Origin of the sequence: Agrobacterium sp. SOY23 (assembly GCF_027212525.1) — a bacterium.
Taxonomy (GTDB): Bacteria; Pseudomonadota; Alphaproteobacteria; order Rhizobiales; family Rhizobiaceae; genus Agrobacterium; species Agrobacterium tumefaciens_I.
Window position 1 is genome coordinate 622582 of the sequence record NZ_JAPWDT010000002.1, and the last position, 112207, is coordinate 734788.

The following is a 112207-nucleotide window of genomic DNA, read 5'->3' on the forward strand; positions in this document are numbered from 1 at the left end:
ACGCTGGTCAAGGCCAACTCGCATGAGTGGGATCTCGCCGCCGCCGACCTGATCCTGGAGAGGGCGGGCGGGCGTCTTGTCGGCCTCGATGGCAAACCTCTGATGTATAATCGCCGCCAGGTGAACCACCCCGCATTGTGCGCCGCAGCAGATTATGCGCTGCCCGCACTTTTGAAAGCGTTTTCACATCTGTCTGACAGTTGACGTTTGCCGGGAAATCCCGCAGATGAAGGCCTCTCTCAGCGTTTAAGAAAGAGATAAAGACATGACGGAAACTGGCAAACCGAAACAGCTGCTGCACCTCGTCTTCGGCGGCGAACTTGAAAACCTTCAGGATGTTCAGTTCCGGGATTTGAACGCACTCGATATCGTCGGCATCTATCCGGACTACGCTTCCGCGCTTACCGCATGGAAATCCAAGGCGCAGATGACGGTCGACAATGCCCATATGCGTTATTTTATCGTGCATATGCACCGTCTTCTCAATCCCGACGACAAAATTTGAGTCCTTTTCCCCTTGCGTTGTAATACTATTGGGTGAAGGCGGACTTCCCGTGATTCCTGCGCAAAAGGCGCAGGCCGGGAATACCAGGGCGAGAAAATGTGATCGCGCTTTCGTTTCCGATGACAAAAAATGACGCAATTTAAGAAGAAATAGGCGGCGACAACAACAAGAACAGGGGCAGGCATTGCGCGGAATGATCAAGGGCAGAATGTCATGAGCAGCCGTATCGCACGTTTCGCTCTTTCCGGTTACCGGATCGCCGGTATCGCCGCTTATCCCTTTGCCAAGCCCTATCTTTCCTATCGGGCGGCGAAGGGCAAGGAAGACAAGCGCCGCCGGCTTGAACGTTTTGGTTATGCCAGCGCCGAGCGCCCGCGCGGGCCGCTCGTCTGGTTCCACGCCGCAAGTGTCGGCGAAACGCTTGCCCTCATCCCGCTGATCCGCGAAATCCGCAAGCGCGATATCTTCGTGCTTTTGACCACGGGCACCGTCACCTCGGCTGAGCTGACCCGCACCCGGCTCGGCGACGACGTGATCCACCAATATGTGCCGCTCGACATCAAGATCGCGGTCAACCGCTTCCTCACCTATTGGGCGCCGGACGCGGCCATAACAGCGGAATCGGAAATCTGGCCGGTGACGATGATGGAACTGGAGCGCCGGCACATCCCGCAGATCCGCGTCAATGCACGGCTCTCCGACCGCTCCTTCGACCGCTGGAAAGCCCGGCATGATATTGCTGAATCGCTGTTTTCCAAGCTGGCGCTGGTGGTTGCGCAATCCGATCTCGATGCCGAGCGTTTCCGCGATCTCGGCTCCTGGCCGGTGGTGATTTCGGGTAACCTCAAGGGCGATACGGACCCGCCGCCCTGTGACGAGGCGCTGCTGGAGAGCTATCGCAAACAGGTCGGCAATCGTAAGACATGGGCGGCGATCTCCACCTTCGACGGCGAAGAAAAGGCTGCAGCCACGGTGCATGCGGCGATCAAGTCGCGCAACGGCCAGTTGACCATCATCGTGCCGCGCCATCCCGAGCGTGGCGATGAGGTGGAAGCCATGCTGAAGGGCATGAACCTTTCCGTCGCCCGCCGCAGCCGAAATGATGTGATCACCCCGGAAACCGATATTTTCCTCGGCGATTCCATCGGCGAAATGGGGCTTTATCTGCGGCTGACCGAGCTTGCCTTTGTCGGCCGCTCGCTGACGGCGGAAGGCGGGCAGAACCCGCTGGAGCCGGCCATGCTCGGCTGCGCCGTCCTGTCGGGCGCGCATGTGCAGAATTTCCGCGAGGCGTATCAGAAGCTGATCCGCGCCGGCGGCGGTCGTATCATCCGCGATGTCGAGATGCTGGCCAAAGCGGTGCATTATCTCTTGGTCAACGACAATGAGCGTTACAAGATGATCGATGCCGGCAACCGGGTCATTCAGGACATGCGCGGCGCGCTTTCCTCCACGGTCAAGGCGCTGGAACCCTATATCAACCCGCTCACCGTCTCCGCCAAGCTGCAACCGCGGAGCGCCATCGGTTCATGGTAGCGGATATCGAACTTGATGCGGCACAATCGATTGCCGCTGTGCTCTTCGACAAGGACGGCACGCTTTTGGGTTATGATGCCAGCTGGGGTCCGGTGAACCGCGAACTCGCGTCGATTGCCGCAAAGGGCGACGCCGCACTCGCCGACCGGCTTCTTGCGGCCTGCGGCATGGACCCGATCACCGGTCATGTCGTACCGGACAGCCTGCTCGCCGCCGGCAATACGGCGGAAATCGCTGCCGGTCTGGTCGCCGCCGGCTCTCCCTGCGATGTCGTCGAACTGACGCAACGCCTCGACCGGCTGTTCACCGAGGCCGCGGATAAATCCGTGCCGGTCACCGATCTCAAGGCGTTTTTCGCAAGGTTGAAGGCGCGCGGCTACAAGCTCGGAATCGCCTCCAGCGACAATGAAAATTCCATCCGTCAGACGGCCATCCGCTTCGGTTTCGAAAGCGATATCGATTTCGTGGCAGGTTATGACAGCGGTTACGGCACCAAGCCGCAGCCCGGCATGGTTCTCGGTTTCTGCGCGGCCATCGGTTTTCCGCCTGAACGCGTGGCTGTTGTCGGCGACAATAATCACGATCTGCATATGGCGAAAAATGCCGGCGCCGGTCTGCGCATCGCCGTGCTGACGGGAACGGGTTCGCGCGAAAGCCTTGGTGCGGATGCGGATTATTGTTTCGACGATATCACCGGGCTCGAAGCCCTGCTGCCGGAACGGGCGGTCTAGGAAGAGCCCAGCTTCCGTCATTCCGGCTTGAGCCGGAATCCAGCCAGCCCAGGTTCTTGGGCTGAAAAGAGTCCTTTCCGCCGCGCGGACGCGAAAACCCGTCTATTCCATTTTTGCAATTTACGGTTTTTTCTGGCAAACAACCCCCTGACGTATGACATCCGAACGGAATGCCGTGGGCGACGCGGCCGGGAGCGGGAATAGATGGTTTCTGAAGCGCCGCCCTTCTGGTGGCAGAAAGCAGGCTGGCAGGCATGGCTCCTGTCACCTTTTTCGCTTCTCTACGGCAAGGTCGCCGGCCGGCGCATGCGGACGGCAAAACGGGCGAGCGTTCCCGTTCCGGTCATCTGCATCGGCAACTTCACGGTCGGCGGGGCAGGCAAGACACCGACGGCGATAGCCGTTGCCAGAGCCGCGCTTGCACGGGGAATGAAGCCCGGTTTCCTCAGCCGCGGTTATGGTGGCACGCTTGACGTTACCACACTTGTCGATGCGCAGCACCACCGCGCCGCCGATGTCGGCGATGAGCCTCTTCTTCTGGCGCGCGAGGCGGTGACGGTGATTTCGCGCAGACGCGTGGAGGGCGCACACCGGCTGGTGAAGGAAGGTGTCGATCTCATCATCATGGATGATGGTTTCCAGAGCGCCCGCCTGACACTGGATTACGCGCTGGTCGTCATCGATACGGTGCGCGGCATCGGCAATGGCCATCTCGTGCCGGGCGGCCCGGTGAGGGCGCCGCTTGCCGAACAGATGCGGCAGATGACCGGGCTGCTGAAGGTGGGGAAGGGCCACGCGGCGGATCCTCTGGTAAGGCAGGCGGCAAAGGCCGCCAAGCCCGTCTTCGTCGCCGCGATTACGCCGCAGGAGCCTGAGGATTTCCGGGGAAAGCGCGTGCTGGCTTACGCCGGCATCGCCGATCCCGCGAAATTCTATCGCACCGTCGAGGCGCTGGGCGGCGATATCGTGCTGAGCCGCTCCTTCCCGGATCATCACCATTTCAGCGATGACGAAATCGACGATCTCCTCAAGGATGCCCGCAGGGAGAATTTGCAGCTGGTGACGACCGCCAAGGATGCGGTGCGGCTCAACGGGCATCACGGCCGCGCGGAAGAGCTGCTGTGGAACAGTCAGGTGATCGAGATCGACATGGCGTTCGATGATCCCAATGCGGCTTCGACGATTATCGAGACGGCGGTGGCAAACTGCCGGGTGCGCCTGCTGCGGGACAATGGGCGTTCGTCGCTTTAGGCATTTTCCGAACCTAAGCCGCTTGGCACCTTACCTTTCACTCCTGTGACAGGGATGAGGGTGGTGAGGTGAGCACCGTTATCAGGCCGGCAGATTGCCCGCCTTCCGCTCACCTTCCAGCGAAGCCGCCGCATCCACATAGGCTTCCTGCCGCGCCACGCTCCAGTAGCGCAACTCGTCGAGCGGAATGGTTTTTCCCGTCACGGCGCAGATGACATGCGAGCCGGTCTGGACGATGCGGAAATCACCGTCGAGATATTCGATGACGGCGAGGCGGTTGCCGCCTCCTTCAAATCTGTTCATCCGTTTTCGTCTCCTGCTCTGTCCTGTCAGGGCACCCAGTCCGAAACGGCGTAGCGTTTTCCTGAACAATCCGGATGCTCCAGTGTCTTGAATTTATATAGCCGGGCGCGGCGCAAGGCCAGCCCCGCGCTGTTCAAATGAAGGCGTCAGCTGCGGCCGAAGAGCCGTTCTATATCGGAAAGTTTCAGTTCGATATAGGTCGGCCGGCCGTGATTGCATTGTCCCGAACCCGGCGTGTTTTCCATCTGCCGCAGAAGTGCGTTCATCTCCTCCGGCCGCATGCGCCGGCCGGAACGCACCGAGCCGTGGCAGGCCATGGTGGCCGCGACATATTCCAGCTTGTTGGCAAGCGTGGAAGCGGCGTCCCATTCGGCGATTTCGTCGGCAAGCTGGCGCACCAGACCCTGCACATTGACCTCGCCAAGCATGGCCGGCGTTTCCCGCACCGCGATTGCACCCGGCCCGAAACGCTCGATAACGAGCCCCAGCGCATCAAAACCGGCCGCATGGTCCATCAGCCGGTCGCAATCTTCCTCGGGCAGGTCGATGATTTCGGGAATGAGCAGTACCTGCGACGGCGGGCGCCGGGAATGCAGGGCATTGCGCATTTCCTCGAACACAAGCCGCTCATGCGCGGCATGCTGGTCGACGATGACGAGACCGTTTTCCGTCTGCGCGATGATGTAGTTCTCGTGCAGCTGCGCCCGTGCGGCTCCAAGCGGATAAAGCACCGGCTCCGGCGAAGCGCCTGCGGAGGCCTCGTAAGCGTCGCGGGGTTCCGCCCGTGCCGTCGGCATGGTGATGTCGGAAAAGCGCGATTGCACCGCCTCGGCAAATTGCATGTCCCCGGAAACGGCAAGCGGCCGCGACGGCGAGGTTGCGGCGGACCATGGCGCGGAAGCTGCCATCGAAGGCGAGGGCCTGAGGCTGGAGGGGCTGTAGCCTGGGCGGAAGGCGTTCATCATCTGGCTGGCGCCCGTCGTTGCCGCCCTGTCGCCGTCGCGCGTCAGCGCCTGGCGGATCGCACCGACGATCAGCCCGCGAATGAGGCCGGGGTCGCGAAAACGCACGTCGGATTTCGCCGGATGCACGTTCACATCCACAAAGGCGGGGTCGAGGGTGATCGACAGCACGGCGACGGGGTAGCGCCCATGCGGCACGGTTTCGGCATAGGCGCCGCGAATGGCGGATAAAAGCAGCTTGTCCTGCACCGGCCGCCCATTGACGAAGACATATTGATGCGCCGAGTTGCCGCGGTTGAAGGTCGGCACGCCGGCAAAACCGGTCAGCGTCACATCCTCGCGCCCGGCATCGATCTCGATGGCGTTATCCTTGAACTCCGCGCCAAGGATCTGCGCCATGCGGGCGAGATGATCGTCGCCGGTCGAGGGAATTTCCAGTGTCGAACGATCGGTGCCCGAGAGCACGAAGCGGATATGCGGAAAGGCGATCGCCATCCGCTTGACGACCTCGGTGATGGCGGCCGCCTCGGCGCGTTCCGTCTTCAGGAATTTCAGCCGCGCCGGTGTGGCGAAGAACAGGTCGCGCACCTCGACGATGGTGCCGGCATTCGAGGCTGCGGGTCGCACGTCCGATACCTTGCCGCCGGTAACCGAAATCACCGAGCCCTGTTCGGCACCCTGCTGGCGGCTGGTGATCGTCAGCTTGGCGACCGAACCGATGGAGGGCAGCGCCTCGCCGCGAAATCCGAGTGTGCGGATATCGTCCAGCGTGTCGGAGATTTTCGAGGTGCAGTGACGCCTGACCGCAAGCTCCAGATCGGCCGGCGACATGCCGGAACCGTTGTCGGTAATCCGCACCAGCCCCTTGCCGCCGCCCGCCGTGGCGATCTCGATCCGGGTCGCGCCCGCGTCGATGGCGTTTTCGACGAGTTCCTTCGTGGCGCTGGAGGGTCTTTCGATGACCTCGCCGGCGGCGATCTGGTTGATGAGGGTTTCTGAAAGCTGCTTGATGGCCATGATCGTCATTTTCGCGGATTCGCGGCGGCTTCGAAAGTAAAAAACCGGGGCTGTGGACATTTGCACATGTTTTGCTGGCTTCCGGGCATTTGATCATTTCGGTCAAGAGGGGGTTAAGCGTTAATCCGCCTTTAATCGGCCATGAATATGGTGAGGCGGCTTGAAATGACCGCAGGAACGAGGCCCCCTTTGCCGGGTGGTGTGTGACGTCGACTATGGGTGAGCGTCATCTTCTCCTCACGACTGCTTCAAGTGGCGAACCCTGATGTCTCTTTTTCGGAATTTGTCGTTTCATCCCGGCATTTGCCCTGGACGATTCCAATAGAAACATAAGCCTGATCCAGAAAAACAGGTGGGAGTTTGCAGTTGAGTGATTTGGCGTCCTCTGGCGCGGGCGTTCATACGGTGATGCTTGATGCCCTTTGCGACGCGCTTGGCGCGGCGATCGTCGTTTACGACCGGAACGATCACATTATTTTCGCAAGCCGGAAACTCCTGAGCTTTTTCCCGCTGGAAGAGGCCGTCGCCTGCCCGGGTGCGCGGCTGCGCGACTATCTGAGCGCGCTTTACGATTGTTATCTGCTGGAGGCGGAAAGCCTCTCCACCAATGCCCGCCAGCTCGGGCGGGAGGAATGGATCGGCGAGCGGCTGGCGCTGCACTGGAAGGAAAGATCGGAAAAGACCGAGCGGCTGAAGGGAGAACGCTTCCTGCGCTTCGTCATGAACCGGCTGCCTTCCGGCCTCGGCATCAGCGTGGTTGCCGATATTTCCGAACAGAAGAAACGCGAAGAGCAATGGCGCCTCGACCTCGAGCGCGTCCAGTTGATCGAAGATATTCTCGACAATCTGCCGTTCCCGGTTTTCGTCAAGGACCGGAACATGGCCTATGCCGCCGTCAATAAATCCGCCTGCGCCCTGGTGGAGACCAGCGCCGAAAACATTCTCGGCCGTACCGTTTTCGATCTGCATTCGCGCAAGGTCGCCGGGCGGATCGACGCGGCCGACCGCATGGTGCTGGATAGCGGCGCGTCGAGGATCATCCCCGAAAGGGTGCGGCGCCTGAATGGCGAAGAGGTGCTGACGATCACCCGCAAGCAGCGCGTGGGCCGGCCCGGCCGCTATTTCCTGGTCACGACGATGGAGGATGTGACGGCGCTCGCCACCATCGATGCGAACGGCAGGCCTGTCATCCCGTCGCTTGAACATGTTCCCTTCGTATCCTCCACCTATGGCAGGGATGAGGAAACGGATGGCCGCAGCGGGCTCTTGAAGAGCAAGGCGGTGCTGGTCGTCTCTGAAAATACACGCTTTGCGGAGGCCGCCGGCCGGCGGCTGGCGGCTGGCGGCATGGACCATGCGGCGGTGACGAGTGAGGACGAGCAGCGCGCCTTCATCGATATCGCCGCCTCCGCCGGCGTGGGTATCGATGTGGTCGTTGTCGACGCCCAGATGAGCGTCGCATGCCTCGATATCGCCGCCGAACATGATCTGCCCGTCGTCACCATCGAGGAAGAGGAGATCGATGCATCACTCATGCATTATCTCGCCGTCGGGCTGAAATCCTCGCCGAAGGAGAAAGCGGCGGACGAGGATTGGGAGATCATGACCGACGACCTGCCCGAAATCCTGAGGACCGGTGGCGTCTGCGACATCCTTCTCGTCGAGGACAACCGGGTCAACCAGATCGTCTTTTCGCAGATACTCGAAGGCCTGGGGCTTTCCTGGCGGCTTGCGACGTCTGGCGAGGAGGCTCTGCGGCTCTTTGTGGAGCAGCCGCCATCCCTCGTTCTGCTCGATACGACACTCGGCGATATTGACGGCTTCGAGGTCGCGGGCCGCATGCGTGATCTCGCCGGTGACCGGCGTATTCCCATCGTCGGCGTCATTACCCACGCCTTCGAGGGCGATCTCGACAAATGCCTGGCGTCCGGCATGGACGACATGCTGCTGAAGCCGGTCAGTCCCGATATGGTCGAGGCGGTTTTCCTGCGGCTTTTCGGCAAGGATGCCCTGCGGCTGCAGGCCTGAAACTGCCCTTTTCGGGAGGCTATGGCTTTTTTAATACTTGCCCTGCATTGTGAGTGCGTCGACACAGGGATTCACGAGATGCAGGAATGAAACGGGCAGAGCCGCCAACGTTGCAGGTCAGCCAGAACGAGCTGCAGGCGATGGCCTACAGCGATCCGCTGACGGGGCTTGGCAATCGCTACCGTCTGCGTGACAAGATTCGCATGCTCGCCAGCGAGCGTTCCAGCGATCCCGCTCCCTTCACGGTCGGCATTGCCAATATAGACGGCTTCAAACCCATCAACGATCTTTTCGGCGTGCAGGCTGGCGATGAAATTCTCTGCCAGGTGGCGCACCGGCTGAAGGCCTGCATTCCCGATGGCGCCATCGTGACGCGCCATGACGGTGACGAATTCGCCTTCGTGCTGCCGCTGGTCTTCGAACGCACCGGCGCCGAGCGCATCGGCAACATGATCAAGGACGTCCTTTCGGCCCCTTATGATCTCGGCGATCGCAACGTCCGCCTGTCCTCCTCCTTCGGTTTCGCCATCTATCCCTTCGCCGGCGATGAATATGAGGATCTGATGAAAAGCGCCGAGACGGCGCTTTACCGCTCGAAGCGACGCGGCCGGGGCCAGATCACCGTCTATTCGCGCGAGATCGCGCAGGAGATGAAGCGCGCCACGCAGCTGGAACAGGCGCTCAGAAACGCCATCATCGCCGATGCCATCGACGTGCATTTCCAACCCATCGTCCGGCTGGAAGAGGCGAAGGTCATTGGTTTCGAAGCGCTGGCCCGCTGGAACGATCCCGATCTCGGCTTCGTGTCGCCCGCCGTCTTCGTGCCGCTTGCCGAAGAGCGCGGTTTCATCGACGCCCTGTCGGAAGCCCTGCTGCGGAAGGCCGCGGAAGCGGCGCTGTTCTGGCCGCGCGAACTGTTCCTGTCCTTCAACCTGTCTTCCGCGCAATTGATGGACCCCAGCACGGCGGATAATATTTTGTCCATCCTGTCGCGCGTCGGCCTCGATCCGCACCGGCTGGAGCTGGAAATCACCGAAACGGCGGTGATGACATCCGCCGATACCGCGCAGCGCATCATCAGCGAATTGCAGAGTGCCGGCGTCCGTATCTCGCTTGACGATTTCGGCACCGGCCAGTCGAGCCTCGGCCGCCTGCGCGATTTCACCTTCGACAAGGTGAAGATCGACCGCGCTTTCGTCTCGCGCATCAGCAGCGACCGTCCCTCCGAACACATCATCAAGGCCATCGTCGCCATGTGCGAGGGGCTTGATCTCGAAGTCGTGGCCGAGGGGATCGAGGAGCGGGTGGAAGAGGAAAAGCTGCGCGCGCTTGGTTGCGCCATGGGTCAGGGCTATTTCTACGGCCGCCCCGCCGACGCCGCCGCGACCCAGCGTTACCTGCACGAGAATTATCGCGAGATATTGTCGGATATTTCCTGAGGCAACATAGCCTTGCCGAAACGTTTGCTGGTCACTTCGTCGCGTTGCCCTGCCTTGTCAAGGTTCTGAGCTTGGTCGGCAAAGAAGAGAAACTCTCTGGTATATCCGCTCTGCGCGTTCGATAGTGGTTTGCGTGAGCATACTCCTCGAGTTGGAGAGCGGCGATTTTGAGCCATTACCTAGTTTCTCAGGCCATCTCCATATCGGCCCCTCCTTCCCGACTCTGGGAGGCATTGGTTCATCCAGATGCTGGAGACAGGTGGCGCATTGCACACTTTCGGACGGATTGGCGTTTGGGTGAGGCATTTGAGATCGCAACGACGATAGGGACGAAGCTTTACAGGGATAAAGGACGGGTAATCGCGATCGAGCCACCTTCACTGCTTCAATATTCATATTGGTCGCGAGTGTCCGGTCTTCCCGATATCCCGAGCTCCTATTCGACGGTTACGATGGCTCTCAAACCCAGAGGTGACGAAACGCTCCTGACGGTCGAACAGCAGGTGCCTGCATCGCCGGTGCGCAAAGGCGACGGATGGGAGATCGGAGAAGAGTCGGGCCGTCACCACGTCGCCTTCTACTGGAGGATGACGCTGCCGATCCTGAAGCGAGCCGTTGAGGCAGGTTGGCCATTCTCTGAGGCATAAAACTACCAGCCGTTTCGCGACTGGTTCGAAGTAAGCGAACGCTCAGGCTCAAATTCCTGCGCCTGTCACGGGAACCAAGCCGACGCGCGTCTGCGCGGCGGAGGGAGCTTCCGGTTCAAGGACTTGGGCGGGCTGGATCCCTGTGACAATCACAGGGATGAGGAGAGGACTGTGCGTGCCGCGTTTCACAAGCGGTAAAGCGGCTCGAACCGGCCCTTGACCTCGATGCCGAGTTCGAACGTCAAGCCATGCTGCGGATTTTCCGCGATGGCGACGTCATCAAGATGTTCGCGCGCCGAGGTGACGAGCAGGCGCGATGCGTCGGGGCCGATGAAGGCCGGGCAGGTCGTCTGTTTGCCGGGCACCTCGTATCGGGCAACGTGGTTGCCATCGGTATCGTAACGATCGACCGCGCCTTCACCCCAACGGGCATTCCAGATATGCCCTTCGGCATCGCAGACCGATCCGTCGACACCGCCATCGGCATCGCTGGAATCGATGAAGACCTCGGCCTTGCTCGTGGGAAGCCCGGTCTCAGCATCGAGAGACACCCGCATCAGCCTGTTCACCTTGGTATCGACGAAATATCCCGTCGCGCCATCGGGCGAGAAGCAGATCGAATTCGGAATGCTGATATCGGCGAAAAGCTTTGTCACCGTGCCTTTGGCAACATGATAGATGCTGCCGGCGCCGGTCTCGGCCTTGCGGCCCATGGTGCCGATCCACAACGCGCCCGATGGGTGCACGCGCCCGTCATTGGAGCGGTTGCCGGGCAGGTCGCTTTCCAGTTCGGCATGCAGCGTCAGAACGCCGGTTGCGGTGTCGCGCAGGAAAAGCCCGTCATCGGAGGCGATCAGCTGCTTGCTGTCGTTGATCTTGGCCAGCGCGCTGCCCATGAAGGGCAGGGCGTGCACGGTCTTGCGGCCCGAGGCGAGATGCAGCTCATGCAGCTCGCGCCCGAGAATATTGAACCACCAGGCGGTGCCGGTCGCCGGGTCGAAGGTCGGGCCTTCGCCAAGCAGCATCGGCGTCTCGTCCAGAACACGTCCGGCAAAGGGGAAAACGGTCGCCAAGCTCTTATCCTCCGATGGCCGCATCATAGGCCGCAAGTGTGACAGCGGCGCGTTCACGCACCTCCGCCGCCGTCATGCCGGGTTTGTAAAGGCTGGTCCCGAGGCCGAAAGCCAGGATACCGGCCGAGGTATAGTCGGAAAAGTTCTTGTCCGAGACGCCACCGACGGCGGCGATGACCAGATCCTTCGGCAGGATCGTCCTGATGGCATTGATGCCGGAAGGACCGATGATGCTGGCGGGGAAGAACTTCAGCCCCGTCGCCCCGGCCTTTGCGGCCACCAGCGCCTCGGTGGGGGTGAGGACGCCCGGCATCGTCACCATGCCCTTGACGCGGGCGGCGACAATCACGTCCGCATCGGCATTGGGGCTCACCATCAGCTTGCCGCCGGCCGCATCCAGCGATGTCACGTCTTCCACGCTGAGCACGGTGCCGGCGCCGATCAGGCAGTCGGCCGGCGCCATCTTGGCGGCGATCTCGATCGAACGGAACGGATCGGGCGAGTTGAGCGGAATTTCGATGGCGCGGAAGCCGGTCTCGATCAGCGCGCCGACGACGCCCTCGGTTTCCTCGGGTTTCAGACCGCGCAGGATGGCGATCAGCGGATATTTGATGGAAGGGAAGGGAATACGCATGATGTGTCTTATCCTATGGCCAGATGGCATTTGCTGCGGCGAGCAATCCGCGCCGCACGGCCTCGTCGGCGTCGATGACCGTATAATCTATCTCAAGGGCGGTGAAGGCACCTTCATAAAGCGCGCCGAGCGCGCCGGAGCCGATCAGCACCACCGGCGTCTCCCGCCGCGCAGCGGAATGGGCGCCGGCGATTTCGAGGCCGATCATGATGCCGGAAAGCCGCGCCTTGGCATCGGTTGCGGCAAGCCCGTGCAGCAACTGGCCGGATCGCAGGGTGAAAAGGCGATTGGTGGCAAGCTCGGGATGGGCGTAGATATCGCGCACGGCGGCCGTGAAAGCCTCATGAGCGCCGGTAAAGGCTTCGGCCTCCGCCACGGCGTGCGAAAGAATCGTCTGTTTCGAGATGGCTTCGAAGAGTTCGCCGGTCATGAAGGTGGCGAAACGTGTCACGCCGCCATCCTTGACGGTGACCCATTTGGAATGGGTGCCGGGCATGCAGACGAGCTTTTCTCCATTATCGGCGGAAGCGAGCGCGCCGAGCAATTGCGTTTCCTCGCCGCGCATCACGTCGGGCGCGCCTTTATCCCGCTGCGCCAGACCCGGCAGGATGCGCACATCCCTTGCCTGACCCGGTACGCGAACCGCGCCGTCGAGAACCGCCGAAAGTGCTGCCGGCACGTCGATATAACCCGCCTCGACCCAGCCTTGCCGGGCACCGGCCATGCCGCAGACGAGAACCGGTAAATCCTCCGGTGCGCCGATGGCGTCGAGATGCGCTTGCAGCACTTCCGCAAAACCGGTCCGCATGGCGGTGGTCATGCCTTCCGCGCTCCTGCGCTCGGCCAGCACTGCGCCCGACCGGCTGAGAAGCCAGAGCCGGAAACTGGTCGTACCCCAGTCGACGGCGATGAAAGCGGGTTCAGACATTATAGGAGGCCTCCGTCTACGATAATGGATTGCGCCGTGATGGCGCTCGATGCCGATGATGCAAGAAACAGGCAGGGACCCGCCAGATCGGCGGCGATGAGCGTGCGTTTCAGGCACTGCCGCGCCGTGGTGGCAGTGATGCCTTCATCCGTCAGCCACAGTTCCTTCTGCCGCTCCGTCACGATCATGCCCGGCAGGAGCGTATTGACGCGGATATTCTCCGACCCCAGCCTGCCGGCAAGGCTTTTCGTCAGTCCGATAATGCCGGCCTTGGCTGCCGCATAGGAGGGCAGTTCGCCCATGTTCAGCAGAAACGAGATCGATGAAAAATTGATGATCGACGCGTCCTTCGCCTGTCGCAGATGGGGCAGGGCGGCCTGAACGGTGAAGAACATCTGCTTGAGATTGACGGCCTGATTGGCATCCCAATAGGCTTCCGTGACGCTGTCTATATCGTGACGGTCATCCCAGGCGGCATTGTTGACCAATACCTTGATGCCGCCGGTGGCGGCGGCAGCCGTATCCACCGTGCGCTTGATTGCGTCGATATCGCTGAGGTCGGCCCGGAAATAATGGACCGGGTGGGGCGCCGTCGCCGCAAGCCGCTCCACGAGGGCCACGCTCGGCGCTTCGGCGATGTCGATGAAGGAAACTTTCGCACCCTGCATCGCGAAAGCCTCGACCAGCGATGCCCCTATGCCGGAGCCGCCGCCCGTGACAAGCACGCCCGCATCCTTGAGGTCTGGAAATCGGGCTTGCGTCATCGGCGTCATCTCGTCCACGGAAAGGCTTGATTGTTCCATTATTTGGAACTAGATTTTACTAAATGGAATTATTCTCTTGGCGTCACGCTTATGTCAAGACGGATGACGGTGGATGTTGCCATGCCCGACGATGAAAAGCCCAATGGGGAAAAGCCCGCTGCGGTTCCGGCCTCGCAGGGGAAAACCGAAAATGCCACCGGCACGCTCGGCAAGGTCGTCTCGCTGCTGGAGCTGATCGCCTTCGCCGAAAAGCCGATGCGTTTTACCGATGTGGTGGAAGCCTGCGGCCAGCCGCGCGGCACGGTTCACCGCCAGCTTGCCCATCTCGTCGCCGAAGGCCTGGTGGATCATGCGGCCGATCAGACCTATGCGGTGGGGCTGAGGCTCCTGCAACTGGCTGCAAAAGCCTGGAGCGGCAATGATCTGCGCAGCGTCGCAGCCCCCCATCTTTCGGCCCTGCAGGAGGCAACGCAGGAATCCGTGCACCTCGCCGTTCTGAACGGCGGGCAGGTCACCTATCTCGACAAGATGGAAGGCCGGCATACATTGCGCATGCATTCGCAGGTCGGAAAAACCTCGCCGGCCTATTGCACGGGGGTGGGCAAGGCGGCGCTGTCGCTGCTGTCCGTCGATGCGCTGGCGGAACTTACGGCAGGCATGGAGTTTCACCGCTTCACGGAGGCGACGATCACGACGCCGGAAGCCCTTGTCGCGGATGTGACCGCCATTCGCGAAAATGGCTACGGTTTCGACCTCCAGGAACATGAAATCGGAATTCATTGCGTCGCCGCACCGGTCCGGGCGCCCGGCCGCAATTTTTGCGCGGCGATTTCCGTTACCGGCCCCGCCTATCGGGTGGATGTGGAACAGCTTCGCAAATGGGCCCCTCTGGTGCGCGAGACGGCCGATAAAATCTCCGTGGAACTTGCCTGCAGATTATCCCCGGTTGCGGATGATTGAAGAAAAGCGCGGGGTGCATGCTCGCGGATTTCCCTGCCGAAAAGGGCGTGCGGCCACCCGTTTATGTGCGTTCGATATTATTTTCGATTATTCTGATTTAAGTTTTCAACTTTTGTTTGCATAAATCGATTTGCTGAGTAACATCCCCATGATTTCCGGGCAAAGGCGGGTCTTTGCGGCGGCATTTTCTCATTCTCGAAGAACAGCTTTGATGCAGAAAACAGAAACGGCCGCCGTTCAGTCGATTGGTGTGGATTGCGTTCGCGAGATCGCCGATCTGAACACGCAGTTCGATATATTCCGCTTCCTGAAACGGCTGACGGAGGCCTGGGAATTCCGGGCTTTCATGGTGCTCGACCTGTCGTCGGAACTGGCGAGCGAATTGTCGCAATATACCATCATCACCAGCTGGCCGGCCGAGCTTTTGCAGCGTTACGACGAAGAGGGCATGCTGCAGAACAGCCGCGTCATGGCGCAGCTGAAAAAATCGACCATACCTTTTTCGGTCTCCAGGGATTTTCTGCTCAGGGGCGACGAGCGTATCGCCAAAAAAACGGTGATCAGCCTTTTCGAACGTTTTGAAATGATCAATTCGGTCTGGTTTCCCGTTCACGACATCACCATGATGCGCGGCGCCGTATCCTTCTCCGGCAACAAGACAGCGCTTCCCGCCAGCCAGCTCGCGGAGCTTTTTTACATTTCCAGCCACATCTTTGCGCGGCTGTCTGAAATCCGCCGCCTCGATCTGCGGGTTCCAGAGACATTGAGCGAGCGGGAGCTTGACTGTCTGAACTGGACCGCCGCCGGCAAGACCAGTGCCGAGATTGCCGAAATCATGATGCTGTCGGAACATACCATCAATCACTACCTGAACCGGGCGACGAAAAAACTCGACACGGTCAACCGCACCCAGGCCGTCGCCAAGGCGCTGCGGGTTGGCCTGATAAAATAGCGAAATCGTAATTTTATCATTGTGATAAAGCGCTTCCTGGGCGATCCTTCTTTCGAATCACCGGAAAGGAGAAATCGTTTGCCGGAACGGCATAGGGTAAAAGCGGGATTTTCTCCGACTATCGATTGCGCCGTGCTGATAGCCGCTGCCGAAAAAGGCTTTGCTGCCGATGAAGGCATAGAACTGGACCTTTTCCGAATGCAGTCCGCGCGCGCGGTGCTTACCGCACTTGCCGAGGACGGCGTTCATATCGCACATTTGCCGGCTCCGGTTCCGGTGGGGTCCGCCGTCGGGCTCGATGACCTGCCGGCCGATATTGTCGGCGTTTTCACGCTTTCCCTTGGCGGGTCGGCAACGACCGTTTCGCACGGATTTTACGACGAGCTTTACCGCGAAGGGATGAAGCTGCCGGATCCGGCGGCCTTTGGACGGGCAATGGCCCGCGTCTGCGCCGCACGTCGGGCGGCGGGCGCAAATCCGCCGGTCTTTGCGGTCGAGGATATCGTCTCCACGCCGTTTTATGCCCTGCGTTATCTGCTCGGAAGCTGTGGCGTGCTGCTCGGCCGGGACATGGAAATCGTCGAAGCCCTGCCGAAGGCGATGCCGGGGCTGATGGAAAGCGGCAAGGTCGACGCGCTCTGTACCGCCGAACCGTCCGGCAGCGCCGTGGTGCTGGGTGGCGCCGGACGCATCGTCACCACCGGGGCGTTGATCTGGCATAATGCGCCGGAAAAGATACTGGCGGTAAAAAGAGGCTGGGCGGAGGAGAAGGCCACCCTGCTGGAAGGGCTGCTGCGCGCGCTTTACCGCGCCGGCGAATGGTGCGCCAATGCCGCCAATATCGAGGAACTGGCCGGCATCCTCGCCGCCCCTCAATATATGGACGAAAACGGTGAGTTCCTGCTGCCGGCGCTGACGGGCTATATTTCCACCTCGCAGCGGGACATGCGGCGTTACCCTGAGTTTTTCGTGACGAGTGCGAAGGCCGCCAATTTCCCCTGGCAGAGCCAGGCTCTCTGGTTCTTCAGCCAGATGTTGCGCTGGGGCGAAATTCCCGCCGAAAGCCGGTTCGATGCGGATGTCATGGAGGCTGCGCGCAATGCCTACCGGCCGGATATTTTCCGCAAGGCCATGAAGCCGCTTTTCGTGCCGGTGCCGGGCGCGAACCTGAAGCTGGAAGGCACACTCAGGGAACCGGTGCATGTCGGCGCGTCGCGCACGGGCCTCGTGCTCGGCCCCGACTGTTTTTTCGACGGTCGTGTCTTCGACCCGGAAACGCTGGCGATGGACGACGAAATCTGAAATCGCAGCGTTAAATCGTCGCGAGCGCTTCACCTTGACGCTTTGGCATTGGCGAAGCGCTCCGGCTTGTCTATGGATGGCGCGGAATGAAGCCCGTATCCGGCCGGATGATATAGCGGAGTAAAATTATGGCAGAGGTCAGCAAGAACCAGGTCGAAAAGGCGTTGGAAGCCGTCATCTATCCCGGCAGCGGCAAGAACATCGTGGCGCTCGGCATGGTCTCGGAAATCTTCATCTCCGACGCGAAAGCCTATTTCTCGATCACCGTGCCGGCCGACAAGGCCTCCGAAATGGAACCGCTGAGGCTTGCGGCCGAACGGGCGGCCAAAAGCGTGGAAGGCATTGCCGGCGCGGTCGTCGCGCTGACCGCCGATCGCAAGCCCGGCCAGCAGCAGCCCGCACCCGCACGTCCCGCCGCGGCAACCGGCCGGCCGGCCACGCAACCCGGCTCATCCAAGGTCGGTGTACCGGGCGTCCGCGCCATCATCGCCGTGGCCTCGGGCAAGGGCGGGGTCGGCAAATCGACGACGGCCGTCAATCTGGCGCTTGGCCTGCAGACGCTCGGCCTCAAGGTCGGCATGCTCGATGCCGATATTTACGGCCCTTCGCTGCCTCGGCTCCTGAAGATTTCCGGCCGTCCGCAGCAGCAGGAAGACCGCATCATCCTTCCCATGGAAAATTACGGGCTGAAGGTCATGTCCATGGGATTTCTGGTGGATGAGGAAGCCGCGATGATCTGGCGCGGGCCGATGGTGCAGTCCGCGCTGATGCAGATGCTGCGCGAAGTGGCCTGGGGCGAGCTGGATGTACTGGTGCTCGACATGCCGCCCGGCACGGGTGACGCGCAGCTCACCATCGCGCAGCAAGTGCCGCTTGCCGGTGCGGTCATCGTTTCCACGCCGCAGGACCTGGCGCTGCTTGATGCGCGCAAGGGCATCACCATGTTCCGCAAGGTGGAGGTGCCGCTGCTCGGCGTCATCGAGAATATGAGCTATTTCATCGCGCCGGATACCGGCGCGCGCTACGATATTTTCGGCCATGGCGGCGCCAAAGCCGAAGCGGAGAGGATTGGCGTGCCGTTCCTCGGCGAAGTGCCGCTCACCATCTCCATTCGCGAGATGTCGGATGCCGGAACGCCGGTCGTCGTCGCCGAGCCGGATGGCCCGCAGGCCGCGATCTATCGCGATATTGCCGAAAAAGTCTGGGCCCGCATCGGCGCGGGCGAGAGAAAAGCCGCGCCGAGAATCGTTTTCGAATAATGCGCTGCCTGTCCGCATAAAACCGGACAGGCGTCTGCCCGTTTCGAATAATCTTTTGAAAACAGAAGATTAATCGTAAAGTATCGGGCATTTCTCGCGGGGTTGAGCTCCAGAAATGCTTTGCCTGCAAGGCTGTCACGAAAAAATATTGCTTGATTGCGTCTCGCTTTGGGCGCATACGCCTGCGCCGTTTGGCTCTCGGTCCATCGGGCTGGCGGGACATGATGTCCTGCGCGTTCCGGAGTGCCCTGAAGTGTCGTCCAAAGGTTTGCCGACCGCAAACAGGATATGTTAAGCAGCATTGCGGCAAGCCTGCGATGTGGAGCGGAGAAACGGATTGATAAAAGCCTATCGCGCCAATTGCGAGGCGATCAGCCTGTCGACAGACGACGGCTCCGGACCGATTCCCGACGACATCGTCTGGATCGATCTCGTCAATCCGGACAGGGCGGAAGAGCAGCGTGTGGAAAAGCTGCTGGGCGTGGAACTGCCGACGCGCGAAGACCTGAAGGACATCGAGCCTTCCAGCCGCCTCTATATGGAAGACGGCAATGTCTTCATGACCGCCTCTCTGGTGTGGAAGGCGGATTCGGACGATCCGGGCCTTACCGATGTCGCCTTCATTCTGGTCGGCAAGCGCCTGGTGACGATCCGTTATGCCGAGCCGAAATCCTTCCACCTCTTCATTGCCGCCATCACCCGCACGCCGCACGAGATGCGCAGCGGCACGGCGCTGCTTTTGAAACTGCTCGAAACCATCGTCGACCGCACGGCGGAAATTCTCGAAAATTCGGTCGCCGGCATCGACAATCTCGCCGCCGACATTCTCGGCAGTCAGGCTCGTTCCAAACGCAAGGCGCCGCGCTATCTCGAAGACCGCCTGACCAATATCGCCGCCTATCACCGGCTGATCTCGAAGGTCCGCGTCAGCCTCGCATCGCTGGCGCGGCTACAGACCTTCCTCTCCACCAGCGATCAGGCTCGCGATGATAGGGGGGCCAAGGAACAGGGCAAGTCGATCGGGCGCGATATCCAGTCGCTGAACGAACATGCCTCCTTCGTTTCCGGCAATCTGACCTTCCTGCTGGACGCCTCGCTTGGTATCATCAACATCGAGCAGAACAGCATCATCAAGATTTTTTCCATCGCTTCGGTGGTGTTCCTGCCGCCGACGCTGGTGGCCTCCGTTTATGGAATGAACTTTCAGCTCATGCCGGAGTTGAACTGGACATTCGGTTATCCGCTTGCGCTCGTCATCATGCTGATGTCCGCCATCATCCCGTTTCTCTTTTTTCGTTGGAAGGGCTGGCTCTGAGGAGCCAGGATCATCATGTCCCAGATCGCTGACAAGGATGTTGCCGAGAAACCGGATGCGGATGACGAGCACAGGAACAAGGGGCTTTATGCCGCGATCCTTGGTTCCATCGGCGTTGTCTACGGCGATATCGGCACCAGCCCGCTCTACGCCTTCCGCGAGGCCCTGAGGCCGATCGCCTATGACGGCGTGACGCAGGAAGAAGTCATCGGCCTCACGTCGCTGATGATCTGGTCTTTGACGATCATCGTCACCTTCAAATATATCACCCTGCTGCTGCGCGCCGACAATGACGGCGAAGGCGGCACGCTGTCGCTGCTGGCGCTGCTGATGAAGACGGCTGGCACCCATCGCGGCGTTCTCATCGTCCTCGGCCTCATCGGTGCGGCCCTGTTTCTGGGCGACGCCATGATCACCCCGGCACTGTCAGTGCTTTCGGCGGTGGAAGGCCTGAAGCTCGTCACGCCGGAAATGGACGCCTTCATCATTCCGATTTCCGTTGGCATTCTCATCGGCCTCTTTGCCATTCAGTCTCACGGCACGGGCACGGTAGCGAAGTTCTTCGGGCCGATCACTGCGGTCTGGTTCATCGTCATGGGCCTGGCGGGCCTTATCCACATCGCCGACGATTTCAGCATTCTCTTTGCTTTCAATCCCTGGCATGCCGTCGAGTTTCTGGCGAATGAAGGCTTCTACGGCATCGTCGTGCTCGGCGCAGTCTTCCTGACGATCACCGGGGCCGAAGCGCTTTACGCAGACCTCGGCCACTTCGGCCGCCGTCCCATCCAGTGGGCGTGGTTCTGTCTGGTTTTCCCGGCCTTGACGCTGAACTATCTCGGGCAGGGCGCGCTGGTGCTGAAAGACCCGGCGGCCATGTCCAATCCCTTCTACCTGATGTTCCCGCAATGGGCGATCCTGCCGGCCGTCATTCTCGCCACCGCCGCCACCATCATCGCCAGCCAGGCGGTCATCACCGGCGCGTTTTCGCTGGTGCGCCAGGCGATCCATCTCGGCTATCTGCCGCGCATGGAAATCCTCTTTACGTCTGAAACCAATACCGGGCAGATTTACCTGCCGGCCGTCAACACCATCCTGCTGTTCGGCGTCGTGGCGCTGGTGCTCACCTTCAAGAGCTCGGATGCACTGGCCACCGCTTACGGTATTTCGGTTACCGGCGCGATGGTCGTCACCAGCCTGATGTTCTTCGAATTCGTGCGCAAACGCTGGCAATGGTCGGTCTGGCTGGCAATTGCCGTGCTGGCCCCGCTTCTGGCGCTTGAACTGATCTTCCTCGGCGCGAACCTGCTGAAGATCCACGATGGCGGCTATGTGCCGGTGCTGCTGGCAATTGCCTTCACCGTCATCATGACCACCTGGCAGCGCGGCTCGAAAATCCTTTTCGCCAAGACCCGCCGCGGCGATGTGCCGTTGAAGGCCTTCGTTGCTTCGGTGGAAAAGGAAAGTGCCCATGCGCCGGTGCGTGTGCCGGGCACCGCGATCTTCCTCACCGGCGATCCGGAGGCAGCACCAGCGGCATTGCTGCACAATCTCAAGCATAACCATGTGCTGCACGACAAGAACGTCATCCTGACGATCCGCACCGAGGACCAGCCGCGCGTTCACCCCGAAGATCGCTATACGCTGACGAAGCTGAGCGAACGTTTTGTCGTGGTCGAACTGCATTTCGGCTTCATGGAAACCCAGAACGTCACCCAGGCGCTGGGTTATTTGAGACGCACCGGCTACAAGTTCGACATCATGTCGACCTCGTTTTATCTCGGTCGCCGCAAGCTGGTGCCGGATCCGAAGTCGGGCATGCCCGGCTGGCAGAACCGCCTGTTCATCGCGCTTGCCGAAACCGCTGCCGATCCTTCCGACTATTTCCGCCTTCCGGCCAACCGTGTGGTGGAGCTGGGTTCGCACGTCGTCGTCTGATAGAGGCAGCCTTCCGGCAGCGCGCGGGTTCCTGTTTCCTTCGTCATACCGGCCTTGAGCCGCTATCCAGCCAGCCCAAGCCCTTGGGCTGAAGGGAGTCTTCTCGCCGCGCGAGAGGCGCGTCGGCTGGGTTCCGGCTCAAGGCCGCAATGACAGATGTGGCGATGCCCTGTGGGACAATTATGGCCGACACATGGAAACCCGATGTACCGCCCCGCGCATTAGAATATGTTCACACATTAACGTGAATCCGCATCCGCGTGTGGCGTTAACCAAGCATCAAGGTTAATAAGAGATTCTCGAACACCTGTAGCGAATATGGTTGTCGGTGTTCGGAGTGCTGGTTTTGCGTTCGAAAAGTGTAATGCGTCGTCGGTCCGCCGTGCCCTTTCAGGCGTGGGCGTCAAAATGGACCTCGCCCGCCGTCCTCGGCCTTGCCGCCTGGCTCGTTTTTCCATCTCTTGCCGCGCGTGCGGATCTGGCCTCGCTTCTGGCGGGGCTGGACAATGGCGGTGAGCAATGGCGCATGGTGCTGACCGCCTCTCCGGCGGGATCGGTGCATAACGCCTCGCTTACCTTCAACGATGCGGCGGGAGAGGCGGCGCTGCATGGCAGCGGCATGACCCTGCCCAATGGCAGCAAGGTCGCCTTCGTCACCAACAAGAAGGGCGAGGCAACGACGCCGGACAGCGAACGTGTGAACCGCGCCGCCAAGAAAGGCCGCATCGTCGCAACCGAAATCATGCAGCCGCCCAAGGCCTTCACCGCGGGTTCGGTATTGCAGCGCACCTCGATGCTGGATATCGAGCCGTTGAAGCGCAAGGACCGCACGGCGTTCGTCAAGCCGAAACGCGGCAAGGATGTGGAACTTGCCTCCTTCTATTTCCGCCGCGAGGAAAAGAAGGTGGACAAGGGCGTCTCACCGATGCTGGCCGAGCTCGTCACCAACCGTACGCCGGATATTCTTGCCACGGCTTACGCGCCGGCTGAACCGGATTTCGCCCGCGAGTCGCCCTTCGACGCCATTCTCAAGAAACCCGAGGCCGGCCGTTTCGTGCCGCAGATCGCCGAAGACGATCACGCCTGGGCGGCGACCCCGTTGCCGGCGGCCGTATTTTCCGCCGCCGAACAGCAATGCCTCGCCTCCGGCATCTATTTCGAGGCGCGTGGAGAATCGGTGAAGGGCCAGGCGGCGGTGGCGCAGGTCATCCTCAACCGCGTGCGCAACCCCGCCTATCCGAAAACCATCTGCGGCGTCGTCTATCAGAACAAGGACTGGCGTAACCGCTGCCAGTTTTCCTTCGCCTGCGACAACATCAAGGACCGGGTGAATTCCGAACGCCACTGGAAAATGGCGCGCGAAGTGGCCATGGCCACCACCGCCGGCAAGATCTGGCTGAAGGAGGTGGGTTCCGCCACCCATTATCACGCCGTTTATGTGCGTCCCGCCTGGGGCCGCACGATGAAGAAGGTCGGCAGGATCGGCCTGCACGTCTTTTACCGTACCTATGGTGGCGGCTGGAGCTGATACCACCGCCGATTTGCCGCATTTTGCGTGTCAAAAATGCCGATTCCCTGGGGAAACATCGCCGCCAAACCGCGATTTGATGTCAAGCTATTGTTTTTGCATGATTAATTTGTGCTGAAACAACCGGCCTCAGTGCCTTGACTAGAGAAGCCCCTAAAACTATGTTGCGCGCGACTTCAGAGCGGGCTGGAACAGGCTTAATCCGTCACCGTTTACAACTCCAAAGGGTTCTGGCATGGCTGGAACGGAGAAAATGGGTGGGATTCTAAGATGACTGGCAACCGTGACGATAGTCTGGACGAGCGTCGCAGGCGCCTTGCCGAAGAACTGGCAAAGGTGAAGGCGGAGGATGAGGCGGAAGTGAGGGCGGAGACCAACGCTGCGGAAAACCGGAAAGGTTTTGCGATGGCGGTGAAGCTCTCATCGGAGTTCATTTCGGCCATCGTGGTCGGCGCTATGCTGGGTTATCTTCTGGACTATTTTGTCGGCACGACGCCGTGGGGGATGATCGTTCTTCTTCTTCTCGGTTTCTGCGCAGGCGTATTGAATGTGTTGCGCTCGACGGGCGCGGTGGCGAAGCCGCCGCTGCTTGAAAAAGCGGACAAGCGAGACGAGGGTGGAAAAGGCGGCGTTTAGGCTGTTTTTTCTGGCAGTTGATGTGGTGCCGCGGCATGCGGCGACAAGTAAAGAGGGCAGCCGGTGTCAAACGATCCGACCCATCAGTTCCTGGTGCAGCCGATCATTCCGATCGAAATTGGCGGCGTCGATTTTTCCTTCACCAATGCGTCGCTTTTCATGGTCGCGACCGTGGCCGCCGCTTCCGGTTTCCTTTATTTCGCAACGTCGAACCGCGGTCTGATCCCGACCCGCATGCAGTCCGTTGCAGAAATGTCCTATGAGTTCATCGCCTCCATGCTGCGCGAAGGCGCCGGCAAGAAGGGCATGGTCTTCTTCCCATTCGTCTTTTCGCTGTTCATGTTCGTGCTGACGGCGAACCTTCTTGGCATGTTCCCGTATTTCTTCACGGTCACCAGCCAGATCATCGTCACCTTCGCGCTTGCCTGCCTCGTCATCGGCACGGTCATCGTTTACGGTTTTTACAAGCACGGCCTGCACTTCTTCGGCATCTTCGCCCCCTCGGGCGTGCCCAAGGCGCTTTTGCCGCTTGTCGCGTCGATTGAAATGATCTCGTTCCTGTCGCGCCCGATCAGCCTTTCGGTTCGTCTTTTCGCGAACATGCTGGCCGGCCACATCACGCTTAAGGTTTTCGCAGGCTTCGTCGCCTCCATGGGTGCGCTCGGCGCGCTCGGCGTCGGCGGCGCTGTCCTGCCTCTCATCATGACGGTCGCGATGACCGCTCTCGAATTTCTCGTTGCCTTCCTGCAGGCTTATGTGTTCGCGGTACTGACTTGCATGTACCTGAACGACGCCGTGCATGGTGGTCACTGAGAAGTAAAGTCGCTGGCCCCGGCAACGGGCGTCAAAAACAGCCGCAACAACCAATATCTCAAGGAGTCTCACATGGAAGCGGAAGCAGCAAAGTACATCGGCGCAGGTCTCGCATGCCTCGGCATGGCTGGTACGTCCCTCGCACTCGGCCGTATCTTCGGTGATTACCTGTCCGGCGCACTGCGCAACCCCTCTGCTGCCGACAGCCAGTTCGGCCGTCTGGTATTCGGCTTCGCCGTTACGGAAGCTCTGGGCATCTTCTCGCTGCTCGTTGCTCTCCTTCTCCTGTTCGCTGTTTAATAGCAGCATCAGGTACGGATCACGGCCCGCAAATGGCGTGCCGTGATCCTTCGCATTTGCAGTCCCCCTGGAGGTGAGCATGTTCGTGACCGAGGCTTATGCCCAGTCAGCACCGACCGTAGGTGAAACGCATACGGAAACTCCGGCTGTCGGTCAGCCGCAACCGGAAGCCACGCACACGGAAACCGGTGTAGCGCACGGCGCCGAACACGGTGCTTCCGGCGTTTTCCCGCCGTTCGACCAGTCTACTTATGCATCGCAGGTCCTGTGGCTGGCGATCACGTTCGGCCTTTTCTACCTGCTCATGCAGAAGGTCATCGTTCCGCGCGTCGGCGGCATTCTCGAAAACCGTCATGGACGCATCGCACAGGATCTCGACGAAGCGGCACGGCTGAAAAGCGAAGCCGACGCAGCCGTCGAAACCTATGAAAAAGAACTCGCGGCAGCCCGCGCCAAGGCAAGCTCCATCGGCGCCGCGGCTCGTGACGCCGCCAAGGCGAAGGCCGATGCCGACCGCGCCGCGATCGAAGCCGGTCTTGCCGAGAAGCTCGCCGCCGCTGAAAAGCGCATTGCGGGCATCAAGGAACAGGCATTCGCCGATGTCGGCGCCATTGCCGAGGAAACCGCGACCGCGATCGTTGACCAGTTGGTCGGCACCAAGGTCAAGGACACGGACGTCAAGGCAGCCATCGCCGCCGCTTCTGCCGTGAAGGGAGCCTGATATGGCATTTGATGCATCATTTTTCGCTCTCGTCGGTCTCGTCCTTTTCTTCGTCCTGATCGCCTATCTCAAGGTTCCGGGCATGCTTTCCAAGTCTCTGGACGAGCGTGCGCAGAACATTCAGGACGAGCTGGCCGAAGCCAAGCGTCTGCGTGAAGAGGCCCAGCACCTGCTGGCCGAATATCAGCGCAAGCGCAAGGAAGCTGAAGCGGAAGCCGCCGGCATCGTCGCCGCCGCCGAACGCGAAGCCGCCGCGCTCACCGAAGAAGCCAAGCAGAAGACGGAAGAATTTGTCGCCCGCCGCACGGCCCTTTCGGAACAGAAGATCAAGCAGGCCGAAGAAGACGCCATCGGCGCCGTCCGCGCTGCCGCCGTCGACATCGCCATTGCCGCTTCCGAGAAGCTCTTGGCTGAAAAGACCACGGCTGCCGCAAAGGCCAAGCTTTTCACCGCCACGATCGGTGAAGTGAAGTCCAAGCTGAACTGAGATTTATCTCGGACTGATTAAAACCCCTCCGGCTCCCGCCGTGAGGGGTTTTTGTTGTAGTTGCCAAAGCTGAATCGGCACCCCTCGCCTCTCAATCGCTCCAGCATTTATGGCTAGCGTGGATTGGAAGGGTTCGGAAGGGAGCGGTGATTGGTACCCTTCTGACTAGCGCATTGTCTCTTTTTGCTATCTGCGATCATTTCAACTAACCCAATATCCGGTAAGGCAAGTGAGACTGTATTCTCAGTTTCGGTCGAGCAGGTTAGCGTCTCATTATCCGGCCATGGAGAGTCAATATGCAGATCGTTTTTGAGCGGGCAAGCGTTTGTGCCGGTGATGATATTTTTGCGCCAAACGCTCAGCATATAATTTTTGGAACCAAATCTCGTATATCTGACATCCTTTCCGAAAATGGTCCGCTTCTTGAATATCTGCCATGCGTGCATGCATAGCGGACCTACTGGAAGGTATTGATTGGCGAGGAGGTCGTCGCCACGGTCAGTTTCACTTGCGAGCCGAGCCGTTCGATGGCCGTTAGCCTACTTGTTGTTGATAGGCAGATTGAGGGTGGATGTATTTTCTTCGATTTAACAGGACAGGAGTGTGTCCGCTGACATCTGGCTGCTGTTACTGTTGCGGCTATGGTTCTTTTGCGAAATTGGACCGATGTTATGTGACTAGATTAAGATCAGGTAGATGATCTCGAAGCGGCGCAGTGACTATACGGAGCGCTTGCCGACCGCTAGTTCCGTCGCGACCAGTGCGAAGTGAAAGGATCTGTCAATGCCGAATTTTCCTGACGCCGTGCAGGGATTATCGCTACTAGGCGCTAAACCAACCTGTCACGCATGTGGTGCGGGATCGTCAGTGTGGTTCAATTGGCGGCACGCTAATGAGCGACGTCGGCCAGATGACATCGAACTGATAGCATCTTTTGTGCATTGGAAGCACTTACGACGAGGCGCACTCTACCGTTGCCGCGCCTGCGATGAAGTGTGGCATCTTGATGGATGCGCAGACAGGATGACTCATGTCCAACCCGAACGACTGCCGCTAGTTCTTGAATGGAATCAGAAGGTGATTTCAATACCTTCCAGTGCTTCTATTATAATTGACCGGATTGGTTCAACTCCACCTGATATATATGGCAACGGCCGGGATTCGCGGGTTACGCCCTGTGAGGTTACAAGCCAAACTCGCGAACGCTTTGAAACGGCAATGATTTGCGTCCAGCGGGACGCGCCGGTTCAGCATCATATGCGCTTTCGGCTGGGAAGCGAGATTGCTGAAGTGCGAGAAAGTCAGTTAGCGCTCCCGCGTGTAGTTCGCGAGGCGAGTAGTCGTGCCGAAGAGATGCGCATGGGATTCTCCCCCACTTTAATTGAGATGCCGGATGGCAAACGATTGGTGATGAACGGTATGACCAGCTTCATGGCAAATAAGGGCTATGCGGCGTCCGATGCCCGGGTCGTGAGCGATAGCTTTCTCGGAGAAAGCCAACTTCCAGATTTCATCGCGATTCCAAGCGACATAATCTATTTTATAATTGATGGCGACCCTGCTTGGACAAACAAGTATTCAAACGATGCGAAATCCGCATTGCCTCCCAAAGGCTGGATAAGAAGGTTATTCGCCCGATAGCTGATAACCGTTGCCTCGAATATCCGAGCCGGTCCGTCTTGCTGCTTCGTAATTTGCGTCAGAGTGAACTGTTAGCCGGAGTTCGCAAAATATATGTATCATCACACCCAATCCCGCTTCAGCGGCCGAAAGCTCATTCTATGCAGTGGGCAGGGCCCGTGGCTTTCGATGGCGCGCAGGTGGGCGGGCGTGCCGTAACCGGCATGGCCTTCGAAGCCGTAGGAGGCGTGCACCACGCCGGCGCGTTCCATCATCCGGTCGCGGGTCACCTTGGCGATGATCGAGGCGGCGGCGATGGAGAGGGAGCGGGAATCGCCCTTGATGACGGCCTTGGCTTCGCAGGCGATGCCCGGTGGCCTGTCGCGGCCGTCGGCCAGCACGAGGGCAGGGGAGATTTCGAGACCGAGCACGGCGCGGCGCATGGCATCAAGGCTGGCGCGCAGAATATTCATGCTGTCGATCAGGCTGGGGCCGGAGGAGGCGACGGACACGATCGAGGTTTCCATGATCTGCACAAAAAGGCTTTCCCGCTTCTGCCGGGTCAGCTTCTTGGAATCGTCCATGCCCTTGGGAATATTATCCGGATCGAGAATGACGGCTGCCGCAACCACCGGGCCGGCGAGCGGCCCCCGGCCTGCCTCATCCGTGCCGGCCACGGGCCAGAGGCCCTTCTTTCTCGCTTCCAGTTCGAAGGAGAAATCCGGACCGGTATCGGCAAGATCGAAAAGGGCAGGAGAATCGGGTGTGGTGGTGCGTTTCATGCGGCGAAACTCGCACACACACCCGATCTCCTGCAAGCCCCCGGAAGCGGGCGATGACAGGCGCGGGGAGCCGGGGTCAAGGGGCGTGGCTCACCGTGCCCCTAAGGTCATCATGACCTTTGATCCTCCAACGGGGCGGCGGAGGAAAAATGATCGCACGCGAGGCGGCGGTTCCGGGGGCAATGTCCGGCGAGCCAGGGAAAACCCGCCGGGCATTTCGTCGAGAGCGTGGTCGGCCAAAACGAAGCGCCGCGCTTCTCATAATGTTCTTCCCGATATCGGCACGCCGATGCGGCGGTTTTCGATCAGGGAGCGCTTTCCATGGCCGTTTTCAAAGCAGCGACAATTGTACGCCCGCACCGCCCGGCGGCACGAAGAGATCGTCGCGCAGGTGAATGCCGCGGCGAATAAGGCCGAGCCTTTTGGTCGCCATCTCGAAACGCCGGCCGATCTGCCAGGCATAGGGGCCGGCGCCCTTCATGCGCTTGCCGAATTCCGCGTCATAATCCTTGCCGTCACGCATGGAGCGCACCAGCGACATGACATGGCGGTAACGGTCCGGATAGTTGCGCAGCAACCAGTCGCGAAAGAGCGGGCTCACCTCAAGCGGCAGGCGCAGCAGCACGTAGGACGCTTCGGTTGCGCCAGCGGCCTTGCCGGCCTCGAGAATGCGTTCGATCTCATGATCATTGAGGGCCGGAATGACGGGCGCCATCATCACGGCGACCGGGATGCCGGCTTCCGTCAGCGCCTTGACCGCCTCCAGCCGCTTCTCTGGCGTTGCGGCGCGCGGTTCCATGTTGCGCGCGAGTTTCCGGTCCAGTGTAGTTACGGAAATGCCGACCTTGGCGAGGCCCTTTTTGGCCATGGGCGCCAGAATGTCGATATCCCGCTTGATCAGCGCCGATTTGGTGACGATGGCGACGGGGTGATCGGCCTTGGCCAGCACTTCCAGTATCTGCCGCATGATGCGCCATTCGCGCTCGATCGGCTGATAGGGATCGGTATTGGTGCCGATGGCGATCACCCGCGGCTTATAGCCCGGTTTCGCCAGTTCCCGTTCCAGAAGCTTTGCCGCATCCGGCTTGGCGAAGAGTTTCGACTCGAAATCGAGCCCGGCCGAAAGCCCCATATAGCTGTGGCTAGGCCTTGCGAAACAGTAGATGCAGCCATGTTCGCAGCCGCGATAGGGATTGATGGAACGGTCGAACGGGATATCGGGAGATTCGTTGCGGGTGATGATGCTGCGTGGCTTTTCCACCTGCACCTCGGTGCGGAATTCCGGCATGTCTTCGAGCGTCTGCCAGCCATCGTCGAAAACCTCGTGCTGCAAGGTCTCGAAGCGCCCGTCCGGGTTCAGCCCGGCGCCGCGGCCACGACGGCGGTCGATCTCGATGCGCAGGCCGGATGCATCGGCGAGCGCATTGGCAATATCCGGCATATGGCTCGGCTGGAAGGCAGCCTGCCCCGAAAGCGTATGGTTTCTCATCTGGATGCTCCCAGGACGCTGCACACCCATCGAGGCACGCTCAACGCCCTAAACCGTTTCCATGCGGACGGGCGTTTCCTCGCCGTCCGAATGATTAAATTCCTACATCAGGAATGAGAACAATACAAGAACAAAATTGTGAATTCGTGACATGCCGCACAGCCTGCGGCGAAGATGGCAGGCTCCGGATCCTGTTTGAAGAAGGCCATGTCCGAATGGGTGGCGGTGGTTTTTACCGTGATGAGCGCAGTGGCAATTTATTGTGCGATGCGTTAGAGCTATGCCTATGTTGACAGTGATTATGGAATGCCGGGATCAGGAACCGGAACTGGCGCACACGCTGTCTGCGCTCGTCACCGGGGCCGTGGAAGGGCTGGTAAGCGATGTGGTGATCCTCGATCACGGTTCGCGCGATGGGTCGTCGCGCGTTGCCGATGCCGCCGGCTGCCGTTTTTATGGGCAGTGGGACATCGAGGAGATCGTGCAATCCGCCCGCGGCGGCTGGCTGCTGCTGATAGAGCCCGGCGCGCGCCCGCAGGCAGGCTGGATCGACGAGATTCTCGAATATGTGGCGATCTGCGCGCAGCCGGCCCGCTTTTCGCCGTCGCGTTATCATCGCCGCAATGTCTTTAGCCGCGTGCTGCGCCGCGTTCCGCCGCTGGAGCATGGATATCTTCTGCCGAAGAAACATGCCGTCTCGATCGCCAAATCGGGCATGGGCCTGACGCAGCTCGTCGGCGCGCAAAAGCCGCGCCGGCTGAATGCGGAAATGGTGCCCGCCTGGGCGCTGCGGGCCATGGCCTGAGGTCAGTGGCGCCTTTGGCGCATTGGTTCCCAATTTGCCAAAAGAGATGGTAGCCTAAGCGAACACTAAACTTAAGCGATACTATAAGATTATACTCGACTTATGAGGGAATAAAGAGCAGTCTCGACCCATTTTTCAAAGGAGGGTCGCATGCTCTGTGAAGTCTCTAAATCTTCGATGCTTGTCACTGTTTTTTGCGGTTTCATTACCCTTGTCGCGCCGACGGCGGCGATGTCCCAGGCGGCATGTGGGGCCGGGGGGATCGTGTTTAAGAGCAGGGAACTCAAAGTCGATGCTGACGGTGCTCCGAATTCCTATCTCGTCGATGGCAAGGGGTTATCCTACACCTGCGATGGTGTGACGGCGGTCGGCTCCACGCCGAAGACGGATCCGAATGGCTGGCAGGATAAATGCCGTGCAGCCTGGAAAAAAGCCGTCGCAACAGGTGATTACTCAAAAATCAGAATTTTTGGATTTTCCAAAGACGAGAACAATAGACCGATCGTCCAGAAAGCTGGTGATCCCCTTCCTGGAAAAGCCTTCATCACGGAAACCTCCGTCCCGGTTCCAGACGGTCCTGTTGGAACACAGAGGCATTGGGTGGATGCCAACGAAATTCCCTACGTGGTTCTCTCCAGCAGCTTCGTGAGCAGGTATGGCGTGAAGGACGGCGACATAGCTGTCATCTATCGTCCGGCGACGGGAAAATTTGCCTATGCGGTTTATGGCGATGGCGGTGATCTTGGCGAGGCCTCGGTGCGACTGCATCAGGATATCGGCAATAATCCGCTGGTGAACTATGGAGGCGTGATGCGCGCAAAGTCGGGGATCGCCGATAAGACCAGAAACGGGCCAGTCGCCATCTTAACCGTTATTTTCCCTGGTAAAACGACGCATCCAACGGTCGATGCAAAAAAGTGGCGAGAGGAAATTGCCGCCAAGGGGAAAGCCCAGTTTGAGCAATGGGGCGGCGTTAGAAAACTGGTGGAATGCGCCCGTTGAGGCGCGCAGCTGCGGGTAAGTAAAATGGGCGGCGTGATGCCGCCCAAACACCCCGCCAGCGCAGGGAAGCCGGTATTTATCAGCTGCTCCGCTGAACTGTTACGACACCAGAACCTTGCCGGGGTTCATGATGCCCGCGGGGTCGAAGGCGTGCTTGATGCGATGCATCAGCTCCATTTCAATGCCGGGCCGGATGGCGGCCAGTTCGTCGCGCTTCAACTGACCAATGCCATGTTCGGCCGAAATGGAACCGCCGAGCGACAGCACGATGCCGTGCACGATCTCGTTCATGTCCCGCCAGCGGCCGAGGAATTCGGCCTTGTCGGCGCCCACCGGCTGGGAGATGTTGTAATGGATGTTGCCGTCGCCGAGGTGGCCGAAGGCGCAGACGCGGGCACCGGGAATGGCGGCGAGAACCGCCTTTTCCGCCGTCGCCATGAATTCCGGTATTTTAGACACCGGAACGGAAACGTCGTGCTTGATTGATCCGCCTTCCGGCTTCTGCGCATCCGACATGCTTTCACGCATGTGCCACAGCGCCTGACGCTGGGCTTCGGAAGCAGCGATCACCGCATCCTCCACCAACCCGGCCTCGAAACCGCGCTCCAGCAGCGATTGCATCATGGTATCGGCCGTCTCGGCCGAATCGGAGGTGGAAATATCGATCAGCGTGTACCAGTCATGCGGCTGCTCCAGGGGATCGCGCACGCCGGGAATATGTCTGGCGGTGAATTCGACGCCGATTCGCGGCATGAGCTCGAAACCGGTCAGCGCCGTGCCGCAGAGATTGGAGGCCATTTCGAACAGCTTCAGCGCGTCTTCGGTGGAACGAAGACCGGCAAACGCGACCTGATGGCCAAGTGGCTTGGGGAACAGCTTCAGAACCGCGCCGGTGATGACACCCAGCGTGCCTTCGGAACCGATGAAGAGATCGCGCAGATCGTAACCCGTATTGTCCTTTTTCAGTCGGCGCAGCCCGTTCCAGATTTCGCCCGTGGGCAGCACCACTTCGAGCCCGAGGCAAAGCTGGCGCATATTGCCATAGGCAAGCACCGCCGTGCCGCCGGCATTGGTGGCGAGATTGCCGCCGATGCGGCAGGAACCCTGCGAACCGAGCGACAGCGGGAACATGCGCTCCACGGAATCGGCTGCCTTGTGAATGTCGTCGAGAATGCAGCCGGCATCCGCCACGATGGTGTTGGCAACGGGGTCGATGTCGCGGATGCGGTTCATGCGCTCCAGCGACAGGATGATATCGGTGCCGTCCGCGCGCGGCGTCTGGCCGCCCACAAGGCCGGTATTGCCGGTCTGCGGCACGATGGGCGTGCCGGTTTCGCTGGCGAGTTTCAGGATGGCGGCAACGTCCGCGACGGAACCGGGCTTGAGCAGCAGCGGCGAAGTACCGTGATAAAGCCCGCGATTTTCCACCAGGCGCGGCGCCATCTCCGCCGGGTCACGAACCGCATTTTTTTCGCCGACAATGGCGGTGAAGCGGTCAAGGATGTCGGAGGAAGGGATGGCGGTCATGGGCGTCTCGCTGTCTTTTGAAACATGGGCGAAAGGGTAGAGTGCCGTCAACCTCGCGGCGCGGCGGCGCGGGAAAGGCGGTCGTTGATCGCCTCTCCAAGACCATGGGTGGGAATGGCGGTGATGGCGATGGTGTCCGCGCCGCTCGCATCGGCGGCTTTCAGATAGTCGAACAGATTGGCGGCGGCCTCGGCAAGGTCGCCGGAAGGGCTGAGATCGAGAACGGTGCGCGCCGTCGCCTCACCGGAAACCGCGATGCCACCGAAGCGGATCAGCGCTTCGCCGGGCAAAACGGATATGGCGCCGAGGCGGACAGTGGCGCCCGGCGCATAATGCGAGGCCAGCATTCCGGGTGCCTCGATGGCGGCGGCGGCTTTTTCCGGCCGCTCGAGCTGCGTGCCGGCGACGCGCTCAATATCTTCGGTGACGATGCCGCCGGGGCGAAGCAGCCGCACCCGCCCATCCTCTTCCACCTTGACGATGGTGGATTCGACACCGACGGCGGCGGCACCGCCATCGAGAATGAGATTGATCTTCTGCCCGAGATCGGCCTCCACATGGGTCGCACTCGTCGGGCTGATCTTGCCGGAACTATTGGCGCTGGGGGCGGCCAGCGGCCTGCCGAAGCGGCGGATCAGATCGCCGGCAAAACCCTGCGGCACGCGAATGCCGACGGTATCGAGCCCGGCCGTCGCCAGTGCATGAATGCCGCTTGCAGGTTTCAGCGGCAGAACCAGCGTCAGCGGGCCGGGCCAGAAGGCCTCTGCGAGCTTCCGCGATATGGGGTCGAAAACCGCGTAACGTTCGGCCATGGCGATATCGGCCATATGGCAGATCAAGGGATTGAACTGCGGCCGTCCCTTGGTCTCGTAAATGCGGGTGATGGCCGCCGGATTGGTGGCGTCGGCGGCAAGACCATAGACGGTTTCCGTCGGCAGGGCGATGGGCTGGCCATCCGCAAGCTCGGCAACGGATGCCTGCAGGGCGGTTTCCCGCTCGTTTTCGATGTTGATATGACGCGCCATGATGCTGCCTTTCAGGGCGGTCAATAGCGTATTTCAGGCCATACTGGGAAGCGCTAATGCATGTCGCCCGAAAGTGGTCCGCGGTTTCGGGATAACGACATACATAAAACAAATAAAGATAAAGCGCCCGGGGCGCTTTATCGCGGCTTTTATATCGCCTTGATGATCTTGCGCATCTCCTGCGAACGCGCGCCGAGCATCAGCACGTTTTTCAGCGCCTCGCGCGGATCATGGGTCTGGAACAGCAGGCCGCCGCGATGGAAGGAGGTGTCGATGGCCATCTCCCGATCGGGAAGCGCATTGATGGCGACGGCGAAATACATGCGCGAATAGCGCGCATCGATGTTTTCGAAGAAGTTTTCAGCCCCGCTCAACTCCGCGAAGAAATTGGCGAAATAGAAGGACCAGAGCACATGGCGCTCGGCATCGAAGCTGGTTCTCGCCGCCGTGACGTGGCAATAGCCGAGATGCGGGCGGTCGTTGAGGAGATGGTGAAACACCATCTTGGGAAAACGGATTGACTGGTGGAAGGCATTAAGCCGCGTATGGGTGGCGTCGGCCGCGGCCTCCAGCTTGCGTCCCGTCAGCGCCGCGACCTCGTCGTGGCTGTAATAGACGCGTTCTCTCGGTAGCCAGCGCTCTTCGTAACGGCTGATGCGCCCGGTCCGCAGGAAATCCGAATGCGCGGTCTTGGAGCGTATCGGCGCGACGGAGTGTCTGCCGGCATCGAAATAACGTATGCGTGTCGCCTTCTCCACCAGGAACGCCCTCGTTGCTGTCAATCCGGAAAGATAGTTTAGTCGGTATTAATACTCCGTTGCACCGCATCCCTGTTTTTTGATGGGTGGAGAGAAGGGCAGGCGCTATCATGCGTCATATTGCGACGTCGTTTCCGGCGCTGAATAGCCGTTAGATTTCCCAGCGGAATGGGCAGCGAGGGCGAATTGCGCATGTCGCAATTTGTCGCCAATGCGGAAGCCGATGTCGCTGTTTGTGCTGCCGCAAATGACCGCCGGTGTTTAGATGAGGACATGCTTCCGCAACCCCGCAAATGGTGCCGGGCAGGGCGGTTTGATCGAGGATTTGGCCATGGAATTGCGTGACACCGTATTGCGCCAGCTGAAGAACCGCCGCGAAGGCTTCAGCCTGGAACAGCCCTTCTACACGGACCCGGATTATTTCAAGCTGGATATGGAAACCATCTGGTATCGCGACTGGCTGTTCGTCGGCCATGATTGCGAAGTGCAGAAATCCGGCAGCTATTTCACCGTTCAGGTCGGGGCCTATTCCGTCGTCATCGTGCGTGGCCGCGACGGAGAGATCCGTGCCTTCCACAATTCCTGCCGCCATCGTGGTTCCCGCGTCTGCACGACGCAAAAGGGCCAGTCGGCGCGTCTCGTCTGTCCCTACCACCAGTGGACCTATGATCTCGACGGCAAGCTGCTGTTCGCGCGGCATATGGGCGAAGAATTCGACAAGGGCGATTTCGGCCTGAAGCCGGTCGCCTGCGAAACCGTCGCCGGTTACGTCTTCATCTGCCTTGCCGACCAGCCGGCGGAGTTCGAGCCGATGCGCAAGGAAGTCGAGAGCTATATGGCTCCGCACCGCATCTGGGAAGCCAAGGTCGCGCATGAGAGCACGATCATCGAAAAGGGCAACTGGAAGCTCGTCTGGGAAAACAACCGCGAGTGCTACCATTGCGCCGCCAACCATCCGGAACTCTGCCGCACCTATCCCGAAAACCCGAGCGTGACGGGAACGGATGGCGGCGCGAGCGATCCCGAGATCGGCGGTCACTGGGCGCGCTGCGAGGCGGCCGGCCTTCCGAGCCGTTTCAAGATCGATCCGAAGGGTCAGTTCCGTGTCGCCCGCATGCCGCTGATCGGCGAGGCGGAAAGCTACACCATGTCGGGCAAGCGCGCCGTGCGCCGGCCGCTTTCGGAAGATGTCAGCATCAGCCATATCGGCGCGCTGCTCCTGTTCCACTATCCGACGACCTGGAACCATTTCCTCGGCGACCACACCATTTCCTTCCGGGTGCTGCCGCTCAGCGCCAACGAGACCATGGTTACCACCAAGTGGCTGGTGCACAAGGATGCGGTGGAAGGCGTGGACTACGATCTGGAAGACCTCACCCACGTCTGGAACGAAACCAACGACCAGGACCGCCGCATCGTCGAGGAAAACGCTTTCGGCATCCGTTCGCCCGCCTACCAGCCCGGCCCTTACTCCATGGAAGACGAAGGCGGCGTGATGCAGTTCGTCAACTGGTATGCTGATTTCATGATCGACCGGCTTTCGGGCGACAAGGCCCGGCTTTCGGCCGTAGCGTAACGCGAAGATGAATATGGTTGTGACCTACAAGCACATAGACGAGATGAAGCCGTGGAGCGACAAGCTCCACCTGCTGGAATGTATCTCGGTGACACCCGAGACACCGGATGTGATGACATTCCTGTTCCGCTCCGAGGATCAGAACTGGTTCCGTTATCTTCCGGGCCAGTTCGTCACGCTGGAATTGCCCGTGGGCAGCGAGCCGCTCTACCGCACCTACACATTGTCCTCCAGCCCGTCGCGGCCCTATGCACTTTCGGTCACGGTCAAGGCGCAGGCCACCAGCATCGGCACGCGCTGGATGTTCGACAATCTGAAGCCCGGCATGAAAATCCGGGCGCTTGGCCCGCTCGGCGACTTTTCCTACGTCAAGCATCCCGGTGACAAATATCTGTTCATCTCGGCAGGCTCCGGCGTCACGCCGATGATGTCGATGGTGCGCGACATGAGCGACCGTGCGCCGCAGAGCGACATTGCCTTCATCAACTGCTCGCGTACCCCCGGCGATATCGTCTTCCGTCATGAGCTGGAATATCTCGCCCGCTTCATGCCGAACCTGTCGCTCGGTTTCATTGTCGAGAAATGTGGCCGCACCGATCTCTGGTCTGGCCTGAAGGGCATGGTCGACAAGGCCAAGATCGCGCTGCTCGCGCATGATTTCATGGAGCGGACCGTTTTCTGCTGCGGACCGGAGCCGTTCATGGCCGCCGTCCGTTCCATGCTCGACGCATCCGGCTTCGACATGAGCCGTTATCACCAGGAAAGTTTCTCGCCGGCCGCTCCCGTTGTCGTCGGCGAGAGCGTTCAGCCCCTGGCGGATGGCGAAGCGCTATCGATGGTGGGTTTCACCCTTTCCGGAAAAGAGATGCCCTGCCAGCCCGGCCAGACGGTTCTGATGACGGCGCGCGCCGCCGGCGTTCGCATCGGTGCGGCCTGCGAATCCGGCATCTGCGGCACCTGCCGGGTGCTGAAGCTTTCCGGTGAGGTGGAGATGAACCACAATGGCGGCATTCTCGATGAGGAAATCGAGGAAGGCTATATTCTGGCTTGCTGTTCGCGGCCCTTGACCGATGTGAAGGTGGAAGCCTGACACAGGCAGTCTCCCGAAACTCTCATCGGTTTCGGGAAAAAGACAGGCATGAGACACAGGCATGAGACAAGGAGCTGGATCGTTTTGGCAATTCGACGAAAAGCCAAAACGATCCAGCGGCGTGTCACGCCCCTTTCCTTCACCGGATAGTTGTCTTGGAACCAAATTTCCCTAAACTCGTTTGCACGTCATCGAATTCTTTTCGGGCATGAACGGGGTCCGCCCCTCTCTCCGACGAGAACGCGTGGGTGAAAAGGCGCGGCCAACGCGCTGAAGCAAACGGAGGAAGATCATGATGAATTTCCGGACAACGAGTGTCGCTACAGCGATCGTCGTGTTCCTCACCAGCTTTACGCCGTCGCAGGCGTTCCAGGTCCCTGTTCCGATGCCCAAGCCGGCGGTTTCCACCGACAACGTGGTGCCGGTGCAATATCGCGAATGGGACCGCAGATACGATCGCCGTTATGGCGACCGCATGTATCGCCCGCGCCCGCCGCGTGACGGCTGGTATAATGGTCACCGCGGTTATCGCGATCGTCGTCCGGGTTACCGTTATCACAATGGTTACTGGTTCCCGCTGGCAGCCTTTGCCGCAGGCGCCATCATCGGCGGCGCCATGTCGCAGCCGCGTCCGGTCTATGGCGGCAGCCATGTCTCCTGGTGCCAGAACCGCTGGCGCTCCTATCGCGCCTACGACAATACCTATCAGCCGAACAGTGGTCCGCGCCGCATATGCGTATCGCCCTACAGCCGCTGATGACGGTTTTGGAAAGCCCGGATTCATTCCGGGCTTTTGTTTTAAGGCTGCCGATCTGGATAAACCAGGTGTGATGGGGCCGTTAATGCTGGGTTCAGGCGCGGACGCCTAGCCTGTAGGTGGTAAAGTTACAGCCAGACCCGACAAACTGGCCAAACGAGAAGAAAAAACTGCTATTATTCACGGAGAACGGCCTGTCGACCGTCGTGAATGGAGGAAGTCAGATGAAAAGCTATGTGAAGAATATCCTGGCTGTCGGTCTTTCTGCAATCGTGGTTGCAGGAGCGATCGTTCCGGCAGAAGCAGCGATGCCGTTGCCAGTGGCGCCGAAGAGCGTCGAGGCCGTGGGCAATGACGCCGGCCAGAATATCGTGAATGTGCAATATTGGCGCGATCGTGACGACTGGGGCGGTCGCCGTGGTTGGTATCGCGGCCATCGCGGTTATCGCGATTATCGCCCGGGTTATCGTCACCATGACGGTTACTGGTTCCCGCTCGCAGCCTTTGCGACGGGTGCGATCATCGGCGGCGCACTGTCGCAGCCGCGCGAAATCTACCGTCCGGTGCCGGAATATCGCCCGCGTCCGGTCTATCGCGAATACCGCCCGGTCTATCGTGGCGGCATGAGCCGCGCGCATGTGAACTGGTGCTATGGCCGCTATCGTTCCTACGATGCCTATAGCAACACGTTCCAGCCGTATCACGGCCCGCGCCAGCCCTGCTATTCGCCCTACGGCTGATAGAAGCGACGTTTAAATCGAGAGAGCCGTCCGGTGACCACCGGGCGGCTTTTTGCTGTCACAAAATCCGCGCCCGCTTCAGCACCACCCAGGCGAGCAGGACCGAAATCACGATGAAGACGCTGGCCGAAAGCGTGCCGCCCGTGCCGACGGTAAACGGCAGCTCATCCGTATTCATGCCGAAAAAGCCGGTCACCAGTGATGGCGGCAGCAGGAACGCCGTCATCAGCGACAGGATATAGAGGTGGCGGTTGGTTTCCGACGAGAGTTTGGAATCGATTTCTTCATGCAGCAGCCTCGCGCGCTCCTGCAAGGCATAAACATCGTGATCGACAGCCTCCAGACGGCTCATCAGCCGCGAGGCGACATCCTCGAAACCATCCGGCATCTCGTCGTCATCGGCGGCGGAAGCGCGCCGCATCAGGGTCAGTACGGTGCGCAGATGCCGGTGCAGGCGAACGACCGTGCGGCGCAGCGGCGCAAGACGCCGCCGCTCGTCGCGGTTCTCGCTGTCATAGACCATGTCCTCGATGGCATTGAGTTCTTCCGTCGTCTCCATCACCAGATTGATGAGCGAGCGCTGGAATTCCGCCACCAGCCCCTCGAAGACATGCGACGGCGTGAGGTAACGATTGGAATTCTTGTCGACCGCCGCCTTCAGCCGGTCCACCGAATGCAGCGGCTGTAGCCGGGTGGTGATGATGAAACGGTCGCTCACCGCGAAATGCAGCCAGCCGAAATCGCGCGTTTCCTTGTCGAACTCACGCTGGAAATCGACCAGCGTGCCATAGAGCGATTTTTCATCGACCACGATGGAAGGATGGGTCTCATGGGTGGTGAGGCTTGCCCGTGCCGCCGGATCGAGACCGACGATCGTTTCGAGAAAGCCCGCCACCCGCTGGTCGGCGAGGTTGAGATGCAGCCAGTAGAACCCCTCATAACCGGCCATTTCGTCGAAGCCGGCATCGGGTGCTAGGCGGCGGCATGGGGCCGTTCCCGGCTGGAAGTGGTAGGCCCAGACAAGGCCGGGAATGGTGGGCGTTATGAGATCCATCGTGGCAGTCCTGACTGGCTGGATGGGAGGAGGGGAGGCGCCCGTCGTTCCGGTGTGGGAGCGGCAGCGGCGAGGCGCCTTTCAGCGCATGCTGAGCAAATTCATATGACAGTTTTATAACAAACCTGCCGAAATGGTGGGAATTTTCAAATTGACGTTTACGTAAAAATCATTTAGCCCGAGGGCAGTAGCAAGATGCAAGAGCTTCGGGAGGAGGCAGCATGTATAGCGCGCCGGTGGATGATATCGCCTTTACACTCAAACATGTGGCGGGTCTTGAAGACGCGCTGTCAAAGGGTGTGCTGGGAGACCTCAGCGAAGATCTCGTCGATGCCATTCTGCAGGAAGCCGGTCGCTTCGCAACCGGAGAGGTTGCGCCGCTCGCCGAGATTGGCGACCGCCAGGGCGCGAAGCTCGCTGACGGCAAGGTGACGACGCCGGATGGCTGGGCCGATCTTTATCGCCGCTGGGCGGAAGCGGGCTGGAACAGCCTGACCGCGCCGGAAGAATTCGGCGGCCAGAACCTGCCGCATATGCTGAATGTCGCAGCGCTCGAAATGTGGAATTCCGGCTCCATGGCCTTTGCGCTGGCGCCGACGCTGACCATGGGGGCCGTGGAAGCGCTCGTCGCCCACGGCAGCAATGATCTGAAGCGCATCTATCTTCCCAAGCTGGTCTCCGGCGAATGGACCGGCACCATGAACCTCACCGAACCGCATGCGGGATCGGACCTCGGTGTGCTGAAGACCCGTGCGGAGCGCAATGGTGACGGCACCTACCGCATCTTCGGCCAGAAGATTTTCATCACCTGGGGCGAACACGACGCGGCGGACAATATCATCCACCTCGTCCTCGCCCGCCTGCCGGATGCGCCGGCCGGAACGCGCGGCATCTCGCTGTTCCTCGTGCCGAAATTCCTGCCCGATGAAAACGGCGCGCCGGGCAGCCGCAACGATCTTTTCTGCCATTCGCTGGAGCACAAGCTCGGCATTCATGGCTCCCCCACCTGCACGATGATTTTCGGCGACGGCAAGTTCGGTGACGAAAAGGGTGCTCTCGGCTGGCTGGTCGGCGAGGAGAACAAAGGTCTTGCCTGCATGTTCACCATGATGAACAACGCCCGCTTGGCCGTCGGCATGCAGGGCGTGGCGATCTGCGAGGCGGCGACCCAGAAGGCGATCGAATATGCGAAGGAGCGCACCCAGGGCAAGGCGCCCGGCTGGCAGGGCTCCGGCATGAGCCCGATCATCGAACATCCGGATATCGCCCGCACATTGCTGACGATGAAGGCGCTGACGCAGGGGTCGCGGGCGATTTCCTTCAGCTGCGCCCATGCCATCGACATGGCGCATGCGACCGAAGACGCCCATCAGCGCGCTCACTGGCAGGAGCGCGCTGCCCTTCTGACACCGATTGCCAAATCCTTCTCCACCGATGCCGGCGTCGATGTCGCTTCCATGGGCATTCAGGTGCATGGCGGCATGGGCTTCATCGAGGAAACCGGCGCGGCGCGTTATCTGCGCGATGCCCGCATCGCCCCGATCTATGAAGGCACCAACGGCATTCAGGCCATCGATCTGGTGCTGCGCAAGCTGCCGCTCTCCGAGGGTGCGCAGGTGCGCGGTTTCATCGCCGAACTGCGCGAGATCGCCGCCCGGACAGCCGCTTCGAACCGCGATGATCTCGGCGAGACCGCCCGTTATCTCGAAGCCAGCCTCAACGATCTGGAAACGGTGACCGACTGGCTGCTCTCCCGCGTCAAGGCGGGCGAAACTGAAACCGCGCTTGCCGGAGCGACGGCCTATCAGCGCCTCTTCGGCCTGGCGCTCAGCGGCGCCTATCTCGCCAAGGGCGCTTTGGCTTCCGTCGATGATGGCAGGGGCGAGCACCGCGCAGCCCTTTGCCGTTTCACGGCGGAAAACCTGCTGGCGGAGACGGCTGCGCTGAAGGATCGCGTCATCTCAGGCGCGGCAAGCCTTGCCGCCGCCCGCACCCTGTTGGCTTGAGGAGTTTCAGATGTCGGACGATCACATTCTCGTCGAGCGGGTCGGCCATGCGCCGGAGGTTCTTACCATCCGCTTCAATCGGCCGGAAAAGAAAAACGCCATCACCGATGCCATGTATCTGCGCATGGCCGAGGCATTGCATGCCGCCAATGCGAATCCCGAAATCCGGGTGGTCGTATTTCTCGGCACGGAAGGCTGCTTTTCTGCGGGCAATGACATGGCCGATTTCCTGGCCTTTGCCATGTCCGGCGGCAAGGGCAAGCTTGCGGCACTCGAACTTCTGAAAGCGCTCGTCGCCTTCGAAAAGCCGCTGGTATCCGGCGTGGATGGGCTCGCCATCGGCATCGGCACGACGCTCAATCTTCATTGTGACCTGACGGTTGCCTCGAACCGCAGCCTGTTCAAGACGCCCTTCGTGGATCTGGCACTGGTGCCGGAAGCGGCCTCCAGCCTGCTCGTGCCGAAGCTCATCGGCCACCAGCGCGCCTTTGCGCTGCTGGCCATGGGCGAGGGTTTTTCCGCCGAACAGGCATGGCATGCCGGGCTGATCTGGAAAGTCGTCGCCCCCGAACATGTGGAGAGCGAAACGCTGGCGCTCGCCACCCGGCTTGCCGCCAAACCACAGCAGGCGCTGAAGATCGCCCGCGATCTGGTGCGCGGCAACCCGGACGATGTTCTTGCCCGCATCGAAGAGGAAGGCCGTCATTTCATCGCGCAGCTGCAAAGTGCGGAAGCGCGCGCCGCCTTCGAGGCCTTCATGCGCCGCTGAGCGCTCAAGGAAATGAGGAGTGGTTTGCCGTCTGGGAGCGCGCCGCTAGTTTCTTCTCCCCGTCGGGGAAAAGGTCGCGGCAGCGGGATGAGGGGGCAAGGGTGCGGTCTATCGCTGACGTTTCCCCCTCATCCGACCCTTCGGGCCACCTTCTCCCCGCGGGAGAAGAAACAGGCGGCATCCCCTGCGTTCGAAGCCACTGTGCTTGTGAATGCGGATTATGTATGGTCGCGCCCACCGGTCCAGTAAAGGTGAAGGCCTCCGCATGCGTCACGTCGTTTTCGTTCTGTCCGTCTTACTCTCCGCCGTAACCGTTGCAGAAGCGGCCGTGACTGCGCCTTTGTCGGTTTCGAGCAGCGACGTCATCCTGGCGCAGTCCGCGGATGACGATAGTCCGAATTTTTATTCCGGCAATAATCGTGACCACCAGCGCCGCGCGCGTTTCGTCTGCGTCATTGCCCCGCCAGAGAGCGCCAATCGCCGCCGGCCCTATATCTGCCCGCTGGAACGGGGTCGTGTTGGCGGTTCCTGCCGCTGCTCGGGCGTGGTCGGCAATGGCACGGTCGATACCGCCTGGTGATTACTTCTCCAGTACCGCCACGGCTTCCACATGCGGCGACCACAGGAACTGGTCGACCGGCGTGACGCGGGTGATGCGATAGCCGCCTTCCGTGAGGATGGCGAGATCGCGCGCGAGCGTCAGCGGATTGCAGCTTACCGCAACGATCTTCTTCACCGTGCTGCGGGCCAGTTCCTTGCACTGGAATTCCGCGCCGGCGCGCGGCGGATCGAAGACGACGGCATCGTAATTCTTGAGTTCGCTGACCATCAGCGGCCGGCGGAAGAGATCGCGCTTCTCGACGCTCACCGGCTTCAGGCCCTGCGTGTTGCGGGCGGCGAAATCCAGCGCCTTCAGCGGCTTGTCTTCCGCTTCCACCGCGTGCACCTTGCCGACGCGCGCAAGCCGCAGCGCAAATGTGCCGGAACCGCAGAAGAGATCTGCAATGCGTTTGGATTTGCCGACATGGGCAAGCACAAGCTCGGCCATGGCATCTTCCGCCTGCTTCGTCGCCTGCGTGAAACCGCCGGCCGGTGGCGAAACCGGAACGCCGCCGAATTCGATGATCGGCTTTTGCGGTTCGATCAGGATTTCACCCGAGAGTGAAACGCGGGCAATGCCGCGCATGGCAAGCACCGTTTCCGTGAGCGTACGCCGCTGCTTGTCGCTGACCGATTTGATGCCCTCGACGGAAATATCGAGACCGGAGAGCGTTTCTAGAACGGTGATGCGGAACGGTTCGGCATTGGCCACCATGGAAAGGCCGATGGCGCGGATGGCATCGAGCCGCGAGACGATGCCCGGCGAAGTCACGGGACATTCCTCGATGGCGACGATGTGATGGCTGTTCGCCTGGCTGAAACCGAGCAGCAGGCCCTTTTCCGTCCTGCGGGCGGCGAACACCGCACGACGGCGCTCGCCGGGGCGACAGATGACGAGATCGTCCACCGGCGGCGTCAGGCCCTTCGATTTCAGTGCCGAGACCACCAGCTCCCGTTTGAAGGCATGGTAAGGCTGGTCGGCAAGATGCTGCAGCGAACAGCCGCCGCAGGTGCCGTTCTTGCCTTCGGGGCCGAAATGGCGGCAGGCGGGCTCGCGGCGATCCACCGAGGCTTCGGCTATCGACATGACGGTGCCATGATCCTTCACCTTGGCGATGGCCACCGTTTCGCCCGGCAGCGCGAAGGGCACGTAGACCGGGCCGTCGGGACAGTGGGCGATGCCATCGCCCTGCGCGCCGAGGCTCTTGATGGTGACGGTCTGTGTGCTCATGGCTTTTCGCCTCCGAGAAGAAATTCGATATTGCCGTCGCCGCCGGAAATCGGCGAGGGAATGAGGCCGAGGCTTTTCCAGCCCATGTCTTCAACGAGCCAGCGTTCCAGCTCTGCCGCAACGGCAGGCGCGGTTTCGGGCTCCTTCAGAAGCCCGGCCTTGCTGATGGCATCGCGCCCGGCTTCGAATTGCGGCTTCACCAGCAAAGCCGCCAGAGCACCGGTTTCGGCAAGCTCAAGCGCCGGGGCCAGCGCAAGCTTCAGCGAAATGAACGAAACATCAGAGACGATGAAAGTGACGGGCCTGTCGTCCAGATCTTCCGACGTCAGAGACCGCGCATTCAGCCCTTCGAGATTGGTTACGCGCGGGTCGTTCTCGATCCTCGGATGCATCTGCCCGTGGCCGACATCGATGGCGGTGACGTGTTTTGCGCCCCGCTCGAGCAGCACCTCGGTAAAGCCGCCGGTCGATGCGCCGACATCGAGACAGTCCTTGCCCGACGGATCGAGCCGGAAATGATCAAGGGCGGCCACGAGCTTGAGGGCTGCGCGGGAAACATAGGCCTGTGCCGGGTCGCTGATGGCGATTTCGGCATTTCCGGCGACAGTCTGGCTGGGTTTGGTGACGATTTTGCCGTTCACGCTCACGGTGCCGCGCGAAACCGCGTCGCGCGCACGCGAGCGGCTGGCGAAGTGGCCGAGCGATACAAGAAGCTGGTCAAGCCGTTCATTTTCAGATGTTTTGGACATGGTCCCGTGTCAATGACCGTCAAACTCCGCCGATGCAAGCGATTTATCGCGGGGAAGGGGTTGTCGGCGTGCGCCATCGCTGCCGAAAGGCGCTGTTGCACCGCAAAATGAGAAAGTTCGATTAATCCAATATAAAGGCTTGTATTGCACTTTGTCCGCAAGGCCCGTGCGGCCACCGGAACCCCGCCATGATGGCATCTCCTTCCATTCCTTAAATTGCGACCGTTGCAGCGCAGACGCCTGCTTCGAGGCATCGGGTCGCCGAGAGAGTTTGCGATGTCGTTGAAAAATCTCCCCATTAACCTGAAGCTCATAGCCACCTTCTGTGCCTTGATGAGCGTGTGCCTGCTCGCTTCCGCGGTCGTGTTCTGGCAGACGCTGGGGAGCGAGCATGTCACGCTCGAAAACAACGAGACCAAGGATATCATCCAGGCCGTGGATGGGGCGACGGCTGCCATGCTGGAACAGGCCGTCAACCAGCGCGGCTTCCTGCTGTTCCGCAGCGACAGCACCTATAATGACGTGTTCGCCCAGCGCGACCTGATGCTGAAGAAGCTCAATGAAGCCCGCGCTCTCGCCGCCGGCCAGTCGGACATCCTGAAATCTATCGATGACATGGAAAAATCCGCTACCGTGTTCTTCAAGGAACTGGCGGAACCGCAGATCGCCGCTCGCAAGACGACGGAAGCGCCGATTTCCGAAATCATCGAGATCGGCCGCAACCAGGCGAAGGGCCAGCTCGATGGCTTCCGCGCTTCCGCTGCCAAGATCAAGGATCAGCTGAACGGCCTGTCGGCCGTCTATGCGGCCGAGCAGCAGGCCGCGGCCCTTAATCTCAAATACGCCCTTCTGGGTGGCGGCGCCGTTGCCGGTCTCCTGGCCGTCGCCCTCATCTGGGCGCTGTCGCGCTCCATCGTCACGCCGATCGTCGGCATGACGGCGGCGATGAGCCGACTTGCCGATGGCGACATGACCACGGAAGTTCCGGCTGTCGATCGCGGTGACGAAGTCGGCAAAATGGCGAAGGCCGTTCTGGTCTTCAAGCAGGCCGGGCTGGAAAAATCCCGCCTTGCCGGCGAAACCGAGCGCATGCGCTCGGCAACCGAGGCCGAACGCCGCCGCAACGAGGAAGAAAAGGCAAGAGACGAAGCCGCAAGCGCCTTCGCCAGCGCCGAGCTTGGCAAGGGTCTTGCCGCCCTTGCGGATGGTGATCTTTCCTATCGCATCGAAACGCCTTTTGCGCCTGCCATCGATCCTGTCCGTCTCAATTTCAACGGCGCCGTCGACAAGCTGCAGCAGGCGCTGCGCACGGTCGGCGAAAATGCCGCCGCCATCAATGCGGGTGCTTCGGAAATGTTGTCGGCTGCAGACGACCTGTCCCGCCGCACCGAACAGCAGGCGGCCTCCATCGAGGAAACCGCCGCAGCACTGGAAGAAGTCACCACCACCGTGCGTGATAGCGCCCGCGGCGCGGAAGATGCCGGCAATCTGGTCCAGCGCGCCCGTGCCGGTGCGGAAAAGTCCGGCGTCGTGGTCCGCAAGGCGGTTGCCGCCATGCGCGAGATCGAGAAATCCTCGGGCGAGATCGGCAATATCATCGGCGTGATCGACGACATCGCCTTCCAGACCAACCTGCTGGCGCTGAATGCCGGTGTGGAAGCCGCTCGTGCCGGGGATGCCGGCAAGGGTTTTGCGGTGGTTGCGCAGGAAGTCCGTGAGCTTGCCCAGCGTTCCGCCAATGCCGCCAAGGAAATCAAGACGCTGATCGGCGCTTCCAGCCAGCAGGTGGAAAACGGCGTCAATCTGGTCGACGAGACCGGCAAGGCGTTGGAACTCATCGTCGCGGAAGTCGAAGAGATCAACGCCCATGTCAGCGCCATCGTCGTTGCCGCCCGCGAACAGGCGACCGGCCTGCAGGAAATCAATACGGCCGTGAACACCATGGATCAGGGCACGCAGCAGAACGCCGCCATGGTGGAGCAGCAGACCGCCGCCAGCCATTCCTTGGCCCGCGAGGCGGAAGCGCTGAACAGCCTGCTCGGCCAGTTCAGAATGGACGGCATGCGCGCTGCTGTCGCGAGTGCCGGCGGATATTCGGCGCCGCGTCAGTCCTCCGCCAAGCCCGCCTTCCAGCCCGCGCCCGCCGCACCGATGCGCAAGGCGCCGGTGAAGCCTGCCTCCGCAGCTGCGCGGCCTGTCGCTTCTCCCGCCCGCGCGCTTGGCCAGAGCCTTGCCCGCGCCTTTGGCGGTGCCGCCGAGGCACCGGCCGCGAAGGATCAGGACTGGACGGAATTCTGAGATCATCTTTCAGACTGAGTAATGGAAAACGGGGCCGCAAGGCCCCGTTTTTTTGCATCAGCTCTTGAGACGGGGACATAGTTACGTTCCCTGCAACCGGAACATCCGCGCGAAAAACTGCTCATCGGACAGTCGGTGAAGCAGGGCGGCAATAACGGCGGTTGCCGCAACGGCGAAAACAAGCCGCCCGACGAGAACACCATAGACATCGGCGCCCAGCGACATCACCACCAGCGTGTCTTCGATCACGCTATGGGCAAAGCCCATGAACACGCAGGAGAGAAACACCTGGCGTGGTGAGACCGCCCCCGATTGCGCCTCGCGGATCAGGAAACCCGCGCCATAAGAAATCCCCAGAAACAGGCCGATGGCGGTGAGATGTTCCGCCTCGCCGCGAATACCGGCAAGACGCAGGAGCGGTGAAAGCGCCTTCATCATCAGCGCCAGCAGGCCGGTCACGCGAAGGATTTCAAGTCCGAACGACAAAGCGAGAAGGATGACAAACATCCAGACCATGGTTTCCCCGAGACCGAGGAAATAACCCGTCCAATCGGGTGTGGCGCCCATTGCGATCCAGGCCGGGTTCACCGGGGCGGACAGCCATCCCGTGGCTTCCAGAATCTGGTGCAGGAGAAACGCATAAAGCAGGCCGCCGGCGATGCGCAGCAGCGTGGAAACGAGCATGCCCGGTCCCGCCTTGGCGATGATCTTCTGTTCGATGGGCAGGGCATGCGCAAAGAGGATGAGTGCGGAAAAAACGGTGATATCCGCGACGCTCAATGACGATGCGGGAACGAGGGTGAAGATGAGCGGCACCGCCCCCCATATGCCGACCAGCATGGCCGTCAGCCAGGCAAGACCGAGCTCCGGGGGAAGTCCGATAAGGTTCATGACGGGCGCAAAGGCAGGCGCCACCGCCTCGATTGCCCCCATTCTCGATAAAACTTCGGTCAATATGGCGATCGGAACCGTGATCCGCACGAGCACCCAGTAAATTCCGAGCGTTTCCCGCGTTTTCTGCCGGACGGTTGCGAAAAATGGCATGTGAGACTCCCTGAAGGTTTGTCCCTTTTCTCTAGGCTGAAGCCATTCGCATTTGTGGTCAAAGATTGCACTATCTTGCAATTTTATTGCAAATCGGCCGCAGGTGGATATGCTGCCGGTATGGATCGGATCGACCTGAAACTTCTGAATCTTTTGCAGAACGATGCATCGCGCACCAATGTGGATATGGCCGATGAGGTGGGGCTGTCCCCTTCCAGCTGCCTGCGCCGTCTACAACGGCTGCGCAAATCGGGCGTGATCGACCGCATTGTCGCGATCCTCAATCCCGCCAAGGCGGGGCGCGTCCTCAAGGCGCTGGTGACGGTGGAGCTGAAACTGCATGGCGAGCAGCATATGCGCCGCTTTCTGGATATTGCGAGCGCCGAAGAGGCGGTGTCGCAAGCCTATGCGGTCACCGGCGCGAGCGATGTCGTGCTGATGCTGCGGCTGCGCGACATGGAGGAATTCGACGCGCTCTGCGACCGGCTGTTCCGCGACCAGCACAATGTCGCGCGCTTCTTCACCATGGTCGTCATCAAGACGGCGAAAGAGGAAACCGCGATCCGGCTTTAACCGGAACCGTCGCGGTTTTTCAGAAAGGTAATTTCCAGATGGCGCCTCGCGTTAAACTGAAAATTCTGGATGGTTCCTATGGAATTGCCCGGCTTGCTGCGTCCGAGGCCATTCCGGCATGGGCCGATGGTGGCGGGTTTGTCAGTATCACCCGGACCGATGACGAACTTTCCGTCGTCTGCAGGACAGATCGCATACCGCAGGATGTGCGGGTTGATCCGGGTTGGTCGTGTTTCAAGTTTCAGGGTCCGTTTGCCTTTGATGAGACCGGCATCGTTCTGTCGGTCATCGAACCGTTGTCGACCAATGGAATAGGAATATTCGTGGTTTCGACTTTCGATGGCGACCACCTGCTGGTGAAATCGAATGATCTGAAGAAAACGGTCGACCTCTTGGCAAATGCAGGGCATTCACTCCTTTAAAAATCCATTTTGCCACGACGGCTTTTCTGAAGAGGTGCGTTTTGAACAGTGAAATCGAACTCCCGGTGCAACAGCAGCTGGAGGCCTATAATGCCCGCGACATCGATGCATTCATGGCCTGGTGGGCGGATGATTGTCAGTATTATGCCTTCCCGACGACGCTTCTGGCAGGAAGTGCGGCAGAGATACGAGCGCGCCACATCGAGCGCTTCAAGGAGCCGGATCTGCACGGGGAACTGCTGACGCGCGTTATTGTCGGAAATGTCGTCATCGACCACGAAACGGTCACGCGGAACTTTCCGGAAGGAAAGGGAGAGGTCGACGTTGCCTGCATTTATGAAGTCGAAAACGGCAGGATCGCCAAGGCGTGGTTCAAAATAGGCGAGCCGCGGATATTGTCGCAAAAATCCTAACGTGGGCAGAGGACCCGCGCCTCGTGCGCGGGGTTTCTTCGCGGTCCATTTTGTTATGCCGCGTGATCGGCCCGCATGGGATGCCAGACGGAAATATCCCGCGGCGCATCCAGAAGATCGGGCAGGGCGTCATGCCATGCCTGCCGATAGGGGCGGTTGATCTGAACGTCGATGACGTCCTGATGGTCGCTCCAGGTCTCGTGCAGCAGGAAGCGGTTCTCGTCTGCGCCATCCCGGTGCAGGGTTGCGTTCAAGAAGGTCTTTTCGTGCCGCATGGCGTCGAGCAGCGCGTTCAGCAATTCTAGAAAACGCTCGCGCTGGCCGGGGCGCACCTGAAAGCCAATGAGATAGGTGGTGTGCACGGGTCTTACTCCTTGGTGCCTTGCATCAGTGCCACGCGGGTTTCAGCATCGGCGGGGTAGAAACATTCCAGCACCAGTTCCGACAGCGTCACATCCGTCGCCGTGCCGAAAACCGTTGTGGTTGAAATGAAGCTCAGTATAGAGCCCGAAGACGGATCACGAAGCTGGAACGGTATTGCCAAGGGATCTGCTCTGGCGGCATGGGCCGGAAGCTTCGGCGCGGGATAGGCCGCAAGCTCCGCATGCAGGCGGGAAAGCACCACGTCTCCGGTTTCTTCCACCTGTCGTTTCAGCCGTTCAAGCAGATGGTGCCGCCATTCGGCAAGGTTGACGATGCGGGAACTCAGGCCATCCGGATGCAGGCTCAGTCGCAGCGCATTCAGGGGCGGCTGAAGCAGGTCCCCGGAAACGCCGGCGAGCAACGACGTGATCGCATCATTGGCGAGAACAACATTCCAGTGCCGGTCGACGGCAAGGGCGGGGAAGGGCATGTGCCCATGCACGACGGTTTCGACGGCTTGCCGGGCTGCCGCCATATCAGGCGCATCCAGCGATCGTTCGGAATGGACAGGCGCATAACCCGCCGCCAGCATCAGCCGGTTGGCGGCGCGGGCGGGCATTGAAAGCTGTTCCGCCAGCCTCACCAGCATTTCGCGGCTGGGGGACGAGCGCCCGCTTTCGACAAAACTCAGGTGACGTGCGGATATTTCAGCCTCTACCGCCAGATCGAGCTGGCTCAATCTGCGACGGGCTCGCCATTCCTTTAGCACCTGGCCGACATGTTCTCGATGATGTGTCATGCCCCGCAACCTAGCAGAAGATATCGCCAATGCGATTACCTCGCAGGTAATTGTTCTGCTTCCCCATCCCCGCCATGCTCAGGCCGTCAACCCAAAGGAGCGCAATCATGACACAACATCTCGCAATCGCCGAAACCTATCTCGCGGTCTGGAACGAGGAAGACGGCGAACGCCGCAGGCAGCTGATCGGCAAGGCATGGGCGGAAACGGCCCGTTATATCGACCCCCTGATGCAGGGTGAGGGCCAGAAGGGAATAGCCGCGATGATCGAGGCGGCGCGGCAGAAATTTCCGGGTTATCGCTTCGTGCTCACCGGCACCCCGGATGGCCACGGCGATTTCACCCGTTTCTCATGGCGCCTGATTTCGCCCGATGGAGACGATGTCGCTGGCGGTACCGATGTCGTCAGCCGCGATGCCGACGGACGGATCGACAATGTCGTCGGTTTCCTTGATGGCGCGGCGGCATAAAACAGTGAGGAGGGGCGGGATCATCTGCCCGCCTCCTTCACCTCGGGAAGCTTGCTTCAGCCCGCAAAACCCACGCCGGCCTGACGCTGGCCAAGCGCATCGAACACGGTGGAAACGATGCCGGCGCGGTCGAGGCCGGCATTGGCATACATGGTCTCGGGCTTGGCCTGTTCCACCCACTGGTCGGGCAGGGTCAGCGTCCGGACCTTGGGTCCATGGTCGAGCAGGCCGGCGCTGGCCATGAAATGCAGCACATGCGCGCCAAAACCGCCAACGGAACCTTCCTCGATCGTCACCAGAACCTCATGATGGGCGGCAAGCTGGCGGATAAGGTCGAGATCGAGCGGCTTGGCGAAGCGCGCATCGGCAACCGTCGTCGAAAGTCCGGCGGCATCGAGATCTTCGGCGGCCGCAAGACATTCCGCCAACCGGGTACCGAAGGAAAGGAGGGCAACCTTGGTGCCTTCCTTGATGATGCGGCCCTTGCCGATCTGGAGAATCTCGCCGCGGGCAGGCATTTCGACGCCGACGCCTTCGCCGCGCGGATAACGGAAGGAAATCGGGCCTTCATCGTAAGCCGCCGCCGTGCGGACCATATGTTTCAGCTCCGCCTCGTCGGCCGCCGCCATCACCACCATGCCGGGCAGGGTGGCAAGGAACGTCGTGTCGAAGGAGCCCGCATGGGTCGGTCCGTCGGCACCGACAAAACCGGCACGGTCGATCGGGAAGCGCACCGGCAGGCTCTGGATCGCCACATCATGCACCAGCTGGTCGTAACCGCGTTGCAGGAAGGTGGAATAAAGCGCGCAGAACGGCTTGTAACCGTCAGCCGCAAGCCCCGCCGCAAAGGTGACGGCATGCTGCTCGGCAATGCCGACATCGAAGGTGCGAGACGGGAAAAGCTCGGCCATCTTGTCGAGGCCGGTACCATTCGGCATGGCGGCCGTCACACCGATGATCTTGTCGTCGAGGGTGGCTTCCTGGATCAGCGCTTCGGCAAAGACGCTGGTATAGCTCGGCGCATTCGGCTTGGCTTTCGCCTGCGCGCCGGTGATGACGTCGAACTTGTTGACGCCGTGATATTTATCCGCTGCCGCTTCCGCCGGCGCGTACCCCTTGCCCTTCTGCGTCACCACATGGATGAGGACAGGGCCCTTCTGGTTGTCGCGCACATTGCGCAATACCGGCAGCAGGTGATCGAAGGAATGACCGTCGATCGGGCCGATGTGATAAAAGCCAAGCTCCTCGAACAGCGTGCCGCCGGTCACATAACCGCGTGCATGGGTCACGGCGCGGGTAATGGCGCGGTCGATGGTCTTGCCGAGATAGGCCGTCAGTTTCTTGCCGAAATCGCGGAAGCCCATATAGGTGCGGCCGGAGGCGAGGCGTGCCAGATAAGCGCTCATCGCGCCCGTCGGCGGCGCAATCGACATATCGTTGTCGTTGAGGATGACGATCAGCCGCGCATCGAGCGCGCCGGCATTGTTCAATGCTTCAAACGCCATGCCCGCCGACATCGAGCCGTCGCCGATCACGGCGATCACCTTACGGTCGCTGCCGTCCAGCCCCGCCGCCACGGCCATGCCGAGGCCGGCGGAAATGGAGGTGGAGGAATGGCCGGCGCCAAAATCGTCATATTCGCTTTCGGCCCGCCGGGTGAAACCGGAAAGGCCGCCTTCCTGGCGCAGCGTGCGGATGCGCTCGCGCCGGCCGGTCAGGATCTTGTGCGGATAACATTGGTGGCCGACATCGAAGATCAACCGGTCTTCGGGCGTGTTGAAAACCTTGTGAATGGCAATCGTCAATTCCACCACGCCGAGGCCGGCACCCAGATGGCCACCGGTCTTCGACACGGCATCAATCATCTCGTCGCGCAGTTCCCGTGCCAGTTCCGGCAGGTCGCGATCATCGATCTCCTTGAGATCGGAGGGAAAATTCACCCGGTCGAGCAATGGTGTCTGTGGCATTCCGGTCAATCGTTCGGCCTTTTCTGGTGGTCCGCAGGGCAACCTCCGCCGCGAAAGCCGGCGGGTCAGCCCTGCATGTCGTACACTTCTATAGAATTTCAACCTTCCGGCAAAGGGACAAACTCTTCTTCGTCGCCGGGAACGATATCGAAGCGTCCGGTTCTCCACTCCTGTTTGGCCTGTTCTATGCGTTCTTTTGATGACGAAACGAAGTTCCACCAGATGTAACGGCGCTGGTTGAGCGCCGCTCCGCCGAAGATCATGATATGACAGCCATTGCTGCCGGCCTGCAGCGTGATGTCGTCACCCGGCCGGAAGACGAGAAGCTGGTCGGCGGCGAAGATATCGCCGGCCACATCGAGCGAACCGGACAGAATATAGATCGCCCGTTCCTCATGATCGGCGGAGAAGGGGAATTTCACGCCCGGCTCCAGGGTCAGGTCGACATAAAGCGTATCGGTAAAGGCCGAAACGGGGGAGGTGAGGCCTTCGAATTCGCCGATCACCACCCGCCCGGAAGCGCCCCTGATATCGATCAGCGGCATGTCTTCTTTCGCCGTATGGGCAAAGGCCGGGGCGATTTCTTCCATATGGTCGGGCAGGGCAAGCCAGGTTTGCAGGCCGGACATGGAGAGCGGATGTCCGCGCAGGTTTTCCGGCGTGCGTTCCGAATGCACGATGCCACGCCCGGCCGTCATCAGGTTGATGTCGCCGGGACGGATGACGAGTTCGGTGCCGAGACTGTCGCGATGCTTGATTTCCCCGTCGAACAGATAGGTGACGGTGGAAAGCCCGATGTGTGGATGCGGTTTGACGTCCAGTGCCTCTCCCGCCTTCAGGATCGCCGGGCCCATGCGGTCGAAAAAGATGAAGGGACCGACAAGCCGCCGCTGCCGCGTGGGCAACGCGCGACGCACCGCAAAGCCGCCAATATCGCTGGTACGGGGAATGATGAGGTTCTCGATGGCATCGCAGGCAAAAGCATCACCCGCGACAGGATCGTTACCGGGAAAGAAGGACATGGCTTGCTCCTCGTAGCGTTACACGAAAGCTTACCACGAACGGAACGGGGTGGGAGCGTCGGAATGGTGAACGCAGCGTCACACCGTTCAACAGGACGTGTTTACTCCCCGTCGAGCGGCTCCACACCCTGCGGCTTGCCCGCCCGGTCGAGGCGGATCTTCTCGATTCGCTTTTCCGCAGCATTCAACAACGTCTCGCAGTGCTTCTTCAGGGCTTCGCCGCGCTCATAGATGGCAATGGATTCGTCCAGCGCCACGTCGCCGCGTTCCAGACGTGCGACAATGCTTTCCAGCTCGGCGACGGCCTTTTCGAAGGAATAACCGCTGACATCGGCTGTGTTGGCATTTTCCGTCATGTTCAACCCTTCATCATTCTCAAAATATGCATGGCTGCCGATTCCGCCAGCCCTTCCAGATCATAACCGCCTTCCAGCAGGCTGACGACCCGGTTCGATGTGTATTTATCGGCCATTTCCAGAAGCCGGCCGGTCGCCCAGTCGAAATCCTCGCCCACGAGATTGATCTGCGCCAGCGGATCGCGGTGATGCGCATCGAAACCGGCGGAGATGAGGATGAGATCGGGCGAAAAATCGGCGATCGCCGGCAGGACCCGCGATTTGAACGCCTCACGGAAATGCTCGCTGCCGGTATTGGGCGAAAGCGGCGCGTTGACGATGTTGTTCTTTACGCCGGTCTCGTTCTTGTCACCGCTCCACGGGTAAAGCGGCATCTGGTGGGTGGAACAGAACAGCACGGAGGTATCGTTCCAGAAAATTTCCTGCGTGCCGTTGCCGTGGTGCACGTCCCAGTCGACAATGGCGATGCGCTCCGCCCCATGCGCCTTCTGCGCATGGCGGGCGGCAATCGCCACATTGTTGAAAAGACAGAAACCCATGGCCTTGGCGGTTTCGGCATGATGGCCGGGCGGGCGGGCGGCGACGAAGACATTGTCGGCAGCACCGGTAAACACATCATCCACTGCCGCCATGGCAGCACCGATGCCGGTCAGCGCCGCCTGCAGGCTTTTCGGCGAAACGTAGGTGTCGGCCTCGATGCGGTTGATCTCGCCTTCCTCTTCGGGCACCTGCCGCATGACGGCAAGAAGATGCTCTTCCGGATGCGCCAGAAGCACCGCATCCTCATTGGCCTGCGGCGCCTCTTTCCGGATCAGCCGTTCGAAATTCGGGTGTTCGAGCGCGATGTTGAGTGAGCGCAGCCGGTCCGGCCGCTCAGGGTGGCCGGGAGGCGTGATGTGCTCCAGGAAGATCGGGTGTTCGTATAAACGCGTCGCCATGCTTTTCCTCCCGAAGAAAGTCTGTTCAGGCGCGCTGCGGCAGAAGCGGATAACCGGCCATCACGGCGCGGCCGGCCAGTGCGGCAAGCACGGCCTTCAGCGCATCGCCCGGAATGAAGGCGAGCGAGCCCATGAAGGCCTTTTCGAAACCGAGCCCGACAACCAGCGCCAGATAGGTGATGCCGAAAGCATAAAGCACGACGACGCCGCCAATCAGGCTGGCGACGAAGAAACCGACGCCCTGCGCCAAAGCCGACTGGCCGCGATGGACGAATTTTTCCGAGAGAAAGCCCGTCACGAAAACGGCCGCGATCCAGCCGATCAGGAAGCCCGTCGTTGGTGTGGTGAAGATCGAAAGGCCGCCGCGTCCGCCCGAGAGCACCGGCAAGCCGATGGCGGCGATCAGGATCGTCAGCAGAACTGCGAGCGTGCCGCGTTTTGCCCCCAGCACGACACCGGCCAGCATGACGCCGAGCGATTGCGCGGTAATGGGCACCGGAATGAAACCGAGCGTGATCGGCGGCAGAAGCCCGAGTGCAATGATGATGGCGGAAAACAGCGAAATCAGCACAAGGTCGCGGGTCGTCATGGCGCTCAAAACTCCGGATGGTTGTCTGGCGCCAAGCTTTGGCCTCTGAAACCGCGCGCGTCAATGGCGTCGGCAATGGCATCGGCATCCTTCAACGTCATAATGACGAGCGGCACGATGATGGTGGCCATCCGCACGGGCAGGCCGCGCGCCCGGTGTGCATCGCGCACCGCATGGTAACGGTTGACGATCTCCGGCACGAAGCGCACGACGAGCCCGACCGCAAGCCCGATATCGGCGGCTTTCACCAGCCCCAGCCTTTCGAGCGGTGCCGCGGCACGGGTAATCTCATCCATGAATTGCGAAATGCTGACGGTGATAGTGACGGCGGTGGCGAGAAACGCAAGCGCCGTGAGCCGCAGAAGATTGACGGTCGCATCCTGGGTCGGCAGCAACAGATAGCTGAAGGCGGCGACGAGAAGAATGGTCAGCATCACCGGCCGCAACCGCAGACCGATTTCGCGGAAAGAAAGCCGCGTCTCACGCAGAATGAGGGCGGCGAGCCCGACGGCGCTTCCCAGAAGCAGCAGGTCACGGGTAAGGAACAGCGCGACGCTGAAGCCCATGAGCGTCAGGAGCTTGATGCGCGGCGAGACGCGGTAGAGCCAGCCGCTGCCTTCCACATGCAGTGACTTCATCGCGACACCGCCGCGAGATACCGCGCGACCGCCTCTTCGGGGCCGGCATCGGCAATCAGGGCGCCCTCGTGGAAAACCAGCACGCGGTCAAAACCTTGAAGCAGCGGCAGGTCGTGGGTGATGACGATCAGCGACTGCGACAGCGCGACCATGGTTTTCTCGACGATGGCCCGGTTTTTGAGATCAAGCTGATTGGTCGGCTCATCGAGAATGAGGATTTGCGGTTCGGTAACCAGCAGGGCCGCCAGCGCCGCAAGCTGCAGTTCGCCGCCGGAAAGCTCATGCGCGCGCCGCTCCTCGAGATGGGAAATAGCGAGCCGGGCAAGAACGGCCTTCACGCGACTTTCGGTTTCCCCCTTGCCGATGCCAAGCCGCTTGAGGCCGAAGGCGATATCGTCCCGCACGATCGGCAGGATGATCTGGTTCTGCGGATTCTGGAAGATAAAACCGACCGTCTGGAGGACCGCTTTTGCGTCTTTCACGGTGTCGAGACCGTTGACCGACACCTTACCCTCGTTCGGCTTCGTCAGCCCGTTGATCAGCCGCGCGAAGGTGGTCTTGCCCGAGCCGTTGAGGCCGATCACGCCGATGCGCTTCTCCGTCAGCGTCAGAGACAATGGCCGCAAGGCCTGCCGGCCCTCGAAGGCGACACCTGCGGCGTCGAAACGGATTCCCAAGTTTTCCATGCTTTCTCGCATAATCCACGGCGCAACGATTTCCTAGAGCGAACCGCACTGCTTTCGTCATCCCGGCCTTGAGCCGGGATCCAGCCGACGCGCGTCGGCGTGGCGGGAAGAGTTTTTTCAACCCAAGTCCTTGGGCTGGCTGGATACCGGCTCAAGGCCGGGATGACGCGAAGCAGCGAGCATGACCCTGATCCCATCATCAACAGAAGTGAAATAAGGAACAAAAAAAGAACATTGCAATCGCGAAAAAGCCGTTCTACTTTCCCCTCCATGACGATCAAGGTTTCGAACGAAGCGGCAAGGCGGATTTTTCTGGCGCGGCAGGGGCTTTCCTCTCCGCCCGGCAAGGCGCTTTCCAAGGACGGGTTGCTGCAGCTCATCACCGATATCGGTTTTGTGCAGGTGGACAGCATCGGCACGGTGGAGCGCGCCCACCACCAGATCATCTTCTCCCGCAACCAGACCTACAGGCGGGGCCATCTGACCACGCTGCTGGAAAAGGACCGGGCGCTGTTCGAGCACTGGACGCATGATGCTTCCATCCTGCCGACGGAATTTTACCCCTATTGGAAACACCGCTTCCGCCGCCGCGAGCCGATCATTCAGGAGCGCTGGCGCAAATGGCACGGCGAGGGTTTCGATGCCGCTTTCGGCGAAACGCTGGAGCGCATTGCTGCCACCGGCCCGGTTCTGGCGCGGGAGCTGAAGGAGGAGGGGCATCAATCCGGAGGCTGGTGGAACTGGCATCCGTCCAAGACGGCACTCGAATATCTCTGGCACACCGGCAAGCTGGCGATTGCCGGCCGTGTGAATTTCCAGAAGGTCTATGATCTGGCCGAACGGGTCATTCCTGGCGAACATCACGAAACCGAGGTAGAGCACGCCGAATTCGTCGACTGGGCCTGCCGCGAGGCGCTGAAGCGGCTGGGTTTTGCCACCCACGGCGAAATCGCCGCCTTTTTTGATCTCGTCACCCCGCAGGAGGCGCGGGACTGGGTCAAGAACCATCGCGGTGAATTATGTGAGGTCTCGCTCCTCTCCAGCGATGGCGAGAGTGCCCGCCCGTCCTATGCCTTTGCCGGTTTCACCGCAGACCTTTCCGACGTGCCGGAACCCTCCGCCCGGGTTCGTGTGCTGAGCCCGTTCGATCCGCTGTTGCGTGACCGCAACCGCACGGAACGGCTGTTCGGTTTCTATTACCGCATCGAGGTCTTCGTGCCGGAGCCGAAGCGGCAATATGGCTATTATGTTTTCCCGCTTCTGGAAGGCGACCGGCTGATCGGCCGCATCGACATGAAGGCGGACCGCAAGCGCAGCACGCTGGATGTGCGCCGCCTGTGGCTGGAGCCCGGCGTGCGCGCCTCGGCCGGACGGCTGGAGAAGCTCGACGCGGAACTGTCGCGGCTTGCGAAGTTTACGGGAGTGGAGAGCGTGACTTATCTGGAGGGGTGGCGGGAGGAGTAGGGCGGTCGCTCTATCGCAACGTCATCCCAGCCCTTGAGTCAGGACGAGAGCACGGCATTGGCGGCATATTTCTTCTCCCCGCCGGGGAGAAGGTGGCCCGAAGGGTCGGATGAGGGGGCAGCTTGCGATCTATCGCTGACCGCGCCCCCTGATCCCGCTGCCGCGGACTTCTCCCCCTCGGGGAGAAGAAACAAGCGGTACCCGATCGCTTCATATTCACCGACGGACGGATTGATGCTCGTCTCAGTGAAGCTCAAAATCAGCCGATATCCGTCGCCGAAATCTTGATGCCGAACCCTTCAAGCCCGACATAATGGCGCTCGCGGGTGGTCATCAGCTTGATCGAGCTGATGCCGAGGTCTTTCAGGATCTGTGCGCCGAGGCCGATTTCCAGCCATTCATTCTCGCGCGAGCGAGCCTGCGCATGGGCCTCATCGGGATCGCGTGCCTTGCGGCGTCCGGCCACCTGGCCAACGCCGACGGAGCCTTCGCGCAGATAAACGATGACGCCGCGGCCTTCCTCGGCGATTTTCTGCATGTAATGCCGCACCGGCTGGCGGTCACCGAACACGTCGTCGGCCACGTTTTCCGGATGCAGGCGCACGGGAATGTCGATGCCGTCGCGAATGTCGCCGAAGATCACCGCCATATGCTGCATCGGATCCCAGGGCAGGGAATAGGTGTGCGCCTTGGCAGGGCCGAAGGGCGTTTCGATGGTGAAGGAGGATTCCAGCTCCACCAGCGTTTCCTTACGCTGGCGATAGGCGATGAGATCGGCGACGGAGACCTGCTTGAGCTGGTGCTTTTCCGCAAAGGCGGAGACCTGCGGTCCGCGCGTCACGGTGCCATCATCATTGACGAGCTCGCAGATGACGCCGATCGGCGGCAGGCCGGCGAGCTTGCAGAGGTCGACCGCCGCTTCCGTATGGCCGGAGCGCATCAGCACGCCGCCTTCGCGGGCGATCAGCGGGAAGATGTGGCCCGGCCGGGTGAAATCGGCAGCGCCGACATTCGGGTTGGCGAGATTGCGCACCGTCAGGGTGCGGTCATCGGCGGAAATGCCTGTCGTGGTGCCGTGCTTGAAATCGACGCTGACGGTGAAGGCCGTCGTATGGGCGCTGTCATTTTCCGCCACCATGGCATTGAGGTTCAGCCGCTTGGCTTCTTCGCGCGGCATGGGCGCGCAGACGATGCCGGAGGTGTGGCGCACGATGAAGGCCATCTTTTCCGCCTTGCAATGCACCGCCGAAATGATCAGGTCACCTTCGTTCTCGCGGTCGTCATCATCGGTCACGACAACGATTTCGCCGGCTTCGAAAGCGCGGATGGCGTCGACGACGCGTTTCTGGTCGTAAGCCATGGTGGTCCCCCTTATTTCAGTCGGCCGGTCTGGCCACGGTCTCTCAGGTAATGGTCGGCAACGGTGCAGGCGACCATCGCTTCACCGATCGGCACGGCGCGAATGCCGACGCAGGGGTCGTGGCGGCCCTTGGTACGCACATCGACATTGTTGCCGTCGGTATCGATGGACAGGCGCTCCGTCAGGATGGAGGAGGTGGGCTTGATGGCAAAACGGGCGATGACCGGCTCGCCGGTGGCGATGCCGCCCAGAATGCCGCCGGCATGGTTGGAGAGGAAGATCGGCTTGCCGTCATTGCCCATGCGCATCTCATCGGCATTTTCCTCACCGGAAAGCTCAGCCGAGGCAAAACCTTCGCCGATTTCCACGCCCTTGACGGCGTTGATCGACATCAGGCTGGAGGCGATATCCTGATCGAGCTTGGCATAGATCGGCGCGCCGATGCCGGCCGGAACACCTTCCGCCACCACTTCGACCACGGCGCCGATTGAGGATCCGGCCTTGCGGATGCCGTCGAGATATTCTTCCCACACCGGTACCATGGCGGCATCCGGGCAGAAGAACGGGTTCTGGTCGACCTGGTCCCAATCCCAATTATTGCGGTTGATTTTGTGTTTGCCGATCTGCACCAGCGCACCGCGGACATTCAGGCTCGGCACCACCTTGCGGGCGATTGCACCGGCGGCGACACGCGCCGCCGTCTCGCGCGCCGAGGAGCGCCCGCCGCCGCGGTAGTCACGAATGCCGTATTTCAGATCATAGGTGAAATCCGCATGGCCGGGGCGGAAACGCTTGGCGATCTCGCCGTAATCCTTGGAACGCTGGTCGGTATTTTCGATCAGCATGGAAATCGGCGTGCCGGTGGTCGTCATCGTCTCGCCGTCCTCATCCAGCATCACGCCGGAGAGAATCTTGACGATGTCGTCCTCGCGGCGCTGGGTCACGAAGCGGCTTTGGCCGGGCTTGCGCTTGTCCATCCAGTGCTGCACCTCGGCAAGGGTAAACCGGATGCCGGGCGGGCAGCCATCCACCACGCAGCCAAGTGCCGGCCCGTGGCTTTCTCCCCAGGTGGTAACGCGAAAAAGATGACCGAAACTGTTATGCGACATAGTTCTCAAGACCGGAAACAGGGCGCCTGTGGACGGCGCCGTTTAAAACAAGCGGATTTGTCTTAGTGGAAAATCCGGACAAGGCAAAAGCCTTTCTTTCATCGCAAACGGGATAAGCAGGTGACGTACCGTTCACGACTTGGGAACGGACGAAAAACGACAGTCCCAGCCATGGGCGGTGAAAAGTGATTCGACCCTATCGACGGGGTTTTTTCGAGATGACGAAATTGTAAAGGAGCCGAGGTTTTCCACCTTAAACCGGAGTTTTCCAATATTGCCGGGAAATGCGGTGTAAAAATCACTAACGGCTTGAACGCGATCCCAAATCCGTTCATCAATTGGGCCGAAAATGTCATGGTTGCGGGCAATTTCCGCCACATTCGAAAGGCAATTCTTCATGCATGTAAGGTTTTCACGCAAATCCACGAAAGCTAGATCGATGCGTATGATGATTGCCGCCCTTCTGGCCGCCACCAACCTCCTGATGCCCATCAACAGCTTCGCCCAGAGCGTCGATGTGGAAGGCACGATCAGCAAGATCGACGCGAATGGCCTGAGCATTACGCTGAGCGACGGCAAGACCTATCGCGTGCCGGAAGAGTTCAATTTCGAAGGTCTGAAGGCGGGCGTGAAGGTCGTGGTTTTCTACACGGAAGTGGATGGAAAACGCGTGGTCGACGATCTTCAGGTCGTGCAATAAGGCTTGGTCCTCCTGCTCAACCCTTATGTCAAACGTTCGTTGTGAAACGAGCGTTTGCATCCGTTTCTTCTCCCCGCCGGGGAGAAGTCCGCGGCAGCGGGATGAGGGGGCAAGGGTAGAGATGTTGGGAGAGCTTGCCCCTCATCCGACCCTTCGGGCCACCTTCTCCCTGGGGGGAGAAGAAACGAGCGGCAAGGCCCTGCCAAAATACAAGCGTCTCAAGGAGCACGATGCGGAGGGTTATGTTCCGCGATTTCTCACGAAATCCACTCCGCACTATTCCCGTCGATCTCGACCTTCAAAATCCGGTCCTGGGGAATCTGCGTTCTCGACGCCTCATCCTTGTCCATGCCTGAAACAAGCCGGAAGATCGAGCGGATGACGCCGCCGTGGCAGACGCAGACGGTTGGCCTTTCCACGGAAGAAAGCCATGCGCCGATGCGCCAGGAGAGGATTTCATAGCTTTCGGCATCCTGGCCGGGGGGAATGAAATCCCACTTGTTGGCCTTGCGTGCCTTCACCCGGTCGGGAAATTCCTTCTTCAGCTCGGGCAGGGTCTGCCCTTCCCAGTCGCCGAAGGAAACTTCGATCAGGCGGTCGTCGGTGCGGTAGGCCTTGGGGTCGAGACCCATCGCGTCGCGCATTAGTTCCATGGTCTCGCGCGTGCGCCCGAGCGGGCTTGCCACATAATCGAAATCCGTGGCTCGTTCGCCCAGAAGACGGGCGAGAAGCATGCCATTGCCGACCGCCTGCTGGCGGCCGAAATCATTGAGCGGAATGTCCTTCTGGCCCTGAAGCCGGCGTATCGCATTCCAGTCCGTTTGTCCGTGCCGGATCACATAGACGAGCAAGGCGATACCCCGTTTTCAAACTTCGCAGGCTTAGTCCTTCACGACCGAAATGTCAGGCGCATCCACCGCCTTCATGCCGATGGTGTGATAACCGGAATCGACATGGTGGATTTCGCCGGTCACGCCGGTCGAAAGGTCAGACAGCAGGTAGAGTGCGGACTTGCCGACTTCCTCGATGGAAACGGTGCGCTTCAGCGGCGCATTATATTCGTTCCACTTCAGGATATAACGGAAGTCGCCGATGCCGGAAGCGGCAAGCGTCTTGATCGGGCCGGCCGAAACGGCGTTGACGCGGATGCCGCGATTGCCGAGGTCGACGGCGAGATAACGCACGCTGGCTTCGAGAGCGGCCTTGGCCACGCCCATCACGTTGTAATTCGGCATGACCTTTTCGGCGCCGTAATAGGTGAGCGTGATGATCGAGCCGCCATCATTCATGACCGGCTCTGCGCGCTTGGCGACGGCGGCCAGCGAGAAGACGGAAATGTCCATGGTGCGGTTGAAGTTGTCGCGGCTGGTATCGAGGTAACGGCCGGTCAATTCGTCCTTGTCGGAGAAAGCGATGGCGTGCACGACGAAGTCGATCTTGCCCCAGTGCTTTTCCAGCCCGGCAAAAACCGCATCGATCGTCTCGAGATCGGTCACGTCACAGTGGCCGGCCATGAAGGCGCCCAGTTCCTGTGCCAGAGGTTCGACACGCTTCTTCAGCGCGTCGCCCTGCCAGGTCAGCGCAACTTCCGCGCCCGCGTCGGCACAGGCCTTGGCGATGCCCCAAGCGATGGAACGATTATTGGCGACACCCATGATGAGGCCGCGTTTGCCAGCCATGAGGCCGGATGCCTGAGCCATTTTATGCTCCCTAGTACTTTTGATCGGTCCTGCCTATGGCATAGGCTGCAATCCTGTTCAAGATTGCCAAAGATCATCAACTGTTAGGGAACGTAACAAAGGGTGCGTTGTCCCGGCTATTCGCAAAACTTTCACAAATAAAGGCCTTCGCGCATGTGCCGCATCAGGTCGGTCACCTTTTCATCCGGCTTTTCGAGCAGGATGATGCGCAATTCGATGACGAGATCACCCCGTCCGCCCTCGCCATCGGCAAGGCCCTTGCCGGCGAGCCTCAGCACGCGGTCCGAGCCGGACCAGGCCGGGATGGTGATGTTTTCCTCACCGAGCGGTGTTCCGACCTTCGTTTCGCAGCCCAGAACCGCGTCGCTGAGCGAAATCGGCAAGGTGGTGTGAATATCGAAGCCACGCAGGGAAAAGGCATCGTCGCGGGCGGCCAGCAATGTCACGGCAAGATCGCCGCGCGGCACATTGGCAAGCTTCAGCCCCTGTCCCTTCAGCCGCACGACGTGCCCGTCCGTCATGCCGGCTTCGAGCTGGAAGCGGATCTCGCGTTCGTCGGCAAGCGACACGGTGATCCACCGGTGCTCCAGGAGATCGGCGACGGTGACGGTGGCCTCCGCCGTAATATCCGGCGCCTTTTCCGCAGCGGGCTGCGCGGGGCGGAAACGGCGCACGAGAGCGTTGAAGAGATTGGCGGCCAGCGAAGCGGGTGCTGTCCTGTCATCGCCTGCGCCGGGCTGGATGGTTTCGCCGGCGGCGGGTATGTCGCCTTTCGCGGAACTCGCCGCGGCCTTCGCTGCTTCCGCAGCCTGCTGCACCTTGGGGTCGTTCTGCGCTTCCGCACCAAAGATCCGCTCGACGATATCTTCGGCGGTTTCCGCCTTGGCGTCGGTTTTCTGGCCGGTCTGTGCCCGGTTGCGGGCATCCGCGCGGGCCAGTTCCTCCATCAGCTTTTCTGCGGCCTTGGCGCGCTCGGCGGCCTCGCGGGCGGCTTCCCGCTGCTGCATGATGGTCTGGTCGCGCTGCTTCTTCTCGGCCGCCTTGCGGGCCTGATCGTAAAGATCGCGCTTCCTGGGGTCTTTCAAAAGGTCATAGGCCTGGCCGATCTCGGCGAATCGCGCCGAAGCATCGGGATCGTCGCGATTGGCGTCCGGATGGACGGTTTTCGCCTTCGTGCGCCAGGCGGCCTTGATTTCCTCGTGGCGGGCGTCACGTTTCACGCCAAGGATCGAATATGGATCGCGCATGCGAAACACCAGTTACGTTGGCTCAGGCGCTGCCGCCCTTCATGGCGCAATCCTGAAACTAACCCCTCCGAAAAGGGGTGCCCGCGATCATTCGCCTGCACGCCCTCGGTTTAATCAACGTCGACTGTTGCAATAAGTTGCTAATCACTCCTTTACGGAGGAAGCGCGCCGCACCCGGGCCGGCTCTATTCCATGTACCAAGGTAAATAGATTATTTCTGCTCGAAGCGGGTCAGCAGCCATTCGCCGGTTTCCGACAGGCAGGCCTGTCCGGAATAGCTCGCCACGCCATCGAAGGAGTGGCGCGTCGTCCTGAAATCGCGGCAGACGAAACCGCTCGATTTGTCTTCGTGAATGGCGGTGACGACGCCGGCACTACCGGTGGCGGCATTGGCCCAGGGCAATGGCTGGTCGGCAAGCTTGGCGAGATCGGCCGACGTCACGGCGTTGCGGATCGTCGCATCGTCCGTCTGCGGTGCATTGTTCGGCTGGTTGGGAACGGAAGCCGTGGAAAGCGAGCGGTCGACCTTGTCGCCGCCGAACAGATCGAGGCTGACGCATCCGCTCAGCACCACAAGCATTGACACGACGGCGGAAACTTCCGCTATCGACGAAAGGAGGCCCTTTGTTCGACTGTTCGACTTTGCTATGACGGTCACCATCTTTCGCCAGAGATCATCTCTGGGGTCCAAATCAGCTCGGGAGCATTTTAGTCAATATGTCGGAAACGGGGTTAACATCCAGTGACTTCACGGAAGAAAATGAACCGTTCACGCTTTTTGCCGAATGGCTGAAGGATGCGACGGCTTCCGAAATCAACGATCCGAACGCGGTTGCGCTTGCCACTGTGGACGAAAATGGCCTGCCGAATGTGCGTATGGTGCTGCTGAAAGGCGTCGATGACCGCGGCTTTGTTTTCTACACGAATTTCGAAAGCCAGAAGGGTCAGGAGATCCTCGGTCAGAAAAAAGCGGCCATGTGTTTCCACTGGAAGAGCCTTCGCCGGCAGGTGCGTCTGCGCGGCGAGGTGGAGATCGTCACCGACGAGGAGGCGGACGCCTATTATGCCTCACGCCCGCGCGGCAGCCGCATCGGTGCCTGGGCGTCCAAGCAGTCGCGGCCGCTGGAAGGCCGTTTCGCGCTGGAAAAAGCGGTGGCCGAATATACCGCCAGATATGCCATCGGTGAAATTCCGCGTCCGTCCTACTGGTCCGGTTTTCGTATCCGCCCGGTCAGTATCGAATTCTGGCACGACCGCAAGTTCCGCCTGCATGACCGCATCGAATTCCGTCGCGAGACGCCGGACGGTGCATGGTCCAAGGTCCGCATGTATCCTTAAGGGCCATCAGGGCAGGCCGTCACGGCCTGCCTATTTCAGCAGCGAATCAAACAGCGGCAGGCCGATCACGGCGGAAATGGCGATCAGCCCGTAGCAGATGCGCCGGAAAGCCGCTTCGTCGGCAAGCCCGTGCAGTCGCGCGCCGGCATAAAGACCCGCCGCATAAAAGGGCAGCGCCAGCAGGAAAAACACGAAGACTTCCACGGTGAACAGGCCACTGACAAAATAGCTGGCGATGGAAAACACTGTCGAAACCGCGAAATAAAGAATGACATTGGCGCGCACGAAAGCGCCTTTCAGCGCCCCGCCCAGCCAATAGGCGACGACCGGCGGGCCACCCAGTTGCGCAGCCCCCGAAAACAGCCCGGCCAGAAGCCCGGTGGAAAGAGTGAGCGGCGTTTTCGGCCGACCGCTGTAACGCCAGCCGGACACCAGAAACACCAGCAGCACCACGACCACGCCGGAGATGAGCCAGCGCAGGGTCAATGGATCGCCCTTCGAAAGCAGCATGGTTCCAACCGGCACGCCGACAAAGGCGCCGGCCGCCATGGTGAAGACCTCGCGCCGGTCCGCCATGCGAAAGGCGGGCGGAATCATGCCGAGCGTCAGGACGCCGTCCACCACCAGCAGCACCGCCGAGGCGATACGCGGCCCGACGATGGCGCTCGCCAGCGGAATGAAGATGAGCGCTGCACCAAAACCGGAAAAACCGCGGGCAAGGCCGGCGAGACAGGCGGCGCCGGCGAACATGGCGAGCAGCATCGGACTATGCGCGGTGATGAGCGATGAGAAAAAATCGAGATGGGACATGGGGGACGGCACGGTTTCGAATAGCTCTTCATTAATCCCGGCTGCGGGGGCTGTCGCGGAAATTCTCTTTCGCGGTAATCGCGCCGTCCTTTCGAATCGACGTTGCCCGAGAATCATGATTAGAGTTGTAGCGCACGAACAAAGGATGAACAAATGCTCTCTGCCCTGATGCACCGGTTCGAGGCCGCCTCGCAGAAATATGCCGATGACAACGGGATCGCCCGCGATCCGGACTGGTACATGCTGAAGCTTCAGGAAGAGGTGGGCGAGGTCACGCAGGCCTGGAACAGATTGACGGGGAGGGGACGCAGCAAAGGCAGGAGCGAAGAGGAGATGAAACGGGATCTGGCCGATGAGACAGCCGATCTCCTCGGCCATGTGCTGCTATTGGCGCATCATAACGGTCTTGATATCGAAGGATCGATCGAGCGGAAGTGGCGCTTCAAGCCACAGGTCTGACGGTTTTGCCATCATGAGAGCGAGACAACAAAGAACAGAATTGCAAGAACCGCGGATATGGGCGTCATGACCCTCCGCTCCGTGCGGCTTCGCGACATGGCGTTCAACCCGATGCTTACCGCGAGAGTGCAGGCGATGGTCCAGATGCCGGGCTCGATCCATGCTCTTGGCCAGAAACTGACGAAACCTGCCTTTTGCAGCAGAAAAGAAGCGGCAATGGCATAAATCGGCACAGAGGCCACGCTGGCGATGCGCTGTATGGCGGGCAGAACTCTGTATTCTCCGCCCCAGGCGAAACGACCGAAGGGCGCACCGGCCGCAAGGGCAATCTGAAATACGGAAAGAGCGAGCAATATAAATGTTGCGAACGATACGGCGAGAAGCTGCATGACCCCTCCGTTCATGGGTCGCGACAATGAATTCGAACAAACCGGCCCCCAGCCGATATGGGTTTCACCATAAGGGCCTATGGCTAAAGGCATGTGACGTGGTTCTCAGGTCTTTGGAAGCGGCAGCTTTTGCAACAGGTCCGCCACCGCATGCAGGTCGCTCGCAACGGCAACGCATTTTTCCCGCATTTCATCGGTCGGCGGAGCGACATCCGGCACCATGATGGTCATCATGCCGGCTGAGGAGGCGGAGCGGACGCCGGAATAGGAATCCTCCAGCGCCAGGCACAGGCGAGGCTCAAGCGTTAGCCGCCGCGCGGCGGTGAGATAGGGCATGGGCGCGGGTTTCGGCTCGGTATAATCGCCGCGCGCGACGATGGTGTCGAAACGCCTGAGAAGATCGTGAGGGCCGAGATGGCGCGTCACCGAATCGTGCCGTGACGAGGTGGCGATGGCGCGGCGGATATCGAGCCGGTCGAGAAGATCGAGGATTTCAACGACGCCGGGTTTCAGCGCCACGCCATCCGCCATCATCAGGCCAAGATGCCGAAGCCAGGCGTCCCGGAAGGCCTCGATCGGAAAATCTGCGCCATAATCGGCAAAAATGGTGCCGGTGATCACATCCCACGGGCTGCCGCAGACCTTCTGATAGGTCTCGACCTTCATGCCATGGCCGCCTTCCTCGGAGGCCGCCAGAAACGAATCGCGATAGAGCCTCTCGCTTTCGATCAGCAATCCGTCCATGTCGAACACCACTGCGTGCGGCAGAAATGGCAGCATGGTCGCTCAACCGAACCGGAAGGGGCGTTCGCCGAGGCTTTCGAACGGGCGAATCAGATACCCGTCCGGATCGGCGACGATGAATTGCCGGTTACCCACTTCAACCGTGCCGCGCCTGTACCATTTTTCCTCCGGCGGCATCACGAGACCGATCGAGGATCGCTCCAGCCGGGAAAGAATGGGTTGCAGGGAAGGAACGGCGAGCTGCAGGTTCATGCCGCGGCCAAGCGGCACATCGAGCGCGGCATTGCCCGCCACAAAGGTCCGGGTTGCGCCGATCTGGTCGATCATCAGCTGCGCATCACCCAGCGCCAAATAGGCGAAACCTTCTTCGGGGCGTTCATAAGCCACATGGAAACCGATGAGATCGCAATAAAAGGCGCGGCTCTTCTGCCAGTCGCTGACGGCAAGTTCAGGAACGAGGGCATTTCGTATGATGGTCAGGGTCTCCTTTGTCGCGCAGGCCCCGGCGATGGGAGGATGGCCCGCCATAAACGGTGATCTTAGCGTCTTCCGGGCGACACGCCAGAGGAAACCTCATCATGGCAGCCATGTGCGGGGCTGTGGGCTGGGGGTGACCGAGACAGGTTCCACTTTTCTTGCAACCGCAATTCTCCGTGCCGTCATGCCGGACTTGATCCGGCACCCAGCCAGCCCGGGTCTTTGGGCTGGAAGGATACCTCTCGCCGCGTAGACACGCGGGGCCGGATTCCGGCTCGAGGCCGGAATGACGGATATTGGTTTCGCCACATCACGACACAGGCCGCAGTGCGAGCCGTAGCTGCAGGCCGAAAGTCCTACGCCTTCGTGCCGCCCACGGTGATCTGGTCCATGCGCAGATGCGGCTGGCCGACACCCACCGGCACCCATTGCCCGGCCTTGCCGCAATTGCCGATGCCGGTATCGAGCTTGGAATCATTGCCGATCATCGAGACGCGCTTCATCGCATCCGGCCCGTTGCCGATCAGCATCGCGCCCTTCACCGGTGCGCCGATCCTGCCGTTTTCGATGAGATAGGCCTCGGTGCAGCCGAACACGAATTTGCCGGAGGTGATGTCCACCTGGCCGCCGCCGAAAGAAACGGCATAGATGCCCTTCTTCACGGAGGCGATGATTTCTTCCGGCGTCTTGTCGCCCGACAGCATGTAGGTGTTGGTCATGCGCGGCATCGGCACATAGGCATAACCCTGGCGGCGGCCGTTGCCGGTTGCTTTCGCGCCCATCAGCCTGGCGTTCTGGCGGTCCTGCATATAGCCCACCAGCCTGCCATTCTCGATGAGTACATTATATCCCGATGGCGTGCCTTCGTCGTCCACCGTCAGCGAGCCGCGGCGGCTGTCGATGGTGCCATCATCCACGACCGTCACGCCCGGTGCTGCCACCATCTCGCCCATCAGGCCGGCAAAGGCCGAGGTCTTCTTGCGGTTGAAATCGCCTTCCAGACCGTGGCCGACCGCCTCGTGCAGCATGACGCCCGGCCAGCCGGAGCCGAGCACGACATCCATGGTGCCCGCCGGCGCATCGATGGCGGTGAGATTGACCAGCGCCTGCCGCAGCGCTTCATCCGCGCCGCGCTGCCAGTTTTCCGTGGTAATGAAATCGCCGAAACCGACGCGGCCGCCAATGCCGTAGGAGCCGCTTTCCTGCCGGTCGCCTTCGCCCGCCACCACCGAGATGTTGATGCGGGTCATCGGGCGGATGTCGCTGACCCGATGGCCATCGGCGCGCAGAATATCCACGACCTGCCAGCTGGCGGAAATCGTCGCCGTCACCTGCCGCACCTTGTCGTCCCTGTCGCGCAGATAGGAGTCGATATCGGTAAGCAGCTTCACCTTCTCCTCGAAGCTCGGGCTGCCAATCGGGTTCTCGTCACCATAAAGCTTCTTGTTGGTGCGCTGGGGGGCGGCGGCATAGGAGCCGGAATAACCTCGGGTAACGGCACCGACCGCATCCGAAGCGCGCTTCAGCGCGCTTTGTGAAAGCTCGCCCGCATGGGCGTAACCCACCGTCTCGCCGGCAACGGCGCGCAGGCCAAAACCCTGATCGGTGTTGAAGGAGCCGCCTTTCAGGCGGCCATTGTCGAAGGTCAGCGATTCGGCCTGGGCATGTTCAATGAAAAGCTCGCCATCATCGGCCCCGGCAAGCGCCTCGCCAACGAGCTTGCGCAATTGCGTTTCATCGCAATCGAAGAGTTTTACAAGGTCGTCGGTCATCTCAGGCTCCAGTCATGATCGTTCATGACCGATTTAGGCACTGGAGCGGGCAGACGCAAGGCTGCCCTTTACCAACGATGCCTCAGGGAAGTGCGTCGTAGCCCTCGGCAAAGCCGGAAAGCTCGATCGGAATGCCTACCCGGTCCTGATCGACGGATTCGCGCAGCGCAAAGACGGCGTTCTTGCCGGCGCGCAGCACCTTCAGCAGCTCGTCGTCAATATCCACTTCCACATAGCAGCCTTCGGAGAAGCAGCGGGTGAAATAGGCGCGGCCGATATTGTTATTGTCGATATAAAGCTCCATGCCATCCTTCAAAAGCACGCCGAGCGGCGCGAGGATGCGCAGGATACGCGACTTGCGGTCGGCGGTTTTCAGAACCACCACCGAAAGGCCGACTTCCGGGCGGTCATCGGCAATCACGTTTTGCATCAGCGCGCATTGTTCTTCTGATGCGCCGGCCGGCTTGTCGCAGATGACCGACCATGCCCCATGCGTCGACTTCGGCGTTCCGGGCTGCTGCTGTTGCGCCAGCGCCGCAGCGGCGGGGGCGATGATGGCGAGACCGGCGGCGGCAAGAAAAGTGCGCGCGAGCGGGGAAAGACGCATGGATACCTCTGGGATTCGAATCAGTGCGGCTATTTTGACGCCATAATCCGGAAAAAAAAGCCTTGAGCCTTCAATTCCAGCGGAGTTGGGCGGAAATAGGACCTGTTGGCCTGCGCAGGCGTCCAATTTGCCGGGCGCGTCATTTGTTATCCGGCGATGAAACCGGCTGGAGGACGGGGCTTTGTCGCATTTGGGATGTTCGAAATCGCGTTCGGCCGGTCAGCTTGAACACAGGGTGCGGGAAAGTCGACCGTGGATTGATCAATGGCAAAATTGGGGCGCATCCGTGTCCCGACGCATATTGCGGCAGAGGGCAAACTGTGGTTTGAAGTTAGTACCATTAGCATGGATTCTGCGTCTGTGATTGATCTAGATCAGACGCGTGAGGGAGAGGGTACCGTGAGGAATAGGATTTACGCAGCACTGGCGGGGATGACCTGTCTGCTCACGGCTGTCGGCGCCCACGCCGATCAGCCGGTGCATTGGCAAATGGGCATGCAGGAGGCAGCCACGCCGATCATGCACGAAATACGCTGGTTTGAACAATATACACTGTGGTTCATCATTCCGGTCACGCTTTTCGTTCTTGCGCTGCTCATCATCGTTGCCTTGAAATTCCGCGCCGCGAAAAATCCGGTGGCGTCCAAGACCAGCCATAACACGGCGATCGAGGTGGTGTGGACGCTCGCGCCGGTGCTCATTCTCCTGTTCCTTGCTTTCCCCTCGTTCAATCTGTTGAACGCGCAGCTGACGCAGCCGGAAAACCCGGACCTGACGCTGAAGGCGACCGCCACGCAATGGCTGTGGAGCTATGAATATGCCGCCGCCGAGGGTGCAGAGCCGCTCTCCTTCGACAGCTATCTGCTGAAGGATCAGGACCGCGCCGCCGCCGGCAAGGAAGACAAGGCCCGTTATCCGCGTCTTCTCGCGGTGGACAATGAAATGGTCGTTCCCGTCGGCAAGACCGTTCGCCTTCTGGTGACTGCGGCTCCGACGGATGTGATCCACGCCTTCGCCATGCCCGCTTTCGGCGTCAAGATCGATGCCGTTCCGGGCCGCCTCAACGAAACATGGTTCAAGCCGGAGAAGGAAGGCCTGTATTACGGCCAATGTTCCGAGCTTTGCGGCAAGGACCACGCCTTCATGCCGATCGCCATTCGGGTGGTTTCCGAACAGCAGTACAATGCCTGGCACGCCGCCGCCGCTTCTGACCTGAACGGCGCGAACCGGGCGCTGATGGCCGCAGTCGATGGCGCTCCGCGCACCGTCGACGTTGCCGCCAACGAAACCAACTGACTCTGGAGTGAGGACAATGGCTGGACCTTCCGCACACGACGATCATCACTCGCATGGTCATTCCGCACATGATGGGCACGCTCATGACGACCATTCGCATGATGCACATCATTCCCATAAGCCGGGCTTTTTCGCCCGCTGGTTCCTGTCGACCAACCACAAGGACATCGGCACGCTCTACCTGATCTTCGCGATCATTGCCGGCATCGTCGGCGGCGGGCTTTCCGTCGTCATGCGCATGGAGCTTCAGGAGCCGGGCATCCAGATCTTCCACGGTCTGGCATCCATGGTTTACGGTTTCGAGGGCGATGCTGCCATCGATGGCGGCAAGCACATGTTCAACGTCTTCACCACCGCGCATGCGCTCATCATGATCTTCTTCATGGTCATGCCGGCGCTGATCGGCGGTTTCGCCAACTGGATGATCCCGATCATGATCGGCGCTCCGGACATGGCTTTCCCGCGCCTGAACAACATCTCCTTCTGGCTGATCGTTCCGGCCTTCATCCTTCTCATCCTCTCGCTCTTCGTCGAGGGCCCCGCGGGTGCCTATGGTGTGGGCGGCGGATGGACCATGTATCCGCCTCTATCGACCAACGGCATGCCGGGACCGGCGGTGGATCTGGCGATATTCGCGCTGCACGTTTCGGGCGCGTCGTCGATCCTCGGTGCGATCAACTTCATCACCACCATCCTCAACATGCGCGCTCCGGGCATGACGCTGCACAAGATGCCGCTTTTCGCCTGGTCGGTTCTCGTCACCGCATTCCTGCTGCTGCTTTCGCTGCCGGTTCTGGCGGGCGGCATCACCATGCTCCTGACCGACCGCAACTTCGGTACGGCATTCTTCTCGCCGGAAGGCGGCGGTGACCCGATCCTTTACCAGCACCTGTTCTGGTTCTTCGGCCACCCGGAAGTCTACATCCTGATCCTGCCGGGCTTCGGCATCATCAGCCACATCGTGTCCACCTTCTCGAAGAAGCCGGTCTTCGGTTACCTCGGCATGGCCTATGCCATGGTCGCCATCGGCGCCGTCGGCTTCATCGTCTGGGCACACCACATGTACACGGTCGGCCTGTCGCTCGAAGCGCAGCGTTACTTCGTCTTCGCCACCATGGTCATCGCGGTGCCGACGGGTATCAAGATCTTCTCGTGGATCGCGACCATGTGGGGCGGTTCGCTGACCTTCTCGACACCGATGGTCTGGGCGATCGGCTTCATCTTCCTGTTCACGGTCGGTGGCGTCACCGGCGTGCAGCTCGCCAATGCCGGTCTCGACCGTTCGCTGCACGACACCTACTACGTCGTGGCCCACTTCCACTACGTTCTGTCGCTCGGCGCCGTCTTCGCGATCTTCGCCGGCTGGTATTACTGGTTCCCGAAGATCAGCGGCTACATGTATAGCGAGTTCCTCGGCAAGCTGCATTTCTGGGTCATGTTCGTAGGTGTGAACCTGGTGTTCTTCCCGCAGCACTTCCTCGGCCTTGCCGGCATGCCGCGCCGCTACATCGATTATCCCGATGCCTATGCCGGCTGGAACATGGTATCGTCCTACGGTTCCTATATCTCGGCCGTCGGCGTGCTGATCTTCCTCTTCTGCGTCTGGGAAGCCTTTGCCAAGAAGCGGATCGCCGGCAACAATCCCTGGGGTGAAGGTGCGACGACGCTCGAATGGCAGCTGTCCTCGCCGCCGCCATACCACCAGTGGGAACAGCTTCCGCGCATTCGCTGATGCGCGGGCCGGAAATCGCGGGCGAGGCTCGCGGGCTCCGGTTGCTGAAAAAGAGGGACGGCGCGGTTCGATCCGTGCCGTTTCCCGAACGGGCAGCTTCTCCTGCCGCGTGACATTTTGTCCAAGCGATGCCTGCCGTCCGACGTGATACATGCCCCCGGACGTGATAAATGCCAAATCTGGCCTTTATGAAAAGCAAGCGCAGACGAATGGCGGCGGGGTGCGGCGAATGGCCGGCACATGCTGGCATCGGTTTGGTCCGATGCCCTCCCTGCCAGGACATTCGGGACCGATGAATTGACGCATCGCGCATGCCGGAAATCACATTCGTTTTTCGGACCGGTGCAAGGGATGTCGCCGCAGGCGGCGTCCGAAGGAAACAGGACAGGAAATGACCGTTATCGACAATCGCGAACTGCTGGGCGAAAAAGGCTCCGAACTTTCGGAAGCCGGCGCACGCGATTATTTCGAGCTGCTGAAGCCGCGCGTCATGTCGCTTGTCGTCTTCACGGCCTTTGCCGGCCTCGTGCTGGCGCCGGGAGAAATCAACCCGATCCTCGGCATCATCGCCATTCTATGCATCGCGGTCGGCGCCGGCGCCTCCGGTGCGCTCAACATGTGGTACGATGCCGATATCGATGCCGTGATGAGCCGCACCGCCAAGCGGCCGATCCCGTCGGGTCGCGTTGCGCCGGGCGAGGCGCTGGCCTTCGGTCTGACGCTGTCGGCCTTCTCGGTGGTCATCCTCGGCCTTGCGGTCAACTGGTTCTCGGCCGGCCTGCTCGCCTTCACCATCTTCTTTTACGCCGTCGTTTATACGATGTGGCTGAAGCGCTCGACACCGCAGAACATCGTCATCGGCGGTGCCGCCGGCGCTTTCCCGCCCATGCTCGGCTGGGCCTGCGTCACCGGCGGCGTTTCGCTGGACAGCATCATCCTGTTCCTCATCATCTTCCTGTGGACACCAGCGCATTTCTGGGCGCTGGCGCTGTTCAAGATGCGCGATTACGGCGCCGTCGGCATTCCGATGATGCCGAATGTGGCGGGTGAGCGCTCCACCAAGAACCAGATGATCGTCTACGCGGTGCTGACCGCGGCGGCGGCCGTCGCCCCCTATTTCACGGGTCTGGCGAGCGCCGGCTACGGCATTTTCGCCGCCGTCCTGAGCGCCATCTTCGTCTACTGTTCGCTCGATGTCCGGCGCATGCCGGAGGGTGACGAGAAGATGGTGCCAGCCAAGAAGATGTTCGCCTATTCGGTGCTTTATCTTTTCGCGATCTTCTCCGGCCTTCTGGCCGATCATTTCGCGCCGGCCCTGAAGGCCGTGATGTCGGGAGTCCTGTAATGGAAACGGTGGAACTGAGCGCGGCACAGAAAAAATCGAGACGCGGGCGCAATATCGCGCTGGGCGTCTTGCTTGCCGGTCTGGTGGTGCTGTTTTACGTCATCACCATCATCAAGATCGGCTCACATTGATCGTCTGAGCGCAGGAGAGGAGGGGAGGACATGGCGAATATGGAAGCAGAAACGACGCGGGCCGGTACGCAGCGGGTGAGCAACCGCTCCATCCTCGTGCTCTGCCTCGTATTTTTCTGCGGCATGATCGGCATGGCCTATGCCGCCGTGCCGCTTTACAGCCTGTTCTGCCGTGTCACCGGTTACAACGGCACGACACAGCGTGTGGAGCAATATTCCGACGTCATTCTCGACAAGACCATCAACGTCACCTTCGACGCCAATACGTCGAACGGCCTCAACTGGGATTTCCGCCCGGTGGACAAGATGGTCAAGCCGAAGATCGGCGAGACGATACAGGTGACCTTCAAGGCGACCAACCGTTCGCCCGTGGCGACCACGGGCACGGCGGTCTTCAACGTCACGCCGATGGAAGCCGGGGCCTATTTCAACAAGGTGGAGTGTTTCTGCTTCACCGAAACGACGCTGCAGCCGGGCGAAACGCTGGAAATGCCGGTGGTGTTTTTTGTCGATCCCGACATCGCCACGGCGCGCGAGACCAAGAGCATTCATACTTTAACGCTGTCCTATACGTTTTATCCGGCCAAAACCGAAAAACCGGTTGCGTCCTTGCCGGTAAAAACTGAATCTGGCGAAAGCAAACTGTGAGAGGAGGTCTGGCCTTTTCGTTAAGGCCGGATCAGGGAAGAGACATTCGGGGATTGTCGCAATGGCAGATACGCATCAGAAGAACCACGACTACCACATCATCGATCCAAGCCCATGGCCGCTTCTGGCCTCGATCGGCGCCTTCATTCTGACCTTCGGCGGCGTCTGTTACATGCGTTTCCTGTCGGGTGGCTCCTTCAAGCTGTTCGGCGCGGAACTGGCCAATCCCTGGTTGTTCTATATCGGTCTCGTCATCGTGCTTTACACCATGTATGCGTGGTGGTCCGACACGATCAAGGAAGCCCATGAGGGCAACCACACCCGCGTTGTCTCGCTTCACCTGCGTTACGGCATGATCATGTTCATCGCCTCCGAGGTGATGTTCTTCGTCGCGTGGTTCTGGGCTTATTTCGATGCCAGCCTGTTCCCGAGCGAAGCCATCCAGGCGTCGCGCCTGCAATATACCGGCGGGCAGTGGCCGCCGAAGGGCATTGAGGTCATCGATCCCTGGCATCTGCCGCTTTACAACACCGTCATCCTGCTTCTGTCGGGCACCTGTGTCACCTGGGCGCACCACTCCCTGCTGCATAATGACCGCAAGGGCCTGATCACCGGCCTGCTGCTCACCGTCGCGCTCGGCATCCTGTTCTCCACCGTGCAGATTTACGAATACATGCACGCGCCGTTCGACTTCAAGAATTCGATCTATGGCGCCACCTTCTTCATGGCCACAGGTTTCCATGGTTTCCACGTCTTCGTCGGTACGGTCTTCCTGCTGGTCTGCCTGTTCCGCGCCATTGGCGGCGGTTTCACGCCCAAGCAGCATTTCGGTTTCGAAGCGGCTGCCTGGTACTGGCACTTCGTTGACGTCGTCTGGCTGTTCCTGTTCTTCGCCATCTATATCTGGGGTGGCTGGGGCGCGCCGGTGCATGGCTGATTGCCTACGGTAGTGGATTGAGGTCCAGGCAGGTTATCTGCCTGTGAAACGAGAGGGTGCGGTTTGTCGCCTTCTCCCCGCCGGGGAGAGGGTCGCGACAGCGGGGTGAGGGGGGGAGAGGTCTCCGAATTCCGGCAGCGTCGCCCCTCATTCGACCCTTCGGGCCACCTTCTCCCCGGCGGGGAGAAGAAACAAGCCGCAAAACCGGGCGGAAGACGATGCCTTGGTTGAGGCGGTCTTCCAACAGACTCGACGTCATTCTCGGGCTTTGGGCAATTTTGCGGGAGGTCGTCATGTCTGAACCATCAAACGGCAATTTCGCGCCGGTCGATCCCATCAAGGTCGGGCTGAAGGGCTGCTGCCCGCGCTGCGGCAATGGCCGGCTGTTCGACGGTTTTCTGAGCATAAAACCCGGCTGCAGCGCCTGCGGGCTGGATTATGGCTTTGCCGATGCGGGGGATGGTCCGGCCGTCTTCGTCATGCTGATTGTCGGTTTTCTGGTGGTCGGTCTGGCGCTCTGGGTCGATCAGCGTTTTGCCCCGCCCGTCTGGGTGCATGTCATGTTGTGGTTGCCGTTTACGGTGATTGTCTCCCTCGTGCTGCTGCGCAAGCTGAAAGGGATCATGATTGCGCTGCAATACCGCAACAATGCAAGCGAAGGCAGGCTTGATCGTGAATGACGTGTCTCACATGAAGGCGGCGGAACGGCGGGTCTGGTTCGCCGCGCCGCTGGTGCTGCTCGCGCTTGCCATTCTTCTCGGGCTCGGCACCTGGCAGGTGAAACGGCTCTACTGGAAAGAGGCATTGCTGGCCGATATCGAAGAAAGGCGCAGCGCAAGTCCCGCCACGCTTTCAGATATCGAGGCCATCGCGAAAAGCGGTGGTGATATCGAGTATCGCCATGTCAGCCTCTCCGGGGTTTTCGATCATGCCCGCGAGCGACACTTCTTCGCCACCCATCAGGGCCAGACCGGTTATTATATCTATACGCCGCTGATGCTCGCCGATGGCCGCATGGTTTTCGTCAATCGTGGTTTCGTGCCCTTCGAGATGAAGGACCCGGCCAAGCGGCCCGACGGGCAGGTGGCCGGCGCGGTGACGATCACCGGGCTGGCGCGCGCGCCGCTGGTGGCAAAACCCTCCTCGCTTTTGCCGGACAATGATATCGCCAAGAATATCTTCTACTGGAAGGATCTGGCGGCGATGGCGTCCAGCGCAGCGGTCCCGTCCGACCGGCTGGTCAAACTCTTCGTGGATGCAGACAATGCGCCCAATCCCGGCGGCTGGCCGCAGGGCGGTGTGACGCTGATAGATTTGCCCAACAATCACCTGCAATATGCGATAACGTGGTATGGTCTGGCGGCGGCCCTTGTCATCGTCGCCGGTTTTGCCTATTTCCGGAACGGTAAGGCGCAGGGCGAATAAAGCCCGCCCCGTCCGGTAAGGCAGGCTATCGGGCAAGACCAGGGCGCTGGCCAAGGAGCACGAATGAACATCGCCGTTTCCAAACCCCCTTTGACGATAAGGCTGTGCGGACCGCGCGGCTTTTGCGCGGGCGTGGACCGGGCGATCCAGATCGTTGTGCTGGCGCTGAAGGCCTATGGCGCACCGGTCTATGTTCGCCACGAAATCGTGCATAATCGTTACGTTGTCGAAGGGCTGGAAGCCAAGGGCGCGGTTTTCGTCGAGGAGTTGCATGAGATCCCGACCGAACACCGCGAACAGCCGGTGGTCTTTTCCGCCCATGGCGTGCCGAAATCCGTGCCGGAGGATGCGCAGGCGCGCAACCTTTTCTATCTTGATGCCACATGCCCGCTGGTCTCCAAGGTCCACAAGCAGGCCATGCGCCACCAGCGTCTCGGCCGCCACGTCATCCTGATCGGCCATGCCGGTCACCCGGAAGTCATCGGCACCATGGGCCAGCTTCCCGAAGGCACGGTCTCGCTCATCGAAACGGTGGAAGACGTAGACCGCTACGAACCGCTCGACCGTGAAAATCTCGGATTCGTCACCCAGACGACGCTGTCGGTCGATGATACTGCCGGCGTCATCGTCAGGCTTCAGGAGCGGTTCCCCGCCATTCAGGCACCCGCCGCCGACAGCATCTGTTACGCAACCACCAACCGTCAGGATGCGGTGAAGCAGGCGGCCCCCGGCTGCGATCTCTTCATCGTGGTCGGCGCCCCCAATTCCTCAAATTCCAAGCGATTGGTGGAAGTGGCGCTGCGGGCCGGCGCGAAGCGCTCCGTGCTGGTGCAGCGAGCGTCGGAAATCGACTGGGACGCGATCGGCGATATCCGCACCGTCGGCCTCTCGGCCGGAGCGTCGGCACCTGAGGTCATCGTCGATGAGATCATCGAAGCCTTCAAGGCGCGTTTCGATACGACGCTTGATCTTGCGGTGACGGTGGAGGAAACGGAACATTTCCTCGTCAACCGCGAGCTGCGCAGCATCGAGCTGACGACGGACGACATGGCTTTCGTCAATGGTGATGCCAGCAACGCATTGCCGCCGAAAAGCGTCGCCAGTATCTAAAGCGGGATGGCACTGAATGGGGGCGGTTTCGCCTCACATGTGTCATCCTCCCCCGAGATTTCCATTCCATCCTTCATCAAGAGATTTGAAATTGGCAGTTTATACGGACATCACCGAAGATGATCTGAGGAATTTCCTCACGCAATATGACGTCGGCAGCCTCACCTCCTATAAGGGCATTGCCGAAGGCGTTGAAAACTCCAATTTCCTGCTGCACACCACAAAGGATCCGCTGATCCTGACGCTTTATGAAAAGCGCGTGGAGAAAAACGATCTGCCCTTCTTCCTCGGCCTCATGCAGCATCTGGCCGCCAAGGGCCTTTCCTGCCCCTTGCCCCTGCCACGCAAGGATGGCGAATTGCTCGGCGAATTGTCGGGCCGGCCGGCGGCGCTCATTTCCTTCCTCGAAGGCATGTGGCTGAGAAAGCCGGAAGCGAAACATTGCCGCGAAGTCGGCAAGGCGCTGGCCGCCATGCATCTTGCGGGCGAGGGTTTCGAAATCAAGCGCCCGAACGCGCTCTCCGTCGAGGGCTGGAAGGTACTGTGGGACAAGTCCGAAGCCCGCGCTGACGAGGTGGAAAAGGGCCTGAAGGCCGAAATCTGCCCGGAAATCGATTATCTCGCCGCCCATTGGCCGAAGGATCTGCCGGCGGGCGTCATCCATGCGGATCTGTTTCAGGACAATGTATTCTTCCTCGGTGACGAACTCTCCGGCCTGATCGACTTCTATTTCGCCTGCAATGATCTGCTCGCTTATGACGTGTCGATCTGCCTCAACGCCTGGTGCTTCGAAAAGGATGGCGCTTACAACGTCACCAAGGGCAAGGCGCTCCTGGAAGGCTATCAGTCGGTGCGGCCGCTGAGCGAAGCGGAGCTGGAAGCGCTGCCGCTTCTGGCGCGCGGTTCGGCGCTGCGTTTCTTCCTCACCCGCCTTTACGACTGGCTGACGACGCCGGAAGGCGCGCTGGTGGTGAAGAAGGACCCGCTGGAATATCTGCGCAAGCTGCGGTTCCACCGTTCCATCGCCAATGTCGCCGAATATGGGCTGGCGGGCGAATGAAGCACGTCGATATTTTCACGGATGGCGCCTGTTCCGGCAATCCCGGTCCGGGCGGCTGGGGCGCCGTGTTGCGTTATGGCGAGGTGGAGAAGGAACTGTCGGGTGGCGAGGCGGAGACCACCAATAACCGCATGGAGCTGCTGGCGGCGATTTCGGCGCTCAATGCGTTGAAGAGCCCCTGCGAGGTCGATCTTTATACCGACAGCGCCTATGTGAAGGACGGCATCACCAAGTGGATTTTCGGCTGGAAAAAGAAGGGCTGGAAAACCGCGGACAACAAGCCGGTCAAGAATGTCGAGCTGTGGCAGGCGCTGGAGGCGGCGCAGGAGCGCCACAAGGTCACGCTGCATTGGGTGAAGGGCCATGCCGGCCATCCCGAAAACGAACGTGCCGATGAATTGGCGCGCAAGGGCATGGAGCCCTTCAAACGCCGGTAATGCAAGCCTGCTTTCTTGCCGGTGGGACAGGCCCGGAACGGGCGCGACGCTCAATCCCGATTGGGGCCTGATTGGGACCGATTGGGGGTTGTGAAAACCGAAACCCGACTTATCTTGTCGTCAAACAGCCGGACGGCGTTCCAGCGGAGGAGACATTCGGATGATCCTGCATTGTGTATTTCTAAGGTTCAAGGCTGCGACGGCATCCTCTGAAAAACATGCCATTTTCGAGGCGATTGCAGCCCTGAAGGACGAGATACCGGGGATCATCGACGTTAAATACGGCCAGAATGTCTCGCCCGAAGGCCTGAACGGTGGTTTCGTCGACGGCTTCATCGTGACGCTGGAAAGCCCGGAAGCCCGCGACGCCTATCTTGCCCATCCCAAGCACATGGATGTGGGGGAGCGGCTGGTTTCGCTCACCGATGGCGGTCTGGCCGGGCTCCTGGTGTTCGACATGAATGTATAAAAAGGGCGCGGCCGGTCAGACTATGACCTGCCACCCGGCCGAACCCATAGGTCGGCATCGTCGCCCTCCGTGGTGGCGGTCCAGGCCCACGAAATTATATTCGCGGGCCTGATGAATGTGTGGCGTTATTTGTATTTAAGTGGCGAGCTTTTTAAAGCTGCTCGATCATCGCCGCAGCGGCCGAAACGGTCGCCTGGCCGGGGTTCTCTTCGACATTCAGAGATTTCACCACGCCGTCTTCAATCAGCATGGAATAGCGCTTGGAGCGCACGCCGAGGCCGCCGGCGGAAAGATCGGCGTCGAGGCCAAGCGCCTTGGTGAAGGCGGCGTCCCAGTCTGCCAGGAAGTGAATCTTGCCCTGGCCGCCGGATGATTGCGCCCAGGCGCCCATGACGTGCCAGTCATTGACGGAGACGACGGCGATGTCATCCACGCCCTTGGCGAGAATGGTATCGCGGTTTTCGAGATAGCCCGGCAGGTGGTTCAGCGAGCAGGTGGGGGTGAAAGCGCCGGGCACGGCGAAAAGCACCACCTTCTTGCCGCCGAAAAGGGCGTCCGTGGTGGTTTCCACCGGGCCATCGGCCGTCTTTTCCTTGAAGGTTGCGGAAGGCAGTTTTTCGCCGATCTTGATGGTCATGTCCGTGCTCCTGTGGCCGTTCGGTTCGGCGCGACTATAGAGCAGGGACATGAAATCTGTCATGCGGTTTTCGTTTGAAATGCCGCATGCCGGACACCCGCTCAGGGCTTGGGGAAATTCAGCACCGTTTCCATCGCCCGGTCGCCGGATTTGACCAGAATGGGCCAGCTGTTGCCCTGCACCTGATAGGTTTTCGGCAGGCCCTTGATGTTCATGTAGAAGGAGAGCTTGCGCTTGTCGCGCACCATGTTCTGCGGTTCGTAATAGGCAAAACCGGAGGGGCCGGCGATAAAGATCTCTGTCTCTTTCGGTGCGTTTTCCGGCAATTGCAGCTGCACGCCGAGCATGGTCTTGTCGGGCGTGATGTGGAAATCGATCACCTTGAAATCGTCGGAAGCCGCCTCGGGCAGCGTCTCGCGCGCCTCCTCGAGAAGGCGGCGTTCCTCATTGTCGTCAGCGCCGGCATTGCCGCGCTCGATTGAAAACTTCGCCTCGAAGGGAATACAGATATTCTGGCACACGCCGATGAAGGCGGTGAGGTCGATCTTCCCGCTCGCCGCCGGGTCGGCGGCTTTCAGCTGAAAGGGCAGGCTGACGGCGTGATCATAGCCGATATCGGTGATGTCACCGTTCTTGATGAGCTTCGGAACGGGATAGGCCATGGCAGCAAGCGTCGCGCCGCTGGCCGGATCGAGCGTGATCTGGGGCGGTATGCCGGCTTCACCGGGCTCGCGCCAATAGGTTATCCAGCCGTCCTTCGGCTCGATCTGCAGCACGCCGCGCAGCACGCCATTTGCATCCATGGCAAGGCTTGCCACGCGCATCTGGCCGCCTTCGCTTCTGGCCCAGTCGGTAATTTCGGCCCGGGCGGCTTCAGCGCCGCCGAGGAGGGCGGCAAATGCGGCCACGAGACGAAGATGTGAAAATCGAAAGAATATCCTGACGCTCATACTTTCCGTCTAACCCAACATCGGCCGGCGGACCAGTTACGAATTCGTGCGGTTCATCATTTTCGGTTGATTGATCGGGCGCTATGTCGCATCCTGTCCTTTGTCGAAGTGCGAACGCCGTTTACCGTTTGAATGACGGAATTCGGTCTGCTGGAGGCGCCGGTGAGCTTTTCAACCCTGATGGACAAACGCGAACGTGGCTTTCTCGATGGTCAGTTCCTCATCGCGATGCCGGGGCTGGACGATGGCAATTTTGCCCGTTCGGTGATCTATATCTGCGCCCATTCGGATGCCGGCGCCATGGGCTTCATCATCAACCGGCCGCAGCAGATCACCTTTACCGATATCCTGCTGCATCTGAAGCTGGTGGACAGCAACGACGCCATCATGCTGCCCAACCGCACCCGCGAATTTCCGATCCAGTGCGGCGGCCCGGTCGAATCCGGTCGCGGTTTCGTGCTGCATTCGGATGATTATCTGAGCGAATCCTCTATTCCGGTCAGCGACGATATTTCGCTGACGGCAACGCTCGATATCGTCCGTGCCATCTCCAACGGCCGCGGCCCGCAAAGGGCGACCATGATGCTCGGTTATGCCGGCTGGGGGCCGGGCCAGCTGGAAAACGAGATCGCCAATAATGGCTGGCTGAATTGCCCGGCGGCGGAAGAGCTGATCTTCGACCGTGGGCTGGACAATAAATACGAGCGGGCGCTGGCCCTGATGGGCGTCGATGCCCGCATGCTCTCCACGGATGCCGGCCACGCCTGACACGTCGTAGCACCGCCTGCGCTTGCGGGCTGGAACCAAAACTTGCCCCCTGACGTTACTCACCCGGAAAGCCGGACAGACAGTACGGCTCAACTAGGGAGCAGTCATATGGGTAGCACATCCGACAAGATCGCCGGTAAAGCCAACGAAGTTGCTGGCAAGGTCAAGAAGAACATCGGCGAAGCGACGGGCAACAATGAATTGCGCGCCAAGGGTGCCGCCCAGGAAACCAAGGGCAAGGTTCAGACCTCCGTCGGCAAGGCAAAGGATGCCGTCAAGGGTGCCATCGACCGCATGTAATCCTGCATAAATTGATGCGCCTCTCCCACGGCAGGCGCATGGAGCGCATGTGTTATCGCACATGCGCTCTTGTCGTGTATGGGGCAGGGCGACCCGATCGTCACGTCGTCACGTCCGCATTTTATGTCTGCCTCCTCCCGATCATCGCAAGGGTTTCATCCATGAAGCTTTTCTCCTGCGCGTCCTGCGGCCAGCCGGTTCATTTCGACAATCGCTTCTGCGTCTCCTGCGGCCATCGTCTGGCCTTCGTGCCGGAACGGCTTGCCATGGAAGCGCTGGCGCCTGTGGGTGAACCGAACTGGCAGATCGTCGCGGAGCCGGAAAAACAGGTGCGGTTTTGTGCCAATGAGGTCAACGATATCTGCAACTGGTCGGTGCCTGCGGAAAGCGCCAGCGCCTTTTGCCCGGCCTGCAGCCACAATCGCCTGGTGCCTGACATTGCGACCGAGCAGGGGATTGCGCAATGGCGCCGCATCAGCCAGGCGCAGCGGCACCTGTTTTATTCGATCCTTCGCCTTGGCCTGCCGCATCCCAATCGGGATGCCGATCCGGCCGGCGGTCTCGTTTTCGACTTTCTGGTCGATGAGGTGGCGCCCGACGGTTCCGTCATACCCGCCATGACCGGCCATGATGAAGGCCTTATCGCCATCCGCGCGGCGGAAGCCGATGATGTGACGCGCGAGCAGGTGCGCGCCAACATGAACGAGCCCTATCGAACCATGCTCGGCCATTTCCGCCACGAGGTCGGTCATTTCATCTGGAACAAGCTGGTGCGGGACGAGAACCGGCTGGAGGCCTGCCGTGCCGTCTTCGGCGACGAGCGCGAGGACTATGACACGGCGCTGCAACGCAATTACGATGCCGGGCCGCGCCCGGACTGGCAGGAGAATTTCATCAGCTCCTATGCCTCGGTCCACCCCTGGGAGGATTTCGCCGAATGTTCCGCCCATTACCTGCATATCGTCGATACACTCGAGACCGCACGCGCCTTCGGTGTGGCGATCGATCCGGACGGACATGAGGAAATGGCGGCGGAGGTGACCTTCGACCCCTACAATGCCCGCAGCGCCGCACAGCTGGTCAAGGCCTGGATCCCGCTCAGCGTTGCCATCAACTCCATCCAGCGCAGCATGGGGGAGGCGGACCTCTATCCCTTCGTGCTGACGCCGCCGGTGGTGACGAAGATGGAATTCATTCACGACCTCCTGCATGGGAAGGTGGCGGCGGATGTGCCGCAGGCGGCAATGGGTTAGCGAATACGAGAGTTGATAGTCTGGGAAAGCGCGCGTCCCCATCTCCGTCATACCGGCCTTGAGCCGGTATCCAGCCAGCCCAAGTCTTTGGGCTGAAAAGACTCTTTCCGCCACGCAGACGCGCGTCGGCTGGATTCCGGCTCAAGGCCGGAATGACGGAAGTAATAGAGTGACCTTCTATTACTTCCCGCCTCAATACCCCTTACGAAGCCCGCTTCGTCGGCTGGAACCGTTCCCGCAGAAGCTTCAGCGCCGCATCGCCCGAGACGGGGGTGCCGAACAGGAAGCTCTGGCCGAAATGGCAGTTCATGCGCGACAGTTCCGCCGCATCCTCAGGTGTTTCGATGCCTTCCGCCACCACCTGCATGTCAAGCGCGCGCGCCATGGCGATGACGGAGCGCAAGAGCACGTTGCGCTTGTCGCTGGTATTGGCCACCAGCGCCTTGTCGAGCTTGATGGTGTCGAAGGGGAATCGGGTGAGATAGGCGAGCGACGAATAGCCGGTACCGAAATCATCCATGGCGAGACTGAGGCCGGTTTCCTTGAGTTTGGAAAGCACGAGCCTCGCCTGTTCCGGGTTTTCCATGACGACCGATTCCGTCAGTTCCAGCTTCAGCTGCTGCGGATTGCAACGTGTGCGGGTCAGCATGCTGCGCACGTCGTTGTACAATTCGTTGTTCAGCAATTGCGCGCTGGAAATATTGACGGAAATGAAGATCGGCATCTTCTCGATGGCGTGCTGCCAGTCCATCAGATCGGTCGCCGCCCGTTCCAGCGCGAACATGCCGAGCGGTTCGATCAGGCCGGAGGCCTCCGCAATCGGAATGAACTCGCTCGGCGGAATATTGCCGCGCTTGGGATGCTCCCAGCGCATCAGGGCCTCGAAACCGGCCAGTTCGCCATCGTCAAGCTTGACGATCGGCTGATAGGCCAGCGACAGTTCCTTGCGCTCGATGGCGCGGCGTAGGTCGCTTTCCATTTGCAGCCGGTCGGTGCCTGACGTGCGGAAGGCCGGGCGGAACGGCTCGACGCGATTGCCGCCGGCGCGCTTGGCGCGGTACATGGCCAGTTCCGCATCGCTGAGCAATCCGGCGGCACTTTCCTGCTGGTCGATCCACGAGACGAGGCCGATGGAGGCGGTGAGGATGATTTCGCGGTTAGCGAAATTGATCGGCACCATGATCGCCTTGTTCACCGCATCGGCGAAATCGGCGACACGCTGTGGATCGCGCTCGGATGTCAGGATCAGGCCGAATTCATCACCGCCGAGACGCGCCAGCGTATCCTGCGGTTTCAGCAGGCGGCGCAGGCGGCGGGTGAGCGCGATGAGGATATTGTCGCCGGCAGCAATGCCGAGTGTGTCATTGACCAGCTTGTAACGGTCGATATCGATCGCCATCACGGTTGGCCGCACACCCTCGCTGTCGGGAGAGAGGTTCAATATCGATTGCAGACGGTCGAGGAAGACCTGCCGGTTCGGAAGCCCGGTCAGATTGTCGTTCATCGCATCCTGCAACAGCCGCTCCACCGAATTCTTCTGTTCGGTGATATCGGTGATGGTGCCGACGCAGCGGATGATTTCGCCGTTGGAACCGAGAACCGGACGGGCGCGGATTTGCAGCCAGTGGAAATGACCATCCTCGGCGCGAATGCGGAATTCGTGGTTGAGGCGGCCCTTGCGATGGTCGAGCAGCACGTCGAGCGTTGCCTTGAAGCGGTCGCGGTCATCCGGGTGCAGGCGCGGCAACCAGTTGCGCGCGGCGCCATGCATGGTGCCGGGTTCCAGCCCCAGCCGGTTGGAAATGTCGGGCGTGGTGACAATGCGGTCACGCGTCACGTCCCAGTCCCAGACGGTATCGCCGCTGCCCGTCAGCGCCAGCGATTGCCGCTCGAGATCGGAGAACAGGCCCTGCTGATAGGCGCTGCCGGCAAAGGCATGCTGGATGACGGTGAAGCCGATCAGAAGCACGATCAGCACCAGCCCGCCGCCAAGTGCGGGCTGCACGATGTCGTTGTCCAGCTGTCCCGTCACCGTCAGCCAGCTGCCGAACAGCCAGACGAGGATCAACGCCCAGGAGGGCACGAGCAAAATCGCCCGGTCGTAACGGTTGAAACCGAGATAGATGATGAGCGCGATACCGGCCGTCGCCGTCAGCGCGAAGGAGACGCGGGCGATACCGGAGGCGACCGAAGGGTCGTAGATCGCAACGCCGAACAGCAGCGCCAGCCCCACCACCCAGGCAAAGGTCGCATAACCCAGATGCGCGTGCCATCGGTTGAGATTGAGATAGGTGAAGAGGAAGACCACGAAGCTGGAGGCGAGCGCCACTTCCGCGCCCGCCCTCCATATTCGCTGATCGCTGGATGTGACGGTGATGAGCTTTTCGAGAAAGCCGAAATCGACGCAGATATAGGCCAGCACCGCCCAGGCGAGCGCGGCCGATGCCGGCAGCACCGAGGTGCCCTTGACGACGAAGAGAATGGTCAAAAGCACGGCCAGCAGGCCGGCGATGCCGAGCACGATGCCGCGATAGAGCGTGAACGCGTTGATCGTGTCCTTGTAGGCTTCCGGTTCCCACAGATAGATCTGCGGCAGCTGCGGCGTGGAAAGCTCGGCGACGAAGGTGATGACGGAGCCGGGATTGAGCGTGATGCGGAAAACGTCGGCATCCGGGCTCGGCTGCCGGTCAAGCGCGAAGCCCTCGCTCGGGGTGATGGCCATGATGCGCTGCGAACCGAGATCGGGCCAGAACAGCTTGGAATTGACGAGGCGGAAATGCGGGGCGACGATGACGCGCTCCAGCTGCTCTTCGGAGACGTTGGCGAGCGCAAAGACCGCCCAGTCACCCTGATGATCGTTGGAACTGGCGCGCACTTCGATACGGCGGCGGATGCCGTCCGGGCCGGGCGCGGTCGAGACCTGAAAGGCTTCACCCTGATTGGCATAGATATCGGTCGTCGCGGTGAGATCGAGCGCCGTGTCGTCACGGGAAATCTTCACCGGCTCGAAAGCAAAGGAATGGGAAGCGAAAAGCAGAAACAGCAGGAAAAACGGCGCAGCCAGCGCGATTGCCGCCAGACGTTTCGCAAGGCAAGGCGCAGTGTGAGTGTAGGTCATGTATCGTACTTCGTTCCGCCGGAGCTTTGCTTGTCGGCAAGAAGGGAAAACATCATATGATCCCGCCATTGGCCATTGATTTTCAGATATTCCCGCAAGAGACCTTCCCGCTGGAACCCGGCATTTTCGAGAAGCCGGATGCTTTTGAAGTTTTCCGGAATACAGGCTGCCTCGATACGGTGCAACTGAAGTCCGTTAAAGATGTATGGTATTACCAATTTTAATGCGGCAGACATATGGCCTTGCGCGGCGTAGCGCTCGCCAATCCAGTAGCCGATCATACAGCTCTGCGCCGCACCCCGGCGGATGTAACCGATGGTGATGCCGCCGACCAAGAGCGTCTCCTTTTCGAAGAGCAGGAACGAGACGGCGGTGCCGGAGGAAAATTCCTGGCCGTTACGCACCACGCGCGTGCGGAAGGCGCCTTCCGTCAGCTCGTCCGGACGCCAGGTCGGTTCCCAGGGCTGGAGAAACTGCCGGCTTTCCGAGCGGAGCACATGCCATTGCTTGAAGTCGCCGTAACGCGGCAGTCTGAGAAGGTGATTGGCGCTGCGCAGTTCGGGCGTATCGTTATGTCGGGAAAGAAAACGCAGCATTCACGATCCCTGTGCGGCAGACATCGCCATCCGCGAACGGGATGGCGAAAAAGGTGAGCGGTCTTCGCCTTTAAATCCCGCCCTCATATCGGTTTATCCGTTCGCCTTTATCCTTGCGGGCTGCTGCGCGGAAAGCGCGGCAGTGATGTCTGAAAGCGGCGGCAGATGTTCGAGCGGGCCGATTGCAGACAATGTCGGAACTGTATCGAAAAACAGCCGGCCCGCAAGATCGGTCAGGCGTTCCCGTGTGATGTGTTCAAGGCGCTCCATCATCTCCTCATTGGGGATGGGGCGGCCGTAAAGCATCATCTGCCGGGCGATCTGGCCGGCGCGGGCGGCCGGGCTTTCCTGCCCCATCAGCAATTGCGCACGGATCTGCGCGCGGGCGCGGTCGATTTCTTCCTGATGGATGATCTGGGAAGACTTGCGCAATTCGTCAACGATGACGGGCATCAGTTCAGGCAGGTCGTTGCCGCCGGTCGCCGCATGCACGCCGAAAATGCCGGTATCGGAAAAACCCCAATGGAAGGCATAAACGGAATAACACAGGCCGCGCGCCTCACGCACTTCCTGGAAGAGGCGAGAGGACATGCCGCCGCCGAGAATATTGGCGAGAATCTGCGAACAGTAGAAATCGCGGGCGTGATAGGCCTTGCCTTCGAAACCGAGCAGCACCTGCGCATCCATGAGGTCGCGGGTCTCGCGGATTTCGCCGCCGGTATAGATTGCCTTTTCCATGACGGGCGGTGCCGCGGGCACGAGCGGCAGCGAAGCGAAACGCTCTTCCACCTGCTTCACGAAGCTTTCGTGATCGACCGCGCCGGCCGCGACGACGAAGATGCGGTCCGTCGTGTAATTGCGGGCAAGATAATGACGGATCTCGCCGCTGGTGAAGGATTGCACGGTTTCCGGCGTGCCGAGGATCGGCCGGCCGATCGTCTGGTCGCGATAGGCGACACCGGAGAAATTGTCGAAGATCACGTCGTCAGGCGTATCGGTCGCAGCGCCGATTTCCTGGAGGATGACGTTTTTCTCGCGCTCCAGCTCATCCTCGTCGAAGAGCGATTCCGTCAGGATATCGGCAAGGATATCGACGGCGAGCGGAACATGGTCCTTGAGGACGCGGGCATAATAGGAGGTCGTTTCCGTCGATGTCGCAGCGTTGACTTCGCCGCCGACATTCTCGATCTCCTCGGCGATCTGCCGGGCAGTGCGCCGCGCCGTGCCCTTGAACGCCATATGTTCGAGAAGATGGGCGATGCCGTGCTCGGCAGTCGTCTCGTTGCGGGAACCGGATTTGATCCACACCCCAAGAGCGACGCTTTCGAGATGTGGCATTCTTTCCGTAACAACGGTCAACCCGGACGAAAGCCGGGTCAAATTTACTCTCATACTCAACGTCTTTCCGCGTCTCTATTTGCCGGCGCGTGCATGTTTGCCGATGAAGGTTTCCACGGCTTTCAGTTCCGCATCCAGAATATCGAAACGCTCCTCCCGGTTCATAATGTCAGCTAACCATACTGGAAGCGCCGGGTCGATTGCGCAAGCGGATTTTACGGCGGCCGGGAATTTAGCCGGGTGGGCGGTCGACAGAACCACCATCGGGCTTCCCGCCTTTTCGTGCTTTTCCGCTACGAAAACACCGGTCGCCGTATGCGGATCGATGAGATAACCGGTCTTTTCCAGCGTGTCGCGAATGGTCGCCGCCACCTGCTTTTCGGTGGCGCGGCCGGCGCGGAAATCCTTCTTGATGAATTTCAGCGCGTGCGGCGGAATTTCAAATGCGCCAGACTGCTTCAGGCCATCCATCGATGCCTTCACCGCGGCGGAATCGCGGTCATAGGCTTCAAACAGCAGGCGCTCGAAGTTGGACGAGATCTGGATGTCCATCGAAGGCGAGGTGGTGGGCTTGACGCCGCGCATCTCGTAACGGCCGGTCTTCAGCGTACGCGCCAGAATGTCGTTGTCATTGGTGGCGATGATGAGCTTGTCGATCGGCAGGCCCATCTTCTTGGCGACGTAACCTGCGAAAATATCGCCGAAATTGCCGGTCGGAACGGTGAAGGAAATCTTCCGGTCAGGGCCGCCCAGCGAAAGCGAGGCGGTGAAATAATAGACCACCTGCGCCATGATGCGCGCCCAGTTGATGGAGTTGACGCCGGAAAGCTTCACGCCGTCGCGGAACTTCACGTCGTTGAACATCTCCTTCACCAGCGTCTGGCAATCGTCGAAATTGCCGTTGATCGCCAGCGCATGCACGTTGGAAGCCGTCGAGGTCGTCATCTGGCGCTGCTGCACCGGGGAGACCTTGCCGTTCGGGAAGAGGATGAAGATATCGGTGCGCTCACGCCCGGCAAAGGCGTCGATCGCAGCGCCACCGGTGTCACCCGAAGTGGCGCCCACGATGGTGGCGCGCTCGCCACGCTGGGTAAGCGTGTAATCCATCAGGCGGGCGAGAAGCTGCATCGCCACATCCTTGAAGGCGAGCGTGGTGCCGTGGAAAAGCTCGAGAACGAAGGTATTCGGGCCGGTCTGGACCAGCGGGACGACGGCCGGATGGCGGAAGGTCGCATAGGCGTCGTCGATCATCGCCTTGAACTTGTCGGCCGGAATTTCGCCGCCGGTGAAACGGTAGAGGACCTCGAAGGCGACGTCCTGGTAGGACTTGCCGCGCAGGTTGCGGATTTCCTTCTTCGACATGGAAGGCCATTTGCGCGGAACATAAAGCCCGCCGTCACGGCCAAGGCCCGCCAGAAGCGCGTCGCAAAAACCAAGCGAAGGGGCCGCACCCCTGGTCGATACATATTCCACGAGATAGTCCCTTATCCGTTGCCGGTGTGATCGGCATCTTTTGCGCAGCGTCTCGCCGGAATGAGGCGATTGGGCAGCTAATGAAGGGCTTTTCTGAAAATTCAAGCAAAACCGAACATGCCAATCGATTTTTTCCGGCGTCGCTGCTATAGACCATCGCCAACCTGGGTGAAAGGTCAATAAACAGCGTCTCCGGTTCTGTTCCGGGACAATGGAGAGGGAATTAGAAGAGTGTCAGGGAATTTCTTGCGTTTGTCCGCCGCGATGTCGCTTCTGGCCGTTGTTGCAGGATGCAATTCCTCCAACCCGTCGGACTCGCTTGCCGTCAACCCGCCAACAGCGCAGGCTGCGCCGACGGCTGCCGTGGTGCAGGCCAACTGCCCGGCTGTGACGGTTCTCGACGCCAGTGCCGTTCACCGCGTCTACACCGGTGGCGCCAAGGACGATCCGCAGAAGCTCGCCTATCAGGTCTCGCTGTCCGATACCACGCGCTCCTGCACCGCCAATGAATCGACGCTCACCGTAAACGTGCTGGCCCAGGGCCGCCTCGTTCCCGGCCCGATGGCCAAGCCCGGCCGCGTCACCGTGCCGATCCGCGTGACGGTGAAGGATGGCGATGGCGAGATTTACGGCGAAACGACCAATTTCGCCATCGATGTCCCCGCAGGCGGGGCCGGCACGCAGTTCATCTTCAACAACGACCACGTCGCCATCCCCAACGGACCGGGCGGCGCACCGAAATCGGTCAGCGTCTATATCGGTTTTGCCGAGCAGGGCGCGAAGGCGAAGACCAAGCGCCGGTGATCTGACGGGCAAAAAGCGAAGCCGGAGGCTGCTTGGCAGGCTCCGGCCTTAAATGGAATGGCGCTTTTAGATTCCGGCAGCCTTGCGCAAAGCGTCATTGATGCGGCTCTGCCACCCTCTGCCGCCCTCGCGAAAACGCTCCAGCACGTCCTCATCAAGGCGTAAAGTTACCTGTTTTTTTGGCTTTTCCAACGCCGGGCGGCCACGCGACTTACGAAACTCGTCAATGGCCTCGAAAAAGGCGGGAGGCAGAACCTCTCGGGCAGGACGCGCATTAGCGAGTTCCTCATCGGTCATTTCCGGGAAATCGACAGCGTCCCAATCCGCTTCGGTATAGCCGCGTCCGGGTTTGAATTTTTTTAGTTTTGCAACTTTGGCCATGGCAACCTCCTTCTTTCCCTGGAACTTGCCCGTCGGAAGCTGATGATGGATATCGCTTCTGTTCCGACAGTCGCAAAAACGACAGCCATAGTCCCGTTCCGAAAATATCCAATCGCTTTGAAGCGCGAACTTCCAGGTCCGGTCAGGCTTTTCTCGATGATGGCGTTATCCCAGTCAAAGCCATCGATATCCGCAAAGTCGAAACCGTGCTTCTCGATATTGGCGAGCCTCTTGGGCTCGTCCCATATGATTTTCATGAATTAATGTAGCTACATTTATTAAAATATCAATGCAGCAAGTCAGATCACGAAAGAAGCGCTTTCACAACTCAAAAAGCGCCTTCCCACTCCGCCATCGCCGCAATCACCGCCGGCAGGTCCTGCATGCGCGAGATCACCGTTTCGGCGCCGGCATCCGTCAGTCGGTCGGCGTGGCTCGGATAGGTGTGGGATGCGCCGGTAAAGCCGATGACCCGCATGCCGGCGGCTTTCGCGCCATGGATGCCGTGCACGGAATCCTCGACCACGACCACGCGGTCGGGAGAAACACCGAATTGCGCCGCACCATGCAGAAAGATATCGGGCTTCGGCTTCACGCGGTCGGGGCCAAGGTCCTTGGCGGAATAGATATGCGGCGCGAAATAGGGCTTCAGGCCCACCTTCGTCAGCATCATGTCGAGGCGGTGACTGGAGGAGTTGGAGCAGATGCAGCGCGGCGTCGTCAGGCGCGAGAGCGCGAATTTGACGCCCTCGATGATCTTCACATCGCGTTCCAGCCGCATGTCGAGCAGTTTTTCCGATTTGTCGAGCAGCGAGGCGGAAAGCGGAATGCTCGCTTCGTTTTCCACCTGCAGGAGAATGTTCTTCCAGGTCATGCCGGCGAAACGCTCGCCCATTTCCTCGACGGAGATCGGATAACCGGCCTCGGTCAAAAGGCGGGATTCCACCTGCGCCGCGATGATTTCGGAATCGACCAGAACGCCGTCGCAGTCGAAAATAATGAGGTCGAAGCCGCTCATGGGCGCTCCCGTATCGGATTTGTTTGGAAGAAATGATGCCGGGCTTTTAGACCATGTCCGCGCCAAGCTCAACCGGCTCACCCGCAAGGGTCGGTCCCGCCCGGCTCATAGCTTGGCGGGAATGCGGCAAGCAAGCCGGGCTTCCAATATTCGGCTTTGCGTATATGGAGGGCGTAAAAACCGCTACACACAGTTGCGCCATATGCGTTATGGGATGTTATGCCCAAGACAGTGAAAAACACGCCTGAAGACACCATTGCCGCACGCATCAGCCGCACGCTGGCCGACCGCATCGTTCGCGGCGAGCTGTCGCCGGGCGAACGTCTTCGGCAGGATCATATCGCCGCCGAATTTGGCGCCTCGCATGTGCCGGTGCGCGAGGCCTTCCGCCGGCTGGAAGCGCAGGGTCTGGCCGCCAGCATTCCGCGCCGGGGTGTGAGGGTCGCGGATTTCGGTCTCGATGACGTGCGTGAAGTGGCGGAAATGCGCGCAGCCCTCGAGGTGCTGGCGCTGCGCCACGCCATTCCCAACATGACACCCGCCATTCTCGATCAGGCGGAGGCTGCGACGCTCGAAGGCGATAGCGCCGTCGATGTGCAGCATTGGGAGGAGGCCAATCGTCGTTTCCACCGCCTCATCACCGCACCCTGCAACATGCCGCGCCTGATGGAGGCGATCGACGGCCTGCATGCGGCGAGCGCCCGTTTCCTGTTTTCCGCCTGGCGGGCCGGCTGGGAACGCCGCACTGATACCGATCACCGCGCCATCATCGATGCGCTGCGCGGCGGCCGCGCCGAGGAGGCGGTGCGCATTCTTGACGGACATGTGCAATGGATCGGCCGTAAGGCGATCCGCACCTCGTCCGGCTCGGTGCGTGACACCTTCGCCATCGTCGGATAGGGCGGCCCCGTGACCGTCCGCCTGCGGCCCCACCACCTTCTCTGCATGCTGACCTATATCGGCAAGGGCTACACATCAGGCTTCGTGGAAAATTACGACCGTGTCGCCGCCCGGCTGAATGCGGGCGAAGATATCGAACTGGTGGAAGGGGCGGACGACATCTGCGAAGGCCTGCTCTGCGAAAGCCATGCGCACTGTTTCAACGAAGGCGTGGTGCAGCGGGACGAGACGGCCCGTCTCTCGGTTTCGGCGCTTCTGGGCGAAACGCTGATCGCGGGCAAAAGGCTGCAGGCGACGCCGGATTTTCTCGCGAAAATGCGCGCGGCTTTCGCTGCCGGAGACATCCGGCAGGCCTGTCGCGGCTGTCAGTGGATCAGGCTTTGCGATCGCATCGCGGCCTCGGGTTTTGCCGGCGTGAAAATCGGTACGCCGTTACAGGTCGTGCCGAAGGATGCGACGCGTCCTTCGATGCACCCGATGCTCAGGCCCAAATATGGGCCGTCGGGCCGGAAATTGTGACGCCCCAACGCGACTACTCCGCCACAGTCGTCTCGGTCCGCTCCGCCGCCTTGACGGTCGCCCTGATCTCCTTCGGGTCGAGGCCGGATTTCTTGTCGTAGCTTACCTTCACCGAATAATCGCCGGGATGCAGGGTCTCCTGATGTTTCGTGCCGTAACGGCCGGAAATCTCCTTCTGCGTGCCCTGAATATCCCTGGTCGTTTCAACGATATCGATCCGTTCAGCACCAGGGGCTGTGATTGCGAGAACGCCCGCATCGAGATCGACGGTGATTTCCGTGCGTTTTCCGGCCGTCACGGTGAAAGGCTGTTCCACCGTCACCTTGCCGAGACGGGCGCGCATGACGAAATCCCCGGCCGGCATTTCCATCATCTTACCGGTGCCGTAAATGCCGTTGATGGTCTCGCGCGTGCCATCCAGCGTTTCCTTGGCCGACATGGCCTCGAAGCGGATATCATCCGTTTCGACGGCCCTGCCGCCTTCCGCATAAACCGCCTTGGCGACGACCACCCCGCTCGGAATGACCAGTTCGTGGCTGATCTTCTCGCCGGCCTTGATGGCAAGGGTTTCCTCAGCCCGCGCCGGGCCTATGCTGCCGGTAAGGGTGATCTCGCCCGCCGGCACGAAGACGGTATTCTGGCCGTAGACACTGTCCTTGAAATCGCCCCTGGTGATTTCGGTTTTCGCCTGCGTTTCCACATCGCCGCCCGCGCTGCGTTTCGGCACGACAGTCAGTTCCGCCGCGTCGAAATTCACCTTCGGCCGCGCGATGCTTCCCTCCTTTACCTCGAAGGGCACTTCGCGGGTCACATTACCGAGTGCCGCCACGCCGACATATTTGCCAGTCGGCAGCTTCGCCTCGAAGGTCGCGTCATAGGAGCCGCCGGCATTCACGTCGGTGCGCGCGCCGGTCCGGTCGGCCTTGTAGAAATCCCATCGCACCCTGCCGCTATTGCCGAGCGAGGGGCCGCCATCGAACAGCACCGCGTCGGTGACGACGTTATATTGCGGGGCCGGTTCCTGCGCCTGCGACAGCGCTGGCAGCGCCGTTGCGAAAAGAGCGGCGCAAACGACATTCATGGAAAAAGAAGCCATTTTCATCACGGACCCCATTGCGGATTCCCCCCTGCCAGACCGGTCCTCCCTGAGCCCGGAACAGGCGGAACTGGAGAACCCATTGTGCACAACGTTTTTGCCGCACTTCGGGTTCCCCGCCTGGCGCCGTAAATCGCGCCTGCGCGTTGCAACAGCCATTTATTTCGCATTTTCCGTGACTTGTTCAGGCTTTGATAACCATCTTCGGTAACCATAAGCATCAGTAGAGAGTAAGCGTATGGAGCGAGTACCAATGGCAGCAGTTTTTCCGCTGGCCGATTTTCGGCGTGCCGGTTTTGATCGTGCGGGCGAGAGCGACGCCTGGAAAGACAGCATCATCAAAGGTGATTGTGTCGCTGCCTTGGATGCCCTCCCGAGCCAGTCGGTGGATGCGATTTTCGCCGATCCGCCCTATAATCTCCAGCTTGGCGGCACGTTGCACCGGCCCGATCAGTCGCTGGTCGATGCCGTCGACGACGAATGGGACCAGTTCGCCTCCTTCGAAGCTTACGATGCCTTCACCCGCGCCTGGCTGCTTGCCTGCCGCCGGGTGCTGAAGCCCAATGGCACCATCTGGGTCATCGGCTCCTATCACAATATCTTCCGCGTCGGCGCCATGCTCCAGAACCTCGATTTCTGGATCTTGAACGATATCGTCTGGCGCAAGACCAACCCCATGCCCAATTTCAAGGGTCGCCGTTTCCAGAACGCCCATGAGACCATGATCTGGGCGAGCCGCGATCCGAAAGCCAAGAACTACACCTTCAACTACGATGCGCTGAAGGCCTCCAACGACGATGTGCAGATGCGCTCGGACTGGCTGTTCCCGATCTGCAGCGGCCACGAACGCTTGAAGGGCGACGACGGCAAGAAGGTGCATCCCACCCAGAAGCCGGAAGCTTTGCTCGCACGCATCATCATGGCCTCCACCAAGCCGGGCGATATCGTGCTTGACCCGTTCTTCGGTTCCGGCACCACGGGTGCCGTTGCAAAACGCCTCGGCCGCCACTTCGTCGGCATCGAGCGCGAACAGGATTACATCGACGCGGCATCCGCCCGCATCGCCGCCGTCGAGCCACTCGGCAAGGCGGAACTGACCGTCATGACCGGCAAGAAGGCCGAACCGCGAGTCGCCTTCAACACGCTGGTGGAAAGCGGCCTCGTCCGCCCCGGCCAGGTACTGACGGATGTAAGACGCCGTTATAGTGCCATTATTCGTGCCGATGGTACCCTTGCATCCGGCGGGACTGCCGGCTCCATTCACCGCCTCGGTGCGAAGGTGCAGGGTCTCGATGCATGCAACGGATGGACATTCTGGCATTTCGAGGATGGCGACGACCTGAAGCCGATCGATGATCTCAGAACCATCATCCGCAGTGAAATGGCAAAGGCCGAATAGTCGAGAGCCGTGAAGGCTGGAGACGGACGATCCACCGCCCGCCCTTGTCAGAATACGTCTCTGTCCGGTTTAGTACCTTCAGTCCCGGATGGAGAACGACCAACGCCCGGCACCTCGGTGTCGGGCGTTGGTATTTTCGAATATATAATTTTAGTTAGACAAGTTTCGCGCAAGAGACGGCCAGTACTGTCTCAATCAAAGCAGTGGTTGTGAAAATCCGGTTCGGAAGGCTCACAAAAACATTGCGTCCGATGCCGCTTGCGGCAGGACTGGCGCAGGCCGGAGACCGCCATTTCCGCCTGCGCCAATTTCTTTTCCCGATCTGTTTTGACAAACTTTGCCAAATTCTGCGCCCTGTCTTCAACGGAGATACAGATGGCGACCATGAATATATCGTTGCCTGGCCCGATGAAGGAATGGGTCGAGGCCCAGTCGAAAACAGGCCGTTACTCCAACGCCAGCGACTATGTGCGCGATCTTATTCGCAGGGACCAGGAGCGGGGCGCGAATGGCGTGCGAATGGGACGAATTGCTGCCGCCGCTGCGCATTCGTCGCTTCAGGGCGCATCTGGTTGTCTATAGGATCGACGCGAACGACGAAGTGTTCATCGTCCGCGTGCGCCATGGACATGAGGACTGGGTGAATGAACCCTAATCCTTGACATGAAGTGATATCAGGGTCGGTATCCTACACCTCCACCCCATAATCCCGCAGATCCTGCTTCAGCTTTTCCGCGCCGGTGAACTGCACCGCCTGCCAGCCTGCCGCCTTTGCGCCTTCGACATTGATGAGCGTATCATCGATGAAGAGGGTGGCTGCGGGGTTGAGGCCGAAGTCGCGGGCGTGCAGCTCGTAAATGGCCACGTCCGGCTTGATGAGCTTGATGTCGCCGGAAACGGTGACGCCGCGCGGCAAGGTGAGGAACGGGAACATCTTCTGGGCCTCGCGGAAGGTGTCGGAGGCGAAGTTGGTCAGCATGGTCACATCGTGGCCGCTGTCGATCAGGCCAACCATGATTGCGACGCTGTCGTCATAGGAATGCGAGACCATCTCGTGCCAGAACTTGCGGAAGAAGCGGATGTGTTCTTCCCTCTCCGGGAACTTCTCCACCAGCAGCGCCTCGGCATCTTCCCAGCGGCGGCCGCGATCCTGTTCGAGGTTCCAGTCATGGGTGCAGACATTCTCGAAAAACCACTTGCGCTCGTCGGCATCGGGAATGAGGCGGCTATAGGGAATATGCGGATCGTAGTGGATCAGCACCTTGCCGATGTCGAATACGATATGGTCAATCTTGGTCATCGAACTTTCCTGCTTTTATCGAATGCGGATGGAATAGCCTCTGCAATGACTTTTTTCATCACCGTTGGCAGCGCCTGCGCGTCAAGATTTGTAACCGGCTCCCACCATCCGTCATCAGGGCCGGTTTGAAGGCTATCCGGAACCTGCGCGCGATAGACGGTGAGCCGTAGTTCGAAATGGGTGAAGACATGCACGATGACGCCCGCCGCCTGCCAGCCGGCAGCAAAGGGCGCGTGGCTTGCATCCGTGCCGCCATCCATGCGCGCGGTCCATGCCGTTGTCGGCACCTCGGTCATGCCACCCAGAAGCCCGCTCTCGATGCGTCGCCTGAGCAGAATCTCGCCCTCTGTATTCACCGCCACGAAGGCGGCGCCGAGCCGCACGGGCTTTGCCTTTTTGGCGGCCTTGACCGGAAAACGCTCCGGCTCGTCATGGGCAAGCGCAAGACAGGCGCCATTGAAGGGACAGAGCGCGCAGGCCGGCCGTTTCGGCGTGCAGATCGTCGCGCCGAGATCCATCATCGCCTGGGCAAAATCGCCGGGGCGATCAGAAGGCGTAAGCTCGGTCACCTTCGCTTTCATGGCGGGCTTTGAGCCGGGCAGGGGAGCGTCGATGGAAAAGAGACGGGAGATGACGCGCTCCACATTGCCGTCCATCACCGCCGCCCGCCGGTTAAAGGCGATGGCCGCGACGGCTGCGGCGGTATAATCGCCGATGCCGGGCAGTTCCTTCAGGCCCTCTTCACTGTCCGGAAAGGTGCTGCCATGGTCGCGCGCCACGGCTTCCGCGCATTTTTTAAGATTGCGGGCGCGGGCATAATAACCGAGCCCCGCCCAGGCGGCCATGACATCCTCGACCGGCGCCGCTGCCAGATCGCTGACGCGCGGCCAGGCGGCAAGGAACTTCAGGAAATAGGGTTTTACCGCCTGCACCGTCGTCTGCTGCAGCATCACTTCGGAGAGCCAGACGTGATAGGGATCGGCGCGTTTTCCCTGTGCCGCCATGGATGGCGAGGTGCGCCATGGCAATTCGCGATGGTGCCGGTCGTACCATGCGAGAAGTTGTTCCGCCGTCGGATGTGATGTTTGTTGTCGCGCATACGTGTTCATCGCCGCTGAACATAGAGACGACGCGGCAATCTGCAACAGCAGCCTGCCGCTGCAACGTGGAAAACCCTGTCCGGCAATGAACGCCACGACAATCGCAACCTGATCCGATTTAGGAGGAAGAGCCCATGCTGAATGCGCTGCAGGATAATATACCGCAACCGTTCCTTTATGTTGTCGGGGTTCTCTCGGCCCTTTGCCTGATCGGAAACCTGTTGAACCATATTGGCCGGCTGTATTTCGGTCGGCAAAACAGCGTGGCGTTTGTGGTCTCCCGCCTGATCGGGGAAGTCCGTGAACTGGAAAAGATGAGAGGCAAACCCTCCCGCCGGTTTCGAATTCTCGAATCCGGTTTCTGGGCGATTTTCTGCCATGGCCTGTGGATATACCTCTCCGTCGTGCTGATCTGCATGTTGGTGATTGCCGCTATCTCGGATAAGCCGGGAACAGGGCATCTGAAGATTTTGGCCGGCGGATATTTCCTCTTTGGATGTTTGGTGGCGAGAATGATACGCTTGGGTGCCTGCCGGGACTGGCGACGATTCCGCACATTGTTGCGCGGTGAAGAAGATGACGATGGCGCGACCGCTTGAGGTCGCTTGGCCTCTGTCGAGGAGAGCATGAAGAAACCCGCAGATTCATTTCGCAAAGGCGTCGTCCAGATCGCCGAAGTCGCCAATGGCATCATGGACCCCGTTCTGTCGAAGCGGGCGGGCATCAACACGGCGCTGCTCGGCTCCTGGGACGAGATTGCCGGCGACGATTTTGCCGATTGCACGCGGCCGGAAAAGATCACCTGGCCGCGCCGCGACGAAGGCCCGGATCGCGGCGGTTATCAGCCCGGCGTGCTGACGATCGCCTGCGAAGGCGCGCGCGCCCTGTTCCTCACCCATGCACAGGGTGAACTTATCGCCCGCATCAATGGCTTCTTCGGCTTTCCGGCGGTGCGCCAGATCAGGATCGTGCAGAAACCGGTGTCGCAGACCATCAACCGCCGGCGCAAACCGCAGCCCCTGCGTGGCGATGCGGCAAAACGTCTCGATGACATGATGGAAGGCATCGAGAGCGAGGCATTGCGCAAGGCGGTGGAACGACTTGGCACGGCGGTCTTGCAGAAGAAGCCGCGTGGCCGAACGATTTGATCGGTGCGGTTGTCCTTGACTGGTCACAATTCTTTGACAAGAAGAGACCAAAACCCCGCTTGTGATGAACAGGCCGTCGCTATATCGGAATCAACGGACAATAGAGTCTATTACCAACAGGTGCTTTCATGCATTTTCCCGAACTGACCATTTCCCGTCGCAGCCTTCTCGGCGGTGTTGCCCTCGCTGCCGTTGCCACGGCCCTGCCGTTTGCCTTCACGCCCGGTATTGCCGAGGCGCAGGAACTGCCTGAATCCACCGGTGATGTGGACATGGCTGCGGTGATGAAGCCCGGCCCGCTGCCGGAAGCCGCACTCGGCGATGCCAACGCACCCGTCAAGATCGTCGAATATATGTCGATGACCTGCCCGCACTGCGCCAACTTCCACAACAAGACCTTCGAAGAAATCAAGAAGAAGTACATCGATACCGGCAAGGTCTATTTCGTGCTGCGCGAATTCCCGTTCGATCCGCGCGCCGCTGCTGCCTTCATGCTGGCACGCTGTGCACCGGAAGGTCAGTATTTCCCCTTCGTTTCCATGCTGTTCAAGCAGCAGCAGAGCTGGGCTGTAGCCCAGGATGCGCGCGCCGCCCTGCTGCAAATGTCGAAAATGGCCGGTTTCTCACAGGAGTCTTTCGAGGCCTGCTTGACGAACCAGAAACTTCTGGATGATGTGAACGCAACCATGCAACGCGGTGCGACGGAATTCGGCGTCAACTCCACGCCGACTTTCATCATCAACGGCAAGAAATACGCAGGAGACATGTCGGTTGAAACCATGTCGGCTGTCATCGACAAGCTGCTCTGATCACCGAAGCCTTCAGAAAGCGGGCGGCGGATATTTCCGCACGCCCGTTTTTTATTGCCGTTTTTCTACCCGGAGCGTGACGGCATGAAGTTCAACAAGCTCCGCCTCGTCGGTTTCAAGTCCTTCGTTGAACCTTCCGAATTCATCATCGAGCCCGGTCTAACAGGCGTCGTTGGCCCGAATGGCTGCGGCAAGTCCAATCTGGTCGAAGCGCTGCGCTGGGTGATGGGCGAGAATTCCTACAAGAACATGCGCGCATCCGGCATGGATGACGTCATCTTCTCAGGCTCCGGCAACCGTCCGGCCAGAAACACCGCCGAAGTCGGCCTTTATCTCGACAATTCCGACCGCACCGCGCCCGCCGCCTTCAACGATGCCGATGAAATTCAGGTGACACGCCGCATCGAGCGCGAAAACGGCTCCGTCTACCGCATCAACGGCAAGGAAGCCCGCGCCAAGGATGTGCAGCTGCTGTTTGCGGATGCCTCCACCGGCGCCCGTTCGCCCTCCATGGTGGGGCAGGGGCGTATCGGCGAGCTCATCAATGCCAAGCCGCAGGCTCGCCGCCAGCTGCTGGAAGAGGCGGCCGGCATTTCCGGCCTGCATTCCCGCCGCCACGAGGCCGAGCTTCGCCTGCGCGCCGCCGAGACCAATCTGGAGCGGCTGGAAGATGTGACCGCTCAGCTGGAAAGCCAGATCGAAAGCCTGAAACGCCAGGCGCGGCAGGCCAACCGCTTCAAGATGCTGTCCGCCGATATCCGCGCCCGCGAGGCGACCCTTCTGCACATCCGCTGGGTGGAGGCGAAGGAAGCGGAAGGCGAGGCGGAAAGCGCCCTCAACCAGGCGACCAATATCGTCGCTGAAAAGGCGCAAGGCCAGATGGAAGCGGCCAAGCAGCAGGGCATTGCCAGCCTGAAACTGCCGGAACTGCGCGAGGATGAGGCACGCGTGGCCGCCGCCCTGCAACGCCTGCAGATCGCCCGCACCCAGCTGGATGACGAGGCGAACCGCCTGCTGCGCCGCCGTGATGAGCTGGCGCGCCGTCTCTCGCAGCTTGGCGAGGATATCGTCCGCGAGGAGCGGCTTGTCTCCGACAATGCCCAGATACTCGCACGGCTGGACGAAGAAGAAGCCGAACTCGTCGAAATCCTCTCCGATTCCGGCCGTCATGCGGAAGAGATGCGCGAAGCCTTCGAAGCCGCTGCGGTCAAGCTCTCGGAAAGCGAAGCCATCTTCACCGCCATCACCGCCGAACGCGCGGAAGCAGCTGCCGGCCGTCAGCAACTGGAGCGGGCGATCCGTGATCTCTCCGACCGCAAGCTGAGGCTGGAGCGGCAATCGCAGGAAGCATCCGCCGAGATTGACACCATCGACGAAAAACTCTCCGGCCTTCCCGATCCCGCGGAGCGGCGCGAAGCGGTAGAAGCGGCGGAGATTGCCGTCGAGGATGCGTTGATCGTGGCGGAAGAGGCCGAGGCTGTCGTTGCTGAGGCGCGTTCCGCCGAAACACTGGCGCGCGGACCGCTGGAAACCGCGAAAAACCGGCTGAATGCGCTGGATACCGAAGCGCGCACCATCACCAAGATCCTCGCCTCCAGTGCCGCCGCCAATGGCAGTTTCACGCCGGTGGCGGAAGAAATGACGGTGGAGCGCGGTTATGAGGCCGCATTGGGCGCAGCGCTCGGCGACGATCTCGAAAGCCCGCTCGATGCGGCTGCGCCCGCTTATTGGGGCGGTAATGGCGATGGTGCGGATGATCCCGCCCTGCCGCAAGGCGCGAAACCGCTTCTGGATTATGCGCAGGCACCCGCGGCTCTCAGGCGTGCTCTCGCACAGATCGGCGTCGTTGCAGACGTTTCGGAGGCCCGGCGCCTTCTGCCGTCGCTGAAAGCCGGCCAGCGGCTGGTAACGCGCGAGGGCGCGCTGTTTCGCTGGGACGGCCATATCGCCAGCGCAGATGCGCCGGGCGCTGCAGCCCTTCGCCTGTCGCAGAAGAACCGCCTCGCCGAAATCGAAGCCGAACTGGACGAGGCCCGTTCCATTCTGGAAGAGGCCGAAGACCAGCTTGCCGCGAAAACCGAGGCCATCAGAAGCAGCGAATTGCGGCTTTCGGAAGTGCGCGACCGGAGCCGGCTTGCGACCCGGCAGCTGGCCGAGGCACGCGAGGCGCTCACCGCCGCCGAACGGGCCTCGGGCGATCTGCTGCGCCGCCGGGATATCGTTTCCGAAGCACTGAACCAGATCGGCGCGCAGATCGACGAGATCGCCGTTCAGGAAGACAATGCCCGCATCGAAATGGAAGATGCGCCTGACCTTTCCGTGCTCGATCTCAAGCTGCGCGAAAGCCAGCTCGAAGTCGCGACCGATCGTGGTCTGCTGGCGGAGGCCCGCGCCCGCCATGAGGGCGTTAGCCGCGAGGCGGAAAGTCGCCAGCGCAGACTTCAGGCAATAGGGCAGGAGCGTTCCACCTGGCAGTCGCGGGCAGCAAGTGCAGCCGACCATATCGCCACGCTGCGCGAACGCGAGGAAGAGGCGCGCGAGGAAATCGCTGAACTCGACATAGCGCCGGAAGAATTCGACGAGAAACGCCGCAACCTCCTCAACGAATTGCAGAAGACCGAAGACGCCCGCCGCGCGGCTGCTGACCGGCTGGCCGAGGCGGAAAATCTGCAGCGCGCCGCCGACCGGGTGGCTGCAACGGCACTTTCCGAACTGGCCGAAGCCCGCGAAAAGCGCGGCCGTGCCGAAGAGCGGCTGGTTTCCGCCCGCGAGAAACGGCAGGAGGCCGAACACCGCATCCGCGAAACGCTGAATACCGAGCCGCATATGGCGTTTCGCCTGACCGGCCTTGGTCCAGACCAGCCGAAGCCGGATATCCGCGATGTCGAGCGTGATCTCGACCGGCTGAAGATCGAGCGCGAAAGGCTTGGCGCGGTCAATCTGCGCGCAGAGGAGGAGCAGGCGGAGCTTTCCGCCAAGCTGGAAGCGCTGATCAAGGAGCGGGACGACATCATTGATGCCGTGCGCAAGCTGCGCGCCGGCATCCAGAACCTCAACCGCGAAGGCCGCGAACGGCTGATCGCCGCCTTTGATGTGGTCAATTCGCAGTTCCAGCGGTTGTTCACCCATCTCTTCGGCGGCGGCACGGCGGAATTGCAGCTGATCGAATCCGACGATCCGCTGGAAGCCGGCCTCGAAATTCTCGCCCGTCCGCCGGGCAAAAAACCGCAGACCATGACGCTGCTTTCGGGCGGCGAGCAGGCGCTGACGGCCATGGCGCTGATCTTTGCCGTCTTCCTCACCAATCCCGCGCCGATCTGCGTGCTGGACGAGGTGGATGCGCCGCTCGACGACCACAATGTCGAGCGCTACTGCAACCTGATGGACGAGATGGTGGCCTCCACCGAAACGCGTTTCGTCATCATCACCCACAATCCCATCACCATGGCGCGCATGAACCGCCTCTTTGGCGTCACCATGGCCGAACAGGGCGTGTCGCAACTGGTGTCCGTGGATTTGCAGACGGCCGAACAGCTGCGCGAAGCCGTCTGAGGCGGCTTGGCCGGGATTCATTCCCGACTTTTGCTCAATGTGAATTTATCTTGCCGTATCACCCATTCGGGTGAGCGACAATGCGCTGCATTTTGCTATGTATTGGTCACAAGCCTAGGGTTCTCTCCAGACCCCACCATCCGGTTTCCTGTACCGGATGGAATGCCTTGCGAGGCCGCTGCCGTGGCCTCGCAAGGCTTTCTTTTCAGGGCGGGTCATAGGGTTGCGCGGGATGCGAGCTGGTAATGTTCCCGGTCTGCAAACTGCCTCCGTCATACCGGCCTTGAGCCGGTATCCAGCCAGCCCAAGTCCTTGGGCTGAAAAGACCTCTCCCCTCCGTGCGAGAGCCGCCTCGGCTGAATTCCGGCTCAAGGCCGGAATGACGGGAGGAGGGGACGAAACGAATCGCTTTAAACACCTGGCCTGCTGCAACTGCCAATCGCGCGATGTGCGAGTTTCTCCGTGCATCATGCATGGAGGCCTGCCATCACTCACCCCGGCACCAGCCGCAGCCGCGTGCCCCAGGGATCGATCGCCTCCACCACATCGTTCTCCATCTCCACCAGCACATAACCGGCGGCCCGCAGCCGCTCCTTCTGCGCTTCGAGATCGGCGGGATTTCGAATGGTGAGAGAAAACCAGTCGAGGCCGGTTTCCATGGTGTTGCGTTCCTTTGCGCCGCGGCTGTTCCATGTATTCACCGCCAGATGGTGGTGATAACCGCCGGAGGAGAGGAAGGATGCATCCGCACGGGCATCCTGCGTCGGTTGCAGGCCGACGGCCGCTTCGTAAAAGGCGCGGGCGGCGGCAATTTCGCCGACCCTGAGATGAATATGCCCGATGCGCATCGCCGGAGGCGCGGCCTCGTAATCGCTGGTTTTGGTATCGGTGAGCGTCACGAGATCATCGACATCGAGCGGTTCGGTGCCCATCTTCACCACACGGCCGCTCCAGGCCCATGTGTCCTTCGGCCGATCGCTGTAAACCTCGATGCCATTGCCTTCGGGATCGTTGAGATAGATCGCCTCGCTGACATTGTGATCGGCAAAACCGGAAAGCGGCACCTGCTTCAGCGCCGCATGCACCAGCCAGCGGGCGAGATCCTTGCGGGAGGGCATCAGATAGGCGATGTGGAACAGGCCGGCAGAGGTGGGGCTTTCGAAATCGGCCGCCGGCTTGTGCACGAGATCGAGCAGCGGCACGGCGCCGACACCGAGCGTCACGCCCCTTGCGGTGCGTTCCACCTCGTTCATGCCCAGCACCGAACCATAATACTCGATCATCGGGTCAAGTTCGCGCACGCGCAGCGCCGCCTGGCCGACATGCATCGGTGTCGTTAATGCGAAGGGCAGGGCGGCATTTGCGAGGGGCGTGCCCCCCTCGGCTTTGAGCGCACCGGCAAGAGCGGTGGCGGCACAGGAAATTCCGGCAAATTTCAACGTATGGCGGCGGGTAAATTGCATGAACAATCTCTTTGCGGCGATTTGAATGGCTTAGGCAACACTCCGTTTCAGCGCATTACACGAATGCGTCAATCATGCCGTTATTTGGCCTTTGCGGCAATTCTTGCGCGCAATTCGCCGCAATTATGCTGCACTGCGATGTAAACTGCACGTTGCGGCGTTCCCAACATGCCGCCAATGCTGTAGATGATAGAAAAATGACAACGCTTCTGGGTGGAGAGCGTGGAATGAAAAAGTGGGTTTATACCTTCGGCAATGGTGCTGCCGAAGGCAGGGCAGGTGACGTTGCGATATTGGGCGGCAAGGGCGCGAACCTTGCCGAAATGGCAAGTCTCGGCCTACCCGTTCCCCCCGGCCTCACCATCATAGCCGATGCCTGTGCGCTTTATCACAAGAATGGTCGCGATCTTCCCGAAGAGCTGAAGCTGCAGGTCATGGCCGGCCTGCATGGCATGGAGCTCGTGACCGGCAAGACCTTCGGCGGCAGCCATTCGCCATTGCTTCTTTCCGTCCGCTCCGGCGCCCGCGCTTCCATGCCCGGCATGATGGACACGGTCCTCAACCTCGGTCTCAACGACCGCACGGTCGAGGCGCTCGGCCATGATGCGGGTGATGCCCGTTTTGCCTGGGACAGCTACCGCCGCTTCATCCAGATGTATGGCGATGTCGTCATGGGCCTCGATCATGAAATGTTCGAGGAAATCCTGGAGGACGAAAAAGGCCGTCTCGGACATGAATATGATACCGACATGTCGGCGGTCGAATGGCAGCACGTCGTTTCGCTCTATAAGAAACTGATCGAGGATGAACTCGGCGAAGCCTTCCCGCAGGACTGTCATGTGCAGCTCTGGGGCGCCATCGGCGCTGTTTTCGCCAGCTGGACCAACCATCGCGCCGTGACTTACCGCCACCTGCATAATATTCCGGGTGACTGGGGTACTGCGGTTAACGTGCAGGCCATGGTCTTCGGCAATCTCGGCTCGTCCTCGGCAACCGGCGTCGCCTTCACCCGCAATCCCTCGACCGGCGAGGCGGAGCTTTACGGCGAATTCCTCGTCAATGCGCAGGGGGAAGACGTGGTGGCGGGCATCCGCACGCCGCAATCCATCACCGAGGCGGCACGGCTGGCGTCGGGTTCCGATAAGCCCTCCATGGAAAAGCTGATGCCGGAGGCTTTCGGCGAATTCCTGACCATCTGCAAGCGGCTGGAAACGCATTACCGTGACATGCAGGATCTGGAATTTACCATCGAGCGCGGCAAGCTCTGGATGTTGCAGACCCGTTCCGGCAAGCGCACCACCCGCGCCGCCATGAAGGTCGCCGTCGATATGGTGGAGGAGGGGCTGATCTCGCAGGAGGAAGCCGTCTGCCGCATCGAGCCCTCATCGCTTGACCAGCTCTTGCACCCCACCATCGATCCCGGCATTGCCCGCCCCATTATAGGCTCCGGCCTGCCGGCCTCGCCGGGGGCGGCGACGGGTGAAATCGTCTTTACCGCGGAAGAGGCGGTTGCGGCGGAAGCGGAAGGCCGTCGCGTCATTCTGGTGCGCATCGAAACCAGCCCGGAAGATATTCACGGCATGCATGCCGCCGAAGGCATTTTGACGACGCGCGGCGGCATGACCAGCCACGCCGCCGTCGTTGCGCGCGGCATGGGCATTCCCTGCGTCACCGGCGCGGGCTCCATGCGCGTCGATATGCGCAACAGGGTGCTGATCGGCGTCGGCTGCATGCTCAAACGCGGTGATGTCATCACCATCGACGGCTCTTCCGGCCGAGTGCTGAAGGGCGAAGTGCCGATGACGCAGCCGGAACTTTCGGGCGATTTCGGCAAGTTGATGGAATGGGCCGACAATCTACGCAGGATGACCGTGCGCACCAATGCCGATACGCCGGCCGATGCCCGCGCCGCCCGCGCCTTCGGTGCGGAAGGCATTGGGCTGTGCCGCACCGAACATATGTTCTTCGAGGGTGACCGTATCCATGTGATGCGCGAAATGATCCTCGCCGAAAGCGAAAAGGGCAGGCGGGCCGCGCTCGATGAGCTTCTGCCGATGCAGCGTTCGGATTTCACCGAACTTTTCCAGATCATGCATGGCCTGCCGGTAACGATCCGTCTGCTCGATCCGCCGCTGCACGAATTCCTGCCGAAGACAGATGGTGAGATCGTCGAGGTGGCCGCAGCCATGGGCATGCCGCAGACGGTGTTCCGCCAGCGGCTGGATGCGCTGCATGAATTTAACCCCATGCTCGGCCACCGCGGCTGCCGTCTCGCCATTTCCTATCCGGAAATCGCCGAAATGCAGGCCCGCGCCATTTTCGAAGCCGCCGTTGAGGCGGCGCGCATCACCGGCGCACCCGTCGTGCCTGAGATCATGGTGCCGCTGGTCGGGCTTCGCTCGGAGCTGGATTACGTCACTGAGGTCATCGACGGCGTCGCCGCTGCCGTGGCGCAGGAAACCGGCATGGAGATCGAATATCTCACCGGCACCATGATCGAACTGCCGCGCGCCGCCCTTCGCGCCCATGTCATCGCGGAAGCGGCGGAGTTCTTCTCCTTCGGCACCAACGACCTGACGCAGACCACCTTCGGCATTTCGCGCGATGACGCGGCGCGGTTCATCAATACCTATCAGCGCAAGGGGATCATCGAGCGCGACCCGTTCATTTCGCTCGATTTCGACGGTGTGGGGGAACTGATCCGCATTGCCGCCGAACGCGGCCGCCAGACGCGGCCGGAATTGAAGCTCGGCATTTGCGGCGAACATGGCGGCGACCCGGCCTCCATCCATTTCTGCGAGGATGCCGATCTCGACTACGTGTCCTGCTCGCCCTTCCGCGTGCCCATCGCCCGCCTGGCCGCGGCGCAGGCAACGCTTGCGGCGAAGAGGGATGAGGGCAGGGTGGCGAGCAATGTCGCCTTCATTCCCGTCAGGGGTTCTGTTGGACGATGATGCGCCGCTCCACCACCACGGGGCGGTAGAACATGTCGCGGTTCATCTGCGCCTGCCAGGCGCGGTTGTCGGCGCGGCGGTCCATTTCCAGATCGAGAAGGCACCCGGCCATCGGGTCCGTGCCGGGGCGGAAACCATAACCCCGGCATGTCGCCTCATCCCGCGCACGGCGCTCTTCCGGCGTCAGCGTCTGGCAGGCGGTAAGCGCCAGGAGCGCGGCAAGCGAACCGAGGACGATGGAAACACGCATCTTGTTTCTCCCTTAACATGACAGCATTGCGGCACTTTTATTGCCGCGATTGATACGCCTGTTTGCATTTGGGGAAAAGCCGCGTCGGGGTGGAAAGTTGCGTTTGGTCCAAGAACATATCAGTCGTTCAA

117 protein-coding genes (2 of these 117 running past the window's edge) are annotated in these 112207 nt (G+C 60.6%); 65 read left to right on the plus strand and 52 right to left on the minus strand.

What is annotated here, in order from left to right; translation table 11 throughout:
- The 5 genes from O3S81_RS08190 to lpxK all read left to right on the plus strand — a co-directional run.
- Positions 1-204: the final stretch of a 3'(2'),5'-bisphosphate nucleotidase CysQ gene (locus O3S81_RS08190; RefSeq protein WP_269342188.1), read on the plus strand. Its footprint begins 603 nt before the window's first position; the window shows 204 of its 807 coding nt (coding positions 604-807); its start codon lies off the left edge, out of view; its stop codon occupies positions 202-204.
- 61 nt (positions 205-265) lie between these two features.
- Positions 266-505, plus strand: a complete 240-nt coding sequence (locus tag O3S81_RS08195) for a DUF4170 domain-containing protein (protein WP_006313175.1) — start codon at positions 266-268, stop codon at positions 503-505.
- Positions 506-718: 213 nt separating this feature from the next.
- A complete protein-coding gene (gene waaA / locus O3S81_RS08200; RefSeq protein WP_006699512.1) occupies positions 719-2041 on the plus strand; it encodes a lipid IV(A) 3-deoxy-D-manno-octulosonic acid transferase in 1323 nt (440 codons plus the stop codon).
- Positions 2035-2772, plus strand: a complete 738-nt coding sequence (locus tag O3S81_RS08205) for an HAD family hydrolase (RefSeq protein ID WP_269342193.1) — start codon at positions 2035-2037, stop codon at positions 2770-2772. The genes waaA and O3S81_RS08205 overlap by 7 nt, the downstream gene beginning before the upstream one ends.
- A gap of 204 nt (positions 2773-2976) precedes the next feature.
- A complete protein-coding gene (gene lpxK, locus O3S81_RS08210; protein ID WP_269342194.1) occupies positions 2977-4023 on the plus strand; it encodes a tetraacyldisaccharide 4'-kinase in 1047 nt (348 codons plus the stop codon).
- Between the two features lie 81 nt (positions 4024-4104).
- On the opposite strand, the gene O3S81_RS08215 is transcribed toward lpxK, so the two are convergent.
- Both O3S81_RS08215 and mutL read right to left on the minus strand, forming a co-directional pair.
- Positions 4105-4326 (minus strand): DUF2093 domain-containing protein, encoded by a 222-nt coding sequence (locus O3S81_RS08215; RefSeq protein ID WP_269342195.1) that lies wholly within the window; start codon positions 4324-4326, stop codon positions 4105-4107.
- Positions 4327-4472: 146 nt separating this feature from the next.
- Positions 4473-6305, minus strand: coding sequence for a DNA mismatch repair endonuclease MutL (mutL, locus tag O3S81_RS08220; protein ID WP_269342437.1), 1833 nt, complete (start codon positions 6303-6305; stop codon positions 4473-4475).
- A gap of 408 nt (positions 6306-6713) precedes the next feature.
- Between mutL and O3S81_RS08225 the strand changes: the two genes are divergently transcribed.
- From O3S81_RS08225 to O3S81_RS08235, 3 genes are all read left to right on the plus strand, one after another.
- The gene (locus O3S81_RS08225; protein WP_331284188.1) at positions 6714-8333 is read left to right on the plus strand and encodes a response regulator; all 1620 of its coding nucleotides are present in this window, start codon (positions 6714-6716) and stop codon (positions 8331-8333) included.
- 86 nt (positions 8334-8419) lie between these two features.
- Positions 8420-9772 carry a putative bifunctional diguanylate cyclase/phosphodiesterase gene (locus tag O3S81_RS08230; RefSeq protein ID WP_269342198.1) on the plus strand — a complete coding sequence of 451 codons (1353 nt, stop codon included), beginning with the start codon at positions 8420-8422 and terminating at the stop codon, positions 9770-9772.
- 167 nt (positions 9773-9939) lie between these two features.
- Positions 9940-10419: an SRPBCC family protein gene (locus O3S81_RS08235; protein ID WP_269342200.1), complete on the plus strand. Its 480-nt coding sequence runs from the start codon at positions 9940-9942 to the stop codon at positions 10417-10419.
- A gap of 185 nt (positions 10420-10604) precedes the next feature.
- Here the strand turns inward: O3S81_RS08235 and O3S81_RS08240 are convergent, their stop codons facing one another.
- From O3S81_RS08240 to O3S81_RS08255, 4 genes are read right to left on the minus strand one after another with little or no spacing between them, the layout of a single operon-like run.
- A complete protein-coding gene (locus O3S81_RS08240) occupies positions 10605-11492 on the minus strand; it encodes an SMP-30/gluconolactonase/LRE family protein (RefSeq protein ID WP_269342202.1) in 888 nt (295 codons plus the stop codon).
- Positions 11493-11496: 4 nt separating this feature from the next.
- Positions 11497-12126: a 2-dehydro-3-deoxy-6-phosphogalactonate aldolase gene (locus tag O3S81_RS08245; protein WP_269342205.1), complete on the minus strand. Its 630-nt coding sequence runs from the start codon at positions 12124-12126 to the stop codon at positions 11497-11499.
- A gap of 13 nt (positions 12127-12139) precedes the next feature.
- On the minus strand, positions 12140-13054 hold the full coding sequence (locus tag O3S81_RS08250) for a 2-dehydro-3-deoxygalactonokinase (RefSeq protein WP_269342207.1): 915 nt from the start codon (positions 13052-13054) through the stop codon (positions 12140-12142).
- The gene (locus tag O3S81_RS08255; RefSeq protein ID WP_442864889.1) at positions 13054-13857 is read right to left on the minus strand and encodes an SDR family NAD(P)-dependent oxidoreductase; all 804 of its coding nucleotides are present in this window, start codon (positions 13855-13857) and stop codon (positions 13054-13056) included. Before O3S81_RS08255 ends, O3S81_RS08250 begins: the two co-directional genes overlap by 1 nt.
- A 51-nt stretch (positions 13858-13908) precedes the next feature.
- Between O3S81_RS08255 and O3S81_RS08260 the strand changes: the two genes are divergently transcribed.
- The 13 genes from O3S81_RS08260 (at position 13909) to O3S81_RS08320 (ending at position 27667) form a co-directional block, all read left to right on the plus strand.
- On the plus strand, positions 13909-14778 hold the full coding sequence (locus tag O3S81_RS08260) for an IclR family transcriptional regulator (protein ID WP_269342208.1): 870 nt from the start codon (positions 13909-13911) through the stop codon (positions 14776-14778).
- A gap of 211 nt (positions 14779-14989) precedes the next feature.
- A complete protein-coding gene (locus tag O3S81_RS08265) occupies positions 14990-15730 on the plus strand; it encodes a helix-turn-helix transcriptional regulator (RefSeq protein ID WP_269342209.1) in 741 nt (246 codons plus the stop codon).
- Positions 15731-15808: 78 nt separating this feature from the next.
- Positions 15809-17032 (plus strand): CmpA/NrtA family ABC transporter substrate-binding protein, encoded by a 1224-nt coding sequence (locus tag O3S81_RS08270; protein WP_269342211.1) that lies wholly within the window; start codon positions 15809-15811, stop codon positions 17030-17032.
- A gap of 128 nt (positions 17033-17160) precedes the next feature.
- On the plus strand, positions 17161-18291 hold the full coding sequence (locus O3S81_RS08275) for an Mrp/NBP35 family ATP-binding protein (protein WP_269342213.1): 1131 nt from the start codon (positions 17161-17163) through the stop codon (positions 18289-18291).
- 337 nt (positions 18292-18628) lie between these two features.
- On the plus strand, positions 18629-19606 hold the full coding sequence (locus O3S81_RS08280; RefSeq protein ID WP_269342215.1) for a magnesium transporter CorA family protein: 978 nt from the start codon (positions 18629-18631) through the stop codon (positions 19604-19606).
- 15 nt (positions 19607-19621) lie between these two features.
- Positions 19622-21541 carry a potassium transporter Kup gene (locus tag O3S81_RS08285; RefSeq protein WP_269342216.1) on the plus strand — a complete coding sequence of 640 codons (1920 nt, stop codon included), beginning with the start codon at positions 19622-19624 and terminating at the stop codon, positions 21539-21541.
- 364 nt (positions 21542-21905) lie between these two features.
- Positions 21906-23069, plus strand: coding sequence for a cell wall hydrolase (locus O3S81_RS08290; RefSeq protein ID WP_269342217.1), 1164 nt, complete (start codon positions 21906-21908; stop codon positions 23067-23069).
- A gap of 270 nt (positions 23070-23339) precedes the next feature.
- Complete coding sequence (locus tag O3S81_RS08295) at positions 23340-23705, plus strand: AtpZ/AtpI family protein (RefSeq protein WP_269342218.1); 366 nt, start codon at positions 23340-23342, stop codon at positions 23703-23705.
- A gap of 63 nt (positions 23706-23768) precedes the next feature.
- Complete coding sequence (locus tag O3S81_RS08300; RefSeq protein ID WP_269342220.1) at positions 23769-24518, plus strand: F0F1 ATP synthase subunit A; 750 nt, start codon at positions 23769-23771, stop codon at positions 24516-24518.
- Positions 24519-24590: 72 nt separating this feature from the next.
- A complete protein-coding gene (locus tag O3S81_RS08305) occupies positions 24591-24818 on the plus strand; it encodes a F0F1 ATP synthase subunit C (protein WP_003494147.1) in 228 nt (75 codons plus the stop codon).
- 79 nt (positions 24819-24897) lie between these two features.
- On the plus strand, positions 24898-25539 hold the full coding sequence (locus O3S81_RS08310) for a F0F1 ATP synthase subunit B (protein ID WP_269342227.1): 642 nt from the start codon (positions 24898-24900) through the stop codon (positions 25537-25539).
- A 1-nt stretch (position 25540) separates the two neighbouring features.
- Positions 25541-26026 (plus strand): F0F1 ATP synthase subunit B, encoded by a 486-nt coding sequence (locus tag O3S81_RS08315; protein ID WP_004440269.1) that lies wholly within the window; start codon positions 25541-25543, stop codon positions 26024-26026.
- A gap of 1023 nt (positions 26027-27049) precedes the next feature.
- Positions 27050-27667, plus strand: coding sequence for a hypothetical protein (locus tag O3S81_RS08320; protein WP_269342229.1), 618 nt, complete (start codon positions 27050-27052; stop codon positions 27665-27667).
- A gap of 101 nt (positions 27668-27768) precedes the next feature.
- Here O3S81_RS08320 and O3S81_RS08325 read toward each other — a convergent pair whose 3' ends face one another.
- Together O3S81_RS08325 and O3S81_RS08330 are read right to left on the minus strand one after the other, a co-directional pair.
- Positions 27769-28428 carry a ribonuclease HII gene (locus tag O3S81_RS08325; RefSeq protein WP_269342231.1) on the minus strand — a complete coding sequence of 220 codons (660 nt, stop codon included), beginning with the start codon at positions 28426-28428 and terminating at the stop codon, positions 27769-27771.
- A 331-nt stretch (positions 28429-28759) separates the two neighbouring features.
- Complete coding sequence (locus tag O3S81_RS08330; protein ID WP_269342233.1) at positions 28760-29917, minus strand: PA0069 family radical SAM protein; 1158 nt, start codon at positions 29915-29917, stop codon at positions 28760-28762.
- Positions 29918-30203: 286 nt separating this feature from the next.
- Between O3S81_RS08330 and O3S81_RS08335 the strand changes: the two genes are divergently transcribed.
- A complete protein-coding gene (locus tag O3S81_RS08335) occupies positions 30204-30722 on the plus strand; it encodes a glycosyl transferase (protein WP_269342235.1) in 519 nt (172 codons plus the stop codon).
- 150 nt (positions 30723-30872) lie between these two features.
- Entirely contained in the window at positions 30873-31724 is an 852-nt protein-coding gene (locus O3S81_RS08340) for a glycoside hydrolase family 75 protein (RefSeq protein ID WP_269342236.1), read from the plus strand.
- Between the two features lie 99 nt (positions 31725-31823).
- Here the strand turns inward: O3S81_RS08340 and O3S81_RS08345 are convergent, their stop codons facing one another.
- The 3 genes from O3S81_RS08345 to O3S81_RS08355 form a co-directional block, all read right to left on the minus strand.
- On the minus strand, positions 31824-33251 hold the full coding sequence (locus O3S81_RS08345) for an FAD-binding oxidoreductase (RefSeq protein ID WP_269342237.1): 1428 nt from the start codon (positions 33249-33251) through the stop codon (positions 31824-31826).
- Between the two features lie 47 nt (positions 33252-33298).
- Positions 33299-34276: an L-threonylcarbamoyladenylate synthase gene (locus tag O3S81_RS08350; RefSeq protein WP_269342238.1), complete on the minus strand. Its 978-nt coding sequence runs from the start codon at positions 34274-34276 to the stop codon at positions 33299-33301.
- A gap of 149 nt (positions 34277-34425) precedes the next feature.
- Complete coding sequence (locus O3S81_RS08355) at positions 34426-35034, minus strand: DUF6656 family protein (protein ID WP_269342240.1); 609 nt, start codon at positions 35032-35034, stop codon at positions 34426-34428.
- Positions 35035-35365: 331 nt separating this feature from the next.
- On the opposite strand from O3S81_RS08355, the gene O3S81_RS08360 reads away from it, so the two are divergent.
- The 4 genes from O3S81_RS08360 to O3S81_RS08375 all read left to right on the plus strand — a co-directional run bounded on the left by O3S81_RS08360 (position 35366) and on the right by O3S81_RS08375 (position 39197).
- Entirely contained in the window at positions 35366-36610 is a 1245-nt protein-coding gene (locus tag O3S81_RS08360) for an aromatic ring-hydroxylating oxygenase subunit alpha (protein WP_269342242.1), read from the plus strand.
- A gap of 7 nt (positions 36611-36617) precedes the next feature.
- Positions 36618-37700 (plus strand): hybrid-cluster NAD(P)-dependent oxidoreductase, encoded by a 1083-nt coding sequence (locus O3S81_RS08365; protein WP_269342244.1) that lies wholly within the window; start codon positions 36618-36620, stop codon positions 37698-37700.
- 292 nt (positions 37701-37992) lie between these two features.
- Positions 37993-38457 carry a BA14K family protein gene (locus O3S81_RS08370; protein ID WP_269342247.1) on the plus strand — a complete coding sequence of 155 codons (465 nt, stop codon included), beginning with the start codon at positions 37993-37995 and terminating at the stop codon, positions 38455-38457.
- Positions 38458-38681: 224 nt separating this feature from the next.
- Entirely contained in the window at positions 38682-39197 is a 516-nt protein-coding gene (locus O3S81_RS08375; RefSeq protein ID WP_269342248.1) for a BA14K family protein, read from the plus strand.
- Between the two features lie 58 nt (positions 39198-39255).
- On the opposite strand, the gene O3S81_RS08380 is transcribed toward O3S81_RS08375, so the two are convergent.
- Positions 39256-40251, minus strand: coding sequence for a transporter (locus O3S81_RS08380; protein WP_269342250.1), 996 nt, complete (start codon positions 40249-40251; stop codon positions 39256-39258).
- Positions 40252-40472: 221 nt separating this feature from the next.
- Between O3S81_RS08380 and O3S81_RS08385 the strand changes: the two genes are divergently transcribed.
- The 3 genes from O3S81_RS08385 (at position 40473) to O3S81_RS08395 (ending at position 43606) form a co-directional block, all read left to right on the plus strand.
- Positions 40473-42257, plus strand: a complete 1785-nt coding sequence (locus tag O3S81_RS08385) for an acyl-CoA dehydrogenase (protein WP_269342252.1) — start codon at positions 40473-40475, stop codon at positions 42255-42257.
- A gap of 10 nt (positions 42258-42267) precedes the next feature.
- Complete coding sequence (locus tag O3S81_RS08390; RefSeq protein WP_269342253.1) at positions 42268-43026, plus strand: crotonase/enoyl-CoA hydratase family protein; 759 nt, start codon at positions 42268-42270, stop codon at positions 43024-43026.
- A 265-nt stretch (positions 43027-43291) separates the two neighbouring features.
- On the plus strand, positions 43292-43606 hold the full coding sequence (locus O3S81_RS08395; protein WP_269342254.1) for a hypothetical protein: 315 nt from the start codon (positions 43292-43294) through the stop codon (positions 43604-43606).
- Here the strand turns inward: O3S81_RS08395 and O3S81_RS08400 are convergent, their stop codons facing one another.
- Together O3S81_RS08400 and O3S81_RS08405 are read right to left on the minus strand one after the other, a co-directional pair.
- Positions 43607-44857: a class I SAM-dependent RNA methyltransferase gene (locus O3S81_RS08400; protein ID WP_269342255.1), complete on the minus strand. Its 1251-nt coding sequence runs from the start codon at positions 44855-44857 to the stop codon at positions 43607-43609.
- Positions 44854-45606 carry a TlyA family RNA methyltransferase gene (locus O3S81_RS08405; RefSeq protein WP_269342256.1) on the minus strand — a complete coding sequence of 251 codons (753 nt, stop codon included), beginning with the start codon at positions 45604-45606 and terminating at the stop codon, positions 44854-44856. Before O3S81_RS08405 ends, O3S81_RS08400 begins: the two co-directional genes overlap by 4 nt.
- Positions 45607-45882: 276 nt before the next feature.
- Between O3S81_RS08405 and O3S81_RS08410 the strand changes: the two genes are divergently transcribed.
- A complete protein-coding gene (locus tag O3S81_RS08410; protein WP_269342257.1) occupies positions 45883-47904 on the plus strand; it encodes a methyl-accepting chemotaxis protein in 2022 nt (673 codons plus the stop codon).
- 81 nt (positions 47905-47985) lie between these two features.
- Here the strand turns inward: O3S81_RS08410 and O3S81_RS08415 are convergent, their stop codons facing one another.
- On the minus strand, positions 47986-48948 hold the full coding sequence (locus O3S81_RS08415) for a nucleoside recognition domain-containing protein (protein ID WP_269342258.1): 963 nt from the start codon (positions 48946-48948) through the stop codon (positions 47986-47988).
- A gap of 120 nt (positions 48949-49068) precedes the next feature.
- On the opposite strand from O3S81_RS08415, the gene O3S81_RS08420 reads away from it, so the two are divergent.
- From O3S81_RS08420 to O3S81_RS08430, 3 genes are read left to right on the plus strand one after another with little or no spacing between them, the layout of a single operon-like run.
- Positions 49069-49521, plus strand: coding sequence for an Lrp/AsnC family transcriptional regulator (locus O3S81_RS08420; RefSeq protein ID WP_269342259.1), 453 nt, complete (start codon positions 49069-49071; stop codon positions 49519-49521).
- 38 nt (positions 49522-49559) lie between these two features.
- Entirely contained in the window at positions 49560-49943 is a 384-nt protein-coding gene (locus O3S81_RS08425; RefSeq protein ID WP_269342260.1) for an ACT domain-containing protein, read from the plus strand.
- Positions 49944-49984: 41 nt separating this feature from the next.
- Complete coding sequence (locus O3S81_RS08430) at positions 49985-50356, plus strand: nuclear transport factor 2 family protein (RefSeq protein ID WP_269342261.1); 372 nt, start codon at positions 49985-49987, stop codon at positions 50354-50356.
- Positions 50357-50409: 53 nt separating this feature from the next.
- Here O3S81_RS08430 and O3S81_RS08435 read toward each other — a convergent pair whose 3' ends face one another.
- Entirely contained in the window at positions 50410-50718 is a 309-nt protein-coding gene (locus tag O3S81_RS08435) for a putative quinol monooxygenase (RefSeq protein ID WP_269342262.1), read from the minus strand.
- 5 nt (positions 50719-50723) lie between these two features.
- Positions 50724-51518 carry a helix-turn-helix domain-containing protein gene (locus O3S81_RS08440; protein ID WP_269342264.1) on the minus strand — a complete coding sequence of 265 codons (795 nt, stop codon included), beginning with the start codon at positions 51516-51518 and terminating at the stop codon, positions 50724-50726.
- A 107-nt stretch (positions 51519-51625) separates the two neighbouring features.
- Between O3S81_RS08440 and O3S81_RS08445 the strand changes: the two genes are divergently transcribed.
- Complete coding sequence (locus O3S81_RS08445; protein ID WP_269342266.1) at positions 51626-51988, plus strand: nuclear transport factor 2 family protein; 363 nt, start codon at positions 51626-51628, stop codon at positions 51986-51988.
- 56 nt (positions 51989-52044) lie between these two features.
- Here the strand turns inward: O3S81_RS08445 and dxs are convergent, their stop codons facing one another.
- The 7 genes from dxs to O3S81_RS08480 form a co-directional block, all read right to left on the minus strand.
- Positions 52045-53964 carry a 1-deoxy-D-xylulose-5-phosphate synthase gene (dxs, locus tag O3S81_RS08450; RefSeq protein ID WP_269342268.1) on the minus strand — a complete coding sequence of 640 codons (1920 nt, stop codon included), beginning with the start codon at positions 53962-53964 and terminating at the stop codon, positions 52045-52047.
- An 89-nt stretch (positions 53965-54053) separates the two neighbouring features.
- Positions 54054-54977 (minus strand): pirin family protein, encoded by a 924-nt coding sequence (locus O3S81_RS08455; RefSeq protein ID WP_003494197.1) that lies wholly within the window; start codon positions 54975-54977, stop codon positions 54054-54056.
- Positions 54978-55078: 101 nt separating this feature from the next.
- A complete protein-coding gene (locus O3S81_RS08460) occupies positions 55079-55333 on the minus strand; it encodes an exodeoxyribonuclease VII small subunit (RefSeq protein WP_003503059.1) in 255 nt (84 codons plus the stop codon).
- Positions 55334-55335: 2 nt separating this feature from the next.
- Positions 55336-56271, minus strand: coding sequence for a histone deacetylase family protein (locus O3S81_RS08465; RefSeq protein ID WP_269342269.1), 936 nt, complete (start codon positions 56269-56271; stop codon positions 55336-55338).
- A gap of 25 nt (positions 56272-56296) precedes the next feature.
- On the minus strand, positions 56297-56860 hold the full coding sequence (locus O3S81_RS08470; protein ID WP_269342270.1) for a biotin transporter BioY: 564 nt from the start codon (positions 56858-56860) through the stop codon (positions 56297-56299).
- A 5-nt stretch (positions 56861-56865) separates the two neighbouring features.
- Positions 56866-57498: an energy-coupling factor transporter transmembrane component T family protein gene (locus tag O3S81_RS08475; RefSeq protein ID WP_269342271.1), complete on the minus strand. Its 633-nt coding sequence runs from the start codon at positions 57496-57498 to the stop codon at positions 56866-56868.
- A complete protein-coding gene (locus O3S81_RS08480; RefSeq protein ID WP_269342440.1) occupies positions 57495-58175 on the minus strand; it encodes an energy-coupling factor ABC transporter ATP-binding protein in 681 nt (226 codons plus the stop codon). The genes O3S81_RS08475 and O3S81_RS08480 overlap by 4 nt, the downstream gene beginning before the upstream one ends.
- 279 nt (positions 58176-58454) lie before the next feature.
- Here O3S81_RS08480 and O3S81_RS08485 point away from each other — a divergent pair, with 279 nt between their 5' ends.
- The gene (locus tag O3S81_RS08485; protein WP_269342442.1) at positions 58455-59648 is read left to right on the plus strand and encodes a winged helix-turn-helix domain-containing protein; all 1194 of its coding nucleotides are present in this window, start codon (positions 58455-58457) and stop codon (positions 59646-59648) included.
- A gap of 259 nt (positions 59649-59907) precedes the next feature.
- Here the strand turns inward: O3S81_RS08485 and ribB are convergent, their stop codons facing one another.
- Both ribB and aroC read right to left on the minus strand, forming a co-directional pair.
- Complete coding sequence (ribB, locus tag O3S81_RS08490) at positions 59908-61008, minus strand: 3,4-dihydroxy-2-butanone-4-phosphate synthase (RefSeq protein WP_269342272.1); 1101 nt, start codon at positions 61006-61008, stop codon at positions 59908-59910.
- 11 nt (positions 61009-61019) lie between these two features.
- Positions 61020-62117 carry a chorismate synthase gene (gene aroC, locus O3S81_RS08495; RefSeq protein WP_269342273.1) on the minus strand — a complete coding sequence of 366 codons (1098 nt, stop codon included), beginning with the start codon at positions 62115-62117 and terminating at the stop codon, positions 61020-61022.
- A gap of 439 nt (positions 62118-62556) precedes the next feature.
- On the opposite strand from aroC, the gene O3S81_RS08500 reads away from it, so the two are divergent.
- Positions 62557-62817, plus strand: coding sequence for a DUF1344 domain-containing protein (locus O3S81_RS08500; protein WP_269342274.1), 261 nt, complete (start codon positions 62557-62559; stop codon positions 62815-62817).
- Between the two features lie 257 nt (positions 62818-63074).
- On the opposite strand, the gene O3S81_RS08505 is transcribed toward O3S81_RS08500, so the two are convergent.
- From O3S81_RS08505 to O3S81_RS08520, 4 genes are all read right to left on the minus strand, one after another.
- Positions 63075-63668 (minus strand): histidine phosphatase family protein, encoded by a 594-nt coding sequence (locus O3S81_RS08505; RefSeq protein WP_269342275.1) that lies wholly within the window; start codon positions 63666-63668, stop codon positions 63075-63077.
- A gap of 30 nt (positions 63669-63698) precedes the next feature.
- A complete protein-coding gene (fabI, locus tag O3S81_RS08510; protein WP_003521090.1) occupies positions 63699-64517 on the minus strand; it encodes an enoyl-ACP reductase FabI in 819 nt (272 codons plus the stop codon).
- A gap of 131 nt (positions 64518-64648) precedes the next feature.
- Positions 64649-65764: a DnaJ C-terminal domain-containing protein gene (locus tag O3S81_RS08515; RefSeq protein WP_269342276.1), complete on the minus strand. Its 1116-nt coding sequence runs from the start codon at positions 65762-65764 to the stop codon at positions 64649-64651.
- A gap of 211 nt (positions 65765-65975) precedes the next feature.
- Complete coding sequence (locus O3S81_RS08520; RefSeq protein ID WP_331284189.1) at positions 65976-66425, minus strand: RT0821/Lpp0805 family surface protein; 450 nt, start codon at positions 66423-66425, stop codon at positions 65976-65978.
- Positions 66426-66481: 56 nt separating this feature from the next.
- Between O3S81_RS08520 and pdxH the strand changes: the two genes are divergently transcribed.
- Complete coding sequence (gene pdxH / locus O3S81_RS08525) at positions 66482-67102, plus strand: pyridoxamine 5'-phosphate oxidase (protein ID WP_269342277.1); 621 nt, start codon at positions 66482-66484, stop codon at positions 67100-67102.
- Between the two features lie 30 nt (positions 67103-67132).
- Here pdxH and O3S81_RS08530 read toward each other — a convergent pair whose 3' ends face one another.
- Positions 67133-67912: a sulfite exporter TauE/SafE family protein gene (locus tag O3S81_RS08530; RefSeq protein WP_269342278.1), complete on the minus strand. Its 780-nt coding sequence runs from the start codon at positions 67910-67912 to the stop codon at positions 67133-67135.
- Positions 67913-68065: 153 nt separating this feature from the next.
- Here O3S81_RS08530 and O3S81_RS08535 point away from each other — a divergent pair, with 153 nt between their 5' ends.
- A complete protein-coding gene (locus tag O3S81_RS08535) occupies positions 68066-68371 on the plus strand; it encodes a MazG nucleotide pyrophosphohydrolase domain-containing protein (protein WP_269342279.1) in 306 nt (101 codons plus the stop codon).
- An 11-nt stretch (positions 68372-68382) separates the two neighbouring features.
- Here O3S81_RS08535 and O3S81_RS08540 read toward each other — a convergent pair whose 3' ends face one another.
- From O3S81_RS08540 to O3S81_RS08560, 5 genes are all read right to left on the minus strand, one after another.
- Positions 68383-68760, minus strand: coding sequence for a hypothetical protein (locus tag O3S81_RS08540; RefSeq protein ID WP_269342280.1), 378 nt, complete (start codon positions 68758-68760; stop codon positions 68383-68385).
- 105 nt (positions 68761-68865) lie between these two features.
- Positions 68866-69540 (minus strand): HAD family hydrolase, encoded by a 675-nt coding sequence (locus O3S81_RS08545; RefSeq protein ID WP_269342281.1) that lies wholly within the window; start codon positions 69538-69540, stop codon positions 68866-68868.
- A 6-nt stretch (positions 69541-69546) separates the two neighbouring features.
- Positions 69547-69984 carry a bleomycin resistance protein gene (locus tag O3S81_RS08550; RefSeq protein WP_269342444.1) on the minus strand — a complete coding sequence of 146 codons (438 nt, stop codon included), beginning with the start codon at positions 69982-69984 and terminating at the stop codon, positions 69547-69549.
- 353 nt (positions 69985-70337) lie between these two features.
- On the minus strand, positions 70338-71753 hold the full coding sequence (tldD, locus tag O3S81_RS08555) for a metalloprotease TldD (protein WP_269342282.1): 1416 nt from the start codon (positions 71751-71753) through the stop codon (positions 70338-70340).
- An 82-nt stretch (positions 71754-71835) separates the two neighbouring features.
- A complete protein-coding gene (locus O3S81_RS08560) occupies positions 71836-72360 on the minus strand; it encodes an invasion associated locus B family protein (protein ID WP_269342283.1) in 525 nt (174 codons plus the stop codon).
- A gap of 432 nt (positions 72361-72792) precedes the next feature.
- Here O3S81_RS08560 and coxB point away from each other — a divergent pair, with 432 nt between their 5' ends.
- From coxB to O3S81_RS08620, 12 genes are all read left to right on the plus strand, one after another.
- Positions 72793-73656 carry a cytochrome c oxidase subunit II gene (gene coxB, locus O3S81_RS08565; protein ID WP_442864895.1) on the plus strand — a complete coding sequence of 288 codons (864 nt, stop codon included), beginning with the start codon at positions 72793-72795 and terminating at the stop codon, positions 73654-73656.
- Between the two features lie 16 nt (positions 73657-73672).
- Positions 73673-75388: a cytochrome c oxidase subunit I gene (ctaD, locus tag O3S81_RS08570; RefSeq protein WP_269342285.1), complete on the plus strand. Its 1716-nt coding sequence runs from the start codon at positions 73673-73675 to the stop codon at positions 75386-75388.
- Between the two features lie 391 nt (positions 75389-75779).
- Positions 75780-76733, plus strand: a complete 954-nt coding sequence (locus tag O3S81_RS08575; RefSeq protein WP_269342287.1) for a heme o synthase — start codon at positions 75780-75782, stop codon at positions 76731-76733.
- Positions 76733-76864: a hypothetical protein gene (locus O3S81_RS08580; RefSeq protein ID WP_003509137.1), complete on the plus strand. Its 132-nt coding sequence runs from the start codon at positions 76733-76735 to the stop codon at positions 76862-76864. The genes O3S81_RS08575 and O3S81_RS08580 overlap by 1 nt, the downstream gene beginning before the upstream one ends.
- A gap of 30 nt (positions 76865-76894) precedes the next feature.
- A complete protein-coding gene (locus tag O3S81_RS08585; protein WP_269342288.1) occupies positions 76895-77512 on the plus strand; it encodes a cytochrome c oxidase assembly protein in 618 nt (205 codons plus the stop codon).
- A gap of 61 nt (positions 77513-77573) precedes the next feature.
- On the plus strand, positions 77574-78449 hold the full coding sequence (locus O3S81_RS08590) for a cytochrome c oxidase subunit 3 (RefSeq protein WP_269342290.1): 876 nt from the start codon (positions 77574-77576) through the stop codon (positions 78447-78449).
- A gap of 293 nt (positions 78450-78742) precedes the next feature.
- The gene (locus O3S81_RS08595) at positions 78743-79129 is read left to right on the plus strand and encodes a DUF983 domain-containing protein (RefSeq protein ID WP_269342292.1); all 387 of its coding nucleotides are present in this window, start codon (positions 78743-78745) and stop codon (positions 79127-79129) included.
- 10 nt (positions 79130-79139) lie between these two features.
- Entirely contained in the window at positions 79140-79874 is a 735-nt protein-coding gene (locus O3S81_RS08600; RefSeq protein WP_269342445.1) for an SURF1 family protein, read from the plus strand.
- A gap of 63 nt (positions 79875-79937) precedes the next feature.
- Positions 79938-80984 (plus strand): 4-hydroxy-3-methylbut-2-enyl diphosphate reductase, encoded by a 1047-nt coding sequence (ispH, locus tag O3S81_RS08605; RefSeq protein ID WP_269342294.1) that lies wholly within the window; start codon positions 79938-79940, stop codon positions 80982-80984.
- Positions 80985-81075: 91 nt separating this feature from the next.
- Positions 81076-82044, plus strand: coding sequence for a homoserine kinase (locus O3S81_RS08610; RefSeq protein WP_269342296.1), 969 nt, complete (start codon positions 81076-81078; stop codon positions 82042-82044).
- Positions 82041-82481 carry a ribonuclease HI gene (gene rnhA / locus O3S81_RS08615; RefSeq protein ID WP_003494262.1) on the plus strand — a complete coding sequence of 147 codons (441 nt, stop codon included), beginning with the start codon at positions 82041-82043 and terminating at the stop codon, positions 82479-82481. The genes O3S81_RS08610 and rnhA overlap by 4 nt, the downstream gene beginning before the upstream one ends.
- 160 nt (positions 82482-82641) lie before the next feature.
- On the plus strand, positions 82642-82950 hold the full coding sequence (locus O3S81_RS08620; RefSeq protein WP_269342299.1) for a Dabb family protein: 309 nt from the start codon (positions 82642-82644) through the stop codon (positions 82948-82950).
- A 151-nt stretch (positions 82951-83101) separates the two neighbouring features.
- Here the strand turns inward: O3S81_RS08620 and O3S81_RS08625 are convergent, their stop codons facing one another.
- Both O3S81_RS08625 and O3S81_RS08630 read right to left on the minus strand, forming a co-directional pair.
- Complete coding sequence (locus O3S81_RS08625) at positions 83102-83587, minus strand: peroxiredoxin (protein WP_269342447.1); 486 nt, start codon at positions 83585-83587, stop codon at positions 83102-83104.
- Positions 83588-83688: 101 nt separating this feature from the next.
- Complete coding sequence (locus O3S81_RS08630) at positions 83689-84537, minus strand: protein-disulfide reductase DsbD domain-containing protein (RefSeq protein ID WP_269342301.1); 849 nt, start codon at positions 84535-84537, stop codon at positions 83689-83691.
- A 162-nt stretch (positions 84538-84699) separates the two neighbouring features.
- Between O3S81_RS08630 and O3S81_RS08635 the strand changes: the two genes are divergently transcribed.
- The 3 genes from O3S81_RS08635 to O3S81_RS08645 all read left to right on the plus strand — a co-directional run bounded on the left by O3S81_RS08635 (position 84700) and on the right by O3S81_RS08645 (position 86858).
- Positions 84700-85305 carry a YqgE/AlgH family protein gene (locus O3S81_RS08635; protein ID WP_003521117.1) on the plus strand — a complete coding sequence of 202 codons (606 nt, stop codon included), beginning with the start codon at positions 84700-84702 and terminating at the stop codon, positions 85303-85305.
- A 108-nt stretch (positions 85306-85413) separates the two neighbouring features.
- A complete protein-coding gene (locus O3S81_RS08640; RefSeq protein ID WP_269342303.1) occupies positions 85414-85605 on the plus strand; it encodes a CsbD family protein in 192 nt (63 codons plus the stop codon).
- A 161-nt stretch (positions 85606-85766) separates the two neighbouring features.
- Complete coding sequence (locus tag O3S81_RS08645; protein WP_269342305.1) at positions 85767-86858, plus strand: zinc-binding metallopeptidase family protein; 1092 nt, start codon at positions 85767-85769, stop codon at positions 86856-86858.
- Between the two features lie 202 nt (positions 86859-87060).
- Here the strand turns inward: O3S81_RS08645 and O3S81_RS08650 are convergent, their stop codons facing one another.
- From O3S81_RS08650 to thrC, 4 genes are all read right to left on the minus strand, one after another.
- The gene (locus O3S81_RS08650; RefSeq protein WP_269342307.1) at positions 87061-89976 is read right to left on the minus strand and encodes a sensor domain-containing phosphodiesterase; all 2916 of its coding nucleotides are present in this window, start codon (positions 89974-89976) and stop codon (positions 87061-87063) included.
- A complete protein-coding gene (locus O3S81_RS08655; protein ID WP_269342308.1) occupies positions 89973-90572 on the minus strand; it encodes a GNAT family N-acetyltransferase in 600 nt (199 codons plus the stop codon). Before O3S81_RS08655 ends, O3S81_RS08650 begins: the two co-directional genes overlap by 4 nt.
- 93 nt (positions 90573-90665) lie before the next feature.
- On the minus strand, positions 90666-91964 hold the full coding sequence (locus O3S81_RS08660) for a M16 family metallopeptidase (protein WP_269342310.1): 1299 nt from the start codon (positions 91962-91964) through the stop codon (positions 90666-90668).
- A 21-nt stretch (positions 91965-91985) separates the two neighbouring features.
- On the minus strand, positions 91986-93383 hold the full coding sequence (gene thrC / locus O3S81_RS08665) for a threonine synthase (protein WP_269342312.1): 1398 nt from the start codon (positions 93381-93383) through the stop codon (positions 91986-91988).
- 264 nt (positions 93384-93647) lie between these two features.
- Here thrC and O3S81_RS08670 point away from each other — a divergent pair, with 264 nt between their 5' ends.
- Positions 93648-94187, plus strand: a complete 540-nt coding sequence (locus O3S81_RS08670; RefSeq protein WP_331284190.1) for a PilZ domain-containing protein — start codon at positions 93648-93650, stop codon at positions 94185-94187.
- A 66-nt stretch (positions 94188-94253) separates the two neighbouring features.
- On the opposite strand, the gene O3S81_RS08675 is transcribed toward O3S81_RS08670, so the two are convergent.
- The 3 genes from O3S81_RS08675 to O3S81_RS08685 all read right to left on the minus strand — a co-directional run bounded on the left by O3S81_RS08675 (position 94254) and on the right by O3S81_RS08685 (position 95586).
- A complete protein-coding gene (locus tag O3S81_RS08675; RefSeq protein ID WP_269342316.1) occupies positions 94254-94568 on the minus strand; it encodes a BrnA antitoxin family protein in 315 nt (104 codons plus the stop codon).
- Positions 94547-94825, minus strand: coding sequence for a BrnT family toxin (locus O3S81_RS08680; RefSeq protein ID WP_269342318.1), 279 nt, complete (start codon positions 94823-94825; stop codon positions 94547-94549). Before O3S81_RS08680 ends, O3S81_RS08675 begins: the two co-directional genes overlap by 22 nt.
- A 71-nt stretch (positions 94826-94896) precedes the next feature.
- The gene (locus O3S81_RS08685; RefSeq protein ID WP_269342320.1) at positions 94897-95586 is read right to left on the minus strand and encodes an HAD family hydrolase; all 690 of its coding nucleotides are present in this window, start codon (positions 95584-95586) and stop codon (positions 94897-94899) included.
- Between the two features lie 219 nt (positions 95587-95805).
- On the opposite strand from O3S81_RS08685, the gene O3S81_RS08690 reads away from it, so the two are divergent.
- A complete protein-coding gene (locus tag O3S81_RS08690; RefSeq protein ID WP_269342322.1) occupies positions 95806-96486 on the plus strand; it encodes a GntR family transcriptional regulator in 681 nt (226 codons plus the stop codon).
- Between the two features lie 45 nt (positions 96487-96531).
- The gene (locus tag O3S81_RS08695; protein WP_269342448.1) at positions 96532-97005 is read left to right on the plus strand and encodes a DUF1284 domain-containing protein; all 474 of its coding nucleotides are present in this window, start codon (positions 96532-96534) and stop codon (positions 97003-97005) included.
- Positions 97006-97018: 13 nt separating this feature from the next.
- Here O3S81_RS08695 and O3S81_RS08700 read toward each other — a convergent pair whose 3' ends face one another.
- Positions 97019-98119: a hypothetical protein gene (locus tag O3S81_RS08700; RefSeq protein ID WP_269342324.1), complete on the minus strand. Its 1101-nt coding sequence runs from the start codon at positions 98117-98119 to the stop codon at positions 97019-97021.
- A gap of 235 nt (positions 98120-98354) precedes the next feature.
- Here O3S81_RS08700 and O3S81_RS08705 point away from each other — a divergent pair, with 235 nt between their 5' ends.
- On the plus strand, positions 98355-99500 hold the full coding sequence (locus tag O3S81_RS08705; RefSeq protein WP_269342326.1) for a site-specific DNA-methyltransferase: 1146 nt from the start codon (positions 98355-98357) through the stop codon (positions 99498-99500).
- 191 nt (positions 99501-99691) lie between these two features.
- Here the strand turns inward: O3S81_RS08705 and O3S81_RS08710 are convergent, their stop codons facing one another.
- Positions 99692-99886 carry a hypothetical protein gene (locus O3S81_RS08710; protein ID WP_269342327.1) on the minus strand — a complete coding sequence of 65 codons (195 nt, stop codon included), beginning with the start codon at positions 99884-99886 and terminating at the stop codon, positions 99692-99694.
- On the opposite strand from O3S81_RS08710, the gene O3S81_RS08715 reads away from it, so the two are divergent.
- Together O3S81_RS08715 and O3S81_RS08720 are read left to right on the plus strand one after the other, a co-directional pair.
- Positions 99876-100082, plus strand: a complete 207-nt coding sequence (locus O3S81_RS08715) for a ribbon-helix-helix domain-containing protein (RefSeq protein ID WP_269342328.1) — start codon at positions 99876-99878, stop codon at positions 100080-100082. The genes O3S81_RS08710 and O3S81_RS08715 overlap by 11 nt on opposite strands.
- A complete protein-coding gene (locus O3S81_RS08720) occupies positions 100030-100155 on the plus strand; it encodes a type II toxin-antitoxin system RelE/ParE family toxin (RefSeq protein ID WP_269342330.1) in 126 nt (41 codons plus the stop codon). The genes O3S81_RS08715 and O3S81_RS08720 overlap by 53 nt, the downstream gene beginning before the upstream one ends.
- 33 nt (positions 100156-100188) lie before the next feature.
- On the opposite strand, the gene O3S81_RS08725 is transcribed toward O3S81_RS08720, so the two are convergent.
- Positions 100189-100800: an HAD family hydrolase gene (locus tag O3S81_RS08725; RefSeq protein WP_269342331.1), complete on the minus strand. Its 612-nt coding sequence runs from the start codon at positions 100798-100800 to the stop codon at positions 100189-100191.
- Complete coding sequence (mutY, locus tag O3S81_RS08730) at positions 100797-101909, minus strand: A/G-specific adenine glycosylase (RefSeq protein ID WP_269342450.1); 1113 nt, start codon at positions 101907-101909, stop codon at positions 100797-100799. The genes O3S81_RS08725 and mutY overlap by 4 nt, the downstream gene beginning before the upstream one ends.
- 125 nt (positions 101910-102034) lie before the next feature.
- On the opposite strand from mutY, the gene O3S81_RS08735 reads away from it, so the two are divergent.
- The 4 genes from O3S81_RS08735 to O3S81_RS08750 all read left to right on the plus strand — a co-directional run bounded on the left by O3S81_RS08735 (position 102035) and on the right by O3S81_RS08750 (position 107409).
- A complete protein-coding gene (locus O3S81_RS08735; protein ID WP_269342333.1) occupies positions 102035-102499 on the plus strand; it encodes a hypothetical protein in 465 nt (154 codons plus the stop codon).
- Between the two features lie 27 nt (positions 102500-102526).
- A complete protein-coding gene (locus O3S81_RS08740) occupies positions 102527-103048 on the plus strand; it encodes a DUF721 domain-containing protein (RefSeq protein ID WP_269342334.1) in 522 nt (173 codons plus the stop codon).
- A gap of 128 nt (positions 103049-103176) precedes the next feature.
- Positions 103177-103857, plus strand: a complete 681-nt coding sequence (locus O3S81_RS08745) for a DsbA family protein (protein WP_072494057.1) — start codon at positions 103177-103179, stop codon at positions 103855-103857.
- Positions 103858-103941: 84 nt separating this feature from the next.
- Positions 103942-107409 (plus strand): chromosome segregation SMC family protein, encoded by a 3468-nt coding sequence (locus tag O3S81_RS08750; RefSeq protein ID WP_269342336.1) that lies wholly within the window; start codon positions 103942-103944, stop codon positions 107407-107409.
- A gap of 491 nt (positions 107410-107900) precedes the next feature.
- Here O3S81_RS08750 and O3S81_RS08755 read toward each other — a convergent pair whose 3' ends face one another.
- A complete protein-coding gene (locus O3S81_RS08755) occupies positions 107901-108872 on the minus strand; it encodes a VOC family protein (protein WP_269342337.1) in 972 nt (323 codons plus the stop codon).
- 227 nt (positions 108873-109099) lie between these two features.
- Here O3S81_RS08755 and ppdK point away from each other — a divergent pair, with 227 nt between their 5' ends.
- A complete protein-coding gene (ppdK, locus tag O3S81_RS08760) occupies positions 109100-111826 on the plus strand; it encodes a pyruvate, phosphate dikinase (protein ID WP_269342338.1) in 2727 nt (908 codons plus the stop codon).
- Here the strand turns inward: ppdK and O3S81_RS08765 are convergent.
- Together O3S81_RS08765 and O3S81_RS08770 are read right to left on the minus strand one after the other, a co-directional pair.
- Positions 111804-112076, minus strand: a complete 273-nt coding sequence (locus O3S81_RS08765) for a hypothetical protein (protein WP_269342341.1) — start codon at positions 112074-112076, stop codon at positions 111804-111806. The two genes, ppdK and O3S81_RS08765, sit on opposite strands and share 23 nt — an antisense overlap.
- A gap of 127 nt (positions 112077-112203) precedes the next feature.
- Positions 112204-112207, minus strand: the 3' end of a protein-coding gene (locus O3S81_RS08770; protein WP_269342343.1) for a demethoxyubiquinone hydroxylase family protein. It continues 584 nt past the right edge of the window; the window shows 4 of its 588 coding nt (coding positions 585-588); its start codon lies off the right edge, out of view — the gene reads right to left on this strand; the stop codon is at positions 112204-112206.

Coding starts and splice junctions, on each gene's coding strand:
- O3S81_RS08195 (WP_006313175.1), top strand. CDS start 266: ATGACGGAAACTGGCAAACCGAAACAGCTGCTGCACCTCGTCTTCGGC.
- waaA (WP_006699512.1), top strand. CDS start 719: ATGAGCAGCCGTATCGCACGTTTCGCTCTTTCCGGTTACCGGATCGCC.
- O3S81_RS08205 (WP_269342193.1), top strand. CDS start 2,035: ATGGTAGCGGATATCGAACTTGATGCGGCACAATCGATTGCCGCTGTG.
- lpxK (WP_269342194.1), top strand. CDS start 2,977: ATGGTTTCTGAAGCGCCGCCCTTCTGGTGGCAGAAAGCAGGCTGGCAG.
- O3S81_RS08215 (WP_269342195.1), bottom strand. CDS start 4,326: ATGAACAGATTTGAAGGAGGCGGCAACCGCCTCGCCGTCATCGAATAT.
- mutL (WP_269342437.1), bottom strand. CDS start 6,305: ATGGCCATCAAGCAGCTTTCAGAAACCCTCATCAACCAGATCGCCGCC.
- O3S81_RS08225 (WP_331284188.1), top strand. CDS start 6,714: ATGCTTGATGCCCTTTGCGACGCGCTTGGCGCGGCGATCGTCGTTTAC.
- O3S81_RS08230 (WP_269342198.1), top strand. CDS start 8,420: ATGAAACGGGCAGAGCCGCCAACGTTGCAGGTCAGCCAGAACGAGCTG.
- O3S81_RS08245 (WP_269342205.1), bottom strand. CDS start 12,126: ATGCGTATTCCCTTCCCTTCCATCAAATATCCGCTGATCGCCATCCTG.
- O3S81_RS08250 (WP_269342207.1), bottom strand. CDS start 13,054: ATGTCTGAACCCGCTTTCATCGCCGTCGACTGGGGTACGACCAGTTTC.
- O3S81_RS08255 (WP_442864889.1), bottom strand. CDS start 13,857: ATGGAACAATCAAGCCTTTCCGTGGACGAGATGACGCCGATGACGCAA.
- O3S81_RS08260 (WP_269342208.1), top strand. CDS start 13,909: ATGTCAAGACGGATGACGGTGGATGTTGCCATGCCCGACGATGAAAAG.
- O3S81_RS08265 (WP_269342209.1), top strand. CDS start 14,990: ATGCAGAAAACAGAAACGGCCGCCGTTCAGTCGATTGGTGTGGATTGC.
- O3S81_RS08275 (WP_269342213.1), top strand. CDS start 17,161: ATGGCAGAGGTCAGCAAGAACCAGGTCGAAAAGGCGTTGGAAGCCGTC.
- O3S81_RS08285 (WP_269342216.1), top strand. CDS start 19,622: ATGTCCCAGATCGCTGACAAGGATGTTGCCGAGAAACCGGATGCGGAT.
- O3S81_RS08290 (WP_269342217.1), top strand. CDS start 21,906: ATGCGTCGTCGGTCCGCCGTGCCCTTTCAGGCGTGGGCGTCAAAATGG.
- O3S81_RS08295 (WP_269342218.1), top strand. CDS start 23,340: ATGACTGGCAACCGTGACGATAGTCTGGACGAGCGTCGCAGGCGCCTT.
- O3S81_RS08305 (WP_003494147.1), top strand. CDS start 24,591: ATGGAAGCGGAAGCAGCAAAGTACATCGGCGCAGGTCTCGCATGCCTC.
- O3S81_RS08310 (WP_269342227.1), top strand. CDS start 24,898: ATGTTCGTGACCGAGGCTTATGCCCAGTCAGCACCGACCGTAGGTGAA.
- O3S81_RS08315 (WP_004440269.1), top strand. CDS start 25,541: ATGGCATTTGATGCATCATTTTTCGCTCTCGTCGGTCTCGTCCTTTTC.
- O3S81_RS08320 (WP_269342229.1), top strand. CDS start 27,050: ATGACTCATGTCCAACCCGAACGACTGCCGCTAGTTCTTGAATGGAAT.
- O3S81_RS08325 (WP_269342231.1), bottom strand. CDS start 28,428: ATGAAACGCACCACCACACCCGATTCTCCTGCCCTTTTCGATCTTGCC.
- O3S81_RS08330 (WP_269342233.1), bottom strand. CDS start 29,917: ATGAGAAACCATACGCTTTCGGGGCAGGCTGCCTTCCAGCCGAGCCAT.
- O3S81_RS08335 (WP_269342235.1), top strand. CDS start 30,204: ATGTTGACAGTGATTATGGAATGCCGGGATCAGGAACCGGAACTGGCG.
- O3S81_RS08340 (WP_269342236.1), top strand. CDS start 30,873: ATGCTCTGTGAAGTCTCTAAATCTTCGATGCTTGTCACTGTTTTTTGC.
- O3S81_RS08345 (WP_269342237.1), bottom strand. CDS start 33,251: ATGACCGCCATCCCTTCCTCCGACATCCTTGACCGCTTCACCGCCATT.
- O3S81_RS08350 (WP_269342238.1), bottom strand. CDS start 34,276: ATGGCGCGTCATATCAACATCGAAAACGAGCGGGAAACCGCCCTGCAG.
- O3S81_RS08360 (WP_269342242.1), top strand. CDS start 35,366: ATGGAATTGCGTGACACCGTATTGCGCCAGCTGAAGAACCGCCGCGAA.
- O3S81_RS08365 (WP_269342244.1), top strand. CDS start 36,618: ATGAATATGGTTGTGACCTACAAGCACATAGACGAGATGAAGCCGTGG.
- O3S81_RS08370 (WP_269342247.1), top strand. CDS start 37,993: ATGATGAATTTCCGGACAACGAGTGTCGCTACAGCGATCGTCGTGTTC.
- O3S81_RS08375 (WP_269342248.1), top strand. CDS start 38,682: ATGAAAAGCTATGTGAAGAATATCCTGGCTGTCGGTCTTTCTGCAATC.
- O3S81_RS08380 (WP_269342250.1), bottom strand. CDS start 40,251: ATGGATCTCATAACGCCCACCATTCCCGGCCTTGTCTGGGCCTACCAC.
- O3S81_RS08385 (WP_269342252.1), top strand. CDS start 40,473: ATGTATAGCGCGCCGGTGGATGATATCGCCTTTACACTCAAACATGTG.
- O3S81_RS08390 (WP_269342253.1), top strand. CDS start 42,268: ATGTCGGACGATCACATTCTCGTCGAGCGGGTCGGCCATGCGCCGGAG.
- O3S81_RS08395 (WP_269342254.1), top strand. CDS start 43,292: ATGCGTCACGTCGTTTTCGTTCTGTCCGTCTTACTCTCCGCCGTAACC.
- O3S81_RS08400 (WP_269342255.1), bottom strand. CDS start 44,857: ATGAGCACACAGACCGTCACCATCAAGAGCCTCGGCGCGCAGGGCGAT.
- O3S81_RS08405 (WP_269342256.1), bottom strand. CDS start 45,606: ATGTCCAAAACATCTGAAAATGAACGGCTTGACCAGCTTCTTGTATCG.
- O3S81_RS08410 (WP_269342257.1), top strand. CDS start 45,883: ATGTCGTTGAAAAATCTCCCCATTAACCTGAAGCTCATAGCCACCTTC.
- O3S81_RS08415 (WP_269342258.1), bottom strand. CDS start 48,948: ATGCCATTTTTCGCAACCGTCCGGCAGAAAACGCGGGAAACGCTCGGA.
- O3S81_RS08420 (WP_269342259.1), top strand. CDS start 49,069: ATGGATCGGATCGACCTGAAACTTCTGAATCTTTTGCAGAACGATGCA.
- O3S81_RS08425 (WP_269342260.1), top strand. CDS start 49,560: ATGGCGCCTCGCGTTAAACTGAAAATTCTGGATGGTTCCTATGGAATT.
- O3S81_RS08440 (WP_269342264.1), bottom strand. CDS start 51,518: ATGACACATCATCGAGAACATGTCGGCCAGGTGCTAAAGGAATGGCGA.
- O3S81_RS08445 (WP_269342266.1), top strand. CDS start 51,626: ATGACACAACATCTCGCAATCGCCGAAACCTATCTCGCGGTCTGGAAC.
- O3S81_RS08455 (WP_003494197.1), bottom strand. CDS start 54,977: ATGTCCTTCTTTCCCGGTAACGATCCTGTCGCGGGTGATGCTTTTGCC.
- O3S81_RS08460 (WP_003503059.1), bottom strand. CDS start 55,333: ATGACGGAAAATGCCAACACAGCCGATGTCAGCGGTTATTCCTTCGAA.
- O3S81_RS08465 (WP_269342269.1), bottom strand. CDS start 56,271: ATGGCGACGCGTTTATACGAACACCCGATCTTCCTGGAGCACATCACG.
- O3S81_RS08470 (WP_269342270.1), bottom strand. CDS start 56,860: ATGACGACCCGCGACCTTGTGCTGATTTCGCTGTTTTCCGCCATCATC.
- O3S81_RS08475 (WP_269342271.1), bottom strand. CDS start 57,498: ATGAAGTCACTGCATGTGGAAGGCAGCGGCTGGCTCTACCGCGTCTCG.
- O3S81_RS08485 (WP_269342442.1), top strand. CDS start 58,455: ATGACGATCAAGGTTTCGAACGAAGCGGCAAGGCGGATTTTTCTGGCG.
- ribB (WP_269342272.1), bottom strand. CDS start 61,008: ATGGCTTACGACCAGAAACGCGTCGTCGACGCCATCCGCGCTTTCGAA.
- aroC (WP_269342273.1), bottom strand. CDS start 62,117: ATGTCGCATAACAGTTTCGGTCATCTTTTTCGCGTTACCACCTGGGGA.
- O3S81_RS08500 (WP_269342274.1), top strand. CDS start 62,557: ATGCGTATGATGATTGCCGCCCTTCTGGCCGCCACCAACCTCCTGATG.
- fabI (WP_003521090.1), bottom strand. CDS start 64,517: ATGGCTCAGGCATCCGGCCTCATGGCTGGCAAACGCGGCCTCATCATG.
- O3S81_RS08515 (WP_269342276.1), bottom strand. CDS start 65,764: ATGCGCGATCCATATTCGATCCTTGGCGTGAAACGTGACGCCCGCCAC.
- O3S81_RS08520 (WP_331284189.1), bottom strand. CDS start 66,425: ATGGTGACCGTCATAGCAAAGTCGAACAGTCGAACAAAGGGCCTCCTT.
- pdxH (WP_269342277.1), top strand. CDS start 66,482: ATGTCGGAAACGGGGTTAACATCCAGTGACTTCACGGAAGAAAATGAA.
- O3S81_RS08530 (WP_269342278.1), bottom strand. CDS start 67,912: ATGTCCCATCTCGATTTTTTCTCATCGCTCATCACCGCGCATAGTCCG.
- O3S81_RS08535 (WP_269342279.1), top strand. CDS start 68,066: ATGCTCTCTGCCCTGATGCACCGGTTCGAGGCCGCCTCGCAGAAATAT.
- O3S81_RS08540 (WP_269342280.1), bottom strand. CDS start 68,760: ATGCAGCTTCTCGCCGTATCGTTCGCAACATTTATATTGCTCGCTCTT.
- O3S81_RS08545 (WP_269342281.1), bottom strand. CDS start 69,540: ATGCTGCCATTTCTGCCGCACGCAGTGGTGTTCGACATGGACGGATTG.
- tldD (WP_269342282.1), bottom strand. CDS start 71,753: ATGACCGACGACCTTGTAAAACTCTTCGATTGCGATGAAACGCAATTG.
- O3S81_RS08560 (WP_269342283.1), bottom strand. CDS start 72,360: ATGCGTCTTTCCCCGCTCGCGCGCACTTTTCTTGCCGCCGCCGGTCTC.
- coxB (WP_442864895.1), top strand. CDS start 72,793: ATGACCTGTCTGCTCACGGCTGTCGGCGCCCACGCCGATCAGCCGGTG.
- ctaD (WP_269342285.1), top strand. CDS start 73,673: ATGGCTGGACCTTCCGCACACGACGATCATCACTCGCATGGTCATTCC.
- O3S81_RS08575 (WP_269342287.1), top strand. CDS start 75,780: ATGACCGTTATCGACAATCGCGAACTGCTGGGCGAAAAAGGCTCCGAA.
- O3S81_RS08580 (WP_003509137.1), top strand. CDS start 76,733: ATGGAAACGGTGGAACTGAGCGCGGCACAGAAAAAATCGAGACGCGGG.
- O3S81_RS08585 (WP_269342288.1), top strand. CDS start 76,895: ATGGCGAATATGGAAGCAGAAACGACGCGGGCCGGTACGCAGCGGGTG.
- O3S81_RS08590 (WP_269342290.1), top strand. CDS start 77,574: ATGGCAGATACGCATCAGAAGAACCACGACTACCACATCATCGATCCA.
- O3S81_RS08595 (WP_269342292.1), top strand. CDS start 78,743: ATGTCTGAACCATCAAACGGCAATTTCGCGCCGGTCGATCCCATCAAG.
- O3S81_RS08600 (WP_269342445.1), top strand. CDS start 79,140: ATGAAGGCGGCGGAACGGCGGGTCTGGTTCGCCGCGCCGCTGGTGCTG.
- ispH (WP_269342294.1), top strand. CDS start 79,938: ATGAACATCGCCGTTTCCAAACCCCCTTTGACGATAAGGCTGTGCGGA.
- rnhA (WP_003494262.1), top strand. CDS start 82,041: ATGAAGCACGTCGATATTTTCACGGATGGCGCCTGTTCCGGCAATCCC.
- O3S81_RS08620 (WP_269342299.1), top strand. CDS start 82,642: ATGATCCTGCATTGTGTATTTCTAAGGTTCAAGGCTGCGACGGCATCC.
- O3S81_RS08625 (WP_269342447.1), bottom strand. CDS start 83,587: ATGACCATCAAGATCGGCGAAAAACTGCCTTCCGCAACCTTCAAGGAA.
- O3S81_RS08630 (WP_269342301.1), bottom strand. CDS start 84,537: ATGAGCGTCAGGATATTCTTTCGATTTTCACATCTTCGTCTCGTGGCC.
- O3S81_RS08640 (WP_269342303.1), top strand. CDS start 85,414: ATGGGTAGCACATCCGACAAGATCGCCGGTAAAGCCAACGAAGTTGCT.
- O3S81_RS08645 (WP_269342305.1), top strand. CDS start 85,767: ATGAAGCTTTTCTCCTGCGCGTCCTGCGGCCAGCCGGTTCATTTCGAC.
- O3S81_RS08650 (WP_269342307.1), bottom strand. CDS start 89,976: ATGACCTACACTCACACTGCGCCTTGCCTTGCGAAACGTCTGGCGGCA.
- O3S81_RS08655 (WP_269342308.1), bottom strand. CDS start 90,572: ATGCTGCGTTTTCTTTCCCGACATAACGATACGCCCGAACTGCGCAGC.
- O3S81_RS08660 (WP_269342310.1), bottom strand. CDS start 91,964: ATGAGAGTAAATTTGACCCGGCTTTCGTCCGGGTTGACCGTTGTTACG.
- O3S81_RS08670 (WP_331284190.1), top strand. CDS start 93,648: ATGTCGCTTCTGGCCGTTGTTGCAGGATGCAATTCCTCCAACCCGTCG.
- O3S81_RS08675 (WP_269342316.1), bottom strand. CDS start 94,568: ATGGCCAAAGTTGCAAAACTAAAAAAATTCAAACCCGGACGCGGCTAT.
- O3S81_RS08680 (WP_269342318.1), bottom strand. CDS start 94,825: ATGAAAATCATATGGGACGAGCCCAAGAGGCTCGCCAATATCGAGAAG.
- O3S81_RS08685 (WP_269342320.1), bottom strand. CDS start 95,586: ATGAGCGGCTTCGACCTCATTATTTTCGACTGCGACGGCGTTCTGGTC.
- O3S81_RS08690 (WP_269342322.1), top strand. CDS start 95,806: ATGCCCAAGACAGTGAAAAACACGCCTGAAGACACCATTGCCGCACGC.
- O3S81_RS08695 (WP_269342448.1), top strand. CDS start 96,532: ATGCTGACCTATATCGGCAAGGGCTACACATCAGGCTTCGTGGAAAAT.
- O3S81_RS08700 (WP_269342324.1), bottom strand. CDS start 98,119: ATGGGGTCCGTGATGAAAATGGCTTCTTTTTCCATGAATGTCGTTTGC.
- O3S81_RS08705 (WP_269342326.1), top strand. CDS start 98,355: ATGGCAGCAGTTTTTCCGCTGGCCGATTTTCGGCGTGCCGGTTTTGAT.
- O3S81_RS08715 (WP_269342328.1), top strand. CDS start 99,876: ATGGCGACCATGAATATATCGTTGCCTGGCCCGATGAAGGAATGGGTC.
- O3S81_RS08710 (WP_269342327.1), bottom strand. CDS start 99,886: ATGGTCGCCATCTGTATCTCCGTTGAAGACAGGGCGCAGAATTTGGCA.
- O3S81_RS08725 (WP_269342331.1), bottom strand. CDS start 100,800: ATGACCAAGATTGACCATATCGTATTCGACATCGGCAAGGTGCTGATC.
- mutY (WP_269342450.1), bottom strand. CDS start 101,909: ATGAACACGTATGCGCGACAACAAACATCACATCCGACGGCGGAACAA.
- O3S81_RS08735 (WP_269342333.1), top strand. CDS start 102,035: ATGCTGAATGCGCTGCAGGATAATATACCGCAACCGTTCCTTTATGTT.
- O3S81_RS08740 (WP_269342334.1), top strand. CDS start 102,527: ATGAAGAAACCCGCAGATTCATTTCGCAAAGGCGTCGTCCAGATCGCC.
- O3S81_RS08745 (WP_072494057.1), top strand. CDS start 103,177: ATGCATTTTCCCGAACTGACCATTTCCCGTCGCAGCCTTCTCGGCGGT.
- O3S81_RS08750 (WP_269342336.1), top strand. CDS start 103,942: ATGAAGTTCAACAAGCTCCGCCTCGTCGGTTTCAAGTCCTTCGTTGAA.
- O3S81_RS08755 (WP_269342337.1), bottom strand. CDS start 108,872: ATGCAATTTACCCGCCGCCATACGTTGAAATTTGCCGGAATTTCCTGT.
- ppdK (WP_269342338.1), top strand. CDS start 109,100: ATGAAAAAGTGGGTTTATACCTTCGGCAATGGTGCTGCCGAAGGCAGG.
- O3S81_RS08765 (WP_269342341.1), bottom strand. CDS start 112,076: ATGCGTGTTTCCATCGTCCTCGGTTCGCTTGCCGCGCTCCTGGCGCTT.